Below are 86,895 nucleotides of genomic sequence, written 5' to 3' on the forward strand. Positions count from 1 at the left end.
ACCCCGCTCGACCTGGAGCGCGACCTGAGGCTGCCGGGCGGCCACATCTTCCACCGCGACCTGGCGTTCCCGTACGCCACGGAGAGCACCGGCCGCTGGGGCGTGGAGACGGCCCACCCCAACGTGCTGTTGTGCGGGGCGGGCGCGGTCCGCGGCGGCGGGGTCAGCGGCATCCCCGGCCACAATGCGGCGATGGCGGTACTGGGGCGCTGACCGCCGCCCACCGGGCCGCGGGCGTACGGGCCGGCCCACCGCGTACGCACCGGTGGGCGGGCGCCGCACCCGCGGCGCCGGCCCACCGTGCGAAGGCAGTCGTCAGTGGATGCCGATGAAGCCCGCCTGGAAGTCGTGGGCGTCGACGTTGCTGGTCGAGGCGTGCGAGCCGTGCAGCCAGCCGACCTCGACGTCGTTGCCGCCGGCCGCCGCGGGCGAGGTGGCGAGGAAGCCGAGGGCGAGCAGACCGAGCAGGACCACTGAGATGCGCCGAAGCATGGGTGTCTCCTTCGAGTTGGGACGAATCGGGGACTCGACTCGACTGTGGATCAGCCGTCGGCACCTCGCACCCCGAGTCGTGCGGCCGGGTGGCGCCACGCCGCGCCACGCCTCCGCGCCCCCACCCGGGTCGCGCCCCGCGCCCTGCCGCACCCTTCCCCACCCTGCCGAGCCCGCACGCCCGCCGCCCGCGCCCGCCCACGCGCCCCGTCACGCGCCCGCGTTCGCGCCCACGTCATGCGTCCGCGCCCGGGCGGATCGCCCGGGCGCGGGTGGGAAGCGGGTGCAGAGGGTGTCCGCGACGGCGGCTCAAGTCCGCGGCGGTTCCTGGCCCGGGCCGTGGCCGTACCGTTCCCTCAGCTTCTTCTGTGCCGTGTCGACCTGGCGCCTGTACTTGCCCTGGGTCCTGGCGTCGACGGCGTCGCCCGCCTTGTCGACCGCCCTGCCCGTCTGCTGCTCGTGGCCCTTCAGCATCTGCTTGAGCTTGTCCATCATGGACATAGGGTTCATCCTCCTGGTCGAGCGATCCCCCGCCCTTCAGTTTCGCCGCAGGGCGCGCGACGCGCATCCGGGCCACGGGTTCACCCTGCTGCCGCCGCCTCCCCGGCCGACGCCAGCCACGCCTCGTGCGCCCGCGTCACCCGCTCCCACAGCGCGGTCCGGTCCGTCCCGTCCAGCTCGTCCAGGTCGCGGCCGAAGCCGTCGGCGAGGACGGCGTACCACTCGTCCGCCGAGTCCAGCACCCGCTCGGTGCGCCCCGCCGCGTCGATGCGCTGGAGCATCCGGCCGCGCAGCAGGTCCACGCCGCCGGCGTCCCGGCGCAGGGCCGCGAACGTCGTCATGAACGGTGAGTCCGGTGCCGTGGACAGCCGCACGTGCTCGTCGGCGAAGTCGGCCATCGTGGCGGGCCGCCCGGCGAACTCCATGACCGGGAAGGAACTGCCCGGGTCGTTGTGGAACATCCAGCCGCCGGGCTCGGTGGCGGAGGGCTCCATCCGGTACGTGAAGGGGCCCTGCCGGTACGTCCCCGCCCGCAGCGGCAGCGGCTCGTGCGGCCCGTCGCCGAGCCCCGCGTCCACGAACCACGCCTCGCCGCCGACGCGCACGGTCAGCGCCAGGTGGTTGCCGTTGGCTCCGCGGCCCTCCGGAACCTGGTGCACCCCGCCGAGGTGCAGCGTCACGTCATACCCCAGGGCCTCCAGCAGCGCGGCGAAGCCGCCGTTCAGATGGAAGCAGTAACCGCCCTGCCCGGCGGCGATCCGGCGTGCGGACAGCTCCGGTTCGATGCCCGGTGGCCGGCCCAGCTGGATGCCGATGTTCTCGTAGGGGACCCGTTCGAGGTGGGCCCGCTGCAGCGCGGACAGCGCTTCGGCGGACGGCTCGCCGGGGTCGGTGATGCCCAAGCGGGACAGGTAGCGTCCAAACGGCTCTGCGATCATGGTCGTTCACCCTAACGGGCGGCCCCTCCCGCGCTTCGGGGGGTTCCTCCCGGGCGGACGGCCGCGGCCGCGGCGGGGACCGAGCTCTCCGCGGTGACGTGGCCGGTCGGCCTTGTCGGGGCCTGCCGTCGGGGTCCTCAGTCCGCGGATGCGGTCCAGCCGTCCGGCACGATCCGCGCCGCGTCCGACGGGCGCGCGTCGTCGAAGAGCAGCCGCCGGCCGTCGTGCACCCGCAGCGCGTCGACGTACACTCCGCGCCCGACGTACAGCCGGTCGGTCGCGTACCGCCAGCGCAGCCGCACGGCGGAGCCGTGCCAGGCCGACAGGTCCGCGTCGAGCCGGTGCCAGACCCGTCCCGACCAGCCCGTCACCGCGCCGCCCGGGTGCCGGACGGGCTCCTCGCCGCTCCCGGGGCGCACGGTCGTGAACGGCACCGGCCGCCAGGCCGTCCCCGTGTCCCCGGGCGCCTCGACCCCCGACGCCTCCAGGAACAGGGCGTCGGTGCCCGGCTCGGTGTCCCACCACACTGCGCAGCGCAGCCGGGCGCCGTCCGTCACCGGGCCGAGGCCGGGCAGCGTGAGCGTCGCCGAGGTGCTCGACGCCATGCCCGCGTACCAGGCGGTGCGGCCCCGGACCGGGCGCACCGGGACGGCGCGTGCCAGCTGGTTCGCCGCCGCCACCCGCGGTGCCGAACCGGAGCGCCAACTGCGGACGGGGTGGACGGAGTTGCCGAGGAGCACGAGGAAGGAGTCGGTGGTGGGGTCGATGACGAGGCTCGTGCCGGTGAAACCGGTGTGGCCCGCGGTGTACGGCGTCGCCATCGCGCCCATGTACCAGTGCTGGTACAGCTCGAAGCCGAGGCCGTGCTCGTCGCCCGGGAACGCGGTGTTGAAGTCCGTGAACAGCAGCTCCACGGACTTCGGTTCCAGGACGCGGGCGTGGCCGTAGACGCCGCCGTTCAGCAGCGTACGGGCGAGGACGGCCAGGTCCCAGGCGCAGGAGAAGACGCCGGCGTGCCCGGCCACCCCGCCGAAGCTGTACGCGTTCTCGTCGTGCACCTCGCCCCACACCAGGCCGCGCTCCAGCCCGGACCAGGGCGCCCGGGCGTCCTCGGTCGCGGCGATCAGGGGCTTCCAGGCGAGCGGCGGGTTGAAGCGAGTGCGGTGCATCCCGAGCGGAGCGGTGATCTCGTTCCGGAGCAGTGCATCCAACCCGCGATCGGTGATTTCCTCCAGGATCAGTTGCAGCGTGATGAGATTGAGGTCCGAGTACAGGTACGTGCTCCCGGGCGGGTTCGCAGGCACCTCGTCCCACAGCAGCCGCAGCTTCCCCTCCCGCGTCGGCTCCCGGTACAGCGGGAGCCAGGCGCGCAGGCCCGAGGTGTGCGTGAGCAGCTGACGCACCGTGATGTCCTGCTTGCCCCCGCCCCCGAAGTCCGGCAGGTACGCGGTGACCTTCGCCTCCAGCTCCAGCGCGCCCCGCTCGATCTGCTGCACCGCCAGCACGGCCGTGAAGAGCTTCGACACCGACGCCAGGTCGAAGACCGTGTCCTCCGCCATCGCGATCCGGCGCTCCGCCGGCAGCTCCACGCCCGTGTCGGTCTTCTCGTCGTACGCCGCGTAGCGCACCGCGTGCCCGATGGCCCGGTGCAGCGCCACCGTGCCACCGCGCCCGGCGAGCACCACCGCGCCCGCGTACCACGGGTGCTTGGGGGAGGGGTCGAGGAACCGCTCGGCGTCGGCCACCAGCCGGTCCAGGTACGCGGGCAGCAGCCCCGCGCGCTCCGCGGAGCCCAGCCGCAGCGTCGGCCGCCCGCCCCGCGCGCCGGACCGGTCGCCCCCTCGGGGGCCCTCGGCGCCCCGTCCGGACCCGGCACCGCCGGCATCCGCCGCGGCGGCCCCCGGAATCGAACCGATCACCAGCGCACCTCCCAGGGCCAGGACTCCGCCGCCGAACCGGCGCCGGCTCATCCCCTCCGTCATCCTCACCCTCCCTGAAAGGAAGCTTCGGGCGCGCCCGCAACACGTGAAACTTTCTTACCGGGCGCCCTGGCCGTCAAGACGGCGTCGCCGTCCTCGCCGGATGCGCGGGGCCCGGGACGGCGGCTCCCGCGGCGGACCGGAAACTGACGATGCATCAGAAACTCTCTTCCGGTCCCGGCCCGGCTGCGGCATCCTGCCGCCATGGAGACGGAGCTGAGCAAGGAACTGGGTGCCGAGCACGCCATCTTCGGCTTCACCCCCTTTCCCGCGGTGGCCGCCGCCCTCACGCGGGCGGGCGGCTTCGGAGTCCTCGGTGCGGTCCGCTACACCGATCCCGGCGACCTCGCCCGCGACCTCGACTGGATGCAGGACCACACCGACGGCCTGCCGTACGGCCTCGACGTCGTCATGCCCGCCAGGACGGTGGGAGCCCCGGGCGACGGGACGCTCACGGAGGCCGACGTCGAGGCGATGATCCCCGAGGGCCACCGGCGCTTCGTCCGGGACACCCTCGCCCGGCACGGCGTCCCGGAGCTCGCCGACGGGGAGCCGTCCGGCTGGCGCATCACCGGCTGGATGGAACAGGTCGCCCGCAGCCAGCTCGACGTCGCCTTCGACTACCCCGTCAAGCTCCTGGCCGGCGCACTCGGTTCACCGCCCCCCGACGTCGTCCGCCGCGCCCACGACCTCGGCATCCCCGTCGCCGCCCTCGCGGGCAGCGCGGCCCACGCCCGCCGCCACGCCGACGCGGGCATCGACATCGTCGTCGCCCAGGGGTACGAGGCCGGCGGCCACACCGGCGAGATCGCCACCATGGTCCTCGTCCCCGAGGTCGTCGACGCCGTCGGCCCCCTGCCGGTCCTCGCGGCCGGCGGGATCGGCAGCGGCGCCCAGATCGCCGCCGGACTCGCCCTCGGCGCCCAGGGCGTCTGGCTCGGCTCGATCTGGCTCACCACCACCGAGGCCGACCTCCACGCACCGGCGCTCACCGCCAAGCTGCTCGCCGCCGGCTCCGGCGACACGGTCCGCTCCCGCGCATTGACCGGCAAGCCCGCACGTCAGCTGCGCACCGCGTGGACCGACGCCTGGGACGCCCCGGACGGCCCCGGCGCCCTCCCCATGCCCCTGCAGGGCCTCCTCGTCGCCGAGGCGGTCTCACGCATCCAGAAGTACGAGGTCGAACCGCTGCTGGGCACCCCGGTGGGCCAGATCGTCGGCCGGATGACCAGCGAACGCAGCGTCCAGGAGGTCGTCGACGACCTGACCCGCGGCTTCGAGCGAGCCGTCGGCCGGATCAACCGCATCGCGCAGAGGAGCCGGACATGACCACCCCTCAGCAGGCCCCGCACGGCTTCTGGGCGCAGGCCGCCGCCGACCCCGGCCGTACGGTCCTGTACGCGCCCGACGGGGAGCGGTGGACCGCCGGGCGCCTCCACGCCGCCGCCAACCGGCTGGTCCACGGCCTGCGCGCGGCCGGCATGGAGACGGGCGACGCCTTCGCCGTCGTCCTCCCCAACGGCCCCGCGTTCCTCACCGCGTACCTCGCCGCCTCCCAGGCCGGCTTCTACCTGGTCCCCGTCAACCACCACCTCCTCGGACCCGAGATCGCCTGGATCGTCGCCGACTCCGGCGCCAAGGTCCTCATCGCCCACGAGCGGTACGGCGACGCCGCCCGGGCCGCCGCCGAGGAGGCGGAGCTCCCTCCGGCCCACCGCTACGCCGTCGGCGGCCCGGTCGCCTCCTTCCGCCCGTACCACGAACTCACCGACGGGCTGCCGGACGCACCGCCCCGCGGCCGCACCCTCGGATGGGTGATGAACTACACCTCAGGCACCACGGGGCGCCCGCGCGGCATCCGCCGCCCGCTGCCCGGCAAGCCCCCGGAGGAGGCGCACCTCGGCGGGTTCCTCGGCATCTTCGGCATCAAGCCGTTCGACGGCAACGTCCACCTGGTCTGCTCACCGCTCTACCACACGGCGGTGCTCCAGTTCGCGGGCGCCGCCCTGCACATCGGGCACCCCCTCGTCGTGATGGACACGTGGGCACCCGAGGAGATGCTCCGCCTCATCGACACCCACAAGTGCACCCACACCCACATGGTCCCCACCCAGTTCCACCGCCTCCTCGCCCTGCCGGAGGAGGTCAGGGCCCGCTACGACGTCTCCTCCCTGCGCCACGCCCTCCACGGCGCGGCCCCCTGCCCCCGCCACGTCAAGCGGGCGATGATCGAGTGGTGGGGGACGTGCGTCGAGGAGTACTACGCGGCCAGCGAGGGCGGCGGTGCCTTCGCCACGGCCGAGGACTGGCTCAGGAAGCCGGGCACGGTCGGCAGGGCGTGGCCCATCAGCGAGCTCGCCGTCCTCGACGACGACGGCCGGCCGCTCCCGCCCGGTGAGCTCGGCACCGTCTACATGAGGATGACCACCGGCGGCTTCAGCTACCACAAGGACGAGGCCAAGACCCGCGGGAACCGCATCGGCGACTTCTTCACCGTCGGCGACCTCGGCCACCTCGACGAGGACGGCTACCTCTTCCTCCGCGACCGCAGGACGGACCTGGTCATCTCCGGTGGCGTCAACATCTACCCCGCCGAGATCGAAGCCGTCCTGCTCACCCACCCGGCCGTCGCCGACGCCGCCGCCTTCGGCATCCCGCACCCCGACTGGGGCGAGGAGGTCAAGGCGGTCGTCGAACCCGCAGCAGGCCACGCCCCCGACGCCGCCCTGGCCTCCGGCATCCTCGCCCACTGCGCCGAACGCCTCGCCGGCTACAAGCGCCCCAAGAGCGTCGACTTCATCGCCTCGATGCCGCGGGACCCCAACGGCAAGCTGTACAAGCGGCGCCTGCGCGACCCGTACTGGCAGGGCCGGCGGCGCCCCGTCTGACCGCGTTGCCGCGCCGGTCCGGCGCACCCGGCCCTCTCCGCCGTACGACATCCTCGCCGGACCCCTCCCGCTGCGCCGGGCCGCACCGCCCGGCCCTCTCCGCCGTACGACATCCTCGCCGGACCCCTCCCGCTGCGCCGGGCCGCACCGCCCGGCGCGCCGCCGCACCCGTTCCGGTGACCACACCGCGCGGTGCGGCGGCCGCTCTGGGAGCGTGGGCGCATGAGCACCGGCACGGACCCCGGCCCCGGCCCCGGTACGGAGGGCCCGGGGACGGCGCGGCGCGACGCGCGGCTCACCCGGCAGTGGACCACCTGGGTCCCGCCCGTCGCCGTGGTCGTCCTCGCCGCGGGCTGGGGGCGCGCACTGCCCGGCCCGGTCGTCGCGGTCGTCGGACTGTGCCTGATCGGCTCCGTCCTGTCCGCCGTGCACCACGCCGAGGTCGTCGCTCACCGCATCGGCGAGCCGTTCGGCTCACTGGTCCTCGCCGTCGCCGTGACCGTCATCGAGGTCGGCCTCATCGTCATGCTGATGGCCGGCGGTGGCGACAAGGCGTCCACGTACGCCCGTGACACCGTCTTCGCCGCCGTGATGATCACCTGCAACGGTGTCGTCGGCCTGTCCGTCCTCGTCGCCGCGGTGCGTCGCCGCGTCGCCGTCTTCAACGCCGAGGGCTCCGGCGGCGCGCTCGCCACCGTGACGACCCTCGCCGCGATGACCCTGGTGCTGCCGACCTTCACCACCAGCAGGCCCGGCCCGCAGTTCACCGGGGCCCAGCTCGCCTTCGCCGCCGTCGCCTCGCTCTGCCTGTACGGGATCTTCGTCACCGTCCAGACCATCCGCCACCGCGAGTCCTTCCTTCCCGTCGTCCGCGAGGGCGACCCGGCCGGCGGCGACGGGCACGCCCCGCCGCCCACCGTGCGGGACACCTGGTGGGGCCTGGGCCTGCTGCTCGTGGCGCTCGTCGCCGTCGTCGGCAACGCCAAGCTCGTCTCGCCGGCCATCGAGGACGGCGTCGAGTCGGCGGGTCTGCCCCACGCCGTCGTCGGCGTCGTGATCGCCCTGATGGTCCTGCTGCCGGAGACCCTGGCCGCCGTGCGCGCCGCGAGCCGCGGCCGCGTCCAGACCAGCCTCAACCTGGCCTACGGCTCCGCGATCGCCAGCATCGGCCTGACCGTGCCGGCGATCGCGCTGGCCTCCCTGTGGCTGCCCGGTCCTCTGGTGCTCGGCCTGGGCGCGCTCCATCTGGTGCTGTTCGCGCTCACGGCCGTGGTGAGCGCCCTGACCGTGGTGCCCGGACGGGCCACCCTGCTCCAGGGCGGCGTCCACCTGGTGTTGTTCGCCGCCTTCGTCTTCCTCTCGGTCAGCCCCTGACCCGGACCACCCGGAGCCGCGGATCGGCCAGGATGTCCTTCTCGCAGAAGCGGGCCCGCACCCACCGCTCGGCCCAGAACAGCTCCGTCTGGTCCGCGGCGTGCGGCGAGCCGGGATCGGAGGACTGGGAGTACGCCGGCAGGGTCCGCGCCACCGGGCAGCGGCTGCCGTCCCAGCCCACCGCCTGCACATGGCTCGTGCCGTGCGCCACCTCCGTGTAGCCGCCGCCCGCCGCGTTCCACACGGCCTCGGCCTTGTTCCACACCCCGAGCGACTCCGTACCGCCGTGCACCGGGATGCGGTGACCGCCCCGCACCACGAACTGGTGCCCGCCCAGCGGCGTGTCCAGTGCGATCCCCGCCGCCCGCAGCCCGCCGGCCGCGCCCCGCAGGGCCCCGGCGAAGGCGGGGGAGGAGGTGTCGAGGGTGTGCGGCGTGCCGACCGGGTCGGACGCCGAGAACGGCACCTTCCACAGCCGCGACGCCGGCACGGCCGCCATCAGCCGGCGCCGGAAGCGGTCGAAGAGCAGCGCGCCCCGGCTGGCCGTGTCGGTCCTGCGGTCCCACCGGGCGATCGCCTCGCACGCCCGGGGGTCCTCCGGCAGCACGGCCGGGCAGGCCGCCGCCGTGTCAGCGGCCGCGAATGGTCTGCTGCGACTGCCAGAAGCCCGTCCGGCATCCGCCGGCCTGGCCGGTACCGGTCGCATGCCGGCGAGGACCGGGGGTAACGGGAGATGTACCCGACAATCGACCGCCACGGGAGTGGGGATGCGGCGCACGATCCGGCACGGCACGACCGAGAAGGGCGCGGAGACCCGCGCCGAGGAGGGGGCGCCGCGGTGGTCGCCCGCGGCCCGGGCGCTGGCGGTGGTGCTGGCCTTCGCCGGGATGGTGGCGTTCGCGGTGGTGCTCGCGCGGCTCACGCTGGAGCCGTCGGCCGCCTCCGAGCCCCTCACGCACAGCAATCTGCGCCCCGGCGACTCCATCCGTGACTACCTGTCGCAGCCCGCGTTCCGCGACACGGTCAAGCAACTGGGTGGCAACATCGTCCTCGGCGTGCCGTTCGGCCTGCTGCTGCCCGTGGTGTTCCCCCGGGCCCGGGGGCTCGTACGGGTGGTCGTGCTCACCGCCCTGGTGATGGTGCTGGTCGAGCTGACGCAGGGCGCGCTGGTGACCGGACGTGCCTTCGACATCGACGACGTCCTCCTCAACTGCACCGGCGCCCTGCTGGGCTACCTCCTCCTCGGACGACGCCTCGGCCGCTACGTCCACCCCCGGCGCCACCACTGGTGGCACCGCTTCCGCCGGCGCGGCCCGGCCGCGGAGTGACGCCCCGACCCGCACGGCGCGCCCCCCGAGCGCGGGAGGCGCCGACCGTGGCCGGCGCCGTCCCGCCCGTCACCCCGCGCGCAGGTCGACGATCCTCTTGATCTTCCCCACCGACCGCTCCAGCGTCCCGGGGTCGACCACCTCCACCGCCACCGAAACCCCGATCCCGTCCTTCACGGCCGCCGCCACCGCCCGCGCGGCGTCCTCCCGCGCCGCCGGCGTCGCGCCGGCCCGGGCCTCGGCGCGCACGGTCAGCGCGTCGAGGCGCCCCTCCTTGGTGAGCCTGAGCTGGAAGTGCGGGGCGAGTCCCGGCGTACGCAGCACGATCTCCTCGATCTGGGTGGGGAACAGGTTCACGCCCCGCAGGATGACCATGTCGTCACTGCGGCCCGTCACCTTCTCCATCCGCCGGAACTCCCAGGCCGTCCCCGGCAGCAGCCGGGTGAGGTCCCGCGTGCGGTAGCGGATGACGGGCATCGCCTCCTTGGTGAGGGAGGTGAACACCAGCTCGCCCCGCTCGCCGTCCGGGAGGACCTCGCCCGTGAAGGGGTCCACCACCTCCGGGTAGAAGTGGTCCTCCCAGATGTGCAGCCCGTCCTTGGTCGCCACGCACTCCTGCGCGACACCCGGCCCGATCACCTCCGACAGGCCGTATATGTCGACCGCGTCGATGGCGCACCGCTCCTCGATCTCGCGCCGCATCTCCTCCGTCCACGGCTCGGCCCCGAAGATGCCCACCCGCAGGGAGGTGGAGCGCGGATCGATCCCCTGCCGCTCGAACTCGTCCAGCAGCGTGAGCATGTACGACGGCGTCACCATGATGATCTCGGGCCGGAAGTCCCGGATCAGCTGCACCTGCCGGGAGGTCATGCCGCCGGAGGCGGGCACCACCGTGCAGCCGAGGCGCTCGGCGCCGCAGTGCGCCCCGAGCCCGCCGGTGAACAGCCCGTACCCGTACGCCACGTGCACCATCTGGCCCGGCCGCCCGCCCGCGGCCCGGATGGACCGCGCCACCACCTCCGCCCAGGTGTCCAGATCCCGGTCGGTGTACCCGACGACGGTCGGCCGGCCGGTCGTCCCGCTGGACGCGTGGATCCGCCGCACTCGCGACCGGTCCACCGCGAACATGCCGAAGGGGTACGTCTCCCGCAGGTCCGCCTTCGTGGTGAACGGGAACCGCGCCAGGTCGGCGAGGCTCCGGCACTCCTCCGGCCGGACCCCCGCCGCGTCGAAGGCGCGCCGGTAGAAGTCGACGTTCTCGTACGCGTGGTGCAGCGTGGCCCGCAGCCGCTCCAGCTGCAGCGCCTCCAGCCCGGCGCGGCCGAGCCCCTCCCAGCTTCCGGCGGGGGAACCCCCACCGGTGTCGAGCAGGTCCGTCATGCGCCGTACTCCCGTCCTGGATCCGTCCGGACGATCGACCGATCATTCGGTCGATCACTGCCGGGGATCAGTAATCCAATCCGGGCGCCCGATGGCAAGAGGCATGACCCGCGCTCCGCCGCCCGAGGCGGACCACGCGTCCCTCACTCGCCCGAGCCGGCCGACACCGGCCCGCACTCGCCGGCGTCCGTCCGCGCGTCCGCCGACGCCACCGCGCGCGCCCACCGGTAGTCCGCCTTGCCGCTCGGTGAGCGCTGGATCCGGTCGGTGAGCACCAGCTGCCGGGGCACCTTGTAGCCGGCCAGCCGGGTGCGGCAGTGGCGCTGGATGTCGTCGAGCGTGGGCCGTGACGCCGCGTCCGGGCGCAGCTCCACCACCGCGGCCACGTGGTTGCCCCACCGCGGGTCCGGGACGCCGGCGACGAGCGCGTCGTACACGTCCGGGTGGGACTTCAGCGCCTGCTCGACCTCCTCCGGATACACCTTCTCGCCGCCGGTGTTGATGCACTGCGAGCCGCGCCCGAGGACGGTGACGATGCCCTCCTCGTCCACGGTCGCCATGTCGCCGAGCAGGACCCACCGCTCGCCGCCGCGCCGGAAGAAGGTCTCGGCCGTCTTGGCCGGGTCGTTGTAGTAGCCGACCGGGACGTGGCCGCGCTGCGCGATGCGGCCCGGCTCGCCCGGCCGCACCGGCAGGTGCGTCGCCGGATCGACGACCTGAGTACGGCTGTTGACCCGGAGCCGGAAGCCCCGGCCCGCACCCGCGTCGTCCGTCGCCGTGCCGTTGAAGCCCGACTCCGACGAGCCGAAGTTGTTGAGCAGCATCACGTGCGGCACCAGCGCGAGGAACTGTGCGCGGACCGTCTCCGACAGGATCGCGCCCGACGACGACACGCTGAAGAGTGACGACAGGTCGACCCCCTTCAGCGGCCCGCCGAGGGCGTCGATCAGCGGCCGCAGCATCGCGTCGCCGACCAGCGACACGCTGGTGACCCTCTCCCGCTCGATGGTCCGCAGGACCTCCTCGGGCACGAACCTGCGGTGCAGCACCACCCGCTGGCCGAAGCCGAAGCCGATGAACGCGGTGAGCGTGGACGTGCCGTGCATCAGCGGGGGAGTGGGGAAGAAGGTGATCCCGGCGCCGCCCGCCGCGACCCGCTCGGCCAGCTCCTCCGGCCGCCCGACCGGCTCACCGGTCGGGGCTCCGCCGCCGAGCCCGGAGAAGAACAGGTCCTCCTGCCGCCACATCACTCCCTTCGGCATTCCGGTGGTGCCGCCGGTGTAGATGATGAACAGGTCGTCGCCCGAGCGCGCCGCGAAGCCCCGCTCCGGGGAACCGCCGGCCTCCGCCCGCGCGAACGGAACGCAACCGAGCTCCGGTGCGCCCGGGGGCGGGGTCCCCACCCGCACCAGGTGCCGCAGCCGCTCCGCCCCGGGAGCCGCGGCCGCGACCCGCCGCGTGAACTCCGCGTCGAAGACCAGCCCCGCCAGATCCGCGTCCCGGTAGAGGTGGACCAGCTCCTCCTCGACGTACCGGTAGTTGACGTTCACCGGGACGAGCCGCGCCTTCAGGCACCCCAGCACGGTCTGGAGGTATTCGACGCCGTTGTAGAGGTGCAGCCCCACGTGGTCGCCGCGCCGCAGCCCCGCGTCCAGCAGGTGGTGCCCGATGCGGTTGGCCGCGGCGTCGAGCCGCGCGTACGTCAGCCGCCGCTCGGCCCCCGTCCCCGGATGGTCGAGGTACACCAGCGCCTCGCGGTCCGGGACCACGTCCACGACCGACTCGAACAGGTCGGCAAGGTTGTACTCCACCGCTCCTCCTCCACACCGGGCGCCGCGCCGGGCACGGCGGTCATTAGAGCGCCGGGGCGCACAAGGGGGAAGACGGCCGGCCGAAGAATCTGACTGAGTGTCAGAAAAACTCTTGAACTGCGTTCCCGCCTCCTGCAACCTGTTCCATCTGAGACGGGAGGACGGTCATGGCCACGGAACACCTCACCGTGCGGCGGGCGGGCGCCACACTCGTACTCACCCTGAACCGGCCCGAGGCGAAGAACGCGCTCACGCTGCCGATGCTCGTCGGGCTCCACGACGGCTGGACCGAGGCGGACGAGGACGACGACATCCGCTCCGTGGTGCTCACCGGCGCGGGCGGCTGCTTCTGCGCCGGCATGGACCTCAAGGCCCTGGCCGGCGGGGAGATGGCAGGCCAGCGCTACCGGGACCGCCTGGCCGCCGACCCCGACCTCCACTGGAAGGCCATGCTCCGCCACCACCGGCCGCGCAAGCCGGTCATCGCCGCCGTCGAGGGCCCGTGCGTGGCCGGCGGTACGGAGATCCTCCAGGGCACGGACATCCGGGTCGCCGCCGAGTCCGCCACCTTCGGGCTCTTCGAGGTCCGCCGGGGCCTCTTCCCGATCGGCGGCTCCACGGTCCGCCTCCCGCGCCAGATCCCGCACACCCACGCTCTGGAGATGCTGCTCACCGGCCGCCCCTACGGCGCCCAGGAGGCCGCCCGCATCGGGCTGATCGGCCACGTCGTCCCGGACGGCACCGCGCTCGACACGGCACTCGCCATCGCCGAACGGATCAACGCCTGCGGCCCGCTCGCCGTGGAGGCGGTCAAGGCATCGGTGTACGGGACGGCCGGGCTGTCCGAAACCGACGCCCTGGCCGCGGAACTCGAACGCGGATGGCCCGTCTTCGGCACCGCCGATGCCAAGGAGGGCGCCCGCGCCTTCGCCGAGAAACGCGCCCCCGTCTTCCGGCGCGCCTGACCCGCCCCTCCGCACCCCCCACCAGCCCCGAGCCGCCGGCGCCCCGCGCGTCCCCGGCGCGACCGCGTCGCTCCGGCCGACCGCACCCCCGGCGCGGAGATTGGAGTTCCGTCCATGGCGACCACCCCCGCGCCCCAGCCCCTCAGCGCACCCCTGGTGGTGGAGTTCCCGTTCACCCGGTCCCTCGGCCCCGTCCAGTCCGCCTTCCTCACCGGGCTGCGCGAGCGCACCGTCCTCGGCGTGCGCACCGCGGACGGCACGGTCCTCGTCCCGCCCGTCGAGTACGACCCCCGCACCGCCGACGAGATCCGCGACCTCGTCGAGGTCGGCACCACCGGGACCGTCACCACCTGGGCCTGGAACCCGGCCCCCCGCCGCGGCCAGCCCCTCGACCGGCCCTTCGCCTGGGTCCTCGTCCGGCTCGACGGCGCCGACAGCGCCCTCCTGCACGCCCTCGACGCACCCGGCGGCCCCGACTCCGTACGCACCGGCCTGCGGGTCCGCGTCCGCTGGGCGCGGCGGCGCACCGGAGCCATCACCGACATCGCCTGCTTCGAGCCGTACGACGGCGAACCGGCGACGCCGCCCGGGCCGCGGGAGCACGACGGGCGGTTCGCCGACCCCGTCACCCGCATCGTCGCCCCCGCCCGCCTCGACTACACCTGCACGCCCGGCCGCGCCCAGACCGCCTACCTCCGCGCACTCGCCGACCGCCGCACCGTCGGCGAACGCTGCCCCTCCTGCCGCAAGGTCTACGTCCCGCCCCGCGGCGCCTGCCCCACCTGCGGTGTCGCCACCACCGAGCAGGTCGAGGTCGGCCCGCGCGGCACCGTCACCACCTACTGCATCGTCAACATCAAGGCGCGCAACCTCGACATCGAGGTCCCGTACGTCTACGCCCACATCGCCCTCGACGGCGCCGGCCTCGCCCTGCACGGCCGGATCGCCGGCATCCCGTACGACCAGGTCCGCATGGGCCTGCGCGTCGAACCGGTCTGGACCGACGGCAGCCGCTACCCCGATCACTACCGGCCCACCGGCGAGCCCGACGCCGCCTACGACACCTACAAGGAGTTGCTGTGACGCGCGAGGTCGCCATCGTCGCCTTCGCCCAGACCGACCACCGGCGGCGCGCCGACGGCCTCTCCGAGACCGAGATGCTCCTGCCGGTCCTCCACGACGTGCTGGACCAAACCGGCCTGAGGACCCGCGACATCGGCTTCACCTGCTCCGGCTCCTCCGACTACCTCGCGGGCCGCGCCTTCTCCTTCACCATGGCCCTGGACGGCGTCGGCGCCTGGCCGCCCATCGCCGAGTCGCACGTCGAGACGGACGGCGCCTGGGCGCTGTACGAGGCGTGGGTCACCCTGCTCACCGGCGAGGCCGACACCGCCCTGGTGTACGCGTACGGCACATCGTCGCCCGGCCCCCTCAGGGACGTGCTCAGCCGCCAGCTCGACCCCTACTACCTGGCCCCCCTGTGGCCCGACTCCGTCTCCCTCGCCGCCCTCCAGGCACAGGCCCTGATCGACGCCGGCGAGACCGACGAAGCCGCGCTGGCCGCCGTCGCCTACCGCAACCGCGCCGCGGCGGCCGACCACAACCCGCACGCCCAGCTCCCCGGCCCCCGCCCGCACGGCGAGTACGTCGTCCGCCCGCTGCGCACCGGCGACTGCCCGCCCATCGGCGACGGCGCCGCCGCCGTGATCCTCGCCGCCGGTGACACGGCGCGCGACCTGTGCGAACGCCCGGCCTGGATCCGCGGCATCGACCACCGCATCGAACCGCACGCCCCGGGCGTGCGCGACCTCACCGACTCGCCCTCCACCCGCCTCGCCGCCCGGCACGCCGGTGCCTTCGAACGACCCGTCGACACCGCCGAGCTGCACGCGCCCTTCACCTCGCAGGAGGTGATCCTGCGCAAGGCGCTGCGCCTCGACGACACCGTCGACGTCAACCCCTCGGGCGGCGCGCTCGCCGCCAACCCCGTCATGGCCGCGGGCCTCGTCCGCCTCGGCGAGGCCGCCGCCCGCATCCACCGCGGCACCTCCGGCCGCGCCCTCGCCCACGCCACCTCCGGCCCCTGCCTCCAGCAGAACCTGGTCGCCGTCCTGGAAGGAGACGCCCCGTGAGCAAGGAGCCCGTGGCCGTCACCGGCATCGGCCAGACCCGGCACGTCGCCGCCCGCCGTGACGTGTCGATCGCCGGACTCGTCCGCGAAGCGGCCCGCCGCGCCCTCGCGGACGCCGAACTGACCTGGGCGGACGTCGACGCCGTCGTCATCGGCAAGGCGCCCGACTTCTTCGAGGGCGTCATGATGCCCGAGCTGTACCTCGCGGACGCCCTCGGCGCGGTCGGCAAGCCGGTGCTCCGCGTCCACACCGCGGGCTCCGTCGGCGGCTCCACCGCCCTCGTCGCCGCCCACCTCGTCGCGGCGCGCGTCCACTCCACCGTCCTCACCGTGGCGTTCGAGAAACAGTCCGAGTCCAACGCCATGTGGGGCCTGTCGCTCCCCGTGCCCTTCCAGCAGCCGCTGCTGGCCGGCGCGGGCGGCTTCTTCGCCCCGCACGTACGGGCCTACATCCGCCGCACCGGCGCGCCCGCCACCATCGGCTCCCTGGTCGCGTACAAGGACCGCCGCAACGCCCTGAGGAATCCGTACGCACACCTCCACGAACACGACATCACCCTGGAGAAGGTCCAGGCGTCCCCGATGCTCTGGGACCCCATCCGGTACTCGGAGACCTGCCCCTCCTCCGACGGCGCCTGCGCCATGGTCCTCACCGGCCGCGCGGGCGCGGCCCGTTCACCGCACCCGCCCGCCTGGGTCCACGGCGGCGCGATGCGCAGCGAACCGACCATGTTCGCCGGCAAGGACTTCGTCTCCCCGAGGGCGGGCAAGGACTGCGCGGCCGAGGTCTACCGGCAGGCCGGGATCGGCGACCCGCGCCGCGACATCGACGCCGTCGAGCTGTACGTGCCGTTCTCCTGGTACGAGCCGATGTGGCTGGAGAACCTCGGCTTCGCCGACGAGGGCGAGGGCTGGAAGCTCACCGAGGCGGGCGTCACCGAACTCGACGGGGACCTCCCCGTGAACCCGTCGGGGGGCGTGCTCTCCACCAACCCCATCGGCGCCTCCGGCATGATCCGCTTCGCCGAGGCGGCCCTCCAGGTACGGGGGCGGGCGGGCGGGCACCAGGTGCCCGGAGCCCGCCGGGCCCTGGGACACGCCTACGGCGGCGGCGCGCAGTTCTTCTCCATGTGGCTCGTCGGCGCAGAGCCGCCCCGGACGTGAGGAGACCGCCGACGCGGCCTGTCCGGGACCGGCCGCGATGACTAGTCTGAGCGCGGACGACGACCGGGAGGAGCAGGCACGTGGCCGACAGCATCACCGCTCAGCAGCACCGGCAGCAGCTCGCGGGCTGGAACAAGCCGGACCTCGACCTCAGCAACGCGGACTGGCGGTCCGGCAGCCAAGGGGCGGGTGATGTGCAGATCGCGTTCGTCGAGGGTTTCATCGCCATGCGCAACGCCACGCGTCCGGAGAGTCCGTCGCTGATCTTCACCCCCGCCGAGTGGCGCGCCTTCGTCGTGAACGCCCGGGAAGGCGAGTTCGACCTCACCTAGGACGTGTCTTCCGGACCTCGCCGGGCCGGCGGGCCCCGCCACCTCGGGCCCGCCGCGCCCCGCGGGGCCGGCACCGCCTGTACGCGGCCGGGCCGAACCGGACACGGGACGTCCATGAACGCCGCCGGGGTCCGGCCTAAGGTGGCGATCATGAGTGGAGAGCGTGATCTGACCCGGCTCGTGTCCGGCATGCGGCCCGAGCTCGACCCCGGCCGCTACGTCTTCTGCACGGTCGACGGACGGGACGTCCCGCCCGGCCTGCACCCCGTCGTCACCGTTGCCGAGTCCGAGGGACTCACCCTCGTCCTGCGGGAGGCGGAGGCGGACGCCGCCTCGCTCCCGTACGACTACGTGGCCGGCTGGATCACCCTGCGCGTGCACTCGGCGCTCGACGCCGTCGGACTGACCGCGGCGGTCGCGGGCGCACTCGCCGAGGCGGGCCTGAGCTGCAACGTCGTCGCGGGCTACCACCACGACCACCTCTTCGTGGAGCGCGAGCGCGCCGAGGAGGCCCTCGCCGTGCTCCGCCGGCTCGCCGAGCACACCGCCTGAGCCGGCCGGCCGGCCGGGCCCGGCCCGGCACGGTCCGGTGCCCAGCCGGGGCATGGCCGGCGGGCGCCGCGCCCGCGCCCGCCCCGGCGAGCACCACCGTGCTCCGGACGGGCGTCACCGGGGCCGGAGCGGGGCCCGCGCAGGCATCCGGGACGCATCCCCCGATGCGGTGAACCGCCGGCGCCGAACCGCCCCCGGAGGCACCGGTCGCGGGCGACTTCGCCGAGGGGGCGGCCGCCGTTCCGGGCGCGCGGGCACGTACCATGGCGGCATGTCCTTCCTCCGTCGCCGCAGCGCCGCCACACCCGCGGGCCCGGACTTCGATGTCCTGGCCATGGACCCGGGCGACTGGCCCGGCAATCTCGGCGCCGGCCTGCTCCCCGCCCCCGACGGCAGCTGCCAGGGCGTGTTCCTCCGCTACGACCTGTTCGGCGGCCGCGGCCCCGCGATGATCATCGGCAACCTGCCGGAGGGATCCCCGGCGCGTGAGCTGGCCGAGGGGCAGGTGCCCTTCGAGGTCGCGCAGCTGCTCGCCGCGCTGGAGAACGACGAGCCGGTCGAGGTCGTCGAGACCGAGGACGTACCCGTCATGCAGGGGGACAACCTCCTGATCGTGCGCCGCCTCAAGCTGTCCGAGAGCCGGATCTCCTGCGTGCAGTTCGACCGCAGCGACAACGTCCTGGTCACCATCGCCAGCTGGGACCGTCCGATCACCGACGACCTGTACGCGCTGCTCAAGCCCCTGCCTGCGGAACTCTTCCAGCAGGGCTGAGCCCATGGCGACGGACGAGGGCAAGGGCGGCGCACAGGGGACCGTGCGCGTCGACAGCTGGATCTGGGCGGTACGCCTCACCAAGACCCGCTCGCAGGCCGCGGCCGCCTGCCGGGCCGGGCACGTCCGCGTCAACGGCGAGCGCGTGAAGCCCGCCCAGGCCGTGAAGCCGGGCGATGAGGTGCGGCTGTTCCACGCGGGCCGCGAGCGGATCGTCGAGGTCAAGCGGGTGATCGCCAAGCGGGTCGGCGCGCCCGTCGCCGCCGAGGCGTACGCCGACAACAGCCCGCCCCCGCCGCCGCGCGAGCACGTCGCGCTGGCCGGCGTCCGGGACCGCGGCACCGGCCGCCCCACCAAGCGCGAGCGCCGCGAACTGGACCAGCTCCGCGGCCTGCGCCCCTCCTGAGCCCCGGGCGCCGAGGGCGCCGCAGACGGGACGGAGCGCCCGGGCCGGCCCGGACACTCCGCCGCCCGCTACCGCCTCACGAGGTGAACATCCCCGCCACCCGCGCCGCGGAGGTGCCCAGGCCCACCGGGCCGCCCGGCAGGACGGGAGCCGCGGGACCGGAGGGCGGTGCGGCGGAAGCGGCGCCCCGCAGCCGCGGCGTACCGGCGCCCGAGCGGATGTCCTCGTCCCCGTAGCGGCGTACGCTGCGGTGCCAGTGGAGGATGCCCGCGAGCCAGTCCTCCAGCTCCCGCACATACGCGTCGAGCGCGCCCCGCCCGCTCTCGTCCAGCCCGAACTGCTCGGCCAGCACGGGCAGTTCGTTCTTCTTCACGTGCAGGAACTGCCGCAGCCGCCCCCGCATCAGGTCGTCGACGATCGCCACGCCGGCCGGGTAGTCGCAGTCGAAGAACGTCTGCACGACGAGCACCCCGTTGTGCACCTCGCCCTCGACCTCGATCTCCTTGCGGTACGAGAAGAGGTCGTTGAGCATCGTGGCGTAGTCCTGGGCGGCGTTCTCCAGGTTGCGCACCGGGCCGCTCCGCAGCAGCTCCGCCGGGAGCCCGTCCTCGTGCCGCAGCCGCGCCAGGCTCATCGTCATGTCGGAGCCGAAGGTCCGGCGCCGCATCTCGATGTAGTCCACCGGGTCGGGCACCCGGTGCTGGGCCTGGTTGTGCAGCTCCCACATCCAGCTGTCCAGCATGCGGTCCACCGCCCCGCGGAAGGACGCCCGGGCCGCCGCGCCCATCGGCCCGGTGGTGCGCGCCCACAGATCGGCGAGCGCCCGCTCCATGGGGCTCACCGCGACGGCCGCCCCGGCCGCCGGGTCGTCCACCGGCATGCACTCCTTGAACCGCTCCGTGCTCACCTTCGCCCCGGCGAGGTCGCGCGGCCGCCCGAAGACGAGCGGGTAGTAGTCGTCGCCGTACGTGCCCCACGTCAGCCACTGCGCGCTGAGCTCCAGTTCCTCGGGGGTGGCGTCCGGGTCCAGCCCGGCCGCGCAGAGCGCCAGGTCGAAGCCGGCCATCAACTGCTCGTCCCAGATGTCGTCCAGCAGGCCCATCCGCCCCGCCCACGCCAGCGACGCGGCGCGGGCGTCGTCCAGGTGCGGGTTGAGCGAGAGGGGGAAGGGCAGGTCGAAGTCGGGCAGCAGCGAAGGGCCGACGTGCTGGTGCGGCACATGGGTGAGGGTGCGCAGCCGCGCGGCGGCCGGACGCCCGAAGAGCGTCCGGATGTCGAGCGCCGAGGTGCCCAGTACCCCGGGCAGCGCCGGACGCGCGCTCCGCACGCCCTCGTTCATGTACCGGCTGGAGCGCATGTGCCACTCGTGACCTCCGGACTGCCAGTCCTGAAGGCCCTTGGTGTACGCGGCGACGGCGGCGCGCTCCTCGTCGTCCAGCCCCTTCTCCAGGCAGAGCGCGGGCACTTCGGTGAGCGCCGTGTTCTCGAACTGCTGCAGCCGGGAGGTCAGCAGGTCGTTGACGGCTTCCGCGGCCTCCTGCGTCGAGCAGGCGAGGAACCTCTCCAGCACCAGCACACCGTTGCTGTTCTCGCCCTCGTCCTCGACCTCACGCTGGTACGAGAAGAGGTCGTTGCGCAGGTGGACGGCGTCGGCGAACGCGTCCCGCAGCACCAGCAGCGGCCGCGACCCGGCCACCGACCGGGGCACCTCGGCACCGGCGGCGTACTCCACCAGCCCCGCCGACCACGGAGCGCCGCCCACCTTGCGGCGCATCTCGATGTACTCGACCGGGTTGGCGATCCGCCCCTCGTTGATGTTGGCGAGCTCCCACAGGGACTCGTTGAGCAGGTTCTCGGTCGACTCCGCGAAGCGGGACCGCCACCCCGGCGACATGCTCGGCACGGTCCGTGCCCACAGGTCCGCCAGCCCCGCCTCCACGGGGTTGGCCGGCTCCGGCATGCCCTGCGCCGGGTCCCCGGGCATGAAGGCCGGCAGCCGGTCCAGGTACTCCTTCCCGCCGGCCAGGTCCTGGGTGCGCTTGAAGACCTCCAGGAAGTGGTCGTCGAAGAAGAAGACCCAGACGTACCAGTCCGTGACCAGCGACAGTGCGTCGGCGTCGCAGTCCGGGTGGGTGTACGAGCACAGCAGGGCGTAGTCGTGGGAGTCGAGGTCGTGCTCCTCCCAGATCCCGGATCCCTCCAGCATCCCCATCCGCCGCGCCCACTTCTTCGTGTGCACGCGGGCGGCCTCCAGATGAGGGTTGAGGCGTGCCGGGTACGGCACGTAGAAATCCGGGAGGACGAAGGGCTGAGCCATGCGTGCGGGGCCTTTCGGTGACGTGGGCGAGCGGGGGCGAAATGTCCGCGCCAGGCCTACCCACGTCACTCCCGTCCCACGCGACCCATGCATTAGTCATACGAACGGGTGACGGGGGTGGCCTCCCCAAGGACGCGCACATCGGACACCTTGACGAACGCCACCCGGTGCCCGAACTGGATTTCGTAGTACTCCTCCCGGCCGCGCACCACCCGGTGGCCGGCCGTGTCGAACGCCGGCGCGAAGAAGTACTCGCCCGGGACACGGCCGCCGGCCACGTACCGCTGCCCGGCGGGGATCGTGTACGCCAACGGCGACACCGCCTGCACCGGCACGCCCGCGGGGTACGCCGACGGCTCGGGGTACGCCCTGCCGTACACCGGGATCTCCGCGAGGCCCGGGCGCGGAGTGATCAGCCGGGCGCGTGCGCCGACGGCCGCCGGCCGGGAGCGCGGATCGTGGAACCATGCCTTCCGGCCCAGGTACCAGATCGCCGTCCACTCCGCGCGCCGCTCCGCGACCGCGTACCGCTGGCCCGTCGACGCCCGCGCCCCCGTGTCGTTGACGCCGGTCGTCGAGTCCTCCCCGCCCGGCCGCAGCCCGATGTCCTTCACCAGCGGGGCACTCGGGCTCGGCTCCGTGTGCAGCCGCACCGCGCCGCTGCCGTGCGGGGTGCACACCTCACCCGGCGTCACGCAGCCGGTGTACACGGGCCGGTGGGCGGCGTACTCGGGACGGATCGTCACCGCGGCGCCGTGCGGGCCCGCGGTGGGGGTCAGGGGCCGGCCCAGCAGCTCGAAGTAGTGCGCCCAGTCCCAGTACGGGCCGGGATCGGTGTGCATGCCGCGGACCGCCGCCGTGGTGGGCCCCGGCACGTTGTCGTGGCCCAGGACGTGCTGCCGGTCCAGCGGGACGCCGAACCGCCGCGCCAGGTACCGCACGAGACGCGCCGACGCCCGGTACATCGCCTCCGTGTACCAGGCGTCCGGGGCGGCCAGGAAGCCCTCGTGCTCCAGGCCCACCGCCTTGGCGTTGACGTACCAGTTGCCCGCGTGCCAGCCGACGTCCTTCAGCGGCACGTGCTGGGCGATGTGACCGTCGGACGAGCGCAGCGAGTAGTGCCACGACACATAGGTGGGATCCTGCACCAGCCGGAGCGTGACGTCCCAGGTGGCCTCGGTGTCATGGATGACGATGTACTCCACCGTCTGGGAGGAGGGCCGGTCCGCCTTGTCGTGGTTGCCGTAGTCGCCCTGGCCGAACTCCTCGTACGGCGCCGGGACCCACTCGCACGCCACCGTGCGCGGGCATTCGGCCCGGCCCCGGCCGGCCGCGCGCAGCCCGAGCCCGGCGGTCTGCGCCGCCGTGTCCGGTACCGCCCCGGGATCGGCGGGCAGCTCGACCCGCTGACCGCTGTCGGTGACGCGCCGCGCCCCCGAACGCAGCACGGTGTACACGTCGTTCGCGTACGCCGTGGCCGTCGCCAGGTCGTCGGCGCCCGAGACGCGCGCCACCGCGCCGTACCAGTCGGCCGGGTCCGCGCTCGCCGCACGGCCCAGCTCCCGCTGCGCGGCGGCCAGGAGCGCGGCCCCGCCCTCGATGTTGGCGGCGGCGCGGGTGCGCAGCCGCTCGGGGGAGTGCCCGGTCAGCCCGGCCGCCCGCTCCAGCGTGCGCAGCCGGGGCGGCAGTGCCGACGGCCCGGGCAGCGGAGTGCCGGCGCCGTCCTTCGGGCGGCGCGAGGTGTCGCCCCGCGCGTCCTCCCCGCCGTGCGTGTGGTGCGGCGCCGAGGCGAGCGCGGTCCGCGCGTCGGTCAGGTGCATCGGCCCGTAGCCGCCCGAGACGCTCGGCGCGCCGCCGTGACCGTCCCACCGCGACTGCAGGTACGACACGGCCAGCAGAACACCGCGCGGCACGCCGTACCGGTCGGCGGCCGCGGCGAAGGCGTCCTGGAGCGATCCGGCGGCCGGCGGCGGCCCGGCGCTCGCCGGGGCGGCGGCGGGGAACAGGGACAGGAGCAGCGCGGCGGCCACCACGGCGCCGCCCGCTCCCCGTACGCGTCGATGGGCCGGACCGGGCACTGCAGCCTCCTGGAGGGGCGCTCGGGGAGCGGATCCGTCCAGGGGTAGCGGCCGGCCGGCGATCCGTCAATCAGCCGCGCAGCAGGCGGAGAAGCGCGCCGTGGCGGCCTGCGGCGCGTCAGAGGAGTACACATGTGGCACGGCCGGCCGCGGGGGGCCGGTCAGTCGATCCGTACGGCGAGGAGGCAGGCGTCGTCGTCGTGGACCGTGCGCTCGTACTCCTCGGTCAGCCGGTCGATGATCTGCTGGGGCGGCCGGCCGCTGCTCGCGGCCAGCGCCCGCGTCAGCGCGGCGATGCCCTCGGTGATGTCCTGGCCGCGCCGCTCCACGACCCCGTCGGTGTAGAACAGCAGCACGTCCCCCCGCTCCAGCGGGAACTCCGCCGTCTCGTACGCATGGCCGGGCAGCACACCCAGCAACGGCCCCCGGTGGTCCGTCGGCAGGGCGAACGCATGACCGCCGCGGAGCAGCAGCGGGGCCGGGTGACCGGCGCACGTCCACCGGAAGACCCGGTCGTCATCGATGTGCCCCACGGACATGGTGGCGGTCGACGGAGTGGCGTCACTGCACACCAGCTCGTTCAGCCAGGTGGCGACATCACCGGCACAGGCCCCCGAGTGGGCCAGCCCCGCCATCGCGTACCGCTGCTGCGCCATCCGGGCCACCGCGTCCAGGCCGTGGCCGCTGGCGTCACCGATCGCGACCAGCGCCCGCCCGCTCGGCAGCGGCCGGCACTTGTACCAGTCCCCGCCGACGGCCGCCTCCGGCTCGGCCGGCAGGTACGCCGCCGCGGCCGTCAGGCCCAGCTCGGCGAGACCCTCCGAGTACGTCGGCAGCAGCGCCTCGCGCAGGACGGCGGCGACGTGCTGCTCCGCCGCGGCCTGCTGCCGCAACTGCTCCGTCTCGACCTGCTTCTCCACCAGACGCCGCCGGCTGCGCATCTGCGGGGTGAGGTCACGAGCGACGATCTGGACCGCCCAGGGCCGGCCGTCCGTACCGGCCACGGGACGGCCCAGCAGGTCCACCGTACGGATCTCGCCCAGCACCAGGAACCGGATCCGGGTCCACGCCGGCTCCTCACCGGCCAGGACCGACGCGATGAACTCGCCGAACGGCCCCACGTCCGCCCGCACCAGGTGGTCGCACAGCTCCAGCAGCGACCACGGCAGCGCCGGATCCGTACGGAAGATCCGCTGCAGCCCCTCGGACCACGACACCCCGCCGGACAGCAGGTCCCACCAGCCCCACCCCATGGAGGCCAGATGCTGGGCGTCGATGGTCAGCAGCTCCGCCTGGCTGCGCACCGGCCGCCAGGTCGTCAGCACCCGGTCCCCGCACGACGCCGCGTAGTGGACCAGCTGCACGCGCCGCAGCCGGCCGTACCGATCCTCCGTGTAGTCCACGACCAGGCCGTCGAGGGAGCGGCCCGTCGTCAGGACCTCACGGAAGGCGCTCAGCAGCCCGGTGGCGGCGGCGCCGGGGCGGGCCACTTCGAAGAACCGCTGCCCCGCCTGCTGGTCCGGAGACTTCAGCCACTCCGTCGAGCGGATGTGGTTGCCCGCGCTGATGACGAAGTCGGTGACGGTGCCGGAGTCGTCGCGCAGCGGCGTCAGCAGCGCGGCGGACACCGGGATGGCGGGCAGCGTCGAGCACAGGCACCGCCACGGGTCGTGGTCCTCACCGGCGTCCACACAGCTGTGCCGCGTCCCGTGGCCCTGCCCGCACGGGCACTGCTTCCCTTCCCGTACCCCGGGCCCCGCCGGGCCCAGTGTGTCACCCGGCGGGCTGCCGTCCCCGCCGCCGGGACCGGGCGCCGCGGCGTCCGTGCTCCTGCGCACGTCGGCGCGGAGCGTCACGATCTCGCGTTCGATGAAGGCCTTCAGCGACGCCACGTCGGACGGCATCTCGCGGCCTCCCGGACATAGAAAGCGAAAATAGGGCCATACCCTGCCTAACCGGCGGGGAGACCGGCAAACGCCCGGCCGCCCATCCGGCGCACACACGGGCGACCGCCTCGGCGCGGCCCGGTCGAGTCCGAGCCGCTCCCGCGCCCGGGCAGGCACCCCCCCCGGTGACACAGCAGTGCGCCGTGTGTCCGGTGTGTCGGCACCGGCCACACAGCGCACGTCCCTGCGGAGCTCCCCCGGCGTCTGAGCCTCCGGCCGGGGAACCTCCCGGTCACTCGCTCCGGGCCACGCGGTCAGCGCGTCCCGACCGCGGCGCGCACGGCCCGCCGGGCCAGAGCGCAGTCGTCGTGCAGCCTCCTCAGCAGCAGTCGCTGTTCCTCCCCCTGGGACAACCCCCCGGGCTGGACCGGGACCGAGCCGACCGGCGGCGCCTCTCGTATCGTGCGCTGCACCGCCGTCTCGTACGTCCGTATTTCCCGCGTCAGCACGAGCATCAGGTTCACCAGGAACGCGTCCCGCGCCGCAGGGCCCGCCGCCTGGGCGAGCTGGCTGATCTGCCGCCGCGCGACCGGGGCGTCGCCCAGCACCGCCCACAGCGTGGCCAGGTCGTACCCCGGCAGGTACCAGCCCGCGTGCTCCCAGTCGACCAGCACCGGACCGGCCGGCGACAGCAGGATGTTCGACAGCAGCGCGTCGCCGTGGCAGAACTGGCCCATGCCGCCCCGCGCCCCCGCGTGCGCCAGACCGTGCAGCAGCTTCTGCAGGTCGTCGCGGTCCCGGTCCGTGAAGAGCCCCAGCTCGTGGTAGCGGGAGATCCGCGAGGCGTAGTCCAGCGGCGCGTCGAACGTCCCGGCCGGCGGCCGCCAGGCGTTGAGCCGCGCGATCGCCCCCAGGGCGGCCCGCACATCGGCGCGGGGCGGCGCCTCGAAGGGGTGGCGGGTCAGCGCCGCCGCCCGTCCCGGCATCCGCTCGATCACCAGCGTGCAGTTGTCCGGGTCGGCGGCGATCAGCCGCGGCGCCCGCACCGGCGGGCGGTGGCGGACGAAGGTGCGGTAGGCCGCGATCTCATGACGGAGCCGCTCGGCCCAGGCGGGGGAGTGGTCCAGTAAACACTTGGCGACGGCGGTGGCCCGCCCCGTCGTCCCGACGAGCAGGACGGAGCGGCTGCTGCGCCGCATCAGCTGCACCGGGTTGAACTCCGGGCAGATCCGGTGCACCGACGCGATCGCCTTGCGCAGCTGCGCGCCCTGCGGGCCGGACAGGTCGATCCTGCCGCTGAGCGGCCCCGCCGCCGGTCCCGCCCAGCGCCGGCCCCTGCCCGCCTGCGTGGGATCCAGATACGGTCCGCTGCCGGCCGGGACGGTGCGCTGGAGCCGGGGCGGGGCGGACACGGAGGACGATGCTGTGTACATGGGCGAGACAGATCCCTTCGTGTGCCGACGAGTTACGTACGCTGCCCCGTCCCGGCAACCGGCCGACACCCTGGGGAATGAGGGCCGGTTGCCGGGGCGGGGTGGCGCTTTCCTACCTGACACCCGCGCGCCCGTGGCACACCATCTGGCGGACCCTGGCGAAGCCTGGCGAATAGTCGCCAGCCCTATGACAGCGGGCTACTGTCAACTCAGCCGAGAACCTGGGGGCTTGACGTGACCGGAGAACCCAACACCCGCCTTGCAGACCTGTTCGGCCTGGCCGGATGGTCCAAAGGAGAGCTCGCACGGCTCGTGAACCGGCAGGCGGCGGCCATGGGCCACCCGCAGCTGGCGACCGACACGTCGCGGGTCCGGCGCTGGATCGACATGGGGGAGACCCCCCGCGATCCCGTGCCCCGGGTGCTGGCAGCCCTGTTCACCGAGCGACTCGGCCGTGTCGTGACCATCGAGGACCTCGGGTTCGTACGACACGGGCGCGCCGGGAAACGGCGGGACGTCAGGAACACCGACAACCCTGACGGGCTGCCCTGGGCGCCCGAGCGTACGGCTGCGGTCCTCACCGAATTCACGGGAATGGACCTCATGCTCAACCGACGCGGCTTGATGGGCGCGGGTGCCGCGCTCACCGCAGGCTCCGTACTGACCAGCGCCATGCACGACTGGCTCCGCACCGACCCCGCACTCCCCTCCGACGCGGCCCGCGTCCCCGATCCGCTGCACGCCGACCCCGCCGGCTTCGACCGCTACGAGGCCGCCCCCATCGGCTCCCAGGAGATCGAGGCGCTGGAGCGGTCCGTCGAAGTGTTCCGTGCCTGGGACGCCGCCCGCGGCGGCGGCCTGCAGCGCAAGGCCGTGGTGGGCCAGCTCAACGAGGTGGGCGGCATGCTCGCCTACCGCCACCCCGAGCACCTCCAGCGGCGGCTGTGGGCCGTCGCCGCCAACCTCGCCGTCCTGGCGGGGTGGATGTCCCACGACGTGGGCCTGGAACCCACCGCCCAGAAGTACTTCGTGATCGCCGCGCACGCGGCCCGCGAGGGCGGCGACCGGCCCCGCGCCGGTGAGGCGCTGTCCCGTGCCGCCCGGCAGATGGTCCACCTGGGCCGCCCCGACGAGGCCCTGGACCTGATGAAGCTCGCCCGGGCCGGCTCGGGCGACGAGATGCTGCCCCGTACGCACGCCATGCTGCACACCATCGAAGCCTGGGCACAGGCGGCGATGGGCCGCGGCCAGGCCATGCGCCGCACCCTCGGCGAGGCCGAGGAGCTCTTCGTCTCCGACAAGAGCGACGTGCCGCCGCCCAGCTGGATGCAGACCTTCAAGAAGGAAGACCTGTACGGCATGCAGGCCCTCGCCTACCGCACCCTCGCCGAGCACGAGCCGGGGGCCGCCAAGCAGGCCCAGCACTTCGCGCAGAAGGCGCTCGCCCTGCGGGTCGACGGCCGTCAGCGGTCGAAGATCTTCGACTACCTGTCGATGGCGTCGGCGTGCTTCATCGCCGACGACCCGGAGCAGGCCGACCGGTACGCCAGGCTCGCCCTAATGTCGATGGGGGAGACCTCCTCGCAGCGCACCTGGGACCGGCTGCGTGAGATGTACCGGCTCACCGGGCAGTACGCGGGTTACACGAAGATCGAGGATCTGCGCGAGGAGATCCAGCTCGCCATGCCCAAGCAGACGACCAGGAAGTCCCGCGACCACCGGATCTGACGAGGGCCGGCACCATCCGGCCCGGCCCTGCACACCCTTCACCCACTTCGCTGAACGTCCGCCGCCCCGCGCCCAGCACGGACATGGACGCGGTGTCCCACGACGCGCCCCACCACCGCACACAGGCCCACGACGACGTGGTCCTGCTCCCGCGGCCTCGCCCTATGGCGTGATCCTCTCCGACCGGTCGCCGATCCGGGCGACCATGACACAGGCGTCGTCCTCCCGCGGGCAGGCGCCGAACTCCTCCACCACCGACCGTACGCACTCCTGCGCATCGCGCGCCCGGGCGAACCGCGGTGCCAGACCCAGCAGCCTGTCCGTGCCCCCCGCGCCGAACGGGTCCGCACCCGCACCGCGGGTGAGCCCGTCCGTGTGCAGGACCAGCACGTCGCCGGGCAGCAGCCGCACTTCGGTCTGCTCGTACGACGTCCGGGGCGTCGCCCCGAGCATCAGCCCCTCGGGACGCGCCAGCGCACGCCCCGTCCCGCCGCGGAACAGCAGCGGGGCGGGGTGTCCTGCCTGCGCCCAGCTGAGGGTCCCGGTCGCCGGGCTGTACCTGCAGCACACGGCGCTGCCCAGCGCGGGCTGCGCGGACGCCTCCAGCAGCCGGTTGAGGTGCTCCATCAGCGGCCCCGGGCTGATCCCGGCCACCGCCATGCCGCGCAGGGCGCCCAGCAGCATCGCCATGGACGACGTCGCCGACACGCCGTGCCCGGTCAGGTCGCCTACGGTCAGCAGGGCGTCCCCGTCGGGCAGTTCCAGGGCGTCGTACCAGTTGCCGCCGATCATCGCGCTGGACTCGGACGGCAGGTAGTGGCCGGCCAGGTCGAGGGCCGCGGGGCCGCCGTGCGGGAAGCGCAGCGAGCCGCGCCACGGCGGCAGGACCGCCTCCTGGAGCTCCACCGCCATCCGGTGCTCGGTCTGCTCGATGTCATGGCGGCGCCGGAGCGACTCACGGGTCTCGCGGACCGCGCGCTCACTACGGCGCAGCTCGCTGACGTCCCGCAAAACGGCCCACATGGAGGCCGTGCAGCCGTCGGAGTCCAGGACCGGTTCGCCCATCATGTGAAGCGTGCGCACCCGGCCGTCGGTGCGGACGATCCGGAACTCGCCGTCGATCGGCTTGCCGTCGATCAGACAGCCCGTCACCATCGCCGTCAGCAGGGCCTGGTCCTCGGCGAACACCACGGACGGCAGTTCGTCCAGCGACATGGGACCGCATCCGGGGGAGCGGCCGAAGATCTGGAACAGCTCGTCGGACCAGGTGACTTCGTCGGTGAGCAGGTTCCACTGCGCGCTGCCGACCCGGCTGAGCAGCGAACCGGTGCGCGGCGGCTCGTCCGGCGACGCCCGGTGGGGCTCCTCGGCCGGCCGCGTGCCCTGCCCGTCGGCGGACGGCCCCTCGGGCAGCCCTTCCTTCAGCTGCCCCAACTGTGCGCCCAGGTCGTCGAGTTGGTGTACGGCCAGGTCGCACAGCGCGCGCTGCCAGCGGCCCTGGGGGTCGTCCTCGTCCACCACGGCGTCCCGGCGCACGGCGTCGACGTCTCCCCGCAGTCTGCGGGTCTGCGAGATCAGGGCGTCCACCGTGCCGCGCTCGGGCGGCTGCCCGGCGGTACGGTCCGCGAACAGATGGGACGGCATGTCGTACTCCGATACAGGCGCGGCGTGGCCAGAGTCTGAAAGAACAAGGACCGGTTACGACTGTTGCACAGCCTGCGAGGGCCTGTAAGAGCTTTGGCAACACTCGATACGGTGGTGCTCCTGGCATATGCCCCAGGCCCGTCGAAAATCAGCCAACCGTGGCCGAATCGGCGGTTCCGTGCCGGGTGGACGCGATCACGGCAGGATCGCGTCCACATAACCCCCGTCGACCCGCAGAGCGCCTCCTGTGGTCGCCGACGCCTGTGGGGAGCTGAGATAAACCACCATGTGGGCGATTTCCTCGGGCTCGATCAGCCGCTGCAGCAGTGACTGGGGCCGGTGCAGCCGCATGAACGCCCGCTGCGCCTCGTCCCACGGCAGGTCCTTGTCGACCAGCTCGTACACGAAATCTTCCACCCCACCCGTATGGGTGGGTCCCGCGATGACGGAGTTGACGGTGACCCCCGTACCGGCCGCTTCCTTGGCGAAGCCGCGGCTCACGGCGAGCAGAGCCGTCTTCGACATGCCGTAGTGGATCATCTCGGCCGGGGTGACGACCGCCGAGTCGCTGGCGATGTACTGGATCCGGCCCCACCCGCGGCGCGTCATGCCCGGCAGGTACGCACGGGTCAGCCGCACCGCCGACAGCACGTTCACCTCGAAGTACCGCCGCCACTCCGCGTCCGTGATCTCCAGCGCCGGCCGCGCCTCGAAGATGCCCAGGTTGTTCACCAGGATGTCCACCTCGGGCAGCAGCTCGACGGCGAGCTCCGCCCCCTCGTCGGTCGCCAGATCCGCCGGAACGGGCACCACCTCCGCGTCGGCAACCTCCGCGCGCAGCCGTTTCACGGCCTCCTGCACACCGTCCGGGCTGCGCCCGTTCACCGCCACCGTGGCCCCCGACCGGGCCAGCCCGGTGGCGATCGCCGCGCCGATGCCCTGGGTCGACCCCGTGACCAGCGCCGTCCTGCCTGTGAGATCCAGCCGCATCCGTCCGGTCTCCCTTCCCATGTCCCGCGTCCTGCCCGTCCGGATCCACCCGCGTCCCTGGTGCACGTGGACCGTCGGTCAGCGGGTACCCGGATCTCCCGGCGCGGTGCCGGGACACGCCGATCCGTCGGAAGGGCAGGACCGTGAGCATGGAAGCCGGCAAGAGGATCGTCGTCACCGGAGCCACCGGCAACGTCGGCACCAGCGTGGTGGCGGCACTGGCCGACGATCCGCAGATCGCATCCGTACTGGGCCTGGCGCGCAGGCTGCCCGGCTGGTCGCCGCCCAAGACGGACTGGGCGTCGGTGGACCTCGCGGAGGACACCGACCTGGTCAGGTACTTCGAAGGCGCCGACGCCGTCATCCACCTGGCCTGGGCGTTCCAGCCGACCCACGACCCGATGCGCACCTGGCGCACCAACGTCTTCGGCAGCCTCCAGGTCTTCAGGGACGTGGCCTCCGCCGGCGTGCCGGCCCTGATCCACGCCTCCTCCGTCGGCGCCTACTCGCCGGGCCCCAAGAACCGGGCGGTCGACGAGTCGTGGCCCACGCACGGCTGGCCGGAGGCCGCGTACTGCCGCGAGAAGTCGTACCTGGAGCGGGTGCTGGACTCCTTCGAGGTGCGCAACCCCGGAGTCAGGGTGGTGCGCATGCGCCCCGCCTTCCTGTTCAAGGAGGAATCGGCGAGCGAGCAGCGCCGGATCTTCGCCGGGCGCTTCGTCCCCGGGCAGCTCGCCCGCGCCAAGGCCGTCCCGTTCGTGCCGGACATCGAGGGCCTGCGGTTCCAGGCGCTGCACACCGACGACGCGGCGCAGGCCTACCGCCTCGCGATCGGGCACGACGTGGGCGGGGCGTTCAACCTCGCCGCCGAGCCGCCCATCGGTGCCGCCGAGATCGCCGAGCTGCTCGACGCGCGGGTCGTCCGCGTGCCCCGCCCGGCCGCGCGCGCCCTCCTGGCGGCGGGCTGGAACCTGCGCCTGGTCCCGGCGTCCCCGCAGCTCTTCGACGCGGTGCTGCGCCTGCCGATGCTGGACTGCACCCGGGCCCGCGTCGAACTCGGCTGGCACCCGCAGCGCAGCTCCCTGGACGCGTTCGACGAGCTGCTGCGCGGCATGCGGCGCGGCGCCGGCCTCGACACCGCTCCCCTCGCGGGCCGCAGGACGGGCTGACGCCCCACGGCGCGCGGGCGCGCCCGGTGGCGCACGCCCTCCGGCCGGATGGCCCGATCCGTCCCGTCCCCGCAGGTGAAGACACCCTCATCCGTGGGCAAGCCCTAAGGAGACGGACGACGGATCCGGCTGTCGGGCGAAAGGGGGGCCACCGTGGCGGACCGACGCCCCCGCGGCTATCAGCCCGACTGGCACCCCCGCCCGGCGACGCAGGAGTTGCTGGCGGAGGTCGAGATGATCCTCGGCCGGTACGCCGCGCAGATGCCGCTGACCATCCGGCAGATCTGGTACGCGGCGGTCGCCGACGGCGCGCTCGCCAAGCAGGAGCGGTCCTACAAGCGGCTGGTCGAGCTCCTGGCCATGGCGCGCCGCTCCGGTCGCATCTCCTGGCTCGCGATCCGCGACGACACCGACCCGCCCGCCGAACCGCGCACGTTCGACGGCCCCGACGGCTTCCGCCGGGCCGTGGCGGACGCGGTGCACGGCTACCGGCTCGACCGCCAGGCCGGTCAGGAGGCCCGCCTGGAGGTGTGGTGCGAGCCGGCCGGCCTGGTGCCCCAGCTCGCGGCCGTCACCGACCCCTGGGGCGTGCCCGTGTACGCCGGCGCGGTCTTCACGGGCCTCGCCGGCAAGCGGGCCGCCGCACGCCGGGCCGCGGCCGGCGGCCACGGCGTCGTGCGGATCATGGTGATCAGCGACTGGGACCCGGGCCGGGAGCACCTCTTCACTTCCCTCGCGGAGGACATCAAGGCCTTCGCCGCGCTCGACGCGCCCGACGTGCGCATGGACTTCGAGCACCTGGCGGTCACCGAACGGCAGATCGCCGAGCTGCGGCTGCCCGCGGCACCCGTGCGGACGGGGGAGCGGCGGCCGTTCCCCGGCGGCGCCACCACCCAGGCGGAGGCCATCCCGCCCGACGCCCTGGCCGCGCTCGTGCGCGAGGCCATCAGCCGCTGCCGCGACAGCGACGTGCTGGCAGCGGTCCTCGCCCGCGAGGACGACGAACGCCACGCCCTGCTGGAGCAGCTCGGGAGGTTCCTGCGGGACGCCTGAACGGGACGGCGGCATGCCCGGGGGCGCGGGCGGCGCGCCGGGACGCGGTGCCCGGGCGCGGGTGGGCGGGAGGCCCGCGTCACCCCGGCAGCGTCTGGGTCGTGAGGGTGAACAGTCCCCCGTCCGGATCCCGCAGGGTCGCCTCGGCGCCCGGTTCGTGGTGGACCACGGAACCGCCGTGCTCCAGCGCCGCGCGGACGCAGGCGTCGACGTCCGGCACGGGGAAGTGGACCTGCCAGCGTGGCCGGATCGTCGGATCCGGCGCGGCCTCCAGGGCGCCCGAGCTGAGCCGGGCGACGACGTGCCCGCCGCTGCGCAGGACGACCTCGTCCTCCTCGTACTCGACGTCGACGCAGCCCGGCCGCCCGCTGGCCCAGTCCAGGATCTCCCCGTAGAAGATCGCCGCCTCGAAGGCGTCGCGGGTCTGGAGCCGCACCCAGGCGGGGGCGGCGTCGCGCCAGGTCTCCCAGCCCGCCAGCAGCTGTCCCTCCCAGATGCCGAACACCGCGCCGTCCCGGTCCGCCGCGAGCGCGCCCCGGCCCACGACGAAGGAGACGGGCCCGACGGCGACCGTGCCGCTGCGCTCCCTGATCCGGGACGCCGTCTCGTCGGCGTTCTGGACGGCGAAGTACGGGGTCCAGGCGACGGCCACCTGCAGGGCCTTGGCCAGGGCGCCGATTCCGGCCACCGGCTTGCCGCGGGAGAGCGCGACGCTGAACTCCTCACCGAGCTGCGCGGGCTTGAACCGCCACCCCAGCACCGCGCCGTAGAAGTCCTGCGCGGAGTGCAGGTCGCGCGTCATCAGGCTGACCCAGCTGGGGGCGCCGAAGACCGCGTCGCCGGAGGTGGCACCCTTGGTTGCCGCCGGTTGTGTGTTCATGTGCGAAACCGCCCTGTATCGCCGTGCCGCTCTGCCCGATGTCCATCCTTGCACTGTTTGCAGAGGTAGGGACTGATTCGTCCGCCTGGTGAGGGGGTACCCGGCGGGCTCGGCGCGGGGAGCCCGCCGTTCAGCCGTTCCAGGCGTTCGGCCGTCGGCCGTCGCCGTCAGGCATCAGGCGTTCACCGGTTGACCCGTCGAGCCGGGCCATCTGGTCGGCCGACAGCGACAACCGGGCCGCCGCCGCACAGTCCCGCACGTTCCCGGCCCGGCGGGCGCCCGGAATGGGCACGACCCGGGGCGACAGGGCGAGCATCCACGCCAGGCACACCCGCTGGGGGCTCACGCCCAGCTCCCGCGCCACCTCGTGGAAGGCCGTGTGCTCCGAGCCCAGCCGGGCCGCCCCGCCCATGCCGCCCAGCGGGCTCCACGGCAGGAACGCCAGCCCCAGCCGGTCGCACAGCTCCAGCTCGCGCAGGCTGCCGCGGAAGGCGGGGGAGAACTGGTTCTGCACGGCGACGAGCCGGTCGCCGAGGATCGAGCGGGCCAGCCGGATCTGCTCCGGATCCGCGTTGGAGATCCCCGCCGCCCGGATCTTGCCCGCGTCGCAGAGGTCCTTCAGCGCGCCGATCGACTCCTCGTACGGGACGGCCGGGTCCGGGCGGTGGTACTGGTACAGCCCGATCGCCTCCACTCCGAGCCGGCGCAGCGAGAGCTCCACGGCACGGCGCAGATGTCCGGGTGAGCCGTCCAGCGCCCACGAGCCGTCCGCGGGCCGCGTGTGGCCGCCCTTGGTGGCGACCAGCACGTGCGCGGTGTCACCGCCGTAGGCCGCCAGGGCCTTCGCGATGAGGGACTCGTTGTGCCCCGGGTCGCGGGCGTCCAGGTGGTACGCGTCGGCCGTGTCGATCAGGGTGATGCCCGCGTCCAGCGCCGCGTGCAGGGTCTCGACCGCCTGTCGCTCGTCCGGCCGCCCCTCGACCGACAGGGGCATGGCACCGAAGCCGATGGCGCTCACCCGCGCCTCTCCGATGCGGCGGGCGGGCAGGGCGGTGGGTCGGGTCCGTGTCTCAGTCACCGCTCCAGCCTCCGTGCGCGGCCGTGCCGCCGTCCAACACCGGCTGGTGATGGCAGCCATCACTCCGGGCGATCGCCGCCGTCCGGGGGCGTCGGGCCGAGGGAGGCCAGCAGGGCCCGTGCCGCCGCCGGCGGGCGCCCGTCCGCGGCCCGGGCCACGGACACCTCCCAGGTAATGCCGCCGGCCATATCCAGGCAGTGCAAGCCCCTGGCCTGCTCCTTGCCGGCGGCCGAACGCGGCAGCAGCGCGATCCCGGCCCCGCGCCCCACCACCTCCAGGACCTTGTGCACGTCGTCGAGCTGCATGCCGACCGTCCGCGGAATGCCGCGCGCCGCGAACGCCGCGTCGGCGACCTGCCGGGAGCCCCAGTGCGGGTGCAGCTCCACGAAGACCTCGTCCGCCAGCTCCTCCGGCGCCACCGGCTGCCGCCGGTCCGCCAGGGGGTGCCCCGCCGCGCACAGCACGACCATGGGCTCCCGGGCCAGCACCCGGAGCCGCACCCCCTCCGCCTCCGGCCCGCCCGTCCCGGTGCCGCCCGCGCCCGCCACGAACGCCAGGTCCAGCCGGCCGCGCCGCAGCCGCTCCAGCAGCACCGCCGAGCCGTCCTGCTCCACCCGTACCTCCACGGCAGGATGCCGCGCCCCGAACGCGACGAGCACGCCGAGCGGGTCCACCGCGCCCATGCACTGCTCCGTGCCCACCGTCAGCGTGCCGCCGACCACGCCCCGCACCGCGGCCACCGCCTCCCGGGCCGCTGCCGCGCTGCGCAGCGTGCGCCGCGCCTCGCCGAGCAGGGCCTGCCCGGCTGCGGTGAGCTCCACCCCGCGTGCGGTGCGCCGGAACAGTTCGGCCCCGAGCTCGCGCTCCAGCGCCCGTACCGACGAGGACAGCCCGGACTGCGCCAGGTGCAGCCGCGCGGCCGCCCGGGTGACGTTGCGCTCCTCCGCGACGGCCACGAAGTGCTCCAGATGCCTGAGCTCCACGTTCCGCAGTCTAGGTACTCACCCCCGGGATGAAGTTGGTGTGTACCTGACGCTACAGTGCGGTGCCCGATCAAGCGTTCGGGAAGGGTGGGGTATGAACGCGCAACTGAGGGAAAGGGCCACCGAGTTGGCCGCGGTGCTGTGGCGGGAGCACACCGTGTACCGCGACCGGTCCGGGGGAGTGGTCATCCGCGGCGAGCACGTCCAGCGCTGGATCACGCTCGCCCCCTCCGGCGGACGGGACGAGATCCTGCTGCGCGCCGGCCGGATCCTCGACGGCGGCACCACCGCCCCGGCCCGCTCCGAGGCGGTCATGCCGCTCTCCGCCGGTACGGCGGAGCTCGCCGCGGCGTGCCGCCGCCTGCTCGCCGACACGGCCGCCGACGCCTCGCCGCAGACCGCCGCCGCCGGACGCACGCGGACCCCGGGCAGGGCGGCGAAGGCGTCCGGGGCCCCCAAGCCGCCCAAGGCGCGCCGCAAGGCCGCCCCGGCCGCCGGTGCGTCCCGCCGGCCCCGCCGCCAGGGTGCGCGGCGCCACACGAGCCTCGGTTCCTGGGCCGTGCTGGCCTGCACGGCGGCCGTGGTCGCGTACTACCTGCACAGCCTCGGTCTGTTCACCGGCTGAGCCGCCGGTGGCCGGGCGGACGGCGTCCGGTCACCGCCGTCCCCGGACCCGGCCCCACGCCTGCCGCGACACCCGCGCCAGGTACCAGCGCTCCTCGTACAGCAGCCGGCCGACGAGCGAGCCGCCGAACACCACGAAACCGACCCCGACGAGCCAGGACTGGACGACCAGCATGGTGCCGACGGGGCCGTACGTCACCGTGTTCGACGCGATCAGCGGGGAGAAGACCAGCCGGGAGAAGCCCCGCAGCCCCGCCAGCCCGATCACCGTGGCCACCGCGCCGGGCAGCAGGGCCCTCCACGGCAGCCGGCCGCCCAGCAGCAGCCGCTGCGACCACCAGAAGAAGAGCACCGCGCTCACCACGGCGACGGTGGCCCGCCAGGCCAGGTCCCCCGCGTCGACCGGGCGCGTCGCCACATGCGCGGACAGCAGCAGGTACCCGATGAGGGCGGCGAGCCACACCAGGTGACGCCACATCGTGTGCCAGCGCGCCGCGGGCAGCTCCCAGACCTTCTCGTAGCCCGTCTGGACGACCCCGCCGAACGTCACGCCGAACACCGCCAGCGCGGCGATGCCGAACCCCGTCGTCGACTCCAGCGCCCTGCCCGGCGCGGCGAACAGCCGCCGCACCTCCGCCTCCGAGGACGCCGCCACCCCGAGTCCGTCCGAGAGCCACTCCGCGAACCCCTCGCCGTTCGCCGGGTCGGCGGCCGCGACCACGATGAGCAGCGGCACCAGGGTCAGCAGCCCGAGCGCCGCGAACCCCATGGACCGGTGCATCAGCTCCAGCTCGTTGCCCCGCCGCCAGCCACGCCCCGCGGCCGAACCGTGGAAGGCGGCGTACAGCCGGCCGAACCACCACAGCCGGCCCTCGGCGCCGGAAGACTTCTCGGGCATGCCATGTCGCATACCCCTCAGGCGACCGCCCCCGCGGCCACGGGCGGAGGAGACCCCGAATGGACGCCTGCGCCCCCCACTGTCGCCGCACCGCCTTTCGTGGTGCACTTGAGGGCAGGAGCTGGGCTGATGAAGGTGCGACGAACGCCGGGACCCGCCGGCACGGGGATGGCCGTGGCGGTCTGCGCGGCCTTGGCCGCCGGCCTGTACGGCTGCTCGTCCGCGGAGCCGTCCCGGCCGAGCAGCCCGCCCGCCACCGAGACGTCCCCGTCACTGCCGGCCGGTGTCTCCCCCTTCACCGGACTCCCGTCCCGCCCCGGCACTCCGGTCCTCGCCGTCAAGATCGACAACGTGGTCCCGGCGCGCCCGCACACCGGCCTGGGGGCGGCGGACCTCGTCTACGTCGAGCGGGTCGAGGCCGGGCAGAGCCGTATCCTCGCGGTCTTCTCCTCCCGGCAGCCGCCGACCGTGGGGCCGGTGCGCAGCGCCCGCGAGTCCGACCTGGAGCTGCTGCGGCAGTTCGGCCGGCCCGCGCTGGCGTACTCGGGCTCCCAGGCGGCCCTCCGGCCGCTGATCGACGCCGCTCCGGTGTTCCCCCTCACGCCGGGCGACGCCCCGGGGGCCTACTTCCGCGGCAGTGATCGCCCCGCTCCGCACAATCTCTACCTGCGCCCCGAGCGCGCGCTGGCCGCCGCGCCCGCCGCCGACAAGGCCCGGGACATCGGGTTCCGCTTCGGGGCCGCGCCGGCCGGCGGCCGGGACGTCAACGAGCACACGGTCCGCTTCCCGGCGGCGCGCTTCACCTTCACCTGGTCGGACCGCGCCGCGCGGTGGCAGGTGGCCATGGACGGCACGCCCGCCCGGACCACGGACGGCGGCCGCGTGGGCGCCGCGACCGTCGTCGTGCAGAACGTCGAGATACGGCCCTCGAAGTTCCGCGACCGCTCCGGTTCCGTCTCCCCGTACACGCGGACCGTCGGCTCGGGCACGGCACTGGTGCTGCGCGACGGCAAGGCGTACGACGCCCGCTGGAGCCGTACGGCGCCCGAGGGCGGCACCACCTTCACCACGCCGGCGGGGGAGCGCCTCAACTTCGCGGCCGGGCAGGTGTGGGTCCTGCTGACCGCCGCCCGGTGACGGCGGTCGCGGGAAGCCGCGGCGGGCGGTTCAGCCGCGGCGACGGCGGGTCAGCACCACGCCCAGGAGCACCATGCCGAGCCCCAGGACGAAGTGCAGCCAGTTGTCGGCCGTGTTGACGGGGATGAAGTTGGCGCTGCTGTCGTGGTCGATGAACAGCCCGTACAGCCACAGCGCCAGGTAGACGAGACCGCCGCCGATGAGGAACGCGCGGGCGGTGGACACGGCCCGGGCCATGATGACGCCCGCGAGGCCGAAGAGCAGGTGCACGAGGTTGTGCAGGATCGACACCTGGAAGACGCCCAGCAGCTTGGCTCCCGAGTGGTGCTCGGCGAACTTCATGGAGTCGTACTCGGTGGTGATGCCGGGGATGAAGCCCAGGAGGGCCACCAGCAGGAAGACCAGGCCCACGAGGAGCGCGGCCTGCTGGACCGGGCTGCGGGGCGTCGATGCCGACCGGGGTGCTCTGCTCATGGTGGAACCTCCAGTTCTGTGCGGTGCTCGGGGAGGGCCCGCGGCGGCCGGGTACCCCGCGGCCGCGGACTCAGCCCCGCTGGTCGTCGCCGGGGTCGGGCTCGCCCAGGCGCCGGCGGTCCTCCTCGGTCCACTTGGCGGTGTCGCGGGGTTCGACGTACGGCTCCTCGTCCTCGGGGTGGCCCCCGTCGATCGCCCGCTGGCGGGAGAGCTCCGCGTCGAACTCCAGGCCGAGCAGGATCGCCAGGTTGGTGATCCACAGCCAGATCAGGAAGACGATCACACCGGCGAGGGTGCCGTAGGTCTTGTTGTACGACCCGAAGTTCGCCACGTACAGCGCGAAGCCGCCGGAGGCGAGGAGCCAGATGACCAGCGCGAGCAGGCTCCCGGGCGTCACCCAGCGGAATCCCCGGCCCTTGGCGTTGGGCGCCGCCCAGTACAGGAGCGCGATCATGGTCGTGACGAGCAGGACGAGGACCGGCCACTTCGCGATCGACCACACGGTCATCGCGGTGTCGCCGATGCCGAGGGCGGTGCCGGCCCGCTGCGCCAGCGTGCCGGTGAAGACCACGATGAGCGCGCTCACGCAGGCCATGATCATCAGCGTGACGGTGAGGGCCAGGCGCAGCGGCATCACCTTCCACACCGGCCGGCCCTCGGGCAGGTCGTAGACCGCGTTGGAGGCGCGGATGAACGCGGCGATGTACCCCGAGGCCGACCACACGGCCACCAGCAGACCGACGACGGCCATCAGGGAGCCGACCCCCGCGGAGCCCTGCAACTGCTGCACCGCGTTGGTGATGACGTCCCGGGCGGCGCCGGGTGCGAAGTTCTGCAGGTTGTCCAGCACCTGCTGGGTGACCGACTTGCCCGCGAGGCCGAGCAGCGAGACGAGGACCAGCAGACCGGGGAAGAGGGAGAGCACCCCGTAGTACGTCAGGGCCGCGGCGCGGTCGCCGAGCTCGTCGTCCTTGAACTCCTTGAGCGTCCGCCGCAGCACCGCTCCCCACGACCGCTTGGGCATCTCGGAGAGCTGGTCGGGAGCGTTCCGCTCGACCTCGGGGTCGGGTCCGGGGGCGTCGCCGCCCCGGGAGTCCGACCGGTCCTGCTGGTGCCTCTTCGTCATCCGTGCCATGGCACGGCGGGTATCCCCGCACAGGGCGTTTCAACCCTTCCCCGGTGCTGTCCTCGGCGCTTGCCCGGTGCGGCGCCCGGCGCCCCGCCCAGCGCCTTCTCCGGACGGCCGGATCCCCGGCGGGCCTGGGGGTGCCCGGGGCCCCGCGGGGCCGGAGTCCACGGGCTCCGGCGGTCCCGCGGGTACTCGCCCTCCATGGCCCGCGCCGGACCTGCCGGCCAGGTGCCCGCGTCCGGCTCCTCCGTGTCGCCGCCCGGGCCGGACCGGGCGGAGTCCGCCGTTCCCCACGGCGGCCGCCGATATCCCCGGACGCCCCGGATCATGGCCCCGTACACTCGTCCCCGGCTTCCCGCAGCGGCGGGGTCAGCGGCCAACACGCTCCTTCGGAAAGGTGTTTCGACATGGACTCCGCGGTGCGGGGAGATGCCCCGATCTACGACAGACTGATAGCGGAACGAGGGGACGTCCCCACCGACGTGCGGCGCGTGGCCGAGGAGACCCTCACCCAGGTGACCCGCGCGATGGACTTCAGCGGCGTGGGCGCTGCGCCGGGGTACGTCCGCATGCCCTTCCCGCCCGCTCCGGCGGGCTGAGCCCGGCCACGGCGAGGTGTCCGCACCGTGCCGGGCCCACCCGGCGCCGGTGTGCGGGCCCACCCCGTCAGCGGGCGCTCCGTGAGCTCCCTCACCCGTTCGGGCCTTCCGGCCTGTTAGGTACGCGGCCGACCGGGTACCTCTGCGCGGACTGGACGGCACCGGCGCGGGACGAGGGTGAGGGGTCACATGGAGATCGGCTACAAGCTGGCGGCAGAGTCGTTCGGGCCTGCCGAACTGGTGCGGCAGGCGGTCCTCGCGGAAGAGGCGGGCTTCGACTTCGTCGAGATCAGCGACCACTTCCACCCCTGGCTGGACAACCAGGGGCACTCGCCGTTCGCCTGGAGCGTGCTCGGCAGCATCGCCGCCAGGACCACGCAGATCGGACTGGCGACCGGCGTGACCTGTCCGACCGTGCGCTACCACCCGGCCGTCATCGCCCAGGCCGCCGCGACGCTCGCACTGCTGTCGGACGGCCGGTTCGTCCTCGGTGTCGGATCCGGCGAGAGGCTCAACGAACACGTGGTCGGCACCGGCTTCCCGGACGCCGTCAGCACGCGGCACGCCATGCTCCGCGAGGCCCTGGAGATCATCCGGCTGCTGTGGCGCGGCGGATACCGCTCGTACAAGGGCACGTACCTGAGCATGGACGACGCCCGGATCTTCGACCTGCCCGAGGAGCCGCCCCTCATCGCCGTGGCGGCGAGCGGTGCCGCGTCGACGAAGGTGGCCGCCGAACTGGGTGACGCACTGTTCGCCACCGAGGACAAGCCGGACATCGTGCGCCAGTACCGGGAAGCCGGGGGCGGCGGACCGCGGTACGCGGAGGTCCCGATGGCCTGGGCACCGGACGAGCACACCGCGGCCCGCGCCGCACTGGAGACCTCCCGCTGGGCGGTGACGGGGTGGAAGGTGATGAGTGAGCTGCCCAACCCGGTCAACTTCGAGGCCGCCACCACGACCGTCCGCGAGGAGGACATCCTCGCCAAGTTCGCCTGCGGCAACGACCCCGAGCGGTACGAGGAGGTCGCGCAGGGCTTCGTCGACGCGGGCTTCGACCGGCTGGTGATGCAGAACGCCGGTCCCGACCCGGACGGTTTCATCGACTTCTACCGGCGCGAACTCGACTCCCGGCTGCGCCGGCTGAAGCCGGACGGCGAAACCCCCTGAGCCCGGCCTGAGTCGAGGGTTGTCAACTTTTCCGGCGGCGGGCTATATAAGAAGCCGTAGGGCATCGCACGCAGTCTGAGAAAGGGGAGTGACCTGTGATGCTCATGCGTACTGACGCTTTCCGCCGCCCCGGCCGGAGGGGCCGGACCGCCCGGCCGGCGCCGGACAGCGCGGTGCACCTGGCGGTCGTGCCCGCGGACGCCCGCCGCGGCGACGAGGACGCCGTCGCCCTGCCCGTACCGTCCGGCCTGCCCCGCCTCGCCGGCGCCGGCACGCAATGCGGTGGGGCCTCCGGCATCCTGACCGTTCCGGCCCTGCGCCGGCCCGTCGGTCCGCCGGCCCCGGAGAAGGCCGAGCCCTTGAGAACCACGGTCACCGGCGGTGGCTCACCCCGCCGCATCGCCGCCTGACCACGCAACCCGGGCTTGTTCCTTCGACGAGAAAGGTCACTCCTGCACCGATGCTCACCACTGTTCCGGCCACCCGCCCGCAGGCGACCCTGTCGTACGGCGAACTGGTCGACCACGTGCAGCGCAACGGTCTGTACACCACCCGGGCGCAGGCGGAGTCCGTCACCCGCAGCGTGCTGGCGGAGCTCGGCCGCCAGGTGACCGGCGACGAGCGGGTCGAACTCGCCCAGCGCCTCCCCGAGGAGGCGGCGCGCGAGTTCGCCTCCCAGATCCCCGCCACCACGGTGCTCACCGGCTTCGGATTCGTCCAGCACATCGCCGCCCGGACCGGCACCAGTCTCGGCGCCGCGCGCTGGGACACCGGCTCGGTCCTGCGCGCCGTCGCCCGCGTCGCCGGGCCCGACCTCCTCGGCCGCCTCCTCGGCCGGCTCCCCGACGGTTACGCCCTGCTGTTCGGCCAGGCCCAGCTGACCCGGCCGCAGGCCGCCTGACGCGCCGCGGGCCCGGCCGTCGTCCCCCCGGGGTGACGGCCGGGCCCGGTGACGGCCCGCGGGGGTCCGGTCAGTCCTCGACGGCGGCCAGTACGTCACCGAGGTCCACGAAGGTGAAGCCGGTGCCGGTGCGGTCCCCGTCCGCCGGGGTCTCGTGGCCGTCCTGGACGACGAGGAGGCCGTTCGGGTACTTCGCACCGAGCGGGGCGCTCAGCGCCGCCGCGCCGTCGCACTCCTCCGACCCGTCGAGGGTGGCCGAGGCCGCCGTGACGCGGAAGCCCGCCTCGTACTCGTTGGCGTCCTCCAGCTCGCGGTCGTAGAGCGCGAAGGTGTCGTCGCCTTGGCTGGAGGCGAGCAGGTACCCGTCACCGCCGGACTCCGTGAGCAGCGTCAGCCCCTCGACGTCGGCCGACACGTGGTCACCTCCGAACCCGGGGTCGGCGCCCGCGGCGCACTCCTCGGTCTCCGCGTCGTACACCGCCGGAACCCCGTACTCGCGGACCCGGTCGATCAGACGGGGGGCCGAGGTGAGGTCGGCGCGCATGCGCCAGATGCCGACGTCCTCCTGGCCGGCGTAGAGCATGCCGCTGGCCGGGTCGACCACCATGCCCTCGACCTGGGGGAGTTCACCGGGCTCGGCGCACGGCGCCCAGGACGAGCCGTCGGGGAGGCGGAAGGAGGCGGGCAGGTCCAGGGTGCGGACCTTGCGGTACCCCACCGTGCCGCCGGCGGCGGCCGTCAGCTCCAGCAGCGCGATGCTCGTCCGCTCGCGGCGGCTGACGAGGGCGTAGGAACGCCCGGTCGCCCGGTCGGTCCAGGTGGCGAGGCCGTAGGCGGTCCGCTGCTCGTCGATCTCGCTCTGGCCGGCCGAGAAGACGGGCGGGGCGGCGGGGTCGGTGATGTCGACCAGCGGCCCGCCGGGCGCGTCACGGTCGATCCGGTGGATGCGCAGCCGGTCGTTGCCGCGGTCGGTGGTGACGGCGAGGTCGGCGCGGCCCGTGGGGAGCTTCAGGCCGTGGACGAGGTCGACGTTGTTGAACCGGCCGCCCGCCGGCGCGGAGATCGACTGGACCGGGCGGGCGTCGAGGTCGTAGACCCGCAGTCCGCCCTCCTTGGCGGTGGCGACGACCAGACTGCGCCCGGGATCGGCCGCGTTGCGCCAGATGGCGGGGTCGTCGGCGTCGGCGTTGCCGCCCGCCTCGTCGTCGTACAGCGCCGGCGTCTCCGCCCGGGGCGTGACACCGGGCAGCGCCGCGGTGCCTGTGCCGAGGGCCTGCGCCGGTACGGCCACGGCGAGTGCCGCGAGCGCGGTGGCGGAGGCGAGGACGGCATGCCGGGTACGACGGGTCGTGGTCACGCAAGGGCTCCTTCTGGCAGGGGACATGGCGACTGACGGGTACGTGCGACGCCGACGAGGAGCCTGAGCCCCCGCGGCGACGCCCGGTCGTCGGCCCCCTGATCAGGGCATGTACATGGCGTGAACGGCGACGGCGTGAGGGTGCCCCCGGGACCGGGGTCCGGAGGTGCACGGCGCCTGCCCCTGTGACGTCCGGGCCCGCGGGCGGGGCCTGCCGGTGTCCGCTCGCCGTCCGGCGGACACCCGGCTGCCGGCCGGGCGCTGCCGGGAGGCCCGTCCCCCGGCGGCCACCCGCGGGTCAGGGCCGGGACGGCCCGCTCACGGCACCGGCCGCCGCGCGTCGTACCGTGCGAACCCGCGCCACCGCAGGGCCAGCAGGGACACCGCGACCACGCACGCGACACCGCCCCCGGTCACCGCCACGGTCGGCGCGGTCAGCTCGGCGACCGACCCGGCGAGGAAGTCGCCGAGCCGGGGGCCGCCCGCGACGACCACGATGAAGACCCCCTGCAGCCGCCCGCGCATCTCGTCGGGCACCGCCGCCTGCAGCATGGTGTTGCGGAACACCATGCTCACCGTGTCGGCGAACCCCGCGAGCGCGAGGAAGAAGACCCCCAGCCACAGGTTGCGCGTCAGCCCGAAGACCGCGATGGCCGTCCCCCAGGACGCCACCGCCAGCAGGACCGCGAGCCCGTGCCGCCGGACCCGGCTCTGCCAGCCGGAGAACACCCCGCCCAGCAGCGCCCCCAGGGCGGGCGCGGCGACGAGCAGCCCGGTGGTGCGGGCGTCACCGCCGTACCAGACGACGGCGACCGCCGGCAGCAGCGCCCGCGGATGGGCGAGGACCATCGCGCACAGGTCGGAGAAGAACGTCATCCGCAGGTTCGGGCGGGTCCCCAGGAAGCGCAGCCCGTCGAGGACGGAGGCGCGCCGGGTGTCGCCCTTCCCGCGGTCGGGGAGCATGGCCGGCAGCCGCCACATCGCGTACAGGGCGGCGCCGAAGGTGACGGCGTCGATGAGGTAGGCGGCCCGGTAGCCCCACAGACCGACGATGAAACCGCCGAGCATGGGCCCGATCAGGAGGCCGGACGTCGTCGTCATCGAGCCGAGCGCGTTGGCCGCGGGGAGCTGCTCGGGCGGCAGCAGCCTGGGGATCATGGAGCTGCGCGCGGGTGCGTTGAGCGCCTGGCACACCGCTTGCAGGGCGACGATCCCGTACAGGAACCCGACGTGGTGGAAGCCCGCGAACGCCGCCGCGGCGAGCGCCGCCGAGAGGGCGGCCGAACCGGTGGCGCTGCCGAGGCCCAGCTTGCGCCGGTCGACGGTGTCGGCGACGGCCCCGCCGTACAGGCCGAAGACCAGCAGCGGGACCAAGGAGAACAGGCCCACCAGACCGACGGAGAACGTGGAGCCGGTGAGGTCGTACACCTGGAGCGAGATCGCCAGGGTCGTCATGCCCTGGCCGATCCACGAGACGGTGTTGCCGAACCACAGCCGCCGGAAGTGGGGCGACGTCCGCAGGGGAGTGAGGTCGGCGAGGATCCGGCGGCGTACGGCGGGCGGCGCCGGGGTCACGGCGCACCGGCGGCGGTGGGGCGGGCGGATCCAGGTGCGGGGCGAGTGCATCTGTGTATCGGCATCCGAGCAGCATAGGTGCAGCGCACACGCACTGGGCCGGTTGACCTTCAAGCCGCTTGAACACCCACAATCGCGCCCATGGACGACACCGACTCCCCCTCTGAGGACACCGCCGGACTGCTCGGCATCGGCGCCTTCGCGCGCCGGGTGGGCCTGGCGCCGAGCGCCCTGCGCTTCTACGACGACTGCGGCGTACTGCACCCGGCATACGTGGACGACACGACGGGCTACCGCTATTACGCGCCCGATCAGGAACGGCGCGCCTCCCTGGTGCGCCGCCTCCGGGAGGCCGGCGTCCCGCTGACGGACGCGTCGGTGGTTCTCGACGGGCCGCGGGACGAAGCCCGCGCCGTCCTGGAGGCTCACGCCCGTACGGCACGGGAGACGGCCGCCGCCGCGCGGTCGGCGCTCCAGGAGGTCCTTGACGAGCTGGCGGGCGGCCCACGCGCCACCGCGGCCCGGGTCGGGGGAGCGGAACTGGCCAGCGCGGTAAGGCAGGTGGCCCCTGCCGCGGCCGGGGCGGCGGTACGGGAGGAGTTCCCCGCACTGGGCTGCGTCCTGCTCGAACTCGACGGCCCCGAGGTCCGGTTGGTGGCCACGGACCGCTACCGCCTGGCCGTCCGCACCTTGCGGTCCCGGGCGGGTGAGGGGCGCCCCCGCCATGTCCTGGTCGACGCCCGGGAGATGCGGGAGGCCGCGGCGTGGGCCGTCCTGCGGCCGGAGGTCACCATCGAGGCGGACGGGCAGGGCGCACGGCTGCGCAGCGCTTCCGCGGCCAGGGAACTGCCGGACCTCGCGGGGGCGTTCCCCGAATACCGCATGATCCTGGAGGGACTGCCCGTCCCCCGCGCGCGGCTGATCGCCGACCGCACCGCACTGCGCACGGCGATCGCCGAGGACGTACGGAGCGGTCCGGTCGCCCTGCACTCGGACGGACGCCACCTCACGCTCTCGGCGCCCGGTCTGGCCGAGCGGCCGCAACCGGCCCTCTGCACCGGGCAGCCGCTGCGCGTCTCCTTCGACCCCGAGGTGCTGCTGCCTGCCCTCGACGCCGGTGTCGGGCCCGACGTGCTGCTGGAGATCTCCGAGCCGGCGCAGCCCGTGGTGGTCCGCTCCGCGGACCAGGGCAGCTTCACCACCTTGGTCATGCCGGTCCGGCACACCGCGGAGCAGCAGCGATGACGGCCGACGGGCACGCGCGGAGCGGGAACGACGAAAGGCCCGGGAGCCGCGGGGCCGTGGACGCCGGCGGCCACGTGGTCCAGCTGTGCGCGCGGGGCATGCGGGCCGAGGCCGAGGGCCGGGACGCCGAGGCGCGCTCGCTGTTCCAGCGGGCCTGGGAAAGCGCCGCGGACGACTACGAGGCCTGCGTCGCCGCCCACTACCTGGCCCGGCACCAGCCGACCCCCGAGGACACGCTGCACTGGAACCAGGAGTCCCTCGCCCGCGCCGGCCTGGTGGCCGACGACCGCGTCAGGGGCTACTACCCGTCCCTGCACCTGAACCTGGCGAAGGCCCACCGGGACCTCGGCAGGACCGGCCGCGCACGGGACCACTTCCGGCGGGCGGCCGAGCATGCCCACGACCTGCCGCCCGGGCCGTACGGCGACGTGCTGCGCTTCGCGATCGCCGACGGATTGCGCGGCACCGGCGCCGCCGCGGTGCGGCCGGCGGACGGCCTCGTCGACGGCCTGGTCGCCGGCTGGTGCGCCCGCGGCGATCTCCGGGCGCTCGCCCTGGTCCTGCCGCCCTGTTTGGGAGACCTCGGCACGGAGGAGGACCGCACCCGGCTGGTCACGGCGCTGCACCTGGTCCACGCCGGCCGGTGGCTGCCCGCGGGAGAGCAGGAGGCCCTCGGCCGGGCCGTCGCCGCCGTCGGCTGACGGAAGCACAGCCCGACCCGGAAGGAACGATTCAGCAGGAACGTCGCAGCGGTCCCGTTCAGCCCTGAGCGCCGAAGACCTGCGTCCACCACGGCCCGCCGGACTGCTCGTGGATCCCGATCCCGATCTCCTTGAACGAGCAGTTGAGTATGTTCGCCCGGTGGCCCGAACTGTTCATCCAGGAGTCCATCACCTGGTCGGGCGTCTGTTGCCCGCGGGCTATGTTCTCGCCGTACGTGCTCCACGCGTACCCGGCCGCGGTGACCCGTTCCCCAGGGCCCTCGCCGTCCGGGTTGGTGTGGTCGAAGAAGTCCCGGGCGGCCATGTCCGCCGAGTGACGCTGCGCCGCCGTGTCCAGACGGCTGTTCTGCCGTACGGGCCCGCAACCGCTCTTCGCCCGCTCGGAGTTGACCAGCTCCGTGACGCGCTGGGCGAAGGAGGAGCCGGTGGCGGGCGCCTGCGGTGTGGCGGGGGCCTGCCGGGGGACGGTCCGCTCCACGGTCCTGCTCGGTGTGGGCTTCGGGGTCGGCGACGCCTTCTTGCTCGGCGACACCGACGGGCTGGGCTTGGGGGAGGGGGAGGCCGACACCGACGCCGACGGCGACGCGGTGGAGGCGGACGGCGACGCGGTGAGCGGCGCCGCGGGGAGGGACGACTCCGGTGCCGCCCCGGACTGGGTGACGACGGTGTCCCCGCCCTCGCCCGGGGACAGGGTGGACAGCGCCACGACGCCGCCTCCGCCCAGCAGCAGCGTGACGCCTCCCACCACGGCCACCCGCCGCCGGCGGGACTGCCGGGCCTGCTCGCGCCGCCGTTCCGTGCGGGGCCGGGGCACCAGCGGAACCTGCGACGTGGCAGACCCGGCGGCGTCTCCCGCCGGCACCGCATCGCCGAGCCACCCGCCCTGCCCGCCGCTGCCGAGGTGACCGTCCGCGTCCGCCGGCGTCGCCAGGGTGTCGTGCGCCGCCGGCGCGGCGCCGATGTTCTGCGCCCGCATGCCCGCCCAGGCCGACAGCGCGGCGCTCACCGGCAGCAGCCCCAGACCCACGAGCAGGCCCTCGGCCGGGACCAGCCCGCTCTCGTAGCCCGAGCAGACCGTGCAGTCGCGGGTGTGCCGGGCGATCCGCTTGCGCCACAGCGCCGACGGGACTCCGTCCCACGCGCCCAGCACGTCGTCGAGCAGCACACAGCGCGGTACCGCGGACAACGCCCGGACGACCAGCCGCGCCGTCTCCAGCTGCGCCTTCATGCGCTGCACGCGTACCGCGGTGTGCTGGGGCGACAGCTCCATCGCGGCGGCCACCTCGGCGCGGGTCAGCTCGCCGGCCGCCTCCAGCCACCACAGCGACAGCAGTGACCGGTCGTCGGCATCCAGCCACCGGGTCGCCTCGGCGACCTCCCGGCGCTGCCCGGACAGGCCCAGCCGCAGGATGGTCAGATCCGCGAAGTCCGCGCCGGGATCGGCGACGTCGTGCGCGTCGCGGACGTCGCCGCCGGCGTCGAAGGCGTACTGGGAGGCCTGCCAGTGGCTGCGGATCCGGTTCATCGCGATGGCCACCAGCCAGGACCGGAAGCTGCCGGGATCGCGCAGGCCGCCCAGCCCGCGCAGGGCCCCGATCATGGTCTCCTGCACCACGTCGTCGACATCGGCGTGGCCGTTCAGCGCCCGGCCCACGATGTTGTAGACGAGGGGGAGGTAAGCGGCGACGAGCTTGTCCTGCGCCCACAGCTCCCCGGCCTGGGCCGCCCTGATCACTGCGGCTTCCCGCTCGAGATCCACCATTTGACCACTTTCCTCCCCGGGGTTTCCCCCGTGCGACCTGTCCTGTCCACCAAGGAGATACGAGCGGGGCGGCCGCGATAACAGAAACCGGCTGCGATGATGTCAAACGTTTCTCCGGCCGGTGGAGGCCGGTGCTCCCCGGGGGCTCGCGCAGCGGGCGCCCGGGTCGCGGAGCCGGGTGCGGCGTCGTAGACCTGAGGACATGAGCGAAGAGAAGACCTCATGGCACCCGGGGGAGATCGTGCCGGCCGGCGGCATCCACGCCTGCGACTGCGGCGCCGGGCACCACTGGAGCACGGACGTGAAGGGACGCCGCTTCCCGCCCCTGCCCGGCGGCTGCACCGGCGCTTCCTGGTCCCCTGAGGACCGACGCGCATCCCGACGCCTGACGGGCCGCGCCACCGGCACGGCACGGGCCGGCAGCCCCCGGGGTCAGGCCGGCGCGGAGGGTGGCGTGATGGCGACCAGTTCGACCTCGAACCCGTCGTCGTTCTCCAGGTAGGCGGCGTAGTGCCGGTCGCCGCCGGCGTACGGATGCCGTTCGGGGAACAGCAGCCGCCACCCGTGCCGCGTCGCCTCGGCGGTCAGCGCGTCGACGGCCGCGGCGTTCTCGACGTGGAAGGCCAGGTGGTTCAGGCCGGGCCGGTGGCGGTCGTGACGCTCGGCGGTGAGCGCCGGCGACTCCTCGACCACCAGGTACGTCGGCCCCAGCCGCCAGCTCCGGCCCGCTGCCCAGCTCTGGAAGGGGGCGTACCCCAGCGCCTCCAGCAGCCACCCGAACGAGGCGAGCGCGCGGGGGAGGTCCGGCACCCACAACTCGACGTGGTGCAGCGAGCCGTGCGCGGGCCGGCTCATGCCGCCACCCCCGTGGTGCGACCGGCCCGGCCGGCGCGGGTCCCGCCGCACCGCGTGCGCCTGCGGAGCGCTGCGTCGGTGGGGTGGGGCCGGGTGTGCCTGCGGGGTCCTGCGTCGGTGGGGTGGCGCCGGGTGCGCCGACGGGACTCTGTTTCCGCCGGGCAGCGCCGGGCGCGCTCACAGGACCCTGCCCTCGTCGGGCGGCGGTCCCGGGCGCGACCCCCGATGCCGGCTTCGTCGAGCACGCGCGTGCCTTCCCGGCCGGCGCCCGCGGCGCACGGCCCCCTCGGTGGACTTCTGTCGATACCCGGGACGGTATCCCGGTGGCGCGCCTCGTCGCGTCCCGGCTCGGCATCCGCCGGCGTATCCGCCGGTCCCATGCCCGTCGTCCCCCTGCGCCCGAGCCGCTGCCGTTCCCTGCTCGCAAGGCGGGAGCTCATGCGGACGTGAGGTCAAGGCTGCCACCGCGATGTACGCCCACGAGCAGCAGGCCGGCCCGTCGAACCAGCCCACGTCCACCAACGCGTTCCTGAACGGGAACACCTACCACGTCCCGGACCACAGCAAGGCCTCCGGGATGCACGTCATCGACATGCGCATGCACATGAACTTCGGCGACGCCCGGAACGCGTTCCACAACGGCACCTACACCGACGCGGTCACCGGTGACACCCGGGTCGTCACCGACGGCACGCTCTCCGTCGCCGCGCCCGGGAAGGGCAACCTGCGGGTCTACGTCCTGGGCGGCACCGGCCGGATCGGCACGGCGGGTCCGTACCTGAAGTAGCGCGCCTGCTCCGCCCACGGCGCCGGCAGCACATCTGCCGGCCCCGCACTCCCGCTCCGGAACGGTGACGGCTCGCCCCAGGGCCTGCCTCGGGGGACAGGCCCTAGCCGATCTGCAGCCGCACTTGCTCCACGCCCCGCGCGGAGGCCAGCGTGGCGGCCTCGCCGTCCAGGGCCCTGCGGACCGCGGAGGACAGCCGTACGAACGGAGTGACCGTCAGCTCCAGCCGGCGTCCGGCGGTCCTGGCGCGCCACGTGCCGGTGATCTCGTTCCCGACGAGCAGTGCCCCGGGACCGCCGATGGCGCGCCAGATCTCCTTCTGCCTCGCCCTGTCCGGTACGAGCACGTCCCGGTCGCGTGCCTGGAGGAACGGATCGCCCGGCGGGAGCAGCCGTACGAGTCCCTGGTCCTCGGCGGAGCGCAGCGCGTGCAGGTCGGTGGCCGGCAGCCATGCGGTCCTCCCGCCCAGGGACACCTCGGCCAGGTCGTCCGGCCACACCGACGCGATGACGGACGGCCGGGTGCCGATGTACTTCGCCACCTCCGCGGGCGTGGCCGGCCCCAGGAACCGCAGATAGGCGCGGACCAGCTCCGCCGTGCCGGACGCCTCCACCGGAACGGGGAACTCCGTGTCCAGCGGGGCCAGTACGGTCCTGCCCCCTTCCGGGGTGACCCGCACCCCGCCGGACAGGCCGGCCTGCTGGAAGAGCAGCCCGGAGATGTGCTGCGCGCCGCACCGCGCGCACCAGTACGTCAGGGACCTGGGCACCGAGGAACTGACCGCCGTACTGACGTCCCCCTTGGCCATCGGCGCGGTCACCACCGCGCGGAACGCCTCGGCGGTGGCCCGGAAGGCCCCGACGCCCAGACGCGCCCCCTCCTTGATGACCGCCGTGTCGATGCGCGCCGTCGCGTCGGTGTCGTCCAGCGGCCAGAGCGCGGCGGCGAGGCCGGCCAGGTCCGCGCGGCGGTGCAGATGGGGGGCGCCCCGGAACGACCAGACCAGCTCCAGCCCCTGCCCCTCCGGTGCCGCGCCCCGCGCGGCCAGCGCCGCCCGCGCCGAACCGGTGGGGGTGTCCTGCACTCCGAGGGCGAGCACCTCCGGCACGGGGGACGAGCGGGCGAACCCGTGCGCCGCCACCCGGTGGGCCAGCACCTGTTCGCGTTCCACCCTGTCCCGGTTCCCACTGCTCACGGCCGTATCCTTCCGCCCCGGTCATCCCCACCGTACCGGCGCGAGAGCCCGGTGGACCGGCGCATTCGCGGCGCACCCGCCGGGCGGCTCCTCCTAGGATCAGCCCCATGCCCAGCTCAGAGCTCCACATAATCAACGCCTTCGTGGCGGACTTCGCCCGGCGCCAGGCGGCACGCAGCGTCGACCTTCCCGGCGGTTTCGCGGTGTACGACGACGCCTTCGCCCACTCGCACGCGGACAACCAGGTCCTCATCGATGGAGCCGTCGACCCCGAGGCCCTGCCGGCCGTCGTCGAGGAAGCGCTCGGGCACCTGCCGCACCGGATGGTCACCGTCCTGGACGACGCGACCGGAACCGCGTGCGTGGAGCCGCTCGTACGCGCCGGGTACACGCACAGCTCCTACCTGCTCATGGCGCACACGGGTCCTGTGCCGGCCGGCGGCCCCGCGGAAGTGGTGGACCTCGAGGCCCTCAGGGCCCCGCTCACCGAGCGGTGGCGGGGCTTCCTCCCGGACGCCGACGACGAGGTCGTCCGCCAGCTCGTCGAGCGGCGCGCCGCCCGCCGGCGCGGCGCGGCCGTCGTCCACTTCATCGGAGCCCGGACGGAGCGGGGCGACATCGCCTCGTGGGCCGACCTCTACCTGGAACCGGAGAGGGAACTCGCCCAGATCGAGGACCTGATGACCGCGGAGGAGCACCTCGGGCGCGGCCACGGCGACGCCGTTCTGGCGACCGCACTCCGCATGGCCGTCGACGCGGGCTGCGGGACGCGTTTCCTGACCGCCGACGCGGCCGACTGGCCGCGGAACTGGTACGAGCGACGCGGCTTCACGGTCGTCGGCCGCTCGCACTGCTTCTCACGCGAATGACGCGCGGGACGCGCCCGACGACGGTACGGCATCTGCGCATGAGAGGACGGACGACCTTGAACAGGCGTCAGCAGGCACTGCCCTACGGGACCACGGAGGCGACGTCGCCCTTCGGCCTCGGGCTGCACCATGTGCAGCTCGCCCTCCCGCCGGGCGAGGAGGAGGTGTGCCGGCGCTTCTACGTGGACGCGTTCGGCATGACCGAGGTGGAGAAGCCACCGGTGCTCGCGGCGCGCGGCGGCCTGTGGGTGCGCTCCGACGCCCTGGAGATACACCTCGGCGTCGAGGAGGACTTCCGGCCGGCCCGCAAGGCCCACCCCGGCATCCTGGTCGCCGACCTCGACGCCCTGGCCGCGCGGCTGACCGCCCACGGCATCGAGGTGACCCGGGACGACAACTTCCCCGGCCACCGCCGCTTCTACGTCGCCGACTGCCACGGGAACCGGCTCGAGTTCCTCTCCCCCCACCCGGCGCGCGAGTCCTGACGCGCCCCGGCCTTTCCTCCGCCCCGTCCTCCGGCGAGTTCTTCCGACGAGCCTTCCGGAAACCGGAGCGGCGGCCCCGGGCGGATAATCGGATGCGGCGTGAGCTGCGCGTACGTAAGGTCGCGCACGTGGAACCGCTCAGTGAGAAACAGATCCGTACGTCCTTCGTGAACTGCACCAAAGGTGATGCGGCGCGGCTGAGGCTGCCGCTCGACTTCGCCGAGCTGGCGTGGGAGGACCTGGACTTCCTGGGGTGGGTGGACCCCGGGGCGCCGCTCCGCGCGCATCTCGTCCTGCCCCGGGCGGACGGGCCACTGGGCGTCGCCCTGCGCGTCCCGGCCGTGAGCCGCACCAGCGCGATGAAGTCCAGCCTGTGCCAGATCTGCCTGACGGGACACGCCTCCTCCGGCGTACGCCTGTTCGCCGCTCCCCTGGCGGGTGCGCCGGGCCGTGAGGGCAACACGGTCGGCATCTACATCTGCGCCGACCTCGCCTGCCCGCTGTACGTGCGCGGCAAGCGCCAGCCGAAGCTGCGCGCCGGCCGCCAGGAGGAGACCCTCTCCGTGGAGGACCGCATCGCACGCATGTCGGCCAATCTCGACGCCTTCGTCGCCAAGGTCACCGGAGCCTGAGCGGCGCCCGGCCGGTAGGGTCGCCGGTCATGGGTGGCGACTGGCGCGCGGACCGGATCGGCACCGCCCTGCGGGGCGGGAACCCCACGGTCCTGCGACGGCTGGACGCGGGCTTCGCGGTGATCGGGGACGTCCAGTTCCTGCCCGGGTACGCGGTGCTCCTGACCGACGATCCCGCCGTGCAGCGGCTGTCCGACCTTCCGCGGCACGAGCGCCTGGCGTTCCTGTCCGACATGGACCGGCTGGGAGAGGCCGTCGAACGCGCCTGCAAGCGGCTGGACGCGGGCTTCCGGCGGGTGAACCTGGAGATCCTCGGGAACACCGACGGCTTCCTGCACGCGCATGTGTGGCCGCGGTACACGTGGGAGCCGGCCCATCTCGTCGGGCTGCCGGTGTGGCTGTACCCGCGCGACAGGTGGAGCGACGAGCGGTACGCGCTCGGCCCGCAGCACACGGCCGTGCGCGAGGCGATCGGTCAGGAGCTGGACCGGCTCCGCGGCTGACGGATTCTCCCGCGGCACCGACCGGGGAACCACCGGGCGGATCTTGCTCGTCCCTGCCGTCGTGAGCAGACCTGGAGAGGGGCGGAGCGGCATGCCGAGGACGGGCGCCCGGGACGGGCCGCGGCGGCGGGTCCGAGGCGGTCTCTGGCTGCCCGCCACGGTGAACCTCGCGCTCGGCGTACCGGCGATGATCCCCCTGTACTTCGCGTGGTGGCTGCTGAGCGAGTACCTGCCGATGGACTGCCGCACCACGGAGGACATGGCCCGCCCGGGGCTCGCCGAATGCGACTACCACACCCTCGACCACGCGCCCCCGATGATGTTCCTGCTGGCGGTGACGGGGCTGCTCATGCTGCTGCTCGTTCTCGTCGTGGACGTGCTCCTGCCGCTGCGGCGCGATGACCGGTTGCGCCCATGGCTGGGCACGGCGCTGCTCATCCCGGTGCCGTTCACGGCGCTGACGGCGCTGGCCTGAGGCGGAGGGCCGCTCCCGGCGACCTCCCGGGGCCGCGGTGCGTCCGCGGCCGCTCGCGCCGCACCGTCCCGCACCGCACTGACGGCCCGGACGGCCCGGACGGCCCGGCCGCGGAGGCGGGAGGGCGGGCAGGTGAGCGTGTCGCCGCGCGGGCGGGGGAGCGGTGCGCGGTTCACTCGGCGTATGAACACCGCAGAAGTGCTCGCAGACGCTTTCGGACGCATCAAGGAGGTGGTGCACGAAGCGGTCGAGGGGATCGCGACGGAGCACCTCCACGCCCGGCTCGACCCGCGAGCCAACACCATCGCCTGGCTCGTCTGGCATCTGACCCGCATCCAGGACGACCACATCGCCGACGTCGCGGGCCGGGAGCAGGTGTGGACGGCCCGGGACTGGGCGAGCCGCTTCGACCTGCCGTTCCCGCCGGAGGCGACCGGCTACGGCCACACCCCGGACGAGGTCGCCGCCGTCCGGGTCGGCTCGCCTGACGTGCTGCTCGGCTACTACGACGCCGTCCACGACGAGACCCTGGAGTTCGTTGCGGGCCTGCGCGGCACGGCGCTGAACCGGGTCGTGGACGAGTCGTGGTCGCCGCCGGTGACCCTGGGCGTCCGCCTCGTCAGCGTCGTCGCGGACGACCTCCAGCACGCCGGGCAGGCCGCGTTCGTCCGGGGATGCCTGGAACGCCGCCGATCCTCCCGGTGAGGGTACGCACGGCGACAACTCCCCTTCCGGAGGCGGGGGCCGCCCGTTCCCGGCGGCCCGCCGGACGACCGGCCGGCGGGGAGACGGACAGGACCCGACACCGCCGCCTCAGGGCGCCGTCGCCCGTGTGCCTTCGAGAGCGTCCCCCGCACGGCACACGGAGCAGCGCTCCCGCCCGTCCCAGTTCGTCCACCCGAAGGCACCGGGCGTCAGGGACCGGCCCTCCAACTCGTCGCGGACCGCGACCCGGTAGTCCCACACCGACGCGATGTACGGGTGGTAGGCGTCATGGAACCGCGGCTCGGGCAGCGAGGCACCCGCGGCGACGGCGCGGCGCAGGGCGCGCAGCTGCTCGAACATCCTCTGGCCCGCCGCGGCGACGGTCGCGCCCGCGTCGATGAACAGCCGCTCGCGCACCTCGTAGACCTGCGCGTCGACGAGCGCGGCGCGGCTCGCCGCCTCCCGGTCGAGGGACGCGTCCGCGTTCTGCGCGAGCTCCCTCAGCCGGGTGTGGGCCACTCCCGCCGCGGAGATGAAGTCGGTGTACACCTCGCGCCGCCGGGCACCGAGGCCGCGGTCCGCCTCCTGCCGTGTGCGCAGCCGGTCGGCGAGGACCGTCCCCGATATCGCGATGAGCGCTCCACCGAGCGTCGCGACCAACGTCAACCACTCCACGGCGCGCCCCCCTGCCCCCTTGCCGATTCACGGTGAGGGCACGGTAACACCCGTACTGTCCGGCCTCCTTGGCACTCTCACGGCCGGTACGCGCCGGCCGGGTGCCGGTCGCCGGGTGCCGCCGGGCACCGGTGTGCCTCGCGGCGCAGCGGGTAGGCGGGCCTCATGCAGTCGTCGTCACAGGATGTTCACACCGTGGTTCGCGAGGAACTGGACCATGCGCGGGAGGAAGCCGCGTTCGGCGTGTCGGAGGCCGGACAGGGCGTCGCGGTACTGGCCGCGGGCGGCGCCTGCGGCCTCCTCGCCCTGCTGTCGGCGCACACGACACTGCTGCGCGGCCTGGAGCGCGTCTGGGACCCGCAGAAGGTCGCGGGCGTCCTCACCCTGGCGTACGCCTCCGGCGCCTCGGTCCTGCTCCTCCGCGGTTCGAAGAAGCTGCGCGCGGCCCGTGCGGCCTCCCGCGAGGCACTGCACTCCTCGCTGGACGTGGCCCGGCTGGTGGCGGAGGAACTGAAGGACGGCTGAGGCGCTCCGCGGCGGCTCGTGCGGCGGTGGCCTCCCCGCCGCCGCTGCCGGAAAGGTGCATCCTGGGGCTCACCGCTGACGGCCGGCTCAGCGCCCGGCCGTGACCCACCCATCGCAGGAGCCACGACGTGCACCAGCTCACCTACGAGGACATCAGGGCCGCAGCCGACCGGATCGCCGGGCGCACCCGCCCCGTCGCCCTGGCCCGGGTCGACCCCGGAAGGGTCCGTACCGCTTCCGCCGGCCGGCTGGACGACCGGACCGGGGAGCCCGGTGAGCTGTGGCTGGCGCTGGAGTTCATGCAGCACACCGGGTCGTTCAAGGCCCGTGGGGCGCAGAACTTCATCCAGGCCCACCGCGACGCCGGCTCCCTCCCCGAGGCGGGAGTGACCATCGCCTCGGGCGGGAACGCCGGGCTCGCCTGTGCCTGGGCGGCCCAGCAGCAGGGTGTGAGGGCCACGGTCTTCCTGCCCGAGACCGCTCCGGCCGTGAAGGTGGCCTGGCTCCGCGGGTACGGCGCCGACGTGCGCCTGGAGGGCGCTGAGTACGCCGAGGCGCTCGCGGCCTGCGAGGAGTTCGTCGCGGCCACGGGCGCGCTCGCCTCCCACGCCTACGACCATCCGCTGATCGCCGCCGGGGCCGGCACGCTGATGGAGGAGATCCACCAGCGGATCCCGGGACTGGACACCGTGGTCGTCGCGGTCGGTGGCGGTGGCCTGTTCGCGGGCGTCGCCACCGCCGCCCAGCGCCACGGCGTCCGTACCGTGGCGGTGGAGCCGGAGAACTGCCGTGCCCTGAACGCCGCGATCGAGGCCGGCCGCCCGGTCGACGTCCCGGTCGACTCGGTCGCCGCCGACTCCCTCGGGGCCCGCCGCGTCACGGCCATGGCCGTCGCCGCGGCCCAACAGGGCGGCGTTCACTCCGTGCTGGTGCCGGACAGCGGGATCGTGCGTGCCCGTCAGGAGCTGTGGGACCGCCGCCGGATCGTGGTGGAGCACGGTGCCGCCACCGCGTGGGCGGCGCTGGGCGGCCAGGACCGGGACCTGGCCGCCGGCGACGCGGTGGCGAGCCGCGGGTACCGGCCGGGCAGCGGCGAGAAGGTCTGCGTGGTGCTCTGCGGCGCCAACACCGACATCACCACACTCGTCCGGCTGGAGTCCTGAAGCAGCGCGGAGAAGGCGGCCCGGCGGCCATCCGCCCGGCTGCCCCCTGCCCCTGGGCGAGCCCGGTGACTCGGCGGGCATCTCACCGCGGGCTTGGGCGGATCCCGTCGAGTCACCCGTGTGGAGTGCGTGCGCACGCGACGGCTCCACGGCGTGGTTAGCCTCGGCTGAGCAGCTGGTACGGCGATCCGTTCTTCGGGAGGCAGCCGCGAGGAGGTCTCATGTCACTCACCGGAGCGGCACGGCAGGGCAGTCCCGGCCCCGGCGCGCACGACCCCCTCTTCAGGGTGGAGGAGGCACCGGCCTTCACCCGTCGGCACCTGGCCCGGCTGGCAGCCGGGACCGCGGGGGCGGTGCAGGTGGATCGCTTCTTCGGCCCCGCGGAGTGCGAGCAGGCGCTGGCCTCCATCCGGTCCCTGCCCCTGCAGCAGTACGACACGGCGCGCGTACCGCTGAGCGCCTACCGTTTCGGCCCGCAGCTCAACGAGTTTCGCACCGCCGAGGGCGGGCTGGACACCGAGGCGTACTGGCATGCGGTCGAGAAGGCCGAGCGCGCATGTGCGGACGCCGGGCTGGCGGGGGACCCCGTGACCCCCGTGCTGGAGCGGCTGGCCGCGGAGTGGGGGATCCCGCTCGTCCGCGCGACGATCGACGGCAGGCCCGTGTTCGGCGGGGCGGTGCGCGCCATCGAGAACGGGACGCTGGTGCACTGCGACGAACTCGTCCGCGAATTCCCCGACGGGCTCTTCGACCAGGACGTCACGGCACAGCTGGCGTTCAACCTCTATGCATCCGCTCCGGAAAGGGGCGGGGAAACGGTCGTCTGGCGACGCCGGTGGCATCCGGACGACGAGTCGCACCGGCAGGACAGCGGCTTCAAGCCGTCCGTGGTCGAAGGGTGCCAGCTGATCCGCTTCCGGCCCGCGGTCGGCACCGCGCTGCTGTTCCATCCGGGGAACATGCACACCGTGGAGCCCTCTCACGGGCCCCGCGTCACCTTCTCCCTCTTCCTCGGCCTGACGGTGCCGGGCGAGCTGATCTACTGGAGCTGACCTACCGGGACCGGGGCCGGGGCGGAGGCGACGAGCGCGCGACGCGGAAGCCGACGTCGTCGATCCGGTACGTCGGGTGGCTGCGGCGCCGCACCGAGGCCCGGCAGCTCCATTGCTCGTCCGCCCATCCACCACCGCGCAGCACCCGGTACGTCCCGTACACCTCGGCGTCGTAGACGTCCCAGCACCAGTCCCAGACGTTGCCGAGCATGTCGTACAGGCCCCATGCGTTGGGCTGCTTGCCGCCCACGGTGTGCAGGCGTTCCCCGGAGTTGTCCCGGTACCAGGCGATCTCGTCGAGCCGGCCGTAGCGCGGTCCCTCGGCGCCGGCGCGGCAGGCGTGTTCCCACTCCGCCTCGGTCGGCAGCCGGTACCCGTCGGCGGCGGTGTCCCACTCGGCCGTCCCGTCGTCGGCACGGACGCGGTACGCGGGCGTCAGGCCCGCACGGCCGGACAAGGCGTTGCAGAACCGGATCGCGTCCCACCACGACACCCCCTCAACCGGCAGCCGGTCGCCGTGCGCGGCACTCGGCCGCTGCCCGGTGACCTCCGCGTACCAGGACTGGGTGACCGGGAAGGCCGACATCCGGAAGGGCGCGACATCGACCGGCCACGTGCGCTGCGTCCGCCGGTCCGACAGCGTCACACGCCCCGGCGGAACCTCGACCATGTCGTCCACTGCCCCCGCGTTCATGACACACCACCCTACGCGGCGTGTGCCCCCCCTCCCCGTGGGGCCGGCGCCGCGGACAGCGGCGGGCCGCGCTCAGTGGGCCCCCGCGCGGTCGGCGCCCGGTACCCCGAGGTCCGTCAGGCCGTCCAGCACCAGGTCCACACCGACCGCGGCGAGCAGCAGCCCCAGCAGCCGCCCGAGGAGCTCGATCGTCGCGTGGTGCGTGCGGCGCAGCACGTTCGCCAGGACCAGTACGCACACGAGGTCGAGTACGAGGACCGTGACGTATGCGCCCACGACGGTGCTCCGCCACGTCCACGAGTCGCGCTCCGCCGCCTCGATCAGTACGGCCGTCATGGCGAGCGGGCTGACGATGTACGGCATGAGCAGTTCCCGTACGCCGCTGACCAGGTCGGGGGCGTCCTGCTGCGGCCGCTCGGAGCCCAGGTGCACCCCGAGGACCAGGCCGACGGCGTAGAGGAAGAAGATGATGCCTCCGGCGAGCTGGAGCGCGGGCGTGCTGATGTGGAAGAGGTCCAGCAGCCAGGAGGCGGTCAGTCCGGCGATCAGGCCCACGAACACGGCCGCGCCGGAGGCGATACCGGCGATGCTGCGCAGCTGGGCCGTGCCGTGGAGGTGGGCGAGCTCCCCGAAGGCGAGCAGCACCTTGGGCGGGCCGACCACCGAGAAGAAGGTGATGAAGGCGGAGGAATAGGTCAGAGCGTTCACGACCCGCATCATCGCGGCAGGGGCACTCCGGCCTCCGGACCGACGCCCCGGCGCCGCGGGGGCCCGTCGCGGCCGTGTGTCGGCGTGGGTCGCTGTGTCCAGCGGTCGTCCCGGCGGGCGCGGGCCCGGGGTGACTTCCAGTCAATAATGAGCCTATAACCGGGATATGGCGTACAAATCATTGACCCCTCGATGCCCGTGGTATTAGACAGGGCCTCGTCGGTCCCGGCGGACCCCGAACGCGTACGACGCGCGGGCCGCCGACATACATGTCATGACCCTGACCAGGTCGCGATCAGGAGCCCGCCGTGAACCGTGGGCCCATCGCTGCGCGCGTCGAGCGAGGCCGCGCGGCGTCGCACGCCGGTTCGAGAGCGGGTGTCACCGATCGGCCGTCCCACAGCAAGGGGGAGCAATGAACAGAGTCGCATCGGTCCTGCTGGCCGCCGCGTTCACCGCGGCCGGAGGGCTGCTCACCGGTCCGGTCCCGATGGCGTCCGCCACCGAAGCGCGGGCCCCGCAGGCGGAGTCCGGCGCGGCGGTGGACGGTGCCGTCGCGTCCTTCGGACAGCGCACGATCAACCTCAAGCACGACGGCTGGGGCGACGCCCGCAGCTGTGTCGTGTACTCCAGGACGGACGTGCGCTGCTTCGCGACCCATGAGGAGGCGGACAGGGTGCTCGGCTACTCCCGCGCCACCGACCCCCTGCTGCGCGGCCGGGTCGACGCACAGGCGCTGCCGGCCTGCGCGAGCGGCTGGACGTGCCTGTACGAGCACATCAACGGTGGTGGACGCCGGCTGATCTTCAGCGACTACTACTGGCACAACCTGAACGAGTACGACTTCAACGACAAGACGTCGTCGTGGCGCAACACGCAGTCGAACTCGTACGCGTGGCTCGCGAGGGACGAGGGCGGGAACGGCGGCACGATCTCCATCAGCCCCAACTCGTACAGCTCCAACCTCGGCGCGTACAACGACTGGGCGAGCTCGGTCGCCGCCTGACGCCGTCGCCCAGACGGCCGGCTCGGGACGCCCCGGCGCCTCCACCGGGCGCGCGAGGTGGTCCAGGGCCATGCGTGTCCCCAGTTCGTCGTCGGCGGCGGACACGGCGTCAGGGACTCCCTCGTGCACGACGAGGACGTCCGTGCCGTCGCCGGCATCGGCCAGCGTGGTCGTCAGGGTCATCACGTCCCGCAGGGTGTTGTCCCCGGTCTCGAACTCGATCACCTCGACGACCTGTTCGTCCGGTACGAGCCGGGCGAAGCGGCCGTGGTAGGTGTCGGTCAGCGCCGCGCTCTTGCCCGTACCGCCCGCTGCTCCGTCGTACGTGAGCGAGATGCGGAAGCGGCCGCCTTCACGGGCGTCGAAGCTGTGCACACGGACGCGTATCCCGGCCGGCGCCCGCCACGCGGCGATCGCGTCCGCGTCGACCAGGGCCCGGTAGACGGCCGCCCGCCGAGCCCTGATGCGCCGGGAGACCCGTGTGGTGTGCATCCGGCCCACTCCAGGGACCCGGTGCCCGTGCGGTCACCGGCCGGCGGGAGCCGGTTCCGGCTGATCCCCGAGGCGGCGTACCGGCGTGGCGCCTCGTGCCCGGCCGGCTTGCGGTGCTGGGGTGTCCGGCGGGCTTTGCGGTGCGCGGGGGAGGGGCGGGCGCCCCGGCCCGTCCCCCGGCGCGTCAGGTGTGGCGCACCGGGGTGGTGAAGCGCCTGACCGCCTCCACGACCGCCGCCCGGTGCCGGGCGCGGCGCTGCTCGCTCCAGGCCGAGCCGTCCGGCTCGGTGGCCGGTCCGCCCGCCGCCGCGAACCACGCCTGGGAGAGGGCGAGCACCAGGGTCAGCACGTCGGACGGCAGGAACGCGGCGTCGAGCCGCCCGGCGCGCTGCGCGGCGGTCACCGCGTCGATCTTGGCGGCGTAGGCACCTTCCTGCGCGGGCGTGGCAGCGGGGCGCTCCAGCTGCTTCCACGCCACCAGCCGCATCAGCTCGGGCCGGGCGACCAGGTGGTCGAAGATCGCGCCCGCGTACCCCGGGAGGTCCTCGACGTCGAAGGGCACGGACTCGGCGCCGGCCTCCAGGGCCCGCTGCATCACGTGGTCGAACAGCTGCTCCTTGTTGCCGAAGTACACGTAGATGAGCCGCTTGTTCGCTCCGGCCGCCTCGGCGATGCGGTCGACGCGGGCGCCGGCGATGCCGTGGGCGGCGAACTCGGTCAGGGCCGCGTCGAGGAGCCGGGCCTTCGTAGCGCTGGAGTCGCGTGCCATGCGAGCACCCTACCAAGTAACTATCTGGTTATTGACAAGCCGCCCGGTCCTGCTCCATGCTCGAACTATCCAGTTAGTTACTTACCTGATCGGAGCGGATGACATGCACAAGCGCGCACTGGGGAGCCAGGGCCTGACGGTCGGCGCCGAAGGACTCGGCTGCATGGGCATGAGCGCCTTCTACGGCGCCACCGACGAGACCGAGGCCCTCGCCACCATCGACCGGGCCCTGGAGCTCGGGATCACCCTGCTGGACACGGCCGAGAGCTACGGCCCGTTCCTCAACGAACAGCTCCTCGGCAAGGCGCTGGCCGGACGCCGGGAGAAGGCCGTCGTCGCCACCAAGACCGGCATCGAGTTCACCGACGACGGGGTCATGCTCGGATACAACGGCACGCCGGAGTACATCCACCGGGCCGCCGACCGCTCACTGCGGCACCTCGGCACCGACCACATCGACCTCTACTACCTGCACCGCGTCGACCCGAACGTGCCCATCGAGGAGAGCATCGGCGCCATGGCCGAGCTCGTCACCGCGGGCAAGGTCCGCTACCTCGGCGTCAGCGAGGCCGCGGCGCCGACCATCCGCCGGGCGCACCGCGTGCACCCGCTCACGGCAGTGCAGAGCGAGTACTCCCTCTTCGAGCGGGGCCTCGAAGGCGACGGCGTACGGGCCGTGCTGGAGGAGCTCGGCATCGGCCTCGTCGCCTACTCGCCGCTGGGCCGCGGCTTCCTCTCGGGCGCCATCACCACGCCCGACGACTTCGACGCCGACGACTTCCGCCGCACGGACCCGCGCTTCCAGGGCGAGAACTTCGCCCGCAACCTGGCCGTGGTCGACCGGGTGCGCCGTATCGCCGAGGAGAAGTCGGTGACCCCTTCGCAGCTCGCGCTCGCGTGGGTGCTGCACCAGGGGGCGGTGCCGATTCCCGGGACCCGGCGCCGCGGGCGCCTGGAGGAGAACGCCGAGGCCACCGCCGTGACGATCACGGCCGAGGACATCGCGGCCATCGAGGCCGTCGCCCCGCGCGGCGTCGCCTCCGGGGACCGCTACGCCCCCGAACTGATGGGCTCGCTGAACGGCTGACGCGCACGCCGTGCCGGCGCGGGCGTCCGGCATCGCCCCGGCGGCGCAGGCACTCCGCGCCACGTGGTCCGCGCGCCCCCCCCGCGTGCGGTGCCGAATGGCGGGTACGAAGCGAAGCACACCCGTTACGGAAGGGAGCACGCATGACGTACCACGGAACGGACGGCCGCGTCCCGCCGCCCGGTGCCCTAGAGCCCGGCACCCGGCAGCGGGCGCAACTGCGGGCCCGCGTCGGGGACATCGCCTGGACGGCCCTGTGCGCCGTCCTGCTGCTGTGGGGTGTCTGGAGCGCCGTGGACGCGGCCCGGGGCCTGACCGCATGGGCCTACAGCGTCGTGGCCTGGGTCCTGCTTGCCGTGGCCCTGGGCGTACGCGTCGCCGCGCTCCGCCGGCGGACGCCCGAGGGACGCGACCTCACCTCCTGACCGCGTCGGACCTGGTCACCCGGCCTGCGGCGACGCCTTCTCGCGGCGCCTGGCGCGCCGTACTCCGGCCGCCGACAGGCCGGCCGCGACCAGGAGGACCAGCAAGGGCGAGGGTCCGTCACCACGAAGCCCACGGCGACCCACCCCGCCAGGGCCCACGAGAGGAACGGCGGCGGCGTCACACCGCGGCGGTCCAGCCACAGGACGGTCAGACCGATCAGGAGGAGCGGCGGTCCGAAGCTGAACACCGAATACCACCACGCGACGGTGGCGTCGCTCATCCCCGGGTAGTCCCCCAGGGTCCAGACCCCGCCGAACCATGTCCCGGCGTGGTCCGGGGCCGCTTCGACGAGACTGCCGAGCGTGTGCCCGAGGCCGGCGAGGGCGATGATCCAGCCTGCCCACTCGACCATGTGGTCTCTCCTCTCCGTCCTCACGTCGTGGCCGGACGGACCACCGGGCGCCCGGGGCGGGAGGGCCCCCGCCGTGTGCGGCCCTGCGAACAAGCCGCCCCGTCCTCCGGCGCGGTCGGAGGAGCGGGTCGGTGGGAGGCGGCGGAACCGCCGGCATCCGCGTCGGCCGTCTACGCGCTGAACGCCCAGAGCAGGGCGACGACGCCGCCGAACCCGAGGGTGCCGAGAGCGGTTCCCGCGACCGCGGTCGCCAGGCGGCCGGTGCCGCGGCGTGCGTAGTGGACGCCGGCGGCGCCGAACGTCATGGCGAGCGCTCCGGCGATGACCGTCCACGGCAGCGTGTAGAGGGTGAGCCAGGGTGCCCAGACTCCGGTCGTGGAGAAGGCGCCGAGGAGGAGGGCGATGGGCCCCAGGGCGACGGCGGGCGTGTCGCCCCGGTCGGACACGGTCGGCTCGGACATGACCTGTTCCCCCTTTGAACGGGTTCAAAATCGTGTTCCGATCCTAGCGGTACGGCCGTGCGCCGTGAGCACCGGCAGTGTGACAACCGCTGTTGACGCGGCACCTCCGGCGGGCCGGGCTCGGAGAAGCCGCCGCGCCACCCCGACCGGCGGCCTTCGAACAGCGCGAACGGGCGGCCCGCTCGTCGTCGCTGCGTGCGCCCGTCGGCCCGTACGGCCGCCTCCTCCCGCACGGCGATCCGTCGCAGGGATCAGGGGCATCGGTCCGCCGGCCCCGCCCCACCCGCGTACCCGGCCACGTCCTGCGGCCTGTCACGCACTCCCGCCGCGAACGTGCAGGCGAGCCTGCTCCAGGCAGCCGGCGAGAACGGCCAGGTGACCGTGGCGGTGCCGTACAGAGCGGTCAGCTCGCGGCCGTCCGGCGACGCGGACAGGGCCGTGACGGGGCTGCCGTCCTGATACCGCAAAGGCATGCCGATGGCCGGACCGGGCGCTCGCGTGTCCCACAGGCGTACGGTGGCGTCCTCCCCGCCCGAGGCCAGCCGCCCGTCCCGGGACCAGGCCAGGGCCCGGACGGTGTCGGTGTGCCCGGCCGGCATCCGTGCGAGGCGGGCACCGGTGCGCACGTCCCACAGGGCGACCGAGCGGTCGTCGCTGCCGGTCGCCAGGGTGCGGCCGTCGGGGGAGAAGGCGAGGGCCGCCACGAACAGACGGTGACCGGTCGTCAGCTCCAGGGGAGCCGAGACGGCGGCATCTCCACGCCACAGCACGGTCCGCGCCCCGTCCGCCGTCCCGTGGGAGACGGCGACCTCGCCGTGCGGCCCCAGCGCCAACCGGCCCGTACGTGTTCGCTCGCGAAACCCTTGAGCGGCACGGCCTCACGGCCCGGAACGCGGATCAGCACGCGATCCTTCCACGCCGCGAGGACGGTGCCGTCCGGTGCCGTCCGCACGTCGACGACGGCCGTGGCCGCCCGCTCGGCCAGCGTGTGGTGCCGGCGGCCGGCCACGTCCACCCCGTACAGGGTGCCGTCCGCCGTGCCGGCCACGAGACCGGCCGGGCCCGTCCAGGCCAGAGCCGTGACGGCCGCTTCGCCGGGCAGGTCGAGGCGGGTGCCCGCGAAGGGGCCCGGGCCGGTCAGCCGTACGGCGCCCCGGGCGTCGCCCGCGGCCAGCGTCCCGTCCGGGCCGTGAGCCACGCTCGTCAGGGGACGCCCGGCCGGGGCCGGCGGGCCGGGGACCGCGGCAGGGGAACGGCGGTCGGTGAGGTCCCAGACGACCAGGCGGCCCTCCTGGCCGAGAGCCGCGAGCAGACTGCCGTCCGTCGCCAGGGCCTTGATCGCGTCACCGGGGGTCCCGTGAGCGCCTCGCCGCGCGGCTGGGCCACGTCCGCCGTGGACCAGGCGCGGACCCGCCCGTCCGCGTCACCGACGTACACGGTGCCGCCGGCGGCGACAACGGCCGTGGACCGCGGGGCGGGAGACGTGCGGGGCCGCGACGGGCCGGAGAAGAGGTGGAGACGTGCTCCGTCGACGGCCGCCAGGGCACCGCCCGGGAGGGCCGCGAGAGTGTTCCCGGCGGCCGCGTTGCCGATCGCCGCCCCTAGCGCGGAGTCCGGTACCGGCCGAGGGGCGCCCCGGCCGGCGGTGGGGATCTCCAGCACGTGGTCGCGTTCGGTGGCGGCGGCCGCGAACGCACCCGGCCGGTGCACGGCGAGCGCCTCCACGGCGGCCCCGACACGGACGACGCCGCGCCCCGCGCCCCGTACCGTCCAGCGCGCCACCACCCCGTCCGTGCTGCCGGCCAGGACCGTCCGCGCCGTGGCGTCCACCGCCACGGCGGTCACCCCGGCACTGCCGGGCATCCGCAGCCGCACGACCGTGCCGGCGTACGGCTGCTCCGCAGCGGCGTCCCAGGCCGCGGCCTCCCCCGTGCCGACGGCCGCCGACCGCACCAGCACTCCGCCGCGCACGTCACCCGACACCACCAGTCCGCCGCCCAGCGCCACCGCGGACACGCCGTCAGCGTGCCGACCGCCGAACACCCCCCGGATCCGGCCCGTGAGGGGATCCAGCCGCCGCACCGCGCCGTCCGAACCCCCCACCACCAGCGAGCCGTCCGCGGCCGGCACGGCCGCCAGCGCGTTGGGGACCGCCGCACCGAACGCCGGCCGGTGGACGGCGAGCTGCCCACCGGGTGCGGCCAGGACGTCCACCAGCGCCGCCCGGTTCGCCGGCGCGTCGTCCGTCCGGACCGCCGCGGCCGCCAGCAGCGCGGCCACGTCCCGGCGCTCTCCCGCCGCCGACCTGGCCTGCGCGGACAGCCGCAGCGCGTCCACCTCCCTCTTCGCCCGCGCCGTGCGCTGTTCGGCACGGAAGAGGGCCGCCGCCACGGCCACCGCCACCACCAGGCACACCGCCGTCACCACCCATCGGCGCAGCAGCGCCCGGGCCCGCTCCTGGGTGCGCCGCGCCCGTTCCGCGACACGGCGGGAGGTCGCGACGAAGGCCGCTTCCTCCGCGTTGAACCGCCACAGCCGCCCGTCGAGCCGGTCCAGCAGACCCAACTCGCCCGGCGACAGGACGAACGCCTCATTCCTGTCCTCGTCCAGCCATTGCGCCTACAGGGCGCGCCGGCGCCAGCTCAGCCAGGCGGCGAGGGCGAGGACGAAAGCCACCAGCACGTCCCCCGCCGTGGCCGAGCCGTCGCCGCGCTCCACCTGCTCCACCAGGGTGGCGACACCCCCGACGGCCAGCGCGCCCAGCAGGACCGCCAGCACGGTCCAGAACTTCCTCATGCCGTACACCCTCCCGCTCGTGCGGCGACGCCCCTACGCTACGGTCCCTCCCGCACTCGCCGGGCGCGCCGCGCGCCGGGGCGCCCGGGTAACGAAACGGGGCCCTCCGGATGTCCGGAAGGCCCCGAGGCAGGGGAGCGGTTCGGCTCCGGTCGTGGGTCAGCCCCTGCTGTGCGCGCGTCGACGGCGCGCCACGACGAAGACCGCACCGCCCGCCGCGACCAGGCTCGCCGCGGCGGCGCCGAGCATCACCGTGTCGTCGCTGCCGGTGGCGGCGAGGCCGCCGGTGGTGGAGCCGGTCGCACCGGAGGTGCCGGTCGCGCCGGCAGCCGAGGTGGCACCGGTGGATCCGGTCGAGCCCGTCGTACCGGACGTGCCGGACGCGCCCGAGGACGACGTCGAGCCGGACGTCCCCGACGTGCTGCTGCCGGTGCTGCCGGTGGTACCCGTGCTGCCCGATGTGCCGGTCGTGCCCGACGTGGAGCCACCGCCCGACGAACCGCCGGTGGTGGAACCGCCGTCCGAGGTGCCGCCGGCGGAGGTGTCACCCGTGCCGTTGAGCACGATCCGCGCCGTGTTGTTCGCCTTGTCGGGGTCCTGCTCCGGGAGGACCCCCGCTGCGCGGAAGGTGACGCTGCCCGAGGCGTTCTCCACGACCTTGTCGATGCGCAGCTTGAGCGGGAACGTGTGAGAGTCACCGGAGACCAGACCGAGCTCGTCCCAGGTGGTCAGCTTGCAGATCGCCGCCCCCTTGGCGCCGGGTCGGCAGACGTCGTCCGTCAGAGCCGTGGTGCCCGTCGGGAGCGTGACGTTCAGCGTGACCACGGGGTCGTACGGACCGTACGGGGCCAGTGAGTAGCCCATCCAGCCCGGTCCCTTGTTGGTGACGGTGAGACCGGCCGTGACGACGTCACCGGCCTTGCCGGAGAGCGTCGCGCCGGTCACGGACAGGTCGGCCGTGTTCTTCACGGTGATGTACTGGGTGTTCCCGACGTGCTCGCGGGGCTTCGTGGACTGCTCGACCAGCTTCAGTGCGGGGCCGGTGCCCTTGACGGGCTTGGCCGTACCGCGCAGCAGGGCGAGGGCCTCCTCCGAATAGGGCTGCACCGACCAGGCGGTGTTCTCGTTGAGCGCCCGGTTCTCGGTGCCGATGGGGAGCGGCTGCGACGCGGCGTACGCGGTGCCGGGCGCCAGCGTCTGGTCCAGCACGCAGGTGGCGCTGGAGTAGCCGAACGTGGCGCTCGGAGCGTTGTCGACGTACTCGCAGTTGGAGAACGTGTGGTCGAGCTTCAGGCCGTAGGACACCCGGAGCTGGAGGATGACGCCCTTGATCTCCGTCTGCCCCTTGTTGATCAGGGAGACGGGAACCTTGGCGGTGCCGCCCGCGGGAAGACCCTTGATGTCGGAGATGCGGCCCAGAGCCAGAGGGTTGGCCTCGGCGGCGGCCGCGGGGACGGTTGCCCATCCGGTGAGTCCGGCCGCCAGCGCGACGACCACGGCCGCGGCCGTGCGGCGCGTCGGAGCCGTCGAAGGTGTTGATCTTTCTGCCATGCCGGGTCAGACGAACCAGCCGGTCAAACGGTTGTACGCCCGTCGCCGTCTTCTTCGTCACGCTTCCCGGGGCGCCGGCCAACCGGCCGGGAGCGTCAGAGCCAGCCGTTGCGGCGGAAGCCGCGGTGGATGAGGAAGCACATGAGGGCGATGACCCCCAAGGTGAGGGGATACCCGTACGTCCACCGCAGCTCGGGCATGTGCTCGAAGTTCATGCCGTAGACCCCGCAGACCATGGTGGGCACGGCGACGATCGCCGCCCAAGCGGTGATCTTGCGCATGTCCTCGTTCTGGGCGACGGTCACCTGGGCGAGGTGGGCCTGCAGGATCGAGTCGAGCAACGCGTCGTACGCGGTGAGCTGCTCGGTGGCCCGCACCAGGTGATCCGCCACGTCGCGGAAGTACGCCCGTATCTCCGGATCGACCAGCTGCAGCGGCTTGGCGGCGAGAGCCTGGAGGGGCCGGTCCAGCGGAGCCACGGCGCGCCTGAGTTCCAGCAGCTCGCGCTTGAGCTGGTAGATCCGGCCCGCTTCACCGCGGGCCGCCTGTTCGCTGAAGACGGCGGTCTCGACCTGGTCGACGTCGTCCTGCATCGCGTCCGCGACGGCGAGGAGGTCATCCACCACCCGGTCGGCGATGGCGTGCAGCACGGCGGAGGGCCCCATAGCCAGCTGTTCCGGGTGCTCCTCCAGCGCTTCCCGGACCGGGCCGAGCGATCCGTGCCGGCCGTGCCGGATGGTGATGACGAAGTCAGGGCCGGTGAAGACCATGACCTCCCCGGTGTCCACCACCTCGCTGGTGGCCGTGAGCTCCTGGTGCTCGACGTACCGGCACGTCTTGAACACGGCGAACAGCGTCTCGTCGTACGGCTCCAGCTTGGGCCGCTGGTGCGCGTGCACGGCGTCCTCCACGGCCAGCGGGTGCAGCCCGAACAGCTCGGCGATCCGGGAGAACTCCTCCTCGGCGGGCTCGTGCAGCCCCAGCCAGACGAAGCCCCGGCCCGATGCGCGCACCCGCCGCAGCGCCTCGTCCACGGGGCAGGCCCCCGGCTGGCGGACACCGTGCTCGTAGATGACGCAGTTCACCACCGCGTCGCCCAGCGGCGAGCGGGCCGGGTGGCTCAGGTCCACGGTCCTGCGGTAGGCGCTGCGCACCGCACGGCGCAGGCTGCGGATCACGGGCACGGCAGGGCTCCTTCGAACGACCGGCGGCCAGTGTGCCACCGGCCGGCCGCGCGGCGAACACCCGCCGTCCCGAGGACCCGGGCGCGGGCGGGCCCCTGCTTGAGGGCCGTGCGGTGGTTCTGCCAGGGTCGCTGCGACGGCCGGGGCGGAACCCGGCGCAGGCGGTGACGGTGGTGGGGGGAACATGAGTGTCGCGTTGTTCGCGCTCGGGGGCACGATCTCGGTGGCCGGGCGTGCTCGGGGGGAACGGCTGACCGGTGCGGAGATCATCGCTGCCGTGCCCGGGCTCGACCGGATCGGGCCGGCGCTCGATGTCCGGGACGTGCATGCCGTCCCCAGCGGAAGCCTGACCTTCGCGCAGGTGCTCGACGTCGTCGACGAGGCTTCCCGGGCCGTGGAGGCGGGTGCGGTCGGCGTCGTCGTCACGCAAGGCACCGACACGCTGGAGGAGACCGCGTTCCTCGCCGACCTCGTGTGGCGCCACGAGGCACCGTTCGTGCTGACCGGCGCGATGCGGCAGCCGGCCATGGCCGGGGCCGACGGACCGGCGAACGTGCTGGCGGCCGTGTCCGTCGCCGCTTCCGGGGCGGCCCGCGGGCTCGGCGCGCTGGTCGCCTTCAACGACGAGGTGCACGCCGCGCGGTGGGTGCGCAAGTCGCACAGCACCAGCACGGCGGCCTTCGTCTCCGCCGACGCGGGACCCGTCGGCCACGTCGTGGAGGGGCAGGTGCGGGTCCTCGCCGCGCCGCCGCGCCGTGTTCCTCTGCCGGGCGCTCCCGACCGGGCGCGGCTCGCGGCCGCCCGCGTCGGCCTGCACTGCGTCTCCCTCGACGACGACGGCGGCCTCTTGGAAGGGGTGGCCGATACGCACGCCGGTCTGGTGGTGGCGGGGTTCGGGGTCGGGCACGTGCCCGGGCCCCTCGCCCCCGTGCTGGGCGCCCTGGCCCGGCGCATCCCGGTCGTCCTGACCTCCCGCACGGGCAGCGGTCCCGTGCTCCGGCACACCTACCGGGCGCCCGGGTCCGAGACCGACCTCCAGGAGCGCGGGCTGATCAACGGCGGGCTGCTCGACCCGTACAAGGCCAGGGTGCTCCTGCGGCTGCTGCTCGCGAACGGGGCGGGGCGCGACGAGGTGACGGCGGCGTTCGCCGCGCACGGCTGACCCCCCCCGCTGCCGTGGAGGCCGGCCTGCCGGAGGGCCGCCGGGTGCCGGCCCGCGTGTCGTCACTTGTACGGATCCGCGGCCTGCTCAATCTGCCTGTGCAGGCCCCCGGGACATCCCACAGCGGTCCCATATGCCGCACATCACACCAAGGGGGCGGTTTGGCGGGAACATCCCGGGGTCCCGCGCCGTTGGGATGAGTGCGGCTCGTGGAAGGGGACAGTGTCCCCGGGCCTCACCCCTCGCCCATGGGGAAGATCGTTCGGCTGAGGCCCCATGGAGCCTTTCGCCGAGAGGCGACCGCCCTTCCGCGCAGCTGCCCCGAGCGGCCCCGGCTGGTCTCCCCCCGTCCAGCCGGGGCCTTCTTCCTGCTCGTACGGCCCCCGCCGCTCGGTCGCCGTTCCAACGTTCAGCCGCCGTTCCGCCGCTCGGCCGCCGTCCCGGCCCTCGGTCGCCGTTCCGGCGTTCAGTCGCCGTCCCGGCGTCCCGTGGACGAGCGGCGGCCGCGCGTGAACGCCAGGACGCTGCCCGCGATGGCGATCACGGCGATGGCCAGCGCGATGCTGACCCCGCCCTCGGTGTCCCAGTACACGTCCTCCAGGCTGATCAGCAGCGCCGCTTCGTCCAGCACCAGGGCCAGCCCCACCCCGTAGCCGAGTCCCAGCCACGCGCGCGCCCGTGCGGAGCGCCGGACCGGACTCGCGGCGCCCACGGTCGCGAGCAGCAGGATGCCCCAGACGTAGTGGTGCAGGTGCACACCGCCGGCCTGCACGTCGCCGAGACCGGCCACGTCGATGTGGATGAGCCAGGTCAGCAGGCGCATCCCGCCGAAAGTGAGGGCGAAGCCCCACCAGGCCGGCACGAAGCCGCGCCGCTGCGCGGAGATGCCGGGCAGGATGCGCAGCCAGGGCGACGGCCGGCCGGTGTGCTCGGCCGATGTGCGGGGAGAGCGGGGGACGTCCTCGACGGCTTCATCCGCGCCTCCCTGCCGCGAACGCTCCGATCAGCGCGGCCACGGCGTCCGGCGCGCTGTAGTGGGCGGCGTGCGCGGCGCTCCGCACCTCGGCGACGTGCCCGTCGACGACCGTGCGCGCCACGCGCCGCACCCACCGATCGGAGGCGATGGTGTCACCCTCCCCGCGCACCACGAGCGTCGGCGCTTGCACCCGGGCCAGGTTTCCCTCGAATGACCCGGCCGCGTCCCGCAGGGCGTGGCGGAAGGAGGCGGCGAAGCGGAGGGGACCGGTCAGCAGGTAGTCGGTGGTCGCCACCGCGAGGAGGGAGAGCGGCTCCCGGGGCGCGTCCGCGAGGAGCCGCCCCGCCTGGCACCAGCCGGACGTGCCCGGTTCGAGGGCCGGGCCGAGCAGGACCGTGCCGCCCACGAGCCGGGGATGACGGGCGGCGAACGCCGCGACGACCTGGCAGCCGACCGAGTTCCCCACGAGCAGACACGGCCCCAGGGCGAGGAGCCGGTGCCAGCGGTGCAGGGCGGCGGCGAGGGCTCCGACGTCCGGCATGCGGCGCACGGCTCTCCGCGACCGCGCATGGCCCGGCAGGTCCGGCACGAGCACGCTCGCCCCGCCCTCCGCCAGCTTCCGCGCGAGCGGCACGAAGTACCGTCCCGACAGCCCGAGCCCGTGCACCAGCACGGTGGCCGGGGCGCCGCGACGCGGAGGAGGACCGAACCGGCGGGTGAAAAGGCCTGCGTGTGTCGTGTGTTCCATGCGTCCACCATCGGCGCCGCGGAGGCGGACGGCGGACAGGATCCGTGTGTCATCGCCGCTTCGGCCCACCGGCCACCGGATCGCCGGCTCATGTGACCGCCGGCTCACCGGCCCCCGCCGCCCACGGTCCCGGAATCCGGGCGCGGCCACCGTACGGCCTCACCCGCCAGGGCCCCCACGACCCGACCCCCCAGGACCCTGCCCCCCCCCAGGACCCCGACCCCCGCGGACCTACCCACCAGGCCCTCCCGCGGACCACCCACCAGGGACTCAGAGGCCGAAGAGCTCCGGATCGGCGGCCAGCGTACGGAAGACCGCGCGCGGGTCGTCCACGAGCCGGCGCCTCTTCAGGTCCATCAGGCCGCCGACCTCGGTGATCTCGGCCGCCACCGCGCCGTTCGCCGTGCGGATCGTCTGCTCGATTCCGAGGGTTTTGCCCTCGCCCCAGAGGAACGCGCACGTCACCTCGACCTGGTCCCCGGCGCGCAACTCACGGCGGTAACGGACCGTCACTTCGAGCGCAGAAGCCTCCCGGGGAGTGACTCGGCGTGCGGGCCCTTGCAACTTCGTCTCACCATGAGGCGCTTTCACCGGCGGCGCCGTAACGGGCCGCTGGGGATGGCCTGGTGCGAGCGCCACAGCCCCCCCGCGTCCGGCACCGAGCTCAGCCGATGACGCGCACCGACAGGGGGCTTGGTAGGTCACCGCCTGGCCGGGGGCCAGGTTGCCGGTGAAGTCGGCGCAGTTCACGTTGGAGAAGTAACTCACCGTCCTGTTCGTGTTGTTGGCGAGCAACTGCGCGCGGACCTGGAGATTGATGCAGATGTTGTCCGGGGGGTTGTCGATCCGGAATTCCTGCCCGGAGGCGCTGAAGTACCGGATGTTTCCGGTGGCGGCCTCCGCGTTGGCCGTCAGGCCGATAGCCAGCACGGCGGCGGTGCCGGCTGTCAGGCCGAGTCTGGCCAGACGTGTGATGCGGATCATCAGAGATGTCCCCTTTCCGGTTCAACCCATAAAAAGGGGTCATCCCACTGATGCATGGATCTCATGGGAGACACACCGAACTATCCCTCGAACCAGTGATAGTTCATCTCATCGGAGTACGGGTGCGAGCAGCGCGAGCAGCAGCGCCAGCCAGGGGTGCCGTACCGACCTGGCTACCTAGCGAGGGTCCGCCCGTCCAGGAAACGGTTCGACCGAACCTTTCCGGTTACGTGCCTTACTGATCGTTTCAGAATGAGTTGAGCTGCAGGTCTTGTGCTCGACGATCTTGATCGGCAGTGTGTCCGGGTGCGTGCTGATCTTGTTCCTGACGACCTGTGGGAGCGGGTTGCTCCACTGCTGCCGCCCGCTCCCGAACGACGCCACCGCTACCCCGGACGGCTGCGCGTTCCGGACCGGGCGGCGCTCGCCGGCGTCATGTACGTGCTGCGGACCGGAGTCGCCTGGCGCGACGTCCCCGCGGAGACCGTGGGCTGCTCCGGGGTGACGGCCCGGCGCCGGCTGCGAGACTGGACCGCGGCCGGCGTCTGGCCCCGCCTGCACGCCGCCCTGCTGACCGAGCGGCGCCGCGCCGACCTGCTGGATCTGGACGACTGCGCCGTGGACGGGTCCCACGTCCGGGCCCTGAAAGGGGCGGATCACACCGGTCCCTCGCCCGTCTCGGCTCCAGGCACCATCTGATCGTCGACCGTCACGGAACTCCGCTCGCCGTCACGCTCACCGGTGGCAACCGGCACGATGTCACCCAGCTCCTGCCGCTGCTGGACACGGTCCCACCGATCCGGGGCCTGCGGGGACGACCCCGCCGCAAGCCGCGGCGCCTGTGCGCTGACCGGGGCTACGACTTCGACACGCAGCAGGGTGACCTGCAGAAGGAACCACCGGGTGGCGTGTTAACCGAGCCCGGCGATCACGGGCTGGGACGTTCGCGCGGCGGGTTCACCACCAAGCCGCACCTGCTGTCGAGCACGGTCAGGAGCCCCTGGCGATCGTGGTCACGGCCGGTCAGCGCGGCGACTCGCCTCAGTTCGAGCCCGTGCTGGGGAAGATCCGCGTGCCTCGCATCGGGCCGGGCCGGCCACGCCTCCGCCCCGACCGGGTGCGGGCCGACAAGGCGTACGCCTCCCGCAAGAACCGCGCCCACCTGCGCCGACACGGGATCCGCTGCACCATCCCAGACAAGGCCGACCAGGCGCGCAACCGCCGGAAGCTCGGCTCCCGCGGCGGCCGGCCGCCGCGATTCGACCGGGCCGACTACCGCGAGCGTCACGCGGTCGAGTGCGGGATCAACCGCCTCAAGAGACATCGCGCTGTCGCCACGCGATACGACAAGCCCGCCGTCCGCTACGAGGCGACCGTCCTCGGTCGCGACCATCAACGAGTGGCTGTGACCCGCCGTCTCACGCAGCGGGATCCACCTTCCACGCCAGGGGCAGATCGCTCCCGCAGAAGACGCAGACGAAGTCGTCCTCACGCACGATGTTGCCTCGGCACCAGCCCGAGACCCCGGTCTCTGCTTCCTCCTTCCAGGAGCTGCGACAGCCCCGGGGCCTACCCCGTCCATGCATGTCCTGGCCCGTGCCGCCCGACTACGCCGAAGCCTCGGCCCCTGCGCTGGGGGCGAACCCGCTCCCCTGCTCGGCGAACACCTTGATCGCGGCGCCCAGGAAATCCACCAACCCGGGGTGGTAGGAATCGTGGAACGCCCTCATGGCCTCGTCCTCGGCGTAGAAGAGCGACATGCCGACGTAAGCCTCCCTGGAGGGGGTGTAGAACCGGCTAACGATGTCGAAGTGCCTGCGGACGAGCTCCTGGATCTGCTGGTCCCCTGGCAGGGAGCCGCCGTCCAGGAAAGTCGTGATCTCCCGGTACAGGACGTCCCAGTCCTGGTGGACCCGCTCCCTGTCCACATGTTCCCAGTTGTTGGTCCGGGCAAGGCTCTTCGCCTGCTCCTCGGCCAACGACCGGCGACACTCGTCCTCGTAATTGTTCCCCACGGCACCGGTTCCCGTCGTTTCGTCACCTCTCCGGTGGATCCCCGAGAGGCCGCCGACATGTCGACATCGACCGGCCGCCGATGATCAACTGCCGGTCCAGGCCGAACGGTGACACACAGCCACCGGGTCGGCAAACCATTTCTTGGACCCTCCGGCGCTCCGTCCCGGTCAGCAGGCGGCGGAAAGGCGCAGCTCGAACGGCGAGCCGTCGAAGCGGGGCGTCCAGCCGCTCGACCGCGCGGCCCGGATTCCCGCAGCGACCTTGCGCGCGGCAGGACGAGCTCGGCTGGCGCCGGGTCCGGTTCCATGACGGCAGGTCGACCGGTCTCCACGACGGAACACCGGTTCGGACCCGGAACCGTATGCCGTCGATCAACTGCCGCCGATGCCAGATGGGTGGCCGCCCGACCCTCGTGCCCTTCGGCAACAACGGCTCCAGCCCCGCCCACTGTCCGTCCGTGAGCCGGTCGTGTCGGCGAGGCCGGAGGCGGCGTACAGCACGACGAGGAACCGGGAGTGCCGGAGCCGGAGAGGTATCTCCCGGCGCCACGGGCCGGTGAGGAGAGCGCGCCAGGTGTCGACAACGGCCCCGGCGGCGGGGAGCTGCTGGAGGGCAGGCATGGGCGTCCTCGGTGCGTGGAGGAGGACCCCGGCCCATAACCAGCGGGTCAGCGCTCGGCGTCGGCAGGGACCGGCGCCTGGCGTTCGGTCAGGCGGAGGCCTCCGGGTAGCGGTCGAGCAGGGAGCGGTGCACCCGGATGGTGCGCCCGGTCGGGCCCAGCCGCTTCCCGCGCATCGTAGGGTCGACGGCGATCCAGCGGCGCACCGTGCGGTCGGATACCTGCAAGTGGGGAGTGGCTGACCACAGGTCAGCCGCTCCCCAGAGTCGGTCATCTGGGGCCCCGTGGCCTATCTCGGTCAACTCGGACGGGGCGGAAGTGTGCCACACCGGCCGCCCCTCCTGCGGAACGCAGAAAGGGCCCCCGGCCGCCCGCATGGTGAGGGCGACCGGGGGCCGGATGGTGCGGGTCGGTGGGGTCAGGTCCGGGCGGCGGGGAGGCTGCGCGCGGCGCTCGTCCCCAGCTTGGCGGCGAAGGTGCCGGGCGGGTCGTAGATCGAGGGGGTTGCGGGGGTCAACAGCCGCAGGAGTTGACCCGCACGTTGTCGATGACCGGCCCGTACCGGGTGTTGGGTGTGGTGCTGGCGAAGCTGAGCGTGGTGGTGGAGTTCTTGGCCACGAACGAGACCCTCCGCTCCTCGTAGCCCATGTTCCTCCGGGTCTTGCCGCTAACGTCGAACCTGAAGTCCTGGATCACCTCTCCGTCGATGAGGACCTGGCCGGTCTTCACCGCCGGAGGACCGTCGGGGTTGCCCGCCAGGGAGTAGGTGACCGTGTAGGGGTCCCCAGGGATGGTGGTGAAGGTCTGGGCCACCCTGCCAGGGCTTGCGACATCAGGAGGGGGGTTGAGGTCAACGCTCTGTTGCCCCTCGGCGGCCTGCCAGAACCCGTTGTCGACCACTTCGACGGCGCCGGACGTGACCTGCCACGGGCCGATGGAATCGCCCGTGGTGAAGCGCTTGAAGTAATCCGCCGGCACGATGGGCTCCTCGAACCCGCCATTGCCGAAGTCAGGGACCGGAGCGGCCGTCGCGCCGCCGGCCGACGCGAACACGACGGCGGCCGTGGCAGCGGCGACGAAGGCACGTTTGAACATCATGGACGTCTCCTCATGAGGGGGCCCGGAGGCCGGGTGTCGGCGGCGCCGGCGAGTTCCCCGGACGCCTCGGCGACGGCGCGCAGCCGGCGCAGGTGATTCACGCAGGAATGACCAGCTGTCGCCGCACGATGTCCACACCCGGACTGCGGGGCGCGTCCATCGCGCGGCGCGTGTTCAACAGCTAGAGGCTCACAGGAGGCGCCACTCCTGGTACGGCCGGTCGGCGGCGCATGTCTGCTGGACCACACCGGCTCCGTTGTAGATGTTTCCTCCCCTGATCTCCAGGCACTTGCCGCTGTGCCGGGCGACCAGGGCGAAGTAGCTGTTGGGGCGCTGGACGAGCTTCCACTCCTGGTTGGGTGTGTTGTAACACTCCCACTGGTTGACCGTTCCCCCGTCAGCGATGCTCGCGTCCGCCACGTCCAGGCACTTGTTGCTGTGCTGGGCGATCATTTTGTAGTAGCCGTTTCCCAGCGAGGTGAGGGTCCAGTTCTGGTTCGGCGTGTCGTAGCATCCCCACTGCTGGACGAATGCTCCATTGGCCGTGCTCGCGGCTGCAACGTCCAGGCACTTGCCGCTGTGGTGAGTCTCCAGCTTGGTGCTGAGCGGGGCGGCGTTCGCAGGTGCGGCCGAGCCGACGACCAGCATCATCCCGCTGAGCGCGAGGGCGGACAAGCCGGCGGTGAATGCACGCATGGATGCCTTCACGGTGATCTCCCTTGTCGAGTTGCGCTTTGGGCGAACCGAGCTGTCACCGTTGTACAACAGTAGGGAAAAGGCATCCAGAGAGTAAGTATTGGCGATACAATCCCATTGTATCTTTATTCGGCAGTTGCGCGATCCGAATAGGCCATTATGGACCACCGAATTCGCCCGTCGGCTGGCAAAGGTATGGCACAGCGACAACACAGGCCTGCTGCGCGGGATAAACAAGAGGGTGGCGGGTTCGGCAGAGCGTGATGATGCGCAACCCGCGTCTCCAGGCCCCAGCTTGCCCGGCTACCCCGTTTCCCGGGTGCGCAGAGCGAAGGGGGCCGTATGCGCTTCCAGCGGGTACACCGAAGAGTGATCGCATTCGATATCGATCGAACGCTTTGGATCCACACTTGTTCACGGTGTCCGGGCGCCCCGCACGGAACGGCCGGTACGGATCGGGTACGCCAGGACATCGCCCGCCCGCCAGGAAGCTGGCGAGCCCGCTCGAAGCCCTGCGTCGGGCGGAATGTCACAAGATCTTCCAGGAATAGATCAGCACCCGCGTCAAGGTGCGGCCCGACCCCCCCGCCTCCGGCCGGGGAGAACTGGAGAAGGCGCTCGCACTGACCCGTCAGTTCGAGGAGGCGCGCCCGGGACGCCAGTCATCTTCAGCGTCCACGAACTCAAGCGGCCCGCCCGTAACGCAGCCGAGCTCATGACGCTATCCGCCGAGCTCCAGGCCGGCGGCATCCGGCTCGAACTCCTCACCGGCCCGCTCACCGGCATCTACGACCCCGAGAAGGGCGGGACGTCACAGGCCGCGCGCGTCGGCCCCCGGCCAGGGCGGCGGCCTCGCTGAGGATGCGGACGGCGGCCTTCCAGCCGGTCAGGTGGCGGTCGTCGGCCTCGGGGATCGTGTCCGCGCCGGGGAAGCGCCGGCGGATCGCGTCCAGGAGGACGCCCAGGGCGTCATCTTCGACGCGGCCGCTCGGAGCCTCGGCGTGCACCGCGCCGTACAGGCAGCGCGCCCCGCCCGCGTCCACGGTCGAGCCCCGGCACCAGCCGCCCGTACGGAGGCGGCGTGCCGCCCGCTGGAGCGTCGCGGCGGCCGAGGTGGCGTACGGGTCCTCCTCTGGCTCCGGGAGCACCACGGGGCGGGTGGTGACGTCGATCGCTCCCGAGGTGGCCTGACCACAAAGATTCATCTCGCTGACGGCAACTGCCGGCCCCTGGCCTTCGTGCTCACTGCAGGACAGGCCGGTGACGCACCCGCCTTCGCTGACGTGATGGCACGACTACGCGTCCCCCGCCGTCTCGGACGCCCCCGGACCCGGCCGGATGTGGTCCTGGCCGACACGGCGTACTCCTCACGGGCCATCCGCGAACACCTGGGACAGCGAGGGATTCAAGCGGTCATCCCTGTCCCGGCCGACCAGCGGGGCCACCGGCTCCGTCGAGGCGGCTACGGCGGCAGGCCACCTGCCTTCGACCGCGAGGCGTACAAGCAGCGCAACACCGTCGAGCGGTGCATCGACCGCCTCAAACACTGGCGCGGCATCGCCACTCGCTACGAGAAAACCGCCACCGTCCACCTCGCCGGACACGTCGCGCCATCTTCATCTGGTCCGCAAGCTGATCCATAAGAAACAGCCCAGGTCCGTCTTCAAATGGAAAGTGCCTTCCGTCCGAAATGACAGAACCCCTCGGTAAGGTTCACATTCCTGGCAGAAGGCACTTTCGTGTTTCGGGCACCAAGTGGCCCTGCCTGAAGCGAAAAGGCGAGGCTAGTCTGCGACCTTCACGTACGTAAGGTACGAACGTGGTCCGTGGAAGGTCGACTTTTGCAGTGTGGCCCCGTTGGCGAGGCCGTCACCAGGGCCGCCACCGCTCAGGATCGCTTGCACACGGACCGTCTTCGACCCCTGCGCCGGGGACACGGTGACGAGTCCGGACAAGGAGGTCGGGCCGTGCGTGCAGTGCTGGAGCCGGTCGGGCGACGTGAACTGGTGCTGGGCCGATCCGCGGGGTTGGAGTTCGACGGTTCCGGAGTCCACGTCGATCAGGCGGACCTCGGTCCACAAGTTCGTGGCACTCCCGTATTCGAGGGTTGCGCAGATGCTCGTGTTGACGTCGCCGCTCACCAGGTACACGCCGGGTGCGGGAAGTGTGACCTGCAGTGCCGTGTTCGCCCACGTGTTGCTGGTGCGAGTCGGCCTGAGGTCCACGGAACCGACCGGGCCGGCTTCGCCGCGCTGGGGTGTCAGGTACGCCCTGACGGTGTAATTGCGCGGGCAGTCAGCCGCGGCCGGGGGTGCCACGACGACATCGATCGACTGCCAGGCGTTGGCGATGCGGCCCGGCGCCGGGCCGGAGGTTCCGGTGACATGGGTCTCCGTGACACGCAGGCCCTGCTCGGTGGAGGTCAGTGCGTTGCACTCGTCCGGGTCGAGAATCGCGTGCGCGCTGACCGTGTAGGTCTGCGGGCAGTCGTCGGCGTCCGGGGGCGTCACGACAACGCCGATCGTCTCGTTGGCGTTGGGGCTCGGGCCGGAGGTTCCGGTGACGTGGGTCTTCGGGACACGCAGTCCCTGACCGGTGCACCTCGCCGCGTTGCACTCGTCCGGGTCGATGATCAGGTCGGCCCGCAGTGGCTCCGGCGGGGTCGCCTCTCCGACCAGCGCAATACAGTCGCTGTTGTCGAATCGTGTCGGGCGTGGTGGCATGACACATCACTCCTTTGGCGGGTTGTAGGCGGACTTCAGTTCCGCTACGGCTGCCCGAGTTCTGCCTGTGCCAGGACCTTGCTGCGGCGGCCGTGGTGGACCAGCGTTCCAGCCCGGCCGAGGTGACCTTCTGTCCTGCCTCGTGAGGACTTGATCGCTGAGGCGCAATTCGCCACGCCGGGTAATTACCCAAATGGGTTAATGAATAGTGGAAATCTAACCCGATAGGGTGGTAAATCGGATCTACATACAAACCCTGATGTGCCAAGAGAATCGTTTCGACCTGTCGTTCGGATCGTCGAGCACAAGACCCGCAGCTCAACTCATTCTGAAACGATCAGTTATTTGCCTGCACCACGGATAGTGCGCTTCACCTGCATAAGGGCCCTCTGCCGCCTGGACAACGGCCGAGGTCGACGACCGCGACCGCCAACCCGCTCCGGAACCTCCCAGGGCGGCGATCAGACGGACGGGTTCACTGCCCTGGTGCGCCGGGAGTCTGCGAACCCGCGCGCTTCGACCCTGGGTGTCCGTCTCGTACCCGCGGACGACGACCGGGACCGAAAATTCCTCTGCCACGACGCTCCTCTCCGAGACGGCACACCTTACGCGGCCGTGCCGCTCCCCCCGCCCCGACGGCGGTGGCGTCCGCACCGCGACGAGCCCGGCCGGAGGATGCCTGACCGGGCGCAACCGGGGTATCCGGCGGTCGGACCGATACCACGGGCAAGTCGAAGGAGCCACCATGCCGACCAGTGCCTCTGCCACGACCACGGACGTCGTCGAGCTCATCCTGCGGGACCACCGCAGGATGGAGGAGCTGTTCCGGGCGATGCGCAACGTCCAGGCCGACCGGGCGGGCGCCCTCCAGGAATTCGCCGCCCTGCTCGTCGCGCACGCGACCGCGGAGGAGCGCGAGGTCTACCCGGCCCTGCGGCGCTACAAGAACGTGGACAACGAGGACGTCGAGCACAGCGTGCACGAGCACGAGGAGGGCAACGAGGCGCTTCTCGCACTGCTCGAGGTGGAGGACACGACCTCGGAGGAGTGGGACGAGAAGCTCGAAGAGCTCGTCACCGCGGTGAACCACCATGCCGACGAGGAGGAGCGGACACTGCTCAACGACGCCCGCGAGAACGTCTCCGACGAACGCCGCGCCGAGCTGGGCGCCGCCTTCGACAAGGCCAGGGCTGAGCAGCTGGCCGCCGACTGCGGCAGCATCGACAACGTCCGCCGGCTGGTGAAGGCGCACAAGGACTGAGGAACCGGGGGGGGGGGGGGGGGGGGGGGGGGGGGGGGGGGGGGGGGGGGGGGGGGGGGGGGGGGGGGGGCGGCGCGGGGCCGCCCCCCCCCCCCCCCCCCCCCCCCCCCCCCCCCCCCGCCCCCCCCCCCCCCCCCCCCCCCCCCCCCCCCCCCCCCCACGTACCGCTCCCTCATACGGCGGGACCGGCGGGCCTCAGCGCAGCAGTACGGCGACGACAGCCGAGATGATCACGGCGACGGTGCAGCAGATCAGGGCCGCGTGCTGCCAGGACGAGGGGCCGGACCCCGACGGACTCCGCTGCCGCAGGCGCGGTGTGTCGCTCCACGGACCCTCCGACCAGGGGCCGTCCACGGCCTCGGACGCCACGAGGCTGGCGCAGTGGCGGCAGGGCCGGGTGCTGAAGTCGCCCCAGCCCGCGCCGCCGGCATCGAATGTGGGCTCCATGTGCGGTCAACGCCGTGACCGCACCTCCGGCAACGCACGCGCGGCACGTCCTTACCGGATCGCGATGTTGGGCATTCTGTCGGCATAGGCGCCTGGCGCAGTCGCCCGATCGGCGCACTTCCTCCCCGCTCGCCCGTACACGCGTCCGCGCCCGCAGCGGCGCCGGCACCCGGCCGCCGGACCGGCGGAAAAGGCGGACCCGTCCGGGAACCGGACATGGCGGGATTGTGTCCCCGTCTCAGGAAGGCGCTGCGGGCACCGTGCACCGGTGCTCCATCGTGCGACACGACCGCGCCGAGGGAGCGGACATGAGCAGTTGGTCGGTGCCCGGGTACACCGAGACCCGGGAGCTGGGAGCAGGCGCCAGCGGACGGGTCGTCCTCGCCGTCCACGACGCGACCGGCGTGCCGGTGGCCGTCAAGTACCTCGGCGAGCGCCTGCGGACGGATGCCGCGTTCGTCGCGGAATTCCGCGCCGAGGCACGTCTGCTCGGAGGTCTGGACACGCCCCACGTGGTGCGTCTGTACGAGTACGTCGAAGCGCCGTCGGGCGCCGCCATCGTGATGGAGCTGGTCGACGGCGTGGCCCTGCGCGCGCTGCTGTCCCGCGAAGGGGCGACCGGTCCCGAGGCGGCGCTGGTGGTGCTGAAGGGATCGCTGCTCGGCCTGGCCGCCGCCCACCACGTGGGCGTCGTGCACCGCGACTACAAGCCCGAGAACGTCCTGGTGGCGGCCGACGGATCCTCCAAGCTGGTCGACTTCGGCATCGCCGCCGACCACGGCAGCACACGGGGCGTCGCCGGCACCCCCGCCTACATGGCGCCGGAGCAGTGGCAGGGGATGCCCGCCTCGCCGGCGGCGGACGTGTATGCGGCGACCGCGACCTTCTACGAGTGCCTCACCGGGCGCAAGCCCTTCTCGGGAGAGAACTTCGCCGAACTGGCGCTCCAGCACATCGAGGCCCCGGTGCCCGACCACGAGGTGCCCGAACCGGTGCGCGGGCTCGTCCGGCGCGGACTCGCCAAGGAGCCGTCGGACCGCCCGGAGAACGCCGACGCCTTCGTGGCGGAACTGGAACGGGCGGCCACCGCGGCCTACGGGCCGGACTGGGAGGAACGCGGCCGGGGCAGGCTCGCCGCCCTCGCCGCGCTCCTGCCGTTGCTGTTCCCGTCGGCAGGCGACACGGCCACGGGGACCACCGCCGTCGCGACGACCACCCTGCCCGGCGGCCCGCCCCGGCCGGGGAGGCAGTGGCTCCAAGGAATACCGGCCGCGGTGGCGGCCCTGGTGCTCGCCCTGGCGCTCGCGTTCACCGCGCAGGCCGGCGACGACGGAGCCGTACGTACGACCGGGCAGGCCCTCGCCACCACGAGCGCGCGGCCCGGCGGGCCGGCGGCCGCGTCCACGGCGGCCCCGTCGCCCGCCCCGAGCCTCTCGCCGTCGGTGAGCACTCCGCCGGAAGCCACCCTCACGGCGAGTCCCGGCGCCACCGCGCCGGAGACCACGCCCCCGCCGGCGTCCGGCCCCGGACCGGCCTCCCCGCCCGCTCCCGCCTCCCCGGCCTCCCCGGTCACGCCGGTGCCGCCCCCTGCGACCACGGATCCGCCCTCCCCGCCGGCCCCCCGCCCGGTGGCGGTGAAGTCTGTCTCCGTCACCGGCCTGCGGCAGACGGGGCCGAGCGACGCCGAGGCGACGTTCGAGGTGGTCACCGACGGCACGGGTCCGGTGACCGTGGTGATCGACTGGTTCACCGGGGACAGCAAGGGCACGCTCGGCCGGCCGGACGGCTCGGAAACCCTCCGGCGCAGCGGAGCGACGCAGTACACCCTCACGCTCGCCCACTCCTTCCGGGGCACCGGCTGCTACTGGGGCGTGCGCGCGACCACCGACCCGGCCGCCGCGAACGGCGGTTCCTCGCAGCAGATCCTCACCCGGTGGTGCACCCTCACATGACCGATCCACGCATCCCCTACTCGCACGAGCGCGACACCGCGCCTCAGGCCCCGGCACCGCACGCGCACACGCCCCGGCCCCCGTACGGCGAGGCGCCCGACGAGCAGTACAGCGCGACCGCCCTGGCCAGCCACTGGATCGAACGGGAGGACGCACCCGCCCGCCCCCGCGGCGCTCCCGCCCCCGGCCGGCCGGCGGACCGCGTGGCGCCCGATCGCGTCGAGGGCGACGTCCTGCGTTTCGGACCGGGCGTGACGGTGGCCGCGCGGCGGCGCCCGGCCGACGAGGACGGTGCGACGCGCGTCTGGCACGGCACCGTCGCGGGAGGGGCCGCAGTCCGGCCGGCACCGCGGTGGCGGGGTCCGGTGCGACGGTACGCGCCGGCGGCCGTGATCCTGGCCGCCGTGTTCGCGTTCCTCGCCTGGCAGCGCTACGGCAACGTCCTGACGGTCCGGGAGGCGACGGTCACCGCCGGGGCGCGGGCCCTCGGCTGCGACGGCACGGCGGACATCGTCGGAGAGGTGCGGACCGACGGGCGCCCCGGCACGGTGACCTACCGCTGGGAACGGAGCGACGGCACCACGTCCGGGCTCCTGCGCGAGAAGCTCCGGCAGGGACAGGAGCGCGCGCGGCTCCACCTCCTGTGGACCTTCCACGGGCGCGGGGAGTACCGGGCGACGGCCCGCCTGGTCGTCGTCTCACCCGGCGAGCACACCGCCACCTCCGGGGCCTTCACCTACAAGTGCGGCTGAACGGCGCGGGGGGGGGGGGGGGGGGGGGGGGGGGGGGGGGGGGGGGGGGGGGGGGGGCGGGGCGCGCCCCGCCCGCGGCGGGCCGGGGGGGCGGGCCGGGGGGGCGGGG

At 73.5% G+C, this 86,895-nt stretch carries 85 protein-coding genes and 7 pseudogenes (1 of these 92 running past the window's edge); 44 read left to right on the top strand and 48 right to left on the bottom strand.

Translation table 11 applies throughout. From position 1 onward, the window contains the following. On the top strand, nucleotides 1–213 hold the final stretch of the coding sequence (locus ACIA79_RS11770; RefSeq protein WP_399428027.1) for a phytoene desaturase family protein. The gene continues 1,332 nt to the left of window position 1, outside the view; only the last 213 of its 1,545 coding nucleotides appear in the window; its start codon lies off the left edge, out of view; its stop codon occupies nucleotides 211–213. Between the two features lie 102 nt (nucleotides 214–315). Here ACIA79_RS11770 and ACIA79_RS11775 read toward each other — a convergent pair whose 3' ends face one another. The 4 genes from ACIA79_RS11775 to ACIA79_RS11790 form a co-directional block, all read right to left on the bottom strand. After that, complete coding sequence (locus ACIA79_RS11775; protein WP_399428028.1) at nucleotides 316–492, bottom strand: hypothetical protein; 177 nt, start codon at nucleotides 490–492, stop codon at nucleotides 316–318. 309 nt (nucleotides 493–801) lie between these two features. After that, on the bottom strand, nucleotides 802–993 hold the full coding sequence (locus tag ACIA79_RS11780) for an antitoxin (protein ID WP_399428029.1): 192 nt from the start codon (nucleotides 991–993) through the stop codon (nucleotides 802–804). An 80-nt stretch (nucleotides 994–1,073) separates the two neighbouring features. After that, nucleotides 1,074–1,931, bottom strand: a complete 858-nt coding sequence (locus ACIA79_RS11785) for an arylamine N-acetyltransferase (RefSeq protein ID WP_399428030.1) — start codon at nucleotides 1,929–1,931, stop codon at nucleotides 1,074–1,076. Between the two features lie 137 nt (nucleotides 1,932–2,068). After that, nucleotides 2,069–3,913 (bottom strand): serine hydrolase, encoded by a 1,845-nt coding sequence (locus ACIA79_RS11790; protein ID WP_399428031.1) that lies wholly within the window; start codon nucleotides 3,911–3,913, stop codon nucleotides 2,069–2,071. Nucleotides 3,914–4,114: 201 nt separating this feature from the next. Between ACIA79_RS11790 and ACIA79_RS11795 the strand changes: the two genes are divergently transcribed. From ACIA79_RS11795 to ACIA79_RS11805, 3 genes are all read left to right on the top strand, one after another. Beyond that, the gene (locus ACIA79_RS11795; protein ID WP_399428032.1) at nucleotides 4,115–5,239 is read left to right on the top strand and encodes an NAD(P)H-dependent flavin oxidoreductase; all 1,125 of its coding nucleotides are present in this window, start codon (nucleotides 4,115–4,117) and stop codon (nucleotides 5,237–5,239) included. After that, nucleotides 5,236–6,798, top strand: coding sequence for an acyl-CoA synthetase (locus ACIA79_RS11800; RefSeq protein ID WP_399428033.1), 1,563 nt, complete (start codon nucleotides 5,236–5,238; stop codon nucleotides 6,796–6,798). Before ACIA79_RS11795 ends, ACIA79_RS11800 begins: the two co-directional genes overlap by 4 nt. A 222-nt stretch (nucleotides 6,799–7,020) precedes the next feature. Next, nucleotides 7,021–8,172: a calcium:proton antiporter gene (locus ACIA79_RS11805; protein WP_399428034.1), complete on the top strand. Its 1,152-nt coding sequence runs from the start codon at nucleotides 7,021–7,023 to the stop codon at nucleotides 8,170–8,172. Here ACIA79_RS11805 and ACIA79_RS11810 read toward each other — a convergent pair. Continuing rightward, nucleotides 8,162–8,812, bottom strand: a pseudogene (locus ACIA79_RS11810) (penicillin acylase family protein); the annotation flags it as partial. The gene ACIA79_RS11805 and the pseudogene ACIA79_RS11810 sit on opposite strands and share 11 nt — an antisense overlap. A 127-nt stretch (nucleotides 8,813–8,939) precedes the next feature. Here ACIA79_RS11810 and ACIA79_RS11815 point away from each other — a divergent pair. Next, nucleotides 8,940–9,500 (top strand): VanZ family protein, encoded by a 561-nt coding sequence (locus ACIA79_RS11815; protein WP_399428035.1) that lies wholly within the window; start codon nucleotides 8,940–8,942, stop codon nucleotides 9,498–9,500. Nucleotides 9,501–9,569: 69 nt separating this feature from the next. Here the strand turns inward: ACIA79_RS11815 and paaK are convergent, their stop codons facing one another. Further along, complete coding sequence (paaK, locus tag ACIA79_RS11820) at nucleotides 9,570–10,880, bottom strand: phenylacetate--CoA ligase PaaK (protein WP_399428036.1); 1,311 nt, start codon at nucleotides 10,878–10,880, stop codon at nucleotides 9,570–9,572. A gap of 143 nt (nucleotides 10,881–11,023) precedes the next feature. Then, nucleotides 11,024–12,691, bottom strand: a complete 1,668-nt coding sequence (locus tag ACIA79_RS11825; RefSeq protein ID WP_399428037.1) for an acyl-CoA synthetase — start codon at nucleotides 12,689–12,691, stop codon at nucleotides 11,024–11,026. A gap of 167 nt (nucleotides 12,692–12,858) precedes the next feature. Here ACIA79_RS11825 and ACIA79_RS11830 point away from each other — a divergent pair, with 167 nt between their 5' ends. The 8 genes from ACIA79_RS11830 (at nucleotide 12,859) to ACIA79_RS11865 (ending at nucleotide 19,013) form a co-directional block, all read left to right on the top strand. Beyond that, a complete protein-coding gene (locus tag ACIA79_RS11830; protein WP_399428038.1) occupies nucleotides 12,859–13,656 on the top strand; it encodes a crotonase/enoyl-CoA hydratase family protein in 798 nt (265 codons plus the stop codon). 114 nt (nucleotides 13,657–13,770) lie between these two features. Beyond that, entirely contained in the window at nucleotides 13,771–14,739 is a 969-nt protein-coding gene (locus tag ACIA79_RS11835; RefSeq protein WP_399428039.1) for a Zn-ribbon domain-containing OB-fold protein, read from the top strand. After that, nucleotides 14,736–15,788, top strand: a complete 1,053-nt coding sequence (locus ACIA79_RS11840; RefSeq protein WP_399428040.1) for a thiolase domain-containing protein — start codon at nucleotides 14,736–14,738, stop codon at nucleotides 15,786–15,788. Before ACIA79_RS11835 ends, ACIA79_RS11840 begins: the two co-directional genes overlap by 4 nt. Further along, nucleotides 15,785–16,951: a thiolase domain-containing protein gene (locus ACIA79_RS11845; RefSeq protein WP_399428041.1), complete on the top strand. Its 1,167-nt coding sequence runs from the start codon at nucleotides 15,785–15,787 to the stop codon at nucleotides 16,949–16,951. The genes ACIA79_RS11840 and ACIA79_RS11845 overlap by 4 nt, the downstream gene beginning before the upstream one ends. 80 nt (nucleotides 16,952–17,031) lie before the next feature. Then, nucleotides 17,032–17,283: a DUF397 domain-containing protein gene (locus ACIA79_RS11850; protein ID WP_399428042.1), complete on the top strand. Its 252-nt coding sequence runs from the start codon at nucleotides 17,032–17,034 to the stop codon at nucleotides 17,281–17,283. Between the two features lie 150 nt (nucleotides 17,284–17,433). Beyond that, nucleotides 17,434–17,835, top strand: a complete 402-nt coding sequence (locus ACIA79_RS11855; RefSeq protein ID WP_399428043.1) for an ACT domain-containing protein — start codon at nucleotides 17,434–17,436, stop codon at nucleotides 17,833–17,835. 271 nt (nucleotides 17,836–18,106) lie between these two features. Next, the gene (locus tag ACIA79_RS11860; RefSeq protein ID WP_031079537.1) at nucleotides 18,107–18,607 is read left to right on the top strand and encodes a hypothetical protein; all 501 of its coding nucleotides are present in this window, start codon (nucleotides 18,107–18,109) and stop codon (nucleotides 18,605–18,607) included. 4 nt (nucleotides 18,608–18,611) lie between these two features. After that, nucleotides 18,612–19,013, top strand: coding sequence for an RNA-binding S4 domain-containing protein (locus ACIA79_RS11865; RefSeq protein WP_399428044.1), 402 nt, complete (start codon nucleotides 18,612–18,614; stop codon nucleotides 19,011–19,013). 76 nt (nucleotides 19,014–19,089) lie between these two features. Here the strand turns inward: ACIA79_RS11865 and ACIA79_RS11870 are convergent, their stop codons facing one another. The 4 genes from ACIA79_RS11870 to ACIA79_RS11885 form a co-directional block, all read right to left on the bottom strand. Next, nucleotides 19,090–21,330 carry a germacradienol/geosmin synthase gene (locus ACIA79_RS11870; protein ID WP_399428045.1) on the bottom strand — a complete coding sequence of 747 codons (2,241 nt, stop codon included), beginning with the start codon at nucleotides 21,328–21,330 and terminating at the stop codon, nucleotides 19,090–19,092. A 92-nt stretch (nucleotides 21,331–21,422) separates the two neighbouring features. Continuing rightward, entirely contained in the window at nucleotides 21,423–23,408 is a 1,986-nt protein-coding gene (locus tag ACIA79_RS11875; RefSeq protein WP_399428046.1) for an N-acetylmuramoyl-L-alanine amidase, read from the bottom strand. Nucleotides 23,409–23,569: 161 nt separating this feature from the next. Next, complete coding sequence (locus ACIA79_RS11880) at nucleotides 23,570–25,312, bottom strand: PP2C family protein-serine/threonine phosphatase (RefSeq protein WP_399428047.1); 1,743 nt, start codon at nucleotides 25,310–25,312, stop codon at nucleotides 23,570–23,572. Nucleotides 25,313–25,608: 296 nt separating this feature from the next. After that, nucleotides 25,609–26,727 carry an aminoglycoside phosphotransferase family protein gene (locus ACIA79_RS11885; protein ID WP_399428048.1) on the bottom strand — a complete coding sequence of 373 codons (1,119 nt, stop codon included), beginning with the start codon at nucleotides 26,725–26,727 and terminating at the stop codon, nucleotides 25,609–25,611. A 234-nt stretch (nucleotides 26,728–26,961) separates the two neighbouring features. On the opposite strand from ACIA79_RS11885, the gene ACIA79_RS11890 reads away from it, so the two are divergent. Beyond that, on the top strand, nucleotides 26,962–28,455 hold the full coding sequence (locus tag ACIA79_RS11890; RefSeq protein ID WP_399428049.1) for a hypothetical protein: 1,494 nt from the start codon (nucleotides 26,962–26,964) through the stop codon (nucleotides 28,453–28,455). A 162-nt stretch (nucleotides 28,456–28,617) separates the two neighbouring features. On the opposite strand, the gene ACIA79_RS11895 is transcribed toward ACIA79_RS11890, so the two are convergent. Together ACIA79_RS11895 and ACIA79_RS11900 are read right to left on the bottom strand one after the other, a co-directional pair. Further along, nucleotides 28,618–30,099, bottom strand: coding sequence for a PP2C family protein-serine/threonine phosphatase (locus ACIA79_RS11895; RefSeq protein ID WP_399428050.1), 1,482 nt, complete (start codon nucleotides 30,097–30,099; stop codon nucleotides 28,618–28,620). Between the two features lie 195 nt (nucleotides 30,100–30,294). Continuing rightward, entirely contained in the window at nucleotides 30,295–31,089 is a 795-nt protein-coding gene (locus ACIA79_RS11900; protein WP_399428051.1) for an SDR family NAD(P)-dependent oxidoreductase, read from the bottom strand. Between the two features lie 143 nt (nucleotides 31,090–31,232). Between ACIA79_RS11900 and ACIA79_RS11905 the strand changes: the two genes are divergently transcribed. Beyond that, on the top strand, nucleotides 31,233–32,258 hold the full coding sequence (locus tag ACIA79_RS11905) for an NAD-dependent epimerase/dehydratase family protein (RefSeq protein ID WP_399428052.1): 1,026 nt from the start codon (nucleotides 31,233–31,235) through the stop codon (nucleotides 32,256–32,258). A gap of 153 nt (nucleotides 32,259–32,411) precedes the next feature. Beyond that, nucleotides 32,412–33,311, top strand: coding sequence for a hypothetical protein (locus ACIA79_RS11910; protein ID WP_399428053.1), 900 nt, complete (start codon nucleotides 32,412–32,414; stop codon nucleotides 33,309–33,311). 79 nt (nucleotides 33,312–33,390) lie between these two features. Here the strand turns inward: ACIA79_RS11910 and ACIA79_RS11915 are convergent, their stop codons facing one another. The 3 genes from ACIA79_RS11915 to ACIA79_RS11925 form a co-directional block, all read right to left on the bottom strand. Further along, nucleotides 33,391–34,191, bottom strand: coding sequence for a VOC family protein (locus ACIA79_RS11915; protein ID WP_399428054.1), 801 nt, complete (start codon nucleotides 34,189–34,191; stop codon nucleotides 33,391–33,393). Nucleotides 34,192–34,321: 130 nt separating this feature from the next. Then, nucleotides 34,322–35,239, bottom strand: a complete 918-nt coding sequence (locus ACIA79_RS11920; RefSeq protein ID WP_399428124.1) for an aldo/keto reductase — start codon at nucleotides 35,237–35,239, stop codon at nucleotides 34,322–34,324. Nucleotides 35,240–35,328: 89 nt separating this feature from the next. Next, complete coding sequence (locus ACIA79_RS11925; RefSeq protein ID WP_399428055.1) at nucleotides 35,329–36,252, bottom strand: LysR family transcriptional regulator; 924 nt, start codon at nucleotides 36,250–36,252, stop codon at nucleotides 35,329–35,331. Between the two features lie 94 nt (nucleotides 36,253–36,346). On the opposite strand from ACIA79_RS11925, the gene ACIA79_RS11930 reads away from it, so the two are divergent. Beyond that, nucleotides 36,347–36,877 carry a hypothetical protein gene (locus ACIA79_RS11930; protein WP_399428056.1) on the top strand — a complete coding sequence of 177 codons (531 nt, stop codon included), beginning with the start codon at nucleotides 36,347–36,349 and terminating at the stop codon, nucleotides 36,875–36,877. 30 nt (nucleotides 36,878–36,907) lie between these two features. Here ACIA79_RS11930 and ACIA79_RS11935 read toward each other — a convergent pair whose 3' ends face one another. Beyond that, a complete protein-coding gene (locus ACIA79_RS11935; protein ID WP_399428057.1) occupies nucleotides 36,908–37,774 on the bottom strand; it encodes a ribonuclease BN in 867 nt (288 codons plus the stop codon). A gap of 129 nt (nucleotides 37,775–37,903) precedes the next feature. Between ACIA79_RS11935 and ACIA79_RS11940 the strand changes: the two genes are divergently transcribed. After that, the gene (locus ACIA79_RS11940) at nucleotides 37,904–38,911 is read left to right on the top strand and encodes a DUF3048 domain-containing protein (RefSeq protein WP_399428058.1); all 1,008 of its coding nucleotides are present in this window, start codon (nucleotides 37,904–37,906) and stop codon (nucleotides 38,909–38,911) included. 30 nt (nucleotides 38,912–38,941) lie between these two features. On the opposite strand, the gene ACIA79_RS11945 is transcribed toward ACIA79_RS11940, so the two are convergent. Both ACIA79_RS11945 and ACIA79_RS11950 read right to left on the bottom strand, forming a co-directional pair. Beyond that, nucleotides 38,942–39,385: a DUF4383 domain-containing protein gene (locus ACIA79_RS11945; protein ID WP_399428059.1), complete on the bottom strand. Its 444-nt coding sequence runs from the start codon at nucleotides 39,383–39,385 to the stop codon at nucleotides 38,942–38,944. Nucleotides 39,386–39,455: 70 nt separating this feature from the next. Beyond that, entirely contained in the window at nucleotides 39,456–40,520 is a 1,065-nt protein-coding gene (locus tag ACIA79_RS11950) for a YihY/virulence factor BrkB family protein (RefSeq protein WP_399428060.1), read from the bottom strand. Between the two features lie 401 nt (nucleotides 40,521–40,921). On the opposite strand from ACIA79_RS11950, the gene ACIA79_RS11955 reads away from it, so the two are divergent. The 4 genes from ACIA79_RS11955 (at nucleotide 40,922) to ACIA79_RS11970 (ending at nucleotide 43,184) form a co-directional block, all read left to right on the top strand. After that, a complete protein-coding gene (locus ACIA79_RS11955; protein ID WP_399428061.1) occupies nucleotides 40,922–41,113 on the top strand; it encodes a hypothetical protein in 192 nt (63 codons plus the stop codon). A 189-nt stretch (nucleotides 41,114–41,302) separates the two neighbouring features. Further along, complete coding sequence (locus ACIA79_RS11960) at nucleotides 41,303–42,283, top strand: TIGR03557 family F420-dependent LLM class oxidoreductase (RefSeq protein ID WP_399428063.1); 981 nt, start codon at nucleotides 41,303–41,305, stop codon at nucleotides 42,281–42,283. Nucleotides 42,284–42,387: 104 nt separating this feature from the next. Beyond that, nucleotides 42,388–42,693: a hypothetical protein gene (locus ACIA79_RS11965; RefSeq protein ID WP_399428065.1), complete on the top strand. Its 306-nt coding sequence runs from the start codon at nucleotides 42,388–42,390 to the stop codon at nucleotides 42,691–42,693. Nucleotides 42,694–42,743: 50 nt separating this feature from the next. Further along, nucleotides 42,744–43,184: a DUF2267 domain-containing protein gene (locus ACIA79_RS11970; protein ID WP_399428066.1), complete on the top strand. Its 441-nt coding sequence runs from the start codon at nucleotides 42,744–42,746 to the stop codon at nucleotides 43,182–43,184. 70 nt (nucleotides 43,185–43,254) lie between these two features. On the opposite strand, the gene ACIA79_RS11975 is transcribed toward ACIA79_RS11970, so the two are convergent. Beyond that, nucleotides 43,255–44,568, bottom strand: a complete 1,314-nt coding sequence (locus ACIA79_RS11975) for a phytase (RefSeq protein ID WP_399428067.1) — start codon at nucleotides 44,566–44,568, stop codon at nucleotides 43,255–43,257. A 291-nt stretch (nucleotides 44,569–44,859) separates the two neighbouring features. Beyond that, nucleotides 44,860–46,167, bottom strand: a complete 1,308-nt coding sequence (locus ACIA79_RS11980; protein WP_399428068.1) for an MFS transporter — start codon at nucleotides 46,165–46,167, stop codon at nucleotides 44,860–44,862. A gap of 90 nt (nucleotides 46,168–46,257) precedes the next feature. On the opposite strand from ACIA79_RS11980, the gene ACIA79_RS11985 reads away from it, so the two are divergent. Together ACIA79_RS11985 and ACIA79_RS11990 are read left to right on the top strand one after the other, a co-directional pair. Then, nucleotides 46,258–47,361 carry a MerR family transcriptional regulator gene (locus tag ACIA79_RS11985; protein ID WP_399428069.1) on the top strand — a complete coding sequence of 368 codons (1,104 nt, stop codon included), beginning with the start codon at nucleotides 46,258–46,260 and terminating at the stop codon, nucleotides 47,359–47,361. Between the two features lie 56 nt (nucleotides 47,362–47,417). Next, nucleotides 47,418–48,062: a hypothetical protein gene (locus ACIA79_RS11990; protein ID WP_399428070.1), complete on the top strand. Its 645-nt coding sequence runs from the start codon at nucleotides 47,418–47,420 to the stop codon at nucleotides 48,060–48,062. 58 nt (nucleotides 48,063–48,120) lie between these two features. Here the strand turns inward: ACIA79_RS11990 and ACIA79_RS11995 are convergent, their stop codons facing one another. Both ACIA79_RS11995 and ACIA79_RS12000 read right to left on the bottom strand, forming a co-directional pair. After that, nucleotides 48,121–49,842, bottom strand: coding sequence for a sigma-70 family RNA polymerase sigma factor (locus ACIA79_RS11995; protein WP_399428125.1), 1,722 nt, complete (start codon nucleotides 49,840–49,842; stop codon nucleotides 48,121–48,123). A 435-nt stretch (nucleotides 49,843–50,277) separates the two neighbouring features. Then, nucleotides 50,278–50,700, bottom strand: coding sequence for a VOC family protein (locus ACIA79_RS12000; RefSeq protein ID WP_399428071.1), 423 nt, complete (start codon nucleotides 50,698–50,700; stop codon nucleotides 50,278–50,280). Between the two features lie 448 nt (nucleotides 50,701–51,148). Between ACIA79_RS12000 and ACIA79_RS12005 the strand changes: the two are divergent. After that, nucleotides 51,149–51,487 (top strand): annotated as a pseudogene (locus ACIA79_RS12005) (hypothetical protein); the annotation flags it as partial. Nucleotides 51,488–51,590: 103 nt separating this feature from the next. Here the strand turns inward: ACIA79_RS12005 and ACIA79_RS12010 are convergent. After that, nucleotides 51,591–52,682, bottom strand: coding sequence for a DNA glycosylase AlkZ-like family protein (locus ACIA79_RS12010; protein ID WP_399428072.1), 1,092 nt, complete (start codon nucleotides 52,680–52,682; stop codon nucleotides 51,591–51,593). Between the two features lie 107 nt (nucleotides 52,683–52,789). Between ACIA79_RS12010 and ACIA79_RS12015 the strand changes: the two genes are divergently transcribed. The 6 genes from ACIA79_RS12015 (at nucleotide 52,790) to ACIA79_RS12040 (ending at nucleotide 56,351) form a co-directional block, all read left to right on the top strand. After that, nucleotides 52,790–53,551, top strand: coding sequence for a GNAT family N-acetyltransferase (locus ACIA79_RS12015; RefSeq protein WP_399428073.1), 762 nt, complete (start codon nucleotides 52,790–52,792; stop codon nucleotides 53,549–53,551). A 56-nt stretch (nucleotides 53,552–53,607) separates the two neighbouring features. Continuing rightward, nucleotides 53,608–54,036: a VOC family protein gene (locus ACIA79_RS12020; protein ID WP_399428074.1), complete on the top strand. Its 429-nt coding sequence runs from the start codon at nucleotides 53,608–53,610 to the stop codon at nucleotides 54,034–54,036. A gap of 128 nt (nucleotides 54,037–54,164) precedes the next feature. Continuing rightward, nucleotides 54,165–54,668 (top strand): FBP domain-containing protein, encoded by a 504-nt coding sequence (locus ACIA79_RS12025; RefSeq protein WP_399428075.1) that lies wholly within the window; start codon nucleotides 54,165–54,167, stop codon nucleotides 54,666–54,668. 29 nt (nucleotides 54,669–54,697) lie between these two features. Further along, nucleotides 54,698–55,171 carry a diadenosine tetraphosphate hydrolase gene (locus tag ACIA79_RS12030; protein ID WP_399428076.1) on the top strand — a complete coding sequence of 158 codons (474 nt, stop codon included), beginning with the start codon at nucleotides 54,698–54,700 and terminating at the stop codon, nucleotides 55,169–55,171. A 61-nt stretch (nucleotides 55,172–55,232) separates the two neighbouring features. Then, nucleotides 55,233–55,646 (top strand): hypothetical protein, encoded by a 414-nt coding sequence (locus tag ACIA79_RS12035; RefSeq protein WP_399428077.1) that lies wholly within the window; start codon nucleotides 55,233–55,235, stop codon nucleotides 55,644–55,646. 183 nt (nucleotides 55,647–55,829) lie between these two features. Continuing rightward, on the top strand, nucleotides 55,830–56,351 hold the full coding sequence (locus ACIA79_RS12040; protein ID WP_399428078.1) for a DUF664 domain-containing protein: 522 nt from the start codon (nucleotides 55,830–55,832) through the stop codon (nucleotides 56,349–56,351). A gap of 108 nt (nucleotides 56,352–56,459) precedes the next feature. Here ACIA79_RS12040 and ACIA79_RS12045 read toward each other — a convergent pair whose 3' ends face one another. Then, complete coding sequence (locus ACIA79_RS12045) at nucleotides 56,460–57,026, bottom strand: CchlQ (protein ID WP_399428079.1); 567 nt, start codon at nucleotides 57,024–57,026, stop codon at nucleotides 56,460–56,462. A gap of 165 nt (nucleotides 57,027–57,191) precedes the next feature. Here ACIA79_RS12045 and ACIA79_RS12050 point away from each other — a divergent pair, with 165 nt between their 5' ends. From ACIA79_RS12050 to ACIA79_RS12060, 3 genes are all read left to right on the top strand, one after another. Then, a complete protein-coding gene (locus ACIA79_RS12050) occupies nucleotides 57,192–57,551 on the top strand; it encodes a phage holin family protein (RefSeq protein WP_399428080.1) in 360 nt (119 codons plus the stop codon). Between the two features lie 128 nt (nucleotides 57,552–57,679). Then, nucleotides 57,680–58,714: a threonine/serine dehydratase gene (locus ACIA79_RS12055; protein ID WP_399428081.1), complete on the top strand. Its 1,035-nt coding sequence runs from the start codon at nucleotides 57,680–57,682 to the stop codon at nucleotides 58,712–58,714. A gap of 221 nt (nucleotides 58,715–58,935) precedes the next feature. Further along, nucleotides 58,936–59,766 (top strand): proline hydroxylase, encoded by an 831-nt coding sequence (locus tag ACIA79_RS12060; protein ID WP_399428082.1) that lies wholly within the window; start codon nucleotides 58,936–58,938, stop codon nucleotides 59,764–59,766. A 1-nt stretch (nucleotide 59,767) separates the two neighbouring features. Here ACIA79_RS12060 and ACIA79_RS12065 read toward each other — a convergent pair whose 3' ends face one another. Both ACIA79_RS12065 and ACIA79_RS12070 read right to left on the bottom strand, forming a co-directional pair. Beyond that, nucleotides 59,768–60,460: a formylglycine-generating enzyme family protein gene (locus tag ACIA79_RS12065; RefSeq protein WP_399428083.1), complete on the bottom strand. Its 693-nt coding sequence runs from the start codon at nucleotides 60,458–60,460 to the stop codon at nucleotides 59,768–59,770. Between the two features lie 72 nt (nucleotides 60,461–60,532). After that, the gene (locus ACIA79_RS12070; protein WP_399428084.1) at nucleotides 60,533–61,168 is read right to left on the bottom strand and encodes a MarC family protein; all 636 of its coding nucleotides are present in this window, start codon (nucleotides 61,166–61,168) and stop codon (nucleotides 60,533–60,535) included. Between the two features lie 415 nt (nucleotides 61,169–61,583). Between ACIA79_RS12070 and ACIA79_RS12075 the strand changes: the two genes are divergently transcribed. Then, complete coding sequence (locus tag ACIA79_RS12075) at nucleotides 61,584–62,174, top strand: peptidase inhibitor family I36 protein (protein WP_399428085.1); 591 nt, start codon at nucleotides 61,584–61,586, stop codon at nucleotides 62,172–62,174. Nucleotides 62,175–62,198: 24 nt separating this feature from the next. Here ACIA79_RS12075 and ACIA79_RS12080 read toward each other — a convergent pair. Together ACIA79_RS12080 and ACIA79_RS12085 are read right to left on the bottom strand one after the other, a co-directional pair. Then, nucleotides 62,199–62,666, bottom strand: a pseudogene (locus tag ACIA79_RS12080) (SRPBCC domain-containing protein); the annotation flags it as partial. A gap of 184 nt (nucleotides 62,667–62,850) precedes the next feature. Next, nucleotides 62,851–63,435, bottom strand: coding sequence for a TetR family transcriptional regulator (locus tag ACIA79_RS12085; protein ID WP_399428086.1), 585 nt, complete (start codon nucleotides 63,433–63,435; stop codon nucleotides 62,851–62,853). A gap of 103 nt (nucleotides 63,436–63,538) precedes the next feature. Here ACIA79_RS12085 and ACIA79_RS12090 point away from each other — a divergent pair, with 103 nt between their 5' ends. Continuing rightward, a complete protein-coding gene (locus ACIA79_RS12090; RefSeq protein ID WP_399428087.1) occupies nucleotides 63,539–64,522 on the top strand; it encodes an aldo/keto reductase in 984 nt (327 codons plus the stop codon). A 143-nt stretch (nucleotides 64,523–64,665) separates the two neighbouring features. Further along, nucleotides 64,666–64,947, top strand: coding sequence for a hypothetical protein (locus tag ACIA79_RS12095; protein ID WP_399428088.1), 282 nt, complete (start codon nucleotides 64,666–64,668; stop codon nucleotides 64,945–64,947). Here ACIA79_RS12095 and ACIA79_RS12100 read toward each other — a convergent pair. The 8 genes from ACIA79_RS12100 to ACIA79_RS12135 all read right to left on the bottom strand — a co-directional run bounded on the left by ACIA79_RS12100 (nucleotide 64,848) and on the right by ACIA79_RS12135 (nucleotide 71,352). Then, entirely contained in the window at nucleotides 64,848–65,360 is a 513-nt protein-coding gene (locus ACIA79_RS12100) for a DUF6463 family protein (RefSeq protein WP_399428089.1), read from the bottom strand. The two genes, ACIA79_RS12095 and ACIA79_RS12100, sit on opposite strands and share 100 nt — an antisense overlap. 170 nt (nucleotides 65,361–65,530) lie before the next feature. Further along, the gene (locus ACIA79_RS12105; RefSeq protein WP_399428090.1) at nucleotides 65,531–65,821 is read right to left on the bottom strand and encodes a hypothetical protein; all 291 of its coding nucleotides are present in this window, start codon (nucleotides 65,819–65,821) and stop codon (nucleotides 65,531–65,533) included. Between the two features lie 251 nt (nucleotides 65,822–66,072). Then, complete coding sequence (locus ACIA79_RS12110) at nucleotides 66,073–66,591, bottom strand: WD40 repeat domain-containing protein (RefSeq protein WP_399428091.1); 519 nt, start codon at nucleotides 66,589–66,591, stop codon at nucleotides 66,073–66,075. After that, nucleotides 66,546–67,019, bottom strand: coding sequence for a hypothetical protein (locus ACIA79_RS12115; protein ID WP_399428092.1), 474 nt, complete (start codon nucleotides 67,017–67,019; stop codon nucleotides 66,546–66,548). Before ACIA79_RS12115 ends, ACIA79_RS12110 begins: the two co-directional genes overlap by 46 nt. Before the next feature lie 5 nt (nucleotides 67,020–67,024). Further along, nucleotides 67,025–68,386 carry a PQQ-binding-like beta-propeller repeat protein gene (locus tag ACIA79_RS12120; protein WP_399428093.1) on the bottom strand — a complete coding sequence of 454 codons (1,362 nt, stop codon included), beginning with the start codon at nucleotides 68,384–68,386 and terminating at the stop codon, nucleotides 67,025–67,027. 54 nt (nucleotides 68,387–68,440) lie between these two features. Then, nucleotides 68,441–68,617 carry a hypothetical protein gene (locus ACIA79_RS12125; protein ID WP_399428094.1) on the bottom strand — a complete coding sequence of 59 codons (177 nt, stop codon included), beginning with the start codon at nucleotides 68,615–68,617 and terminating at the stop codon, nucleotides 68,441–68,443. 159 nt (nucleotides 68,618–68,776) lie between these two features. Next, the gene (locus ACIA79_RS12130) at nucleotides 68,777–70,168 is read right to left on the bottom strand and encodes a hypothetical protein (RefSeq protein WP_399428095.1); all 1,392 of its coding nucleotides are present in this window, start codon (nucleotides 70,166–70,168) and stop codon (nucleotides 68,777–68,779) included. 95 nt (nucleotides 70,169–70,263) lie between these two features. Further along, nucleotides 70,264–71,352, bottom strand: coding sequence for a magnesium and cobalt transport protein CorA (locus tag ACIA79_RS12135; RefSeq protein WP_399428096.1), 1,089 nt, complete (start codon nucleotides 71,350–71,352; stop codon nucleotides 70,264–70,266). A 184-nt stretch (nucleotides 71,353–71,536) separates the two neighbouring features. On the opposite strand from ACIA79_RS12135, the gene ACIA79_RS12140 reads away from it, so the two are divergent. After that, nucleotides 71,537–72,514: an asparaginase gene (locus ACIA79_RS12140; RefSeq protein WP_399428097.1), complete on the top strand. Its 978-nt coding sequence runs from the start codon at nucleotides 71,537–71,539 to the stop codon at nucleotides 72,512–72,514. Nucleotides 72,515–72,980: 466 nt separating this feature from the next. Here the strand turns inward: ACIA79_RS12140 and ACIA79_RS12145 are convergent, their stop codons facing one another. The 3 genes and pseudogenes from ACIA79_RS12145 to ACIA79_RS12155 all read right to left on the bottom strand — a co-directional run. Next, complete coding sequence (locus tag ACIA79_RS12145; protein ID WP_399428098.1) at nucleotides 72,981–73,337, bottom strand: hypothetical protein; 357 nt, start codon at nucleotides 73,335–73,337, stop codon at nucleotides 72,981–72,983. Nucleotides 73,338–73,485: 148 nt separating this feature from the next. Next, on the bottom strand, nucleotides 73,486–74,238 hold the full coding sequence (locus tag ACIA79_RS12150; RefSeq protein ID WP_399428099.1) for an alpha/beta fold hydrolase: 753 nt from the start codon (nucleotides 74,236–74,238) through the stop codon (nucleotides 73,486–73,488). Between the two features lie 270 nt (nucleotides 74,239–74,508). Beyond that, a pseudogene (locus tag ACIA79_RS12155) lies at nucleotides 74,509–74,760 on the bottom strand (acyl-CoA thioesterase); the annotation flags it as partial. A gap of 768 nt (nucleotides 74,761–75,528) precedes the next feature. Between ACIA79_RS12155 and ACIA79_RS12160 the strand changes: the two are divergent. Next, a pseudogene (locus tag ACIA79_RS12160) lies at nucleotides 75,529–76,091 on the top strand (IS5 family transposase); the annotation flags it as partial. 125 nt (nucleotides 76,092–76,216) lie between these two features. Further along, nucleotides 76,217–76,519: pseudogene (locus ACIA79_RS12165) on the top strand (transposase); the annotation flags it as partial. Between the two features lie 310 nt (nucleotides 76,520–76,829). Here the strand turns inward: ACIA79_RS12165 and ACIA79_RS12170 are convergent. From ACIA79_RS12170 to ACIA79_RS12195, 6 genes are all read right to left on the bottom strand, one after another. Next, entirely contained in the window at nucleotides 76,830–77,237 is a 408-nt protein-coding gene (locus ACIA79_RS12170) for a TipAS antibiotic-recognition domain-containing protein (RefSeq protein WP_399428100.1), read from the bottom strand. Nucleotides 77,238–77,259: 22 nt separating this feature from the next. Further along, the gene (locus ACIA79_RS12175; RefSeq protein WP_399428101.1) at nucleotides 77,260–77,895 is read right to left on the bottom strand and encodes a transposase; all 636 of its coding nucleotides are present in this window, start codon (nucleotides 77,893–77,895) and stop codon (nucleotides 77,260–77,262) included. Between the two features lie 51 nt (nucleotides 77,896–77,946). After that, the gene (locus tag ACIA79_RS12180; RefSeq protein ID WP_399428102.1) at nucleotides 77,947–78,084 is read right to left on the bottom strand and encodes a hypothetical protein; all 138 of its coding nucleotides are present in this window, start codon (nucleotides 78,082–78,084) and stop codon (nucleotides 77,947–77,949) included. 286 nt (nucleotides 78,085–78,370) lie between these two features. Continuing rightward, on the bottom strand, nucleotides 78,371–78,955 hold the full coding sequence (locus ACIA79_RS12185) for a choice-of-anchor C family protein (RefSeq protein ID WP_399428103.1): 585 nt from the start codon (nucleotides 78,953–78,955) through the stop codon (nucleotides 78,371–78,373). A 189-nt stretch (nucleotides 78,956–79,144) separates the two neighbouring features. Beyond that, entirely contained in the window at nucleotides 79,145–79,651 is a 507-nt protein-coding gene (locus ACIA79_RS12190; RefSeq protein WP_399428104.1) for an RICIN domain-containing protein, read from the bottom strand. Nucleotides 79,652–80,427: 776 nt separating this feature from the next. Next, entirely contained in the window at nucleotides 80,428–80,856 is a 429-nt protein-coding gene (locus tag ACIA79_RS12195) for a hypothetical protein (RefSeq protein ID WP_399428126.1), read from the bottom strand. Here ACIA79_RS12195 and ACIA79_RS12200 point away from each other — a divergent pair. Further along, nucleotides 80,821–81,294: pseudogene (locus ACIA79_RS12200) on the top strand (IS5 family transposase); the annotation flags it as partial. The gene ACIA79_RS12195 and the pseudogene ACIA79_RS12200 sit on opposite strands and share 36 nt — an antisense overlap. Before the next feature lie 141 nt (nucleotides 81,295–81,435). Here ACIA79_RS12200 and ACIA79_RS12205 read toward each other — a convergent pair. Then, nucleotides 81,436–82,374 carry a hypothetical protein gene (locus tag ACIA79_RS12205; protein WP_399428105.1) on the bottom strand — a complete coding sequence of 313 codons (939 nt, stop codon included), beginning with the start codon at nucleotides 82,372–82,374 and terminating at the stop codon, nucleotides 81,436–81,438. 745 nt (nucleotides 82,375–83,119) lie between these two features. On the opposite strand from ACIA79_RS12205, the gene ACIA79_RS12210 reads away from it, so the two are divergent. Continuing rightward, a complete protein-coding gene (locus ACIA79_RS12210) occupies nucleotides 83,120–83,635 on the top strand; it encodes a hemerythrin domain-containing protein (protein ID WP_399428106.1) in 516 nt (171 codons plus the stop codon). A 195-nt stretch (nucleotides 83,636–83,830) separates the two neighbouring features. On the opposite strand, the gene ACIA79_RS12215 is transcribed toward ACIA79_RS12210, so the two are convergent. Then, complete coding sequence (locus ACIA79_RS12215) at nucleotides 83,831–84,082, bottom strand: hypothetical protein (RefSeq protein WP_399428107.1); 252 nt, start codon at nucleotides 84,080–84,082, stop codon at nucleotides 83,831–83,833. 308 nt (nucleotides 84,083–84,390) lie between these two features. On the opposite strand from ACIA79_RS12215, the gene ACIA79_RS12220 reads away from it, so the two are divergent. After that, complete coding sequence (locus ACIA79_RS12220) at nucleotides 84,391–86,034, top strand: protein kinase (RefSeq protein ID WP_399428108.1); 1,644 nt, start codon at nucleotides 84,391–84,393, stop codon at nucleotides 86,032–86,034. After that, nucleotides 86,031–86,786 (top strand): hypothetical protein, encoded by a 756-nt coding sequence (locus ACIA79_RS12225; RefSeq protein ID WP_399428109.1) that lies wholly within the window; start codon nucleotides 86,031–86,033, stop codon nucleotides 86,784–86,786. Before ACIA79_RS12220 ends, ACIA79_RS12225 begins: the two co-directional genes overlap by 4 nt. Nucleotides 86,787–86,895 lie beyond the last annotated feature (109 nt).

Source organism: Streptomyces sp. NPDC051310, assembly GCF_044455245.1.
GTDB lineage: Bacteria > Actinomycetota > Actinomycetes > Streptomycetales > Streptomycetaceae > Streptomyces.

Coding starts and splice junctions, on each gene's coding strand:
- ACIA79_RS11775 (WP_399428028.1), bottom strand. CDS start 492: ATGCTTCGGCGCATCTCAGTGGTCCTGCTCGGTCTGCTCGCCCTCGGC.
- ACIA79_RS11780 (WP_399428029.1), bottom strand. CDS start 993: ATGTCCATGATGGACAAGCTCAAGCAGATGCTGAAGGGCCACGAGCAG.
- ACIA79_RS11785 (WP_399428030.1), bottom strand. CDS start 1,931: ATGATCGCAGAGCCGTTTGGACGCTACCTGTCCCGCTTGGGCATCACC.
- ACIA79_RS11790 (WP_399428031.1), bottom strand. CDS start 3,913: ATGACGGAGGGGATGAGCCGGCGCCGGTTCGGCGGCGGAGTCCTGGCC.
- ACIA79_RS11795 (WP_399428032.1), top strand. CDS start 4,115: ATGGAGACGGAGCTGAGCAAGGAACTGGGTGCCGAGCACGCCATCTTC.
- ACIA79_RS11800 (WP_399428033.1), top strand. CDS start 5,236: ATGACCACCCCTCAGCAGGCCCCGCACGGCTTCTGGGCGCAGGCCGCC.
- ACIA79_RS11805 (WP_399428034.1), top strand. CDS start 7,021: ATGAGCACCGGCACGGACCCCGGCCCCGGCCCCGGTACGGAGGGCCCG.
- ACIA79_RS11815 (WP_399428035.1), top strand. CDS start 8,940: ATGCGGCGCACGATCCGGCACGGCACGACCGAGAAGGGCGCGGAGACC.
- paaK (WP_399428036.1), bottom strand. CDS start 10,880: ATGACGGACCTGCTCGACACCGGTGGGGGTTCCCCCGCCGGAAGCTGG.
- ACIA79_RS11830 (WP_399428038.1), top strand. CDS start 12,859: ATGGCCACGGAACACCTCACCGTGCGGCGGGCGGGCGCCACACTCGTA.
- ACIA79_RS11835 (WP_399428039.1), top strand. CDS start 13,771: ATGGCGACCACCCCCGCGCCCCAGCCCCTCAGCGCACCCCTGGTGGTG.
- ACIA79_RS11855 (WP_399428043.1), top strand. CDS start 17,434: ATGAGTGGAGAGCGTGATCTGACCCGGCTCGTGTCCGGCATGCGGCCC.
- ACIA79_RS11860 (WP_031079537.1), top strand. CDS start 18,107: ATGTCCTTCCTCCGTCGCCGCAGCGCCGCCACACCCGCGGGCCCGGAC.
- ACIA79_RS11865 (WP_399428044.1), top strand. CDS start 18,612: ATGGCGACGGACGAGGGCAAGGGCGGCGCACAGGGGACCGTGCGCGTC.
- ACIA79_RS11870 (WP_399428045.1), bottom strand. CDS start 21,330: ATGGCTCAGCCCTTCGTCCTCCCGGATTTCTACGTGCCGTACCCGGCA.
- ACIA79_RS11880 (WP_399428047.1), bottom strand. CDS start 25,312: ATGCCGTCCGACGTGGCGTCGCTGAAGGCCTTCATCGAACGCGAGATC.
- ACIA79_RS11885 (WP_399428048.1), bottom strand. CDS start 26,727: ATGTACACAGCATCGTCCTCCGTGTCCGCCCCGCCCCGGCTCCAGCGC.
- ACIA79_RS11895 (WP_399428050.1), bottom strand. CDS start 30,099: ATGCCGTCCCATCTGTTCGCGGACCGTACCGCCGGGCAGCCGCCCGAG.
- ACIA79_RS11900 (WP_399428051.1), bottom strand. CDS start 31,089: ATGCGGCTGGATCTCACAGGCAGGACGGCGCTGGTCACGGGGTCGACC.
- ACIA79_RS11915 (WP_399428054.1), bottom strand. CDS start 34,191: ATGAACACACAACCGGCGGCAACCAAGGGTGCCACCTCCGGCGACGCG.
- ACIA79_RS11930 (WP_399428056.1), top strand. CDS start 36,347: ATGAACGCGCAACTGAGGGAAAGGGCCACCGAGTTGGCCGCGGTGCTG.
- ACIA79_RS11935 (WP_399428057.1), bottom strand. CDS start 37,774: ATGCCCGAGAAGTCTTCCGGCGCCGAGGGCCGGCTGTGGTGGTTCGGC.
- ACIA79_RS11940 (WP_399428058.1), top strand. CDS start 37,904: ATGAAGGTGCGACGAACGCCGGGACCCGCCGGCACGGGGATGGCCGTG.
- ACIA79_RS11945 (WP_399428059.1), bottom strand. CDS start 39,385: ATGAGCAGAGCACCCCGGTCGGCATCGACGCCCCGCAGCCCGGTCCAG.
- ACIA79_RS11950 (WP_399428060.1), bottom strand. CDS start 40,520: ATGGCACGGATGACGAAGAGGCACCAGCAGGACCGGTCGGACTCCCGG.
- ACIA79_RS11955 (WP_399428061.1), top strand. CDS start 40,922: ATGGACTCCGCGGTGCGGGGAGATGCCCCGATCTACGACAGACTGATA.
- ACIA79_RS11960 (WP_399428063.1), top strand. CDS start 41,303: ATGGAGATCGGCTACAAGCTGGCGGCAGAGTCGTTCGGGCCTGCCGAA.
- ACIA79_RS11965 (WP_399428065.1), top strand. CDS start 42,388: ATGCGTACTGACGCTTTCCGCCGCCCCGGCCGGAGGGGCCGGACCGCC.
- ACIA79_RS11970 (WP_399428066.1), top strand. CDS start 42,744: ATGCTCACCACTGTTCCGGCCACCCGCCCGCAGGCGACCCTGTCGTAC.
- ACIA79_RS11975 (WP_399428067.1), bottom strand. CDS start 44,568: ATGTCCCCTGCCAGAAGGAGCCCTTGCGTGACCACGACCCGTCGTACC.
- ACIA79_RS11980 (WP_399428068.1), bottom strand. CDS start 46,167: ATGCACTCGCCCCGCACCTGGATCCGCCCGCCCCACCGCCGCCGGTGC.
- ACIA79_RS11985 (WP_399428069.1), top strand. CDS start 46,258: ATGGACGACACCGACTCCCCCTCTGAGGACACCGCCGGACTGCTCGGC.
- ACIA79_RS12000 (WP_399428071.1), bottom strand. CDS start 50,700: ATGAGCCGGCCCGCGCACGGCTCGCTGCACCACGTCGAGTTGTGGGTG.
- ACIA79_RS12015 (WP_399428073.1), top strand. CDS start 52,790: ATGCCCAGCTCAGAGCTCCACATAATCAACGCCTTCGTGGCGGACTTC.
- ACIA79_RS12030 (WP_399428076.1), top strand. CDS start 54,698: ATGGGTGGCGACTGGCGCGCGGACCGGATCGGCACCGCCCTGCGGGGC.
- ACIA79_RS12040 (WP_399428078.1), top strand. CDS start 55,830: ATGAACACCGCAGAAGTGCTCGCAGACGCTTTCGGACGCATCAAGGAG.
- ACIA79_RS12050 (WP_399428080.1), top strand. CDS start 57,192: ATGCAGTCGTCGTCACAGGATGTTCACACCGTGGTTCGCGAGGAACTG.
- ACIA79_RS12060 (WP_399428082.1), top strand. CDS start 58,936: ATGTCACTCACCGGAGCGGCACGGCAGGGCAGTCCCGGCCCCGGCGCG.
- ACIA79_RS12065 (WP_399428083.1), bottom strand. CDS start 60,460: ATGAACGCGGGGGCAGTGGACGACATGGTCGAGGTTCCGCCGGGGCGT.
- ACIA79_RS12075 (WP_399428085.1), top strand. CDS start 61,584: ATGAACAGAGTCGCATCGGTCCTGCTGGCCGCCGCGTTCACCGCGGCC.
- ACIA79_RS12085 (WP_399428086.1), bottom strand. CDS start 63,435: ATGGCACGCGACTCCAGCGCTACGAAGGCCCGGCTCCTCGACGCGGCC.
- ACIA79_RS12090 (WP_399428087.1), top strand. CDS start 63,539: ATGCACAAGCGCGCACTGGGGAGCCAGGGCCTGACGGTCGGCGCCGAA.
- ACIA79_RS12095 (WP_399428088.1), top strand. CDS start 64,666: ATGACGTACCACGGAACGGACGGCCGCGTCCCGCCGCCCGGTGCCCTA.
- ACIA79_RS12100 (WP_399428089.1), bottom strand. CDS start 65,360: ATGGTCGAGTGGGCAGGCTGGATCATCGCCCTCGCCGGCCTCGGGCAC.
- ACIA79_RS12105 (WP_399428090.1), bottom strand. CDS start 65,821: ATGTCCGAGCCGACCGTGTCCGACCGGGGCGACACGCCCGCCGTCGCC.
- ACIA79_RS12125 (WP_399428094.1), bottom strand. CDS start 68,617: ATGAGGAAGTTCTGGACCGTGCTGGCGGTCCTGCTGGGCGCGCTGGCC.
- ACIA79_RS12130 (WP_399428095.1), bottom strand. CDS start 70,168: ATGGCAGAAAGATCAACACCTTCGACGGCTCCGACGCGCCGCACGGCC.
- ACIA79_RS12140 (WP_399428097.1), top strand. CDS start 71,537: ATGAGTGTCGCGTTGTTCGCGCTCGGGGGCACGATCTCGGTGGCCGGG.
- ACIA79_RS12145 (WP_399428098.1), bottom strand. CDS start 73,337: ATGCGCCTGCTGACCTGGCTCATCCACATCGACGTGGCCGGTCTCGGC.
- ACIA79_RS12150 (WP_399428099.1), bottom strand. CDS start 74,238: ATGGAACACACGACACACGCAGGCCTTTTCACCCGCCGGTTCGGTCCT.
- ACIA79_RS12175 (WP_399428101.1), bottom strand. CDS start 77,895: ATGGGCCGGGGTCCTCCTCCACGCACCGAGGACGCCCATGCCTGCCCT.
- ACIA79_RS12185 (WP_399428103.1), bottom strand. CDS start 78,955: ATGATGTTCAAACGTGCCTTCGTCGCCGCTGCCACGGCCGCCGTCGTG.
- ACIA79_RS12190 (WP_399428104.1), bottom strand. CDS start 79,651: ATGCGTGCATTCACCGCCGGCTTGTCCGCCCTCGCGCTCAGCGGGATG.
- ACIA79_RS12195 (WP_399428126.1), bottom strand. CDS start 80,856: ATGAATCTTTGTGGTCAGGCCACCTCGGGAGCGATCGACGTCACCACC.
- ACIA79_RS12205 (WP_399428105.1), bottom strand. CDS start 82,374: ATGCCACCACGCCCGACACGATTCGACAACAGCGACTGTATTGCGCTG.
- ACIA79_RS12210 (WP_399428106.1), top strand. CDS start 83,120: ATGCCGACCAGTGCCTCTGCCACGACCACGGACGTCGTCGAGCTCATC.
- ACIA79_RS12215 (WP_399428107.1), bottom strand. CDS start 84,082: ATGGAGCCCACATTCGATGCCGGCGGCGCGGGCTGGGGCGACTTCAGC.
- ACIA79_RS12220 (WP_399428108.1), top strand. CDS start 84,391: ATGAGCAGTTGGTCGGTGCCCGGGTACACCGAGACCCGGGAGCTGGGA.
- ACIA79_RS12225 (WP_399428109.1), top strand. CDS start 86,031: ATGACCGATCCACGCATCCCCTACTCGCACGAGCGCGACACCGCGCCT.